Below are 114,404 nucleotides of genomic sequence, written 5' to 3' on the forward strand. Positions count from 1 at the left end.
CGCGATGGGCGGCTCCGCCTCCGAGGAGTTCCTGGCTCCGGCCGAGACCGGCGCGGACGCCTTCGTCGCCTGCCGCTCGTGCGGGTACGCCGCCAACGCCGAGGCCGTCACCACCCCGGCCCCGCCCGCGAGCCCGGCCGAGCACCCCCCGCTGCGGGTGCTCGACACCCCGGACACCCCGACCATCCAGACCCTGGTCGACTTCGTCAACGAGCACCACGGGCTGGGCGTCACCGCGGCCGACACGCTGAAGAACGTCGTGGTCAAGATCCGCACCCCCGGCTCGGACAAGGCCGAGGTGCTGGTGATCGGGGTCCCCGGTGACCGCGAGATCGACTTCAAGCGGCTGGAGGCCGCGGTGGCCCCCGGCGAGCCGGAGATCTTCGAGGCCGCCGACTTCGAGCGCCACCCTGGCCTGGTCCGCGGCTACATCGGCCCGCAGGTGCTGAAGGACCTCGGCATCACCTATCTGGTCGACCCGCGGGTGGTCGATGGCACCTCGTGGGTCACCGGGGCCAACGAGCCGGGCAGGCACGCGGCCAACGTGGTGGCCGGGCGCGACTTCACCCCCGACGGCACCATCGAGGCCGCCGAGATCCGGGCCGGTGACGCCTGCCCGCAGTGCGGCTCGCCGCTGTCCATCGACCGGGGCATCGAGATCGGGCACATCTTCCAGCTCGGCCGGAAGTACTCCGACGTCGCCGAGCTGGACGCGCTCGGCCCGGACGGCAAGCCCATCCGGATCACCATGGGCTCCTACGGCATCGGCGTCTCCCGCGCGGTCGCGGTGATCGCCGAGCAGCGCCACGACGAGCTGGGCCTGGTCTGGCCGCGCGAGATCGCGCCCGCCGACGTCCACATCGTGGGCACCGGCAAGGACGACCAGATCGGGGTCGCGGTCTCGCTCGCGGAGGAGCTGACGGCGCGCGGGGTGCGCGTCCTGGTGGACGACCGGCCGGGGGTCTCGCCCGGCGTGAAGTTCAAGGACGCCGAGCTGCTGGGCATGCCCACGATCCTGGTGATCGGGCGCGGTCTCACCCAGGGCGTGGCCGAGCTGCGCGACCGGGCGTCCGGCGAGCGGGAGGAGATCCCGATCGCCGAGGCCGTGGACCGCGTCGCCGCGCTCGTCTCCTGACCCGTGGGCCGGCGCTCACCCCGTGGCGGGCGTGGGCGCCGGTGACCCGGACTTCGCGGTGGGCTCGGGCGTCGCGGCCGGGCGCAGGCCGGGCAGCGCCGGGATCTCGGCGCGGAAGCCGTAGGCCCGGATGACCGACTCCTGCATGGCCAGCGCGGCGCGCTCGCGCACCGCGACCTCGGCGGTCGCGGCCAGTTGCAGGTAGGCCGCGGTCACGCCCTCCTCCACGTGTACGGCCAGCCGGGTCGCCTCGGCCGCCGAGCCGGGGGTGACCGGCACCGCGTAGGACGCCGCGGCCTCGCGCGGCGCGGCGCCGCGCTCGCGGATCATCACCCGGAGCTGGTCGCGCCTGGCCCGGTGCGCGTTGTAGGCGGTGGTCGCCGCCGAGCGCAGCGAGCCGGTCGTGCGCGCCGCGATGAGGCCGTAGGCGTAGACCGCGGCGTGCTCGGCGGCCAGCGTCTGCTGCAGGTCGTCGAGGGTGCTCACGGCGACCTCGACAGGGCCGCGGCGTGCGCCGCCTCGCAGGCCCCGATGCTGGCCAGGAGCTGGGCGAGCGCCGGGGCGGCCGACCGCACCTGATCGGCCCTGGCCGCCGCGGACGCGCGCTCCAGGTCGCGCAGCGCGGCCGGGGTGACCTTGCCGGGGGAGGGGCGCGCCGGGGCGGGCGTACGGCTCGGCGTGGCGCCGGGCGTCGGCGTGGGCGGCGGCGGGAGCCTGCGCCGCAGCTCGGCCAGGTGCTCCTCGTGCCGGCGCAGGAACGGCGCCAGGTCGGCGTCGGCCTCGGCGGCGCGGCCGTACAGGGCGACGGTGCGCTCCTTGTCGGCCACCAGCTCGCGCAGCAGCACGACCTGAGGGTCGGGTGGCTCGGGGGCCGTCTTCCGCTCCGCGGCGCACCCGGACACGGCCGCGGCGGCCAGCCCGGCGGCCGAGCCCCGCAGCAGGACGCGCCTGGTCAGGCGTGGCGGACGCACGGACGGGCCTCCTGGAGAAAAGCGGCGGAAGGGGGGCACCCGGCGAACCCGGGACGGATACGGCCGTGATGCCCCTAGCATGGTACGGCTCGCGGCGTGCGCATTCCGCGTTTACGCATTGGCGCGGCGCGGCACTTCGGCGGGCTCGCCGCAGCGAGTGGCGCTTTTCCACGCCTGGGTGTGGATAGGCTGGTTAACCGCATGGGCGAGGTCCGCCCGATTGAGATCGTGACAATAGGAGGTCGGCATGGGAACAGACGCCTCCCGTGACCGCCTGGTGAAGTTCCTTGATCCGGTGGTGTCCGGCGAGGGGCTCGATCTGGAGGACGTCACGGTCACCCCGGCGGGCAAGCGACGGGTGTTGCGGGTCATCGTCGACCGGGACGGCGGAGTGAGCCTCGACGACGTGGCCGATGTGAGCCGGGCGATCTCCCAGGCGCTGGACGCCGGAGACACCATGGGCGCCGCACCATACGTCCTGGAGGTCACCTCACCGGGTGTGGACCGCCCGCTGACCGAGCCGCGGCACTGGCGGCGCGCGGCCGGGCGGCTGGTCGCCGTGGAGCTGCGCGAGGGCGGCACCGTCGAGGGGCGCGTCCGCGCCGCCGACGACAGCGGCGTGGACCTCGACGTCCCCGGGGGGCCGCGCCGCCTGGACTACCAGGACCTCACCCGCGGGCGGGTGCAGGTCGAGTTCCGCCGTCCCGGCGACGCCGACGACACTGACGACGGCGACGACACCGACGACATTGATGACATCGACGGCGACGACGGCCAAGGGGGAGCCTCGTGGACATCGACATGAGCGTTCTGCGCAGCCTGGAGCGAGAGAAGGACATCTCCTTCGACCTGGTCGTCAAGGCCATCGAGGACGCGCTGCTGATCGCCTACTTCCGCACCGACGGCGCGGCGGCCAAGGCCAGGGCCGAGCTGGACCGGCAGTCCGGTCACGTCACCATCTGGGCGGCCGAGGTCGACGAGGCCGGTGAGGTGCTGCGGGAGTACGACGACACCCCGGGCAACTTCAGCCGGATCGCGGCGACCACCGCCAAGCAGGTGATCCTGCAACAGCTCCGGGACGCCGAGGACGAGATCAACTTCGGCGAGTTCGCCAGCCGCGAGGGCGAGCTGGTGGCCGGCATCATCCAGCAGGGCAAGGACCCGCGGATCGTGCTGGTCGACCTCGGCAAGATCGAGGCGGTGCTGCCGCACAACGAGCAGGTCCCCGGTGAGGACTACGTGCACGGCGAGCGCATCCGGTGCTACGTCGTGCAGGTCAAGAAGGGGCACAAGGGCCCGTCGGTGACGCTCTCGCGCACCCACCCCGGCCTGGTCAAGAAGCTCTTCGCGCTGGAGGTCCCGGAGATCGCCGACGGCACGGTGGAGATCGCCGCCGTGGCCCGTGAGGCGGGGCACCGGACCAAGATCGCGGTGCGGTCGCGGCGTCCGGGGGTCAACGCCAAGGGCGCCTGCATCGGGCCCATGGGGTCACGAGTCCGTAACGTCATGACGGAGCTGCACGGCGAGAAGATCGACATCATCGACTGGTCGGAGGAGCCCGCGGAGTTCGTGGGGAATGCGCTCTCGCCGGCCCGCGTTTCCCATGTCGAGGTGGTAAACGCCGACGCCAGGGTGGCCAGGGTCACCGTGCCCGACTATCAGCTCTCCCTCGCCATCGGCAAAGAGGGACAGAACGCCCGCCTCGCGGCGAGGCTCACCGGGTGGCGGATCGACATTCGTCCGGACACCGCGCTCGGTGATGCCGCCGGTCCCGTAGATGCGTCCACGAGGTAAGCTGGAATATGGTGGCCAGGCGGCCCCGCTGAGAACCTGCGTGGGCTGCCGGGTTCGTACGGTCAAGTCCGAGCTGCTCCGCCTGGTGGAGGTCGAGGGCGTCATCGTCCCCGATCCGGCAGGACGGCTGGCGGGCCGTGGTGCCTCGCTGCACCCGGCCCTCGGTTGCCTGGAGCTCGCCGTGCGTCGCCGGGCGTTCCCGCGGGCGTTTCGCGCCGCAGGAGCTCTCGACACAACGCGATTGCGGGCCTACCTGGAGGAGCGAGAGGATGCTGGAGGAACCTCGTGAAGGTTGCCAACTGTCATGTAGGACGCCGAGTTGATGGGCGGGTCAGATAGCGATGAGCGCCTGATGAGCATGCGGCGATGAACACGTCTAGGTAGCGACGGTCCGGCGGCTACAGCCTCCCGGGCCGAGTAAGGGAGTGCAGTGGCGAAGGTCCGGGTCTACGAGCTCGCCAAGGAGTTCGGCGTAGAGAGCAAGGTCGTGATGGCCAAGCTCCAAGAGATGGGCGAGTTCGTGCGGTCGGCGTCCTCCACCATCGAGGCGCCGGTGGTCCGCAAGCTCACCGAAGCTTTCTCGGGTGGGCCGAAAGGCTCGTCCGACAGATCCAGGTCGTCCCAGAAGGCGACCCCCCGGCCGGGTGGCCCCCGTGCCGGAAACGGCGCTCAGGCGCCGATGGGCAATGTCCCCAAGCCGGGTCCCAGGCCAGGCCCGCGTCCCGGCCCCGCCGGGCGTCCGCCTGTGCCCGCCCCTCCGGGACCGCAGGTCCCGCCGGCGCCACAGCAGCCGGTCCAGCAACAGCCGCCGCCGCAGCCGCAGCCCGCCCCGCAGGCGGTCCCGCCGCAGCAGGGGCAGCAGGGGCAGGGGCAGCAGCAACAGCGGCCGGAGGGCGCGCGCCCGTCCGGCCCCGCGCAGCGTCCGGGCCCGCAGTCCGGTCCCAAGCCGGGCCCCAGGCCCGCGCCGCGGCCGGGTGCGCAGCAGGGCGGTCCTTCCGCCCCCGCCGCTCCTGGCGGCGGTCGTCCGGGCGGTGAGCGCGGGCCCAAGCCCGGCCCGCGTCCGGGGCCGCGTGGTCCTCGTCCCGGCAACAACCCGTTCTCTTCCAATGCCAGTGGCATGGGCCAGCCCCGTCCGCCGCGTCAGGGCCGTGACGGTGGCCCGCGCGACGGTGGGCCCGGCACCCGTGAGCCGCGCCGCGAGGGCGGCGGTCAGGGTCCGCGCGACGGCGCGATGCCGCGTCCGCCGTCCGGCCGTGGCGGCGCTCCCGGGGCGGGCGGTCCCCGTCCGGGTCCCGGTGGCCCGCGTCCGGGCCCGGGTGCGGGTGGTCCGCGTCCCGGCGGTCCCCGGCCCAACCCGATGATGATGCCGCAGCGTCCGGTCTCCGGTGGCGGCCCAGGCCGCCCTGGTCCGGGTGGCGGTGGCGGCGGTGGCGGTCGTCCCGGTGGGGGCGGCGGTGGCCGCCCCGGCGGTGGCGGCGGTGGCGGCGGTCGTCCCGGTGGCGGTGGCGGCGGGTTCGCCGGCCGTACCGGCACGGGCGCGCGTCCCGGCGGCGGTGGCGGCGGCGGTGGCGCTCCCGGTGGTGGCGGCGGCTTCGGCGGCCGTCCCGGCGGGCGTGGCCGCGGCGGCGGCACGGCGGGCGCCTTCGGGCGTCCGGGCGGACGCCCGGCGCGCGGGCGCAAGTCCAAGCGGCAGCGCCGTCAAGAGTTCGACAACATGCAGGCCCCGGCGATCGGCGGCGTGCAGGTCCAGCGCGGCGGCGGCCAGACGATCCGGCTTCCGCGCGGCGCGTCCCTGGCCGACTTCGCCGACAAGATCGGTGCCAACCCCGCCTCGCTGGTGCAGATCATGCTGCACCTCGGCGAGATGGTGACGGCCACCCAGTCGGTCAACGAGGAGACGCTGCAACTGCTCGGGGCCGAGCTGGACTACGTCATCCAGGTGGTCAGCCCGGAGGAGGAGGACCGCGAGCTTCTCGAGTCCTTCGACATCGAGTTCGGCGAGGACGAGGGCGACGAGGCCGACCTCGCGGCCCGTCCGCCGGTCGTGACCGTCATGGGTCACGTCGACCACGGTAAGACCAAGCTGCTGGACGCGATCCGCAAGACCAACGTGGCCGCGCGTGAGGCCGGCGGCATCACCCAGCACATCGGCGCCTACCAGGTCGAGACCACGCACGACGGTGAAGGCCGCAAGATCACCTTCATCGACACCCCGGGTCACGAGGCGTTCACCGCCATGCGTGCCCGTGGTGCGCAGTCGACCGACATCGCCGTGCTGGTGGTCGCCGCCGACGACGGTGTGAAGCCGCAGACCATCGAGGCGCTCAACCACGCCCAGGCGGCCGGAGTGCCGGTCGTCGTCGCGGTCAACAAGATCGACCGTGAGGGCGCCGACCCGAGCAAGGTCCGTGCCCAGCTCACCGAGTACGGCCTGGTGGCGGAGGAGTACGGCGGCTCGACCCTGTTCGCCGACATCTCCGCCCTGAACGGCACCGGCATCGACGGCCTGCTGGAGTCCATCCTGCTGACCGCCGACGCCGAGCTGGACCTGCGGGCCAACCCGACGATGGACGCCCAGGGCATCGCCATCGAGGCGCACCTGGACCGGGGCCGCGGCCCCGTGGCCACCGTCCTGGTCCAGCGCGGCACGCTGCGGGTGGGCGACTCGATCGTCTGTGGCGACGCGTTCGGCCGGGTCCGGGCCATGCTGGACGACAACGGCGAGCCGGTCGCCGAGGCCGACCCGTCCCGTCCGGTCCTGGTGATGGGCCTCACGGCCGTGCCGAGCGCCGGTGACAACTTCATCGTGGTCAACGACGACCGGATGGCCCGCCAGATCGCCCAGCAGCGGGCGGCCCGCCAGCGCAGCGCCGATATGGCCAGGTCCGGCCGCAGGCGCAGCCTGGAAGAGCTCTTCAAGGACATGGAGAAGGGCCAGGTCAACGAGCTGAAGCTGATCATCAAGGGTGACGTCTCCGGTTCGGTGGAGGCCCTTGAGGACGCGCTGCTCAAGATCGACGTCGGCGAGGAGGTCACCCTCCGGGTGCTGCACCGCGCGGTCGGTGCGATCACCGAGTACGACGTCAACCTGGCGATCGCCGACGACAACGCGGTGATCATCGGCTTCAACGTCCGGCCGGAGGTCAGGGCTCGCGACCTCGCCGAGCGCGAGGGTGTGGACATCCGCTACTACTCGGTCATCTACCAGGCGATCGAGGAGGTCGAGGCGGCCCTCAAGGGCATGCTGAAGCCGGAGTTCGAGGAAGTCCAGATGGGCACCGCCGAGGTGCGCGAGGTCTTCCGGGTGCCGAAGATCGGCAACGTGGCGGGCTGCCTGGTCCGCTCGGGCACGATCGTCAGGAACAGCAAGGCCCGGATCATCCGCGATGGCGTCGTGGTCACCGACAACCTCACGGTGTCGTCGCTGCGCCGCTTCAAGGACGACGTGACCGAGGTCCGCGACGGCTTCGAGTGCGGTATCGGTGTCGGGTACAACGACATCAAGCTCGACGACGTCATCGAGACCTTCGAGATGCGGGAGAAGCCGCGCGTCTGACGCCTATCAGTCCTCGGGGGCACGGCGGGCACACCGGCCCGCCGTGCCCCCGGGACCATGGCGCACGACGCGTGCGGACTGCCATGTACGTTGGTGCTCTGACACTTGACATCCTGCTCGGCGACGTCCGATCGCTGAAGCAGAAACGCTCGGCGGTGCGTCCCGTCATCGCCGAGGTCCAGCGGCGGTTCCCGGGCGTCGCCGTCGCCGAGAGCGGTCACCAGGATCTCCACCGCCGCGCCCTGATCGGGGTGGCGGTGGTCTCCGCCGAAGCGGCCAACTGCCGCGAGGTGCTGGAGGCCATCGAGCGCCTGGTCGCCTACCGCCCGGAGATCGAGTTGCTGTCCGCGCGGCAGCGGCTCTACAACCACGAAGAAGAAGACTGAAACCTGGACGACCGGCCGGAGCCGCCCTCCGTGCCGGTCGTCGTCGGTTCGCGGTACCGTGCCCAACGGGCCCGCACGATGAGGGGGAGCCATTATGGACGCCGCCCGCGCGCGCAAGCTGGCCGATCGGATCCAGCAGGTCGTGGCGGAGATGCTGGAGCGCCGGATCAAGGACCCGCGCCTCGGCTTCGTGACGGTCACCGACACCAGGATCACCGCTGACCTGCGCGATGCCACGGTCTTCTACACCGTCTTCGGCTCCGACGCCGAGCGGGCCGACAGCGCAGCGGCGCTGGAGAGCGCCAAGGGCGTGATCCGCTCGGAGGTGGGCAGGCAGACCGGGTTGCGGCACACCCCGACGCTGACCTTCAAGCACGACCCGCTGCCCGACTCGGCCAAGCACATCGACGGCCTGCTGGCCGAGGCGCGGGCGCGGGACGAGGAGATCGCCAAGCGCGCGCAGGGCGCGCGGCACGCCGGGGACGCCGACCCGTACCGCAGGCCCGAGGAGGCCGACGAGGCGGACGAGGCCGGGGACGAGCCGGCCCGCCACGGCGAAGAGCCCTCCGACCGGGCGGGACACTCCGCGAAGTGACCCCGGATCACACCGGCGCCCCGGCGGTGCCCGAGGAGACCTGGCGGCGGGCCGTCGAGCTCGTCACCGCCGCCGAGGAGGTCGCGCTGGCCTGCCACGTGTCCCCGGACGGCGACGCGCTCGGGTCCATGCTCGCCACCGGCCAGGCGCTCGCCGCGCTCGGCAAGCGGGTGGTCGCCTCCTTCGGCGACCAGCGCTTCGGCGTGCCCCGGCTGCTACGGTTCCTGCCCGGCCAGGGCCTCCTGGTCGAACCGGCCGGCTACCCCGCGGCGCCCGCGCTGATGATGACCTTCGACGCCTCCACCGTCGAGCGGCTCGGCCTGCTCGGCGACAGCGCGGCCAAGGCCCGCGAGCTGATCGTGGTGGACCACCACCCCGGAAACGCCGGGTTCGGCACGATGAGCCTGATCGATCCGGGGGTCGCGGCCACCGCGGTGCTGGCCGAGGAGCTGATCCGCCGTCTCGGCGTGCCGCTGGACAAGGACATCGCGACCTGCCTTTACACCGGGCTGGTCACCGACACCGGCTCGTTCAAGTACGACTCGACCACGCCCGCGGTCCACGAGATGGCGGCCCGGCTGATCGCCACCGGGCTGTCGCCCGAGCTGATCGCCCGCGACCTGTACGACCGCTCGCCGTTCGGCTATCTGCGCGTGCTGGGGGCCGCCCTGTCGCGGGCGGAGCTGGACAGCGCGGCGGCGGGCGGCCTCGGGATGGTGTGGACCTACGTCACCCGGGCCGACCGCGCCCTGTCCGGCCTGCCGTACAACGAGGTGGAGGGCATGATCGACATCGTCCGCCGGGCCGACGAGGCCGAGGTGGCGGTGGTGCTCAAGGAGGACGACGACGGGGCCTGGCAGGTGTCCACCAGGTCCAAGGGCGCGATCGACGTCGGCCGCGCCTGTCACCTGCTGGGCGGCGGTGGCCACGCCAGAGCGGCCGGCTTCACCTCCTACCAGCCCGTGACGCAGACCGTGGCCGCGCTGCGCGGCGTGCTGCTTCCCCCCGCCTGAAAGGACGCTCATGAGCCGTACGGCCGGCCCCCGCCGCCCCCCGCCGCCCAGCGGGCTGATCATCGTGGACAAACCGCCGGGCTGGACCTCCCACGACGTGGTGGCCAAGCTGCGCGGCGTGGCCGGCACCCGCAAGGTCGGCCACGCGGGCACCCTGGACCCGATGGCCACCGGAGTGCTGGTGACCGGGGTGGAGCGGGCCACCCGGCTGCTCGGCCACCTGGCGCTCACCGAGAAGTCCTACGACGGCACGATCCGCCTCGGCAGTTCCACCAACACCGACGACGCCGAGGGCGAGACGGTGGCCACGACCGACGCCGGGCGGGTGACCGAGGGCGAGATCCTGGCCGGCGTGGCGCGGCTGACCGGCCGGATCATGCAGGTGCCGCCGCAGGTCAGCGCGATCAAGGTGAACGGCGAGCGGGCCTACCGGCGGTCCAGGGCGGGGGAGAACGTCGAGCTGTCGGCCCGCCCGGTGACGGTGTCGGTCTTCCAGGTCGTCGCGATCCGCCGCGAGGGCGCTTTCATGGACGTCGATGTGTCGGTCGACTGTTCGAGCGGCACCTACATCCGCTCACTGGCCCGCGACCTGGGCGACGGGCTGGGCGTGGGCGGTCACCTGACCGCGCTGCGCCGCACCCGGGTCGGGCCCTACCCGCTGGCGCTCGCGCACACCATGGACGAGCTGGCCAAGGAGTGCGTGATCCTGCCGATCGCCGAGGCGGTGACCGCGGCGTTCCCGCGTCGTGAGCTGACCGAGGAGCAGGCCAGGCTGGTCGCGCACGGCGGGCGCCCGCCCGCGGCGGGCGTCGGTCCCGGCCCGGTGGGGGCCTTCGCCCCCGACGGCACGCTGGTCGCGCTGCTCACCGAGGAGGGCGGGGTCGCCAAGCCGCTCGTGGTGTTCGCCCCATAGCAGGTCAGGGCACCCGGGCGACCAGGATGTCGCGGGTGATCGCCTGGTCGACCCGGTGCTCGAAGCCGAGGTACGGTTCGGCGTCGAGCACGTCCAGGCCGCTTTCGGCGAGCACGCCGGCGAGTTCGTCGCGCGGGGCGACGTAGGTGTTGAACGAGATGCCCACCGCTCCGCCGGGGCGCACCAGCTCCCGCCACAGCGGCACCGCCCGCCGCAGCAGCGCCATCGGGCTGCGGGACAGGCCCTCGCCGCCGCCGCGGGTGCCGTGCTGCACGCCGTAGGGGGCGTCGGTGACCAGCAGGTCGAAGGAGCGGGCGCGCAGCAACTCGCGGCTGCGCAGGGTGTCGGCGTTGATCATGGTGATCCGGTCCACCTCGCCGGCCTTGTAGCGCTCCTTGGTGCGTCCGATGTCCACCTGGAAGCGCCGGCCGACCAGGGCGCGCTCGCGCCTGATGGGGGTGGTCTCGGCGGAGTGCTTGAGGCGGTGGTTCTTCAGCCAGGTGCGCAGGAACGCGGAGTAGGCGTCGAAGTCCTTGCCGTCCACGTCGATGCCGGTGGCGTCGTAGCCGTACATCAGGGCCTGGTTGAGCGTGGTGCCCCGGCCGCACAGCGGGTCCAGCACCGACAGCTTGCGCTCCAGCATGTCGGCGGGGCGGGCGGCCGACACGGCGGTGACGTTGAGCAGCAGCCGGGTGAAGTGCTCGTTGGTCTTGCCCACGTACTTCAGGATGGTGACCAGGTCACTGGCGAAGGAGTCCAGTGGCCGGACGGCGATCGGGCGCAGCAGGTCGCCCTCGCGCCGGAACAACGCGTACATCGACGACAGGTTGGACAGGAACCGCACGTCGAGGTCGGTCAGCTCGTCGGCCTCGAAGGTGACGTACGGCACGCCCGCGATGCGGGTCTCGGCGATGTCGCCGACCCGGCCGCCGAGCGCGGTGCGGTTGAACACGGCCAGCTCACCGAGGGTCAGCCTGATCGCGCTCTCGCCGTAGACGCGGTTGAAGGCGGGAAGGATCAAAAGCGCGAAAGTTGCCATGGACCTTGTACTCGCTGGGAAGAGGTGACCGATGGGCGCGCCCGGCACGAGGATCGGTGCGGGATGCGCCGGAGGTTCATCCGGGTGATTATATGGCCGTCGCCGTACCGGATCGGCGTGCCCAGCGGGCGGCCCGGTGCCGCGCGAAAGTCCGGCGCATGGCAGTCTTGTCCGGGAAGATGTTGGTCGCAGGGATCACCGACAGGATCGAGGTCAACGTGCGAAGCTGGCACGGGCTGGGAAACGTGCCCGAAGATCTGGGCGGTTCCGTGGTTACGATCGGTGTCTTCGACGGGATTCACCGCGGGCACCAGCGGGTGCTCGGGAGGGTCGCCGAGATCGCGGCCGAGCGGGGGCTGCCCTCGGTGGTCGTCACCTTCGACGTCCATCCGGAGGAGATCCTGCTCCCGGGCACGCATCCGCCCATGCTCACCACGCAGCGGCACCGCATGGAGATCTTCGAGGACCTCGGCATGGACGAGGTCTGCGTGCTGCCCTTCACCGTGGAGTTGTCCCGGCTCTCGCCGGAGGAGTTCGTGCGGACGGTGCTGGCCGACCGGCTGCGCCCGGTGGTCGTGGTGACCGGTGAGGCGTTCCGCTTCGGCCACCGCACCTCGGGTGACGTCGAGACGCTGCGCACCCTGGGCGCCGAGTACGGCTTCACGGTCGAGACCGTCCCGCGCGCCGAGGTCGGCGGGCAGGCACAGGGGCTGGTGTCGGCGGGCATGGTGCGCGGGCGGGTGGTGGCCGGTGACGTGGAGGCCGCCGCCGCGGCGCTCGGGCGTCCGCACCGGGTGGAGGGCGTGGTGGTCCGCGGCCACCAGCGGGGACGCAAGCTGGGCGTGCCGACCGCCAACGTCGAGTCGCCGCCGCACACCGCGATCCCGGCCGACGCCGTGTACGCGGGATGGCTGCGCTGCGTGCCGAGGGACGACGTCCCGGCCGCCTACGGCGGCGAGCGCTGGCCCGCGGCGATCTCGATCGGCACCAACCCGACCTTCGACGGCGTGGTCCGCACGGTGGAGGCCCACGTGGTGGGCCGCGACGACCTCGACCTGTACGGCACGCACGTGGCCGTGGAGTTCGGCTACCGGCTGCGCGACCACTCCAAGTTCGAGAGCATCGACGCGCTGATCGAGCAGATGCGCGCGGACATCGCGGAGACCCTCAGGCTCACCGGCTGACCGGCAGCGTGTTCGGTGCCCCGGGGCCGCCCGAGACCGGCCCCGGGCCGTCGATGTGCCGTGGCTGCGATGCGTGATGGTAGCCTTACATGTCAGCTCGGTTGGGGTGGCGCTGCATGCTGCCCGCCGGCTCTGCCACGGCGACTGTAGGCACGCACGGTCGTTTCGGGTTTTTTCGCATTTAGCGCGTGCCCTTGGATGAGATAGAGGAGAGCCGTGTCCCTCGACACCGCCGCGAAGAAGTCGATCATCGCTGAGTATTCCACCGGAGACGGGGACACCGGGTCCCCCGAGGTGCAGATCGCGCTGCTCAGCAAGCGGATCAGCGACCTGACCGAGCACATGAAGGTCCACAAGCACGACTTCCACAGCCAGCGCGGTCTGCTGCTGCTGGTCGGCCGGCGCCGCCGGCTGCTGAAGTACCTGCAGAGCAATGACATCGGGCGGTACCGCTCGCTCATCGAGCGACTCGGACTCCGCCGATAAACTGGGAAGGGAGCGGCACGCGCCGCTCCCTTCGCGTATCGCCCGCGTGCTGATGAGGCGGCGGAAGAGGAGCGGGACACGACGCTCGGATCGCCCTTCCCGGCCGGATGGGCGATCGGCACAACTGAAGAACAACTGAACAAACCGAGAAAGGCCCCGCGTCCGCGCAGCAAGCGTGCCCCGTGACGCCTGCGGGCCGGTCCTCGGTAGTGGCTTCCGGTGGATGACAAGCGCGGCGACTGGCCGTACGAACCGGGCGCTTCGATCGAAGACCGGCGCTGCACCTGACGGGGGAGATTCAGGACGCGGGAGAGACCGACCGAAGAGGAGGTCCCCCGTGGAGGGTGTCCACACTACCGAAGCCGTCATCGACAACGGTTCATTCGGGTCGAGAACGATCCGCTTCGAGACCGGGCGCCTCGCCCGCCAGGCGGCGGGTTCGTCCGTCGTCTACCTCGATGACGAGACCATGGTCCTGTCCGCGACCACGGCTTCCAAGCAACCTAAGGAAAGCCTCGACTTCTTCCCGCTGACGGTGGACGTCGAGGAGCGGATGTACGCCGCGGGCCGCATCCCCGGCTCGTTCTTCCGGCGCGAGGGCCGCCCGTCCGAGGACGCGATCCTCACCTGCCGCCTGATCGACCGGCCGCTGCGCCCGTCCTTCGTCAAGGGCCTGCGCAACGAGATCCAGGTCGTGGCGACCATCATGGCGCTGCACCCCGACCACCTGTACGACGTGGTGGCCATCAACGCCGCCTCGCTGTCCACCCAGCTCGCCGGGCTGCCCTTCTCCGGGCCCATCGGCGGCGTGCGGGTCGCGCTGATCGACGGCCGCTGGGTCTGCTTCCCGACCCATCCGGAGCTGGAGCAGGCCACCTTCGACATGGTCGTGGCGGGCCGGGTGCTCGAAGACGGCGATGTCGCGATCATGATGGTGGAGGCCGAGTCCACCCGCGACACGCTCAAGCTCGTCGCCGGCGGCGCGGTCGCCCCGACCGAGGAGACGGTGGCCGAGGGCCTTGAGGCGGCCAAGCCGTTCATCAAGGTGCTGTGCGAGGCGCAGGCCAAGCTGGCCCAGGTGGCCGCCAAGCCGACCGCCGAATATCCGATCTTCCTGGACTACCAGGAGGACGTCTACGAGGCGGTCGCGGGCGCGGTCAAGAGCGAGCTGGCCGCGGCGCTGACCATCGCCGCCAAGCAGGACCGCGAGACCGAGCTGGACCGCGTCAAGGCGCTCGCCGCCGAGAAGCTGCTGCCCGACTTCGAGGGCAGGGAGAAGGAGCTCGGCGCGGCGTTCCGGTCGCTGACCAAGCAGCTCATGCGCGAGCGGGTGATCCGCGAGGGCGTGCGCATCGACGGGCGCGGCGTGAAGGACATCCGGCAGCTCAGCGCCGAGGTCCACATCGTGCCCCGGGTGCACGGCTCGGCGCTGTTCGAGCGCGGCGAGACCCAGATCCTGGGCGTCACCACACTGAACATGCTCCGCATGGAGCAGACCATCGACACGCTCAACCCGGAGCGCACCAAGCGCTACATGCACAACTACAACTTCCCGCCCTACTCCACCGGTGAGACCGGCCGGGTGGGCTCGCCCAAGCGGCGGGAGATCGGGCACGGCGCGCTCGCCGAGCGGGCGCTGATCCCGGTGCTGCCCACGCGCGAGGAGTTCCCGTACGCGATCCGGCAGGTCTCCGAGGCGGTCGGCTCCAACGGCTCGACCTCCATGGGCTCGGTCTGCGCCTCCACGATGTCGCTGCTGGACGCGGGCGTGCCGCTGGCCAAGATGGTGGCCGGCATCGCGATGGGCCTGATCCACGAGGGCGGCGACTACGTCACCCTGACCGACATCCTCGGCGCCGAAGACGCCATGGGCGACATGGACTTCAAGGTCGCCGGCACCGACGAGGTGATCACCGCCCTGCAGCTCGACACCAAGCTCGACGGCATTCCCGCCAACGTGCTCGGCGCCGCGCTCAAGCAGGCCAAGGCCGCCAGGCTGGCCATCCTGGACGTCATGCAGGAGGCCATCAACTCCCCGGCGGAGATGAACCCGACCGCGCCGCGGATCATCACGATCAAGGTCCCGGTCGACAAGATCGGCGAGGTCATCGGCCCCAAGGGCAAGATGATCAACCAGATCCAGGACGACACGGGCGCCGAGATCACCATCGAGGACGACGGCACGATCTACATCGGCGCCACCGACGGCCCGTCGGCCGAGGCGGCCCGCAGCTCGATCAACGCGATCGCCAACCCGCACATGCCGGAAGTGGGGGAGCGCTACCTGGGCACGGTCGTCAAGATCGCCGCCTTCGGCGCGTTCGTCTCGCTGCTGCCCGGCAAGGACGGCCTGCTGCACGTCTCGCAGATCCGCAAGCTGCACGGCGGCAAGCGGATCGAGAACGTCGAGGACGTGATGAGCGTCGGCGAGAAGGTCCAGGTGGAGATCGCCGAGATCGACGCCAGGGGCAAGCTGTCGCTGGTCCCGGTCGAGGTGATCGAGGCCGAGACACAGAACCCCGCCGCGGCCCCCGCTCCGGCCGAGGATGACGACGACGACCACGCCGAAGGGCGTCCGGAGGGCCGCTCCGGCGGGCGCGGCGACCAGCCGCAGGACGAGGGACGCGGTGAGCGTCCGCGTCGTCAGCGGGTGCGCACCCGCGGCGGACGGGACGACCGCAACACCTGACCGGGCCCCGCGAGCCGCGCCGGCCGCGCGGCTCGCCGGCCCGACGACCCCCCCGAGCGAACAAACAGGGCGGGCCGGACGGCTGCCGGGTGACCGGCCGCGCCGCCCGGTCCGCGAGGAGCCGAGCATTGAACACCCTCACTCTGCATCCCGGCAAGGACGGCGCCGGGACAGTGCGGCGCACCGTACTCCCCGGCGGGCTCCGGGTGGTGACCGAGACCATGCCGACCGTGCGATCCGTCGCCGTCGGCATGTGGGTCGGCATCGGTTCGCGCGACGAGGCCCCCGAACACACGGGGGCCACGCACTTTCTTGAGCACCTGCTGTTCAAGGGCACTCCGCGGCGCAACGCGCTGGAGATCTCCGCGGCCGTGGAAGGCATCGGCGGGGAGATCAACGCGTTCACCGCCAAGGAGTACACCTGCTACTACGCGCGGGTCCTGGACGAGGACCTGCCCCTGGCCATCGATGTGCTGGCCGACATGGTGACCTCCTCGCTGATCACCGAAGAGGACGTCAAGTCCGAGCGCGGGGTGATCCTTGAAGAGATCGCCATGCACGACGACGACCCGTCCGACGTCGTGCACGAGCAGTTCTCCGCCGAGCTGTACGGCGACACGCCGATCGGCAGGCCCATCCTGGGCACGGTCGAGACGATCAGCGACCTGACCCGCGACCGCATCGTGGAGTACTACCAGCGCTACTACCGCCCGACGCACACCGTGGTGTCGGTGGCCGGCAACGTCTCGCACGAGGCCGTGGTCGAGCTGGTCGCCCAGGCGTACGAGCGGGCGGGCGCGCTCGGCGGCCCCGACGGTCCGGTGCCGCCGCGGCTGTCCGGCCCCGGCGTGCCGGAGCGCTCCGGCGTGCGCGTGCTCGACCGCCCCACCGAGCAGGCCAACCTGATCATCGGCACCACCGGCATCAAGCGCACCGACGACCGCAGGTTCGCGCTCGGCGTGCTCAACGCGGCGCTGGGCGGCGGCATGTCCTCGCGGCTGTTCCAGGAGATCAGGGAGAAGCGCGGGCTGGCCTACTCGGCCTACAGCTACACCTCCCAGTACGCCGACACCGGCCAGTTCGGCGTCTACGTCGGCTGCCTGCCCGGCAAGATCGACGAAGTGCTCGCCATCTGCCGCGAGGAGCTGGCCAGGGTCGCCGCCCACGGCATCACCGAGGAGGAGATCGCCAGGGGCAAGGGCCAGATGCGCGGCGGGCTGGTGCTCGGCCTGGAGGACACCGGGTCGCGGATGTCGCGGATCGGCAAGAGCGAGCTGGTCTATGACCGGCTGCTCTCGGTGGACGACGTGCTGGCCCAGATCGACGCGGTCACCGCCGAGGAGATCGTCGAGGTCGGCCGGGACGTCCTTGAGCGGCCGATGACCCTCGCCGTGATCGGGCCTTACGCCGACAAGGACTTCTCACCGGTGATCGGCTGAGCTGGATTTCGATAGGGTTGGGGCTGTGATCAGGGTAGGTGTGCTGGGCGCCCGCGGGCGCGTGGGCGTGGAGGTCTGCAAGGCCGTCCACGCCGCCGACGACATGGAACTTGCGGCCGCGATCGACCAAGGCGACGCGATCGAGGATCTGGCGGCGGCCGAGGTCGTCGTCGACTTCACCCACCCCGACGCGGTGATGGGCAATCTGCGCTGGTGCATCGAGCACGGTGTCCACCCGGTGGTCGGCACCACCGGGTTCGACGACGAGCGGCTCGGGCAGGTCCGGGGCTGGCTCGCCGAAAACCCCGGGACCAACGTCCTGATCTGCCCCAACTTCGCGATCGGGGCGGTGCTGATGATGCACTTCGCCCAGCAGGCCGCCCGGTTCTTCGACTCCGTCGAGATCATCGAGCTGCACCACCCGAACAAGGCCGACGCGCCCTCGGGCACCGCCCGCCGTACGGCGGAGCTGGTCGCGCAGGCCAGGGCCAAGGCCGGGCTCGGGCCCTCGCCGGATGCCACGAGCACCGCCCTCGACGGGGCGCGTGGCGCCGACGTCGAGGCGGTGCGGGTCCACTCGGTGCGCCTGGCCGGGCTGATCGCCCACCAGGAGGTGCTGCTCGGCACCGGCGGGGAGACGCTGACCCTGCGGCACGACACCACCAGCCGCGCTTCCTTCACGCCGGGCGTGCTGCTGGGCGTCCGGCGGATCCGCGAGCTGCCCGGCCTGACCGTCGGCCTGGAGCACCTGCTCGACCTCTGATCAGGCGCCGGCGAGGTAGGCGTCCAGCTCGGCGAGGTAGCCGTCCTTGACCTGCCGGGGCAGCCAGGCGATCTCGAAGGCGTTGCGCTGGAGCCGTACCAGCTCCTCCCTGGTCAGCTCCAGCTCCTCGGCGACCACCGCGAGGTTCTCCGCGACGTAGCCCATGAAGTAGGCAGGGTCGTCGGAGTTGATCGTCACCCGCAGCCCGAGGTCCAGCATCCGCCGGATCTGCGCGGTCTTCGTCGAGCCGGTCACGTAGCCGTTGGAGATCGGGCACACGGTCAGCCCCAGCCCGCGGTCCTTGATCGCCGCGACCAGCGCCGGGTCCTCAAGGGCGTTGACGCCGTGGTCGATGCGGTCCACGCCGATGTCGTGGACGGCCTGACGGATGTGCTCGGTGGCGTCGTCCTGGTCGACGTCGCAGTGCATGGTCAGCAGGTGGCCCTCGCGCCTGGCCCGCTCGAAGACGGCGGCGAACTTCGCCGGAGGGTTGCCCTTCTCGTCGGAGTCGAGCCCGACCCCGGCGATCCGGTCCCGGTAGGGCAGGCCGGCCACCAGCGTGGCCATCGCCTCGTCGGCCGGGCGGTCGCGCAGGAAGCACATGATCAGCCGGGCCCGCACCCCGAGCAGCCGCTCACCGTCGAGCAGCGCCCGGTGCAGGCCGTCGATCACCGTGGCGAAGGACACCCCGCGGGAGGTGTGCGCCTGCGGATCGAAGAAGATCTCCGCGTAGCGGACGTTCTGTTCGGCGGCCTTGCGCAGGTAGGCCGTGGCGAGGTCGTAGAAGTCGGGCTCGGTGCGCAGCACCGTCATGCTCTCGTAGTAGATCCGCAGGAACGAGGGCAGGCTGTCGAACTCGTATGCGGCGCGGACCGCGTCGGCCCCGTCGTAGGGCAGCGCGATGCCGTTCCGCTCGGCCAGCTCCAGCATCAGCGACGGCTCAAGGGTGCCCTCGATGTGCAGGTGCAGCTCGCACTTGGGCAGCCCGGCGATGAAATCCTTCACATCCGCCAGCCTAGAAGGCCAGGCCCACCGCCAGGAGGAGGCCGAAGACGAGTTGCAGCCGGCCGGTCTGGCGCAGGCAGTCGATCAGGGCCGGGCCGGTCGCGCCGTGCCGTACGGTGCGGACCGGGCGCGCGGCCACGGCCAGCGCGAGCAGGCAGAGCAGCGCGAGCGGGTGGACCACCACGAACGCGGCGGCCACCGCGAACGGCACGAGCATCGTCACGGTGTAGAGCGTGCGGGTGCGCGCGTCGCCGACCAGCACCGCCAGGGTGCGTTTGCCGGCCGCCCGGTCGCCGTCGAGGTCGCGCAGGTTGTTGACGATCAGCAGCGCGCAGGCCAGCAGCCCCACGGGCACGGCGGCCGCCAGGGCCAGCCAGGGCAGCCGCTCGACCTGTACGTAGGTGGTGCCGGCCACGGCGACCACGCCGAAGAAGACGAAGACCGACACCTCGCCGAGCGCGCGGTAGCCGTACGGGCGCGAGCCGCCGGTGTAGAACCAGGCCGCGGCGATGGACAGCGCGCCGACCGCCACCAGCCACCACGCCCCGGTGACCACCACCAGCACGAGCCCGGCGACCGCGGCGGCGGCGAAGCAGGCGATGGCGGCGGTCAGGACCGCGCGCGGGCGTGCCGCGCCCGAGGCGACCAGGCGCATCGGGCCGACCCTGGCGTCGTCGGTGCCGCGCACGCCGTCGCTGTAGTCATTGGCGTAGTTGACGCCTATCTGGAGCAGCAGCGCCACCGCGAGGGCCAGCAGGGCCCGCCACCAGACCACGCCGCCCTCGGAGGCGGCGACGCCGGTGCCCACCACGACGGGGACCACGGCGGCGGGGAACGTGCGGGGGCGGGCCCCCGCGACCCACTGGCCGGGCGTGGCCGAAGTCGTCTCGCTCACGGGCGGATGTCCGTGGTCATGCGGATCATCCGCACCGGCCGGCCCATGTCGAGCACCCGCTCCGCGCCGTCTTCGCCCCACCCGGAGGACTCCAGGAAGGCCAGCATGGCGTGGTTGTCGGCGAACACCCAGGCGATCAGCGAGGAGAACTCGTCCTGGCGCAGGTAGTCGACCGTGGCGTGCAGCAGCCTGCTGCCGTGGCCGCGCCTGATGTGGTCGGGATCGACCAGCAGCGAGAGCAGCTCCGCGGTGACCGTGGGGTCGGTGTCGGGGTCTTCGGCGGGGGCGTGCGAGGCCAGGCCGACGACCTTCTCCGGGGCGGCCGAGGCCGCGGCGGCTGCGACGCCACCGGGCCCGAGCGCCGGGAAGGCGTCGGTGTCGAGGACCCGCTCGATCGCCACCAGCAGCCGGTGGCGAGGGGTCGGTGGTGAATCGACGGCCTCCTCCCACTGGCGCTGCCACAACTCCTCCGCGGCCGGGCCGGTCATCTGCTCCAGCGGCCCCTCGGGCAGGAACTCGCGGTATCCCAACCGCCAGGCCCTGATCTGGGCACGGGTCACCGCCACCACGTCTTCGTGGCGCGCCACCCGCACGCCTACGTCTGCCATCTCGGCCCGCTCCTTCGCAATGCCGTCGTGCCGCCTGGACCTGGCCGCGAGAGACCCGTCCGGTGGCGTGGCGCGATCGTCGAACCGGAGAAGTCCGCGGTGCAGGCACTCCAACCGTATCGGGGAATCGCGGTCAAGAAGGACGCGTACGGTGCTGTCTTGCTCGGTAAGCGCGGGTTTTTGTGCGATTGCCGCAGACTCGCATCGAACACCAGGCCCTTGAGCGGTTCTTCGAGGCGTCGATGAACGCCCACCGGCAGGTGCCCTCGGCGCACACCTTGAGCCGCGGCCAGGTGCCGTCGGCCTGGGCGCGGGCCACCGCGGCGGCGATGGCGGCGAGGCCGCCCCTGACGCCCGCCGCCAGCGGGGCGAGGCCCGGCCCGGCAGGGGTGAGGCGGACGCGCAGCGGCAACGCCCGCAGCGCCTCCTCCAGGGCCTCCTGCGCATCCCCCTGGAGCAGGCCGGCCGTGAGGGCCCCGCGCAGGCCCTCACGCAGGCACACGGCCAGTGTGAGGTCGTCGTCGGTCGCCCGGTCGCCCGGGGCGGTCAGCGCGCGCTCGTGCAGCCACACCGACAGCTCGGCGGGGGAGGCGAAGTCGTCGGTGTCGTCTTCGACGTCGTAGGTGTTGACGAAGTCGCGTACGAGCTCGGCTGCGCTCGTCATGTCCTGGTCACCTCCGGGGGACACTGTATGCCAGCTCGGGGACGTTTCTACGGCGCCGACGGCCCGCCGGCCCGCGCGGTCGAAAGGCGCAGGGCCACGGCCAGCCGGCGCACGCCCTCGTCCAGCTCAGTGGTGTTGGCGGCGGCGATGTGGGTGACCCGGATGTACGGCCCTGGCGGCTCGGCCGGGTAGAAGATACGGCCCGGGCTGATCAGTACCCCTTCGCGGCGCGCGGCGTCCACCAGCGCGGTGTCGTCGAGGTCGGGCGGCAGCCGCAGCCACAGGTGCAGGCCGCCCTGGGGGATGTGGTGGATCTCCAGCTCGGGGGCGCGGGCGGCGAGCGCGGCGACCAGGGCGTCGCGCCGGGCCGCGATCTGGGCGGCGATGGCCGCGATGTGCCTGCCCCAGGCCGGGGAGCCGGTCAGCTCGACCACCGTCTCCTGCAGCGGGCGCGCGACGAAGAACGACTCCACGACCTGGGCGGCGCGCAGCCGGTGGGCGGCCGGGCCGCGCGCGGTGACCCCCGCCACCCGCAGGCTGGGCGCGACGGCCTTGCTGAGCGAGTTGACGTGGACCACCGTGCCGTGCGTGTCCAGGGTCACCATGGACGGCGGCAGCGGCGCGGCGGAGAGGTAGCGGGCGTAGTCGTCCTCGATCACGAACGCCCCGGCGGCCCTGGCCACCGCGAGCACCTGCTCGCGCCGGTCGCGGGGCAGCACCGCGCCGGTGGGGTTGTGCGGGCCGGGCTGGCAGTAGAAGACCCTGGCTCCGGTGATCGCGAACGCCTCGGCGAGCAGGTCGGGGCGCACGCCGCACCGGTCGATGGGGACGGGGTGCGCGCGCAGGCCCAGGGTGCGCGCCGCGGCGAGCGCCCCCGGATAGGTCGGGGTCTCGACGAGCACCGGCGCGCCGGGCGCGGCGAGGGCGCGCAGCGCGTGGGTGAGCGCCGCCTGACCGCCTCCGGCGATCACCACGTCCGCGGGCGTCACGTCGCCGCCCGCCTCGGCCGCGAACCAGCGGCGCAACTCGGAAATGCCGGACAGCGGAGGCATGCCCCAGGAGGCCGCCCGTCGTACGGCACGCGTGGCCGCGGCGGTGAGCGCCTTGGCCGGGCGCAGCGCCGGATTGAGGTAGCCGCTGGTCAGCGGGATCGCGTTGTCGTCGGCGAACGGCGTGAGCGGCGGCATCAGCAGGGGCACCACGCCGGAGTCGTCCACCACCCGGTCGCCGAGCGCGACCGTCTGCCAGGACAGGTCGGCGCTCTCGCCCCGGGGCGCGGCGCGGCGGGCCACGTACGTGCCGCTGCCCGGCCTGGTCACCACCCGGCCCTCGGCGGCGAGCATGGCCAGCGCCCGGGAGACGGTCACCGGGCTCACGCCGTGCGCCCGCACCAGCTCGCGGCTGGACGGCAGGCGGTCGCCGGGGCGCAGGTCCTCGGTCAGGCCGCGCAGCACCGCCGCCAGCGAGGCGATACTGCTATCGTCTTTCATGAGGAACAAGAGTAGCGCTACCGCCGGCGTGACGATAGCGATCAGCGAGCCGCCGGACCGCGCGTGGTGGCGGGGCACCGCGCTGGCCGCGCTGGGCGTGCTGGCCTTCTCCGGCACGCTGCCCGCCACGGGGTTCGCGCTGCGCGGCTTCGACCCCTACCTGGTGGGCATCGGCCGCGCGGTCGGCGCGGGCCTGATCGCCCTGGCCTGTCTGCTGGTCCGGCGGGAGCCGCTGCTGCCGCCCAGGCGCGACCTGCCCCGTTACGCGGTCATCGCGGCGGGAATCGTGTTCGGGTTCCCGATCTTCAGCACGCTCGCGCTGGGGCTGGGCGCGAGCAGTTCGCACGGGGCCGTGGTGGTCGGGCTGCTGCCCGCGACGACCGCCGCCGTGGCGTTCCTGCGGGCCGGTGAGCGCCCGAGGCTCCGCTTCTGGATCGCGGCCGGGGCCGGGGCCGTGGTGGTGACGGCCTTCGCGCTGTACGGCGGCGGCGGGCACATCACCCTGGCCGACCTGCTGCTGCTCGCCGCGCTGCTGGCGGCGGCGGCCGGATACACCGAGGGCGGGCGGATGTCGCGGCGCACGCCGGGGTGGCGGGTCATCTCCTACGCGCTGGTCATCTCGCTGCCGCTCACGATCCCGCTGACGGTCGTACTGGCGGCGGTGACCGAGGTACGTCCCGGCGGGGCCGCGCTGGCGGGGTTCGCCTACGTGACCGTGGTGTCGATGTTCCTGGGCTTCATCCCGTGGTACGCGGGGCTGGCGGTGGGCGGGATCGCCCGGGCCGGGCAGGTCCAGCTCATCCAGCCGAGCCTGACGCTGGTCTGGTCGTGGTGGCTGCTCGCGGAGCCCGTCGGGGTGGTCACGGTGGCGGGCGCGCTGGCCGTACTGGCGTGTGTCGCGATCACGCAGCACAGTCGCGCTTGAAAGCCATGACATGGAGTCGGAGGATGAGAGGCAGGGTGTAATAGCCGTTGACGAGGGGTGCAGCATGGCGGACCTCAGAGTTCCCGAGGGCGGGTTCTGGCCGGCACCGGAGATCCCCCAGCCGAACATCTATCCGATGGAATGGCGGGTCGACACCGAAAAGCTCGCGGCGATCTACGAGAAGTCCAAGCGGGTGGTGTGGAACCCCGCCGACCTGCCATGGGACTCCCTCGACCCCGCCGACTTCACCCGTGAGCAGCGGCTCGGCATCATGTACTGGTTCTCGGTGCTCGCCAACTTCGACGCCAGCGGGCCCGCCGTGTTCGCCAGGGCGACCATCCACGCGTTCGAGAAGCACGAGGAAGACCCCGTGCGCAAGTGCTTCTTCTCGATCACCCGCGACGAGATGAACCACGAGGAGTGCTGCCAGCGGGCCATCGCCAGGCTGTGGCCGGGCGGGCCGCTGGACTGGACCCCGGCCGACGACCTGGAGCGCGCGGCCCACAACAACATCGGCTGGCTCTACCACAACGGCGGGCGCTACTGGAACGGCTACAACGCGGCGGTGGGCAGGTACACCCTGCCGGTGCTGTTCACCAGCTTCATGATGGGGGAGATGGCCGCCTCGACGTTGTTCCGCGGCATGTCCTCGGGGACCGAGCACCCGGTGTTCCGCGAGGTCTTCGAGCGGATCGGCCGGGACGAGTCACGACATCTCCAGATCTGCATGACGATCCTGGAGAAGGAGTGGCCCGGCCTCACCGACGACATCCGCTCGACGATCACCCGGCAGTTGCGGGCGGGGTTCGTCTTCCTCTCGATGATCCTCTGGGAGCCGCCCGAGGGCTTCTGGGACCTTCCGCCGTACTTCATGCACAACCACCGCGTGCTGATGGACCACGCCCGCGACGCGGGCCTCGGCGTGCTGTCCTACGCGGAACAGGCGGAGAACTGGCGGACGGCGATGGCCCGGGTGCGGGCCATCGTGGAGCGCTGGGGCATCGAGTTCCCGGCCATCCCCGAACTGGACATCGACGGCGTGGAGGTGGACGTCATCGACCCTGAGGACATCATCCCGGTCTTCTGACCCGCGGGCTCAGGGGCGCACCGGCAGGTTGTAGACCACCCGGAACCGGTCGCCGGACATCACGATGTCGCTGGTCTCCACCGGCCGGTCGCCGGCCAGGTGGGTGCGCTCGACGTGCAGCACGTTGACCCCGGCCGGCAGGTCGAGCGCGTCGCGCTCGGCCGGCTCGGGGATGCGGGTCCGGACGCTCTCGACGATCTCCGAGACGGTCAGCCCGGCGGCGGCCATCCTGGCGATGACGCCCTGGCGGCCGTTGCTGCCCTCGGCGGGCATCGCCTGGTCGGGCGGCGGGGGCGCGAGGTCGGCCGGCTCGTAGGAGAAGGCGAGCTGTACCGGCTTGCCGTTGCTGCGGAACAGGTAGCGGGCGCGGACCACGGGGGCCGCCTCGCGCAGCCGCAGCCGCTCGGCGATGCCCCGGCTGGCCACGCCCCGCTCCAGCCGCCACACCCAGGTGACATTGACGCCATAGGGGGCGAGGTCGGCGGCGAGCGGCGCGTGGTGGTCGCTCCACCGGGCGCGGTGCAGCGGCACGAGCACCGGCCGCGGCCGGACGTAGTGGCCCGACCCGATCCGGCCGACGATCAGCCCCTCGGCGGCGAGCACGCGCAGCGCGTGCCGGGCGGCGGTCTCGCCGACGCCGTACCTCCGGGTGAGCTGCGCCCGTGAAGGGATCAGGGCGCCGGGTGGAAGCGTGCCGTCGACGATCTGACGCCGAAGATCTTCGACAATGCGCAGGTAGACCGGATCGGAACTGGCCATGTCCATCCCTGTGTGTGCCCGTTGCTCAATCTTGTCGTATCGAGGGGGCGACGCAGGGTAACCGGTTCCGGCTGGAGTTCCAACTTATGGGACGGCAATACGGGGGAAAATATTTCAACTTGTGTGTAACGCCACGGTAAGGGACAGCGATTCTTGGGGTAGAGGTCGTCGATGTGTGTACCCCCGAGCACATATCGGCGGCCTCTTTTTCGCCGGCTCCGGCCGCGGCCGTCCGGGGCGTTCCCGGGGGCGGCCGAGGTCACCGCCGGGCAGGCCCCGCAGGCGGCGAACGGCGCGGGCCGGGGTGGCGGGGTCCACTGTCCCCGCCGTTCCGGGGTACCGTTCGGTCTATGGCATCGCCCACTCGAACTCCGGACGCCCCTTTCGGCCGCATGCTGACCGCCATGGTGACGCCGTTCACTCCGGACGGCGCCCTCGACTACGACGGCGCCCAGCGCCTCGCCGCCTATCTGGTCGACGAGCAGCGCAATGACGGCCTCATCGTGAGCGGCACGACGGGCGAGTCGCCCGTCACCAGCGACGAGGAGAAAGAGCGGCTGCTGCGCGCGGTGGTGGAGGCGGTCGGTGATCGCGCCACCGTCGTCGCCGGGGCGGGCACCTACGACACCCACCACAGCATCGAGCTGGCCAGGCGATCCGAGCGCGCGGGCGCGCACGGGCTGCTGCTCGTCACGCCCTACTACAGCAAGCCGCCCCAGGAGGGCGTCTACCGGCACTTCACGGCCATCGCCGACGCGACCGGCCTGCCCGTGATGCTCTACGACATCCCCGGGCGCACCGGCACGCCGATCGCCACCGAGACGCTCATCAGGCTCGCCCAGCACGAGCGCATCATCGCGGTGAAGGACGCCAAGGGCGACCTGTTCGCCGGGTCCCAGGTCATGGTCGCGACCGACCTCGTCTACTACTCCGGCGACGACACGCTCAACCTGCCCTGGCTCTCCGTGGGCGCGGCCGGGTTCGTCAGCGTCATCGGGCACGTGGCCGGGGCCGTCCTGGCCCAGATGATCGAGCGCCGGCTCGCCGGCGACCCGGCCGGCGCGCTCGCGCTCCACCGGCAGTTGCTGCCGGTCGTGGACGGGATCATGATGCGCGCCGGCGGTGCGATCATGAGCAAGGCCGCCTTGAACCTGGTGGGGCGGGCCGCGGGCCCGGTGCGCCCGCCGCTGGTGGAGGCGACGCAAGAGCAGATCGCCGAGCTGCGGGCCTGCCTCGTGGCGGGCGGGGTGAAGCTGTCGGACATCTGATCATGGGGAGGAATCACCGGTTTGAACAACAGTAGCCACAGCGGGTGGTCCGGTGAACACGCCACCGGCACGGCACGGGGGGAGCGCGCATGAGCCATCCGCATCCCGACCTCGGCCCGCCGCCGCCACTGCCCGCGGGCGCGCTGCGCATCGTGGCGCTCGGCGGCCTCGGGGAGATCGGCCGCAACATGGCGGTCTTCGAGTTCGGCGGCCGTCTTCTGGTCGTCGACTGCGGCGTGCTCTTCCCCGAACCCGACCAGCCGGGGGTCGACCTGATCCTCCCGGACTTCGACTACATCCGTGACCGCCTGGACGACATCGAGGCGGTGATCCTCACCCACGCGCACGAGGACCACATCGGCGCGGTGCCGTACCTGCTGCGCGAGCGGCCGGACATCACGCTGGTGGGGTCGCGGCTCACCCTCGCGCTGATCGAGAGCAAGCTCACCGAGCACCGCATCCAGCCGGTCAAGCACGAGGTCGTCGAGGGCGAGCGGCACGCGTTCGGCCCCTTCGAGTGCGAGTTCTTCGCGGTCAACCACTCGATCCCGGACGCGCTGGCCGTCTCCCTGCGCACGGAGGCGGGCATCGTCCTGCACACCGGCGACTTCAAGATGGACCAGTTGCCGATGGACGGCAGGCTGACCGACCTCGGCGGGTTCGCCAGGCTCGGCGCCGAGGGCGTCGACCTGCTGATGTCCGACTCCACCAACTCCGAGGTGCCCGGCTTCGTCACCAGCGAGCGCGAGATCGCCCCGGTGATAGACGACGTGTTCCGCGGCGCCGAGCAGCGGATCATCGTCGCCTGCTTCGCCTCGCACGTGCACCGGGTGCAGCAGGTGCTGGACGCGGCCGACAAGCACGGCCGCAAGGTCGCCTTCATGGGCCGGTCGATGGTGCGCAACATGGGCGTGGCCCGCGACCTCGGCTACCTGAAGGTCCCGCCCGGCCTGATGCTGGACGCCAAGGAGATCGAGCAGTGGCCGCCCAAGGACGTGGTGCTGATCTGCACCGGGTCGCAGGGCGAGCCGATGGCGGCGCTGTCGCGGATGGCCAATCGTGACCACCCGATCCGGGTCGCCGAGGGCGACACCGTCCTGCTGGCCTCCTCGCTCGTACCGGGCAACGAGACCGCGGTGGGCAAGGTCATCAACGGCCTGACCCGCTGGGGCGCCAGGGTGATCCACAAGGGCAACGCCCGGGTGCACGTCTCCGGCCACGCCGCCGCGGGCGAGCTGCTCTACGTGCTCAACCTCACCAGGCCGTCCAACTTCATGCCGGTACACGGCGAGTGGCGGCACCTGCGGGCGCACGCCCGGCTGGCGGCGCTGACCGGGGTGCCGGAAGACCACATCGTCATCGCCGAGGACGGCGTGGTGGTGGACCTGCTCGACGGCCGGGCCAAGATCGTGGGCGCGGTCAAGGCCGGGTACGTCTACGTGGACGGCAGCTCCGTGGGCGGTGTGACCGACGTGGCCCTGAAGGACCGGCGCATCCTCGGCGACGAGGGGTTCATCTCCATCGTCATCGTGGTCGACTCGACCACGGGCAAGCTCACCGGCGGCCCCGAGGTGCACGCCAGGGGCTCGGGGATCGACCTCGACGCCTTCGAGGCGGTCATCCCGCAACTGGAGCACGCCCTTGAGGAGGCGGCCCTCGACGGGGTCGCCGACGTGCAGCAGATGCGCCGGGTGGTCCGCCGTACGGTGGGCCGCTGGGTGAGCGACACCTACCGCAGACGGCCGATGATCATCCCCGTGGTGGTCGAGGTCTGACCGGCGGGCACCGGCACACCGGAGGGACGGCGGGCGTGAATTCGCGCCCGCCGTCCCTCTGTCAGCGGACCTTCCGCAGCGCGCGGTCACGCGGAACGGCCGGCAGTGTGCGCCCCCGATGCCCACCTGCCGCCCACCGCCCCGCCGCGGGCGCCTCTCACGAGGGCGTGCCCCCGGATGCCGAGACGCCCGCGTCGCGGGAAGGGTCCGGCGGCTACCTGACCTTGACGGTCGCCTCGCGGCTGACGCCGCTGACCGACACCGACAGAGTCGCGGTGCCGGGCCTGCGGGCGGTCAGCCTGCCGGTCGCCGGGTCGAAGACCGCCACATGGTGACCGCGTGCCGTGCGCGGGTCGCCGATGTGCAGGGTGCGCCCGCCCGACCAGGCCACGCCGACCGGGTAGGCCGCCGGCACCTGCCGCCCGCCCTGGGTGACGACGGCGGACACCGCCGCCGACGCGCCCCTGGACAGCTCGGCGGGCGCGGTGAGGGTCAGCGCGTCCACGTGCGGCCTGGTCTGCGCGGCGAGCCAGCGCGGCCCGCCCGCGAACGGCAGCACCTTGGCGGCCAGCCGGTCCAGCCGCGACACCGGGTCCACGGCGAACATGGTCCAGCCGGTGAAGCCGCCCTGACCCGGCTCGGTGGCCGGGGCCTTGGCGGAGTTGCCGTTCACCAGGTACGGCACGCCGTCCACCCGGGAGGCGTGGAAGGTGCCGACGTGCCCGCCGACGAACGCCGCGCCCTTGCCGGTCCGGTGCTGGAAGTCGGCCAGCCACCGCTCCACCAGCGCGGCCTCCTTGCGGTCGCCGAGCTGGCTGCCCTTGCCGGGGGTGGGGTCGCGCGGCGGGTGGTGCTCGATCAGCACGAACGAGCCGATCGAGTCGTCGCGGGCCGCCTCGTCCAGCGCCCGGCGCAGCCGTTCGATCTGGTCGAAGCCGCCGCCCCTGATCGTGCCGAGCGAGGTGTCCAGGGTGACGAACCTGGTGCCCTTGTGGTCGAAGGTGCGGTGGGTGTCGCCGAAGCGGGCCTTGAAGTTGGCGATGCTCGCGCCCATCACCTCATGGTTGCCGGGCACGTAGTAGTACGGCAGCGCGCCGCCCAGTTCCTCGTCCAGGATCCGCTTGGCGAGCTGGAAGTCGGCCTCCGACGCCTCGTCCACCAGGTCGCCCGCGATCACCAGGAACTCCGGCCCGGCCGCCTTGATCTCGCGCAGCGTGCGCCGCGCGCCCGCCACCAGCGGGGAGTCCGGGTCGCGCGCGACGAACTGCGCGTCGGACATGACCGCGAAGCGCCAGTCGCGGCGGTCCAGCTCGCCGGAGACCAGCCGGTCCTTGACGGCGTCCGGCTCGGGGGCCTCGATGGACGGGGCGACCTGCGCGTACACCTCGTCGATCAGCACGTCGCCGGTGTACTGCCGGTCGGCCTTCAGCTCGATCGTGTAGAAGCGGCTGACCGAGACCGGCTGCGGCAGCCCGGCGGGCACCGGGATCTCGATCTCCTTCCAGCCCTGCCAGGTGATGTACGGGCCGTAGACCGAGGTCGCCTTGCCCGCCGCGTCGATGACGGTGAACGCCGTCCACTCGCCGCGCCCGTGGCCGTAGACCGACAGGCCGAAGGCGCGGGTCTGACCGGGCAGGCCGAGGCTCTGCGGGGCGATGGCGTACGCGGTGCGGGTCGCGGTGGACTTGGTGAAGTCGTACGACAGCTTCAGCCCAGGGCCGGTACGGCCTTCCGCGACCGGTTCGACGGCGGCGGTGCCGCGCGCCGAGCCCGCCTTCCACTGGGCGCCGTCGCTCATGTCGGCCAGCACCCGCTTCTCCACGCCCACGGTCACCGCGACGGTGGCGGTGTGCCCGCCGGCCCTGACGGTGATCAGCGCGGCCCCGGAGGGGCGCTTGGCGGAGATCGTGTACCCGCCGGACTCGCCCGGCTCGACGGCGAGCAGCGCGGTGTCGTACTCCAGCCGGACGTCGGCGGGCTCGACCGGGGCCGAGTTGCCGTGCTGGTCGTAGCCGACGACGCCGAAAGCGGTCTTGCCGGAGGCGTCCGCGATGTTGACCGACGGGTGGGTGGTGTCCAGCCGGGCCAGCGGGCCCAGGACCTCCAGCTTGACGCTGCCGCGCACCCGGCCGGAGCGGGCGGTCACGGTGGCGGTGCCGGGCAGTACGGCGCGGAACACGCCGTCGTCGCCCGCCCGGCCGTGGGTGGCCGTCCAGCGGATGTCGCGGGGCGCGCCGGCCGGGCCGTACACCTCGTCGTGGCCGGTGGCGGCGATCGTGCGGGTCAGGCCGAGGAAGACCCGGTCGGGACGGCCGCCGGCGACCGGGCCGGTGCCCGGGGCCACCGTGGGGTCCACGGCGGGGCGCACCCAAAGGCCGTGCAGTCTGCCGCTGCCCTTGGCGCGGTGGATCGCCAGGCCGTTGGGCACCAGGCGCTCGGTGCCGTCGTTGGGCTCGTTCTCGATCCGCACGCGCTCGGCGCCGGGCTCGCGGACCGCCATGGTGGCCGAGCCGCCGCCGTCGATCTCCAGGCCGACGTGCGCGCCGAGCGCGACCAGCCGGTCGGCCATCTCCGAAAGGGACGCGCCGCGGCTGTTGACGGTGCGGTTGCCGTCCACGGTGACCAGGTACATCTTGGTGCCGTCGGCGTTGAAGCCGAGCGCCATCCTGGCGGCCAGGGTCGTGTCGTCGGCGGGCTGCGCCGCGCCGTCCTTGACCAGCAGGCTCCGGCCGCCGATGGCGGTCCGCGCCGGGCCGGTGTCCTGGCTCGGCCGGGGGCGGTAGGTGATCTCGACGGGGTCGCCGGGGGCGAGCGCGGCGAGCTTGGCGGCTCCGGCCTCGCGGCCGAGCAGGACGGTCGCCCCGGCCGGGACTTCGCCCTCACCCGCGCCTGGGGTCACCCGCTCGACCTTGCCGTCCCTGATCAGGGCCTCGGTCACCTGGGTCACGCCCTGTACCGCCCTGGTCCGCGAGAACGCGCCCCAGCGGGAGTCGTAGGCCCCGATGCCGCCCTGGGGCAGGTCGGTGGCGTTGAGCCGGTCCAGCTTGACCCGCTCGCCGCGGGGGAACGCGACCGTGCCCTCGAAGAGCATGTCGAGCACGCGCCCGACGCCCTTGGCGTCGATGGTGGCGGCCCTGTTCCAGTCGGCGGACGGGGACTTGATCAGCTTGCCGTCCTGGACGGCCACGCCGAGCGGCGCGCCGGAGTTGTTGATGTCGAAGAAGTCGCCGTTCACGGCGGCCACCGCGCCGGCCTTGTCGGCCATTTCGGTGATCTTGCCGGTTGCGGCGACCTTGCCGGTGTCGAGGTAGCCGACCGTGTTGCCCTTTTTGAGGTCGATGGTCAGCGCGTCGGACCGTTGCCAGCCGCGCGGGTCGAGGGTGTCGATCGAGTCGATCTCCACGCCGGGCGCGACGGGCCTTTCGGTGTGGAAGGTCTCGACCCGGGAGCCCGCGGCGGCGGCCGGGCCGGCCAGCGTGGTGGCCGCGGGCGGGTGTGACGACGCGCCCATGGCCTGGGACGCGGTGTCGGCGACGGGATCGGACGGCGGCGCGGCCGTGGCGGTGGCGGGTAGCGTCACCAGGCCGAGTACGGCCGCGGCCAGCAGGGCCGCGGTACGGCCCCGGGGAGAGCGATGCCTGGACAGGGGGACCTCCGATGAGGACTGAATCGAGCATCGGAAGTCAACTAGAACACGGTTGACGAAAAATACCCAGAGATCATGAACTAGAGGCGAAAAGTTTCATAGGGTGATACGCCAGGTGTTCACCGCCCGGCTGATGAAATCGCGCGCAGTGGGGCCGCCCATGGCGGTCTGTGCCCTGCGTGATAGGAGTTGACCAGCGGTATCAGTGGGGGAGCCATGCGCAAAGAACGGTTCGGCACGCTTTCCTCCGGTCGGCCGGTCGAGCGGTTCACGCTCGACGGCGGCGACCGGCTGCGCGTCGCGGTGCTGACGTACGGCGGGATCATCCAGGCGATCGAGACGCCCGACGCGGCCGGGCGCATGGCGGGCGTGGCGCTCGGCTTCGACACCCTGGACGGCTACCTGGAACGCAGCCCCTACTTCGGGGCGCTGGTCGGCCGGTACGCCAACCGCATCGGCGGCGCCGCGTTCACCCTCGACGGCACCGTCCGCGACCTCGCCCCCAACGTGCCGCCCGACACGCTGCACGGCGGGTGGCAGGGCTTCGACAAGCGGATCTGGGACGCCGAGCCGGGCGGTGACGGCTCGCTCGCGCTGTCCTACGTGAGCCCCGACGGCGAGGAGGGCTATCCGGGCACGCTGAGCGTCCGGGTGGTCTACACCGTCAACCCGCAGGGAGAGCTGCGCATCGAGTACCGGGCCACCACCGACGCGCCCACGGTGCTCAACCTGACCAACCACTCCTACTTCAACCTCGCCGGAGCGGGCAACGGCGACGTGTTGGACCATGTGGTCACCATCGACGCCGACCACTACCTGCCGGAGGACGACAGGCAGATCCCGACGGGCGAGGTGGCCCCGGTGGCGGGCACGCCGTTCGACTTCACCCGGGCCCGCCGGATCGGCGAGCGCATCGGCGCGGACCACCCGCAGCTTCGCATCGGCAAGGGCTATGACCACTGCTGGGTGTTCAACGACGGCGACGGCGTGCGCGCGCGGGTGGAGGAGCCGGTCTCGGGGCGGTCGCTGGAGGTCCTGACGACCGAGCCGGGAGTGCAGTTCTACACGGGCAACATGCTCGGGTCGGACGGCACGCCCTACGCGCCGCACGCGGCGCTGTGCCTGGAGACCCAGCACTTCCCCGACTCGCCCAACCGGCCGGAGTTCCCCTCCACGGTGCTGCGGCCAGGGGAGGAGTTCGTCTCGGTCACGACCTACAGGTTCGGGACGGTCGCGTAGCGGGGTCAACGGGCGAGCAGCCGCTCGACGTCCTCGGGCGTGGCGACCCTGCCGGTGCCGCCCTGCCCGGCCAGGCTGACCGCCGCGGCGGCGGTACCTGCCGCGACGGCCGCGGGCAGGCTCTCGCCTCTGGCCAGCCAGGCGGCGAGCGCCCCCGCGAAATTGTCGCCCGCGCCGGTCTGGTCCACGATGGTGGGCGCGGTGCGGGCGGGCACGAGCACCGGCGGGGCGTCGCGCCCGGCGAGCAGCACCCCGCGCTCGCCCATGGTCACCGCCACGGCGGGCGCGCCGAGGTCCAGGCACGCGCGGGCGGTCTTCTCGGGGTCGCCGACGCCGAGCAGCGCGGTGCTGTCGCCGGGGCTGGAGATCTTGACCAGCGCGGTGTGCGGGGCGATGTCGCGCAGCACCTGGGCGGCCTGGGCGGGGGTGGTCAGCCGGGCGCGGAAGTTGGGGTCGTAGACGACCCGGCCCGAGGCGAGGCGGGCGGCGTGCCGCACGGCCTGGGCGCACGACTCGGAGATGGCCGCGGCGATGCCGCTGAGCAGCACCACCTTGGCCGAGGCGACGGGAGAGCGGTCCACGTCCGCGGGGCTCAGCCGGGTGGCCGCGCTGCCCTGGCGCAGGTAGCTGAAGGCCCGCTCGCCGGAAGGGTCCGCGCCGACCGCGTACGCGCCGGTGGGCCCGCCGCCGCGGATCATCCAGCCGGTGTCCACCCCGCGCTCGGCGGCGAACCTGATCAGGCGCTCGCCGAACTCGTCGTCGCCCACACGGGTGACCAGCGCGACCCGCGCGCCCTGGGCCGCCGCCGCGACGGACGCGTTGAGCGCGTCGCCGGAGAAGGACAGGCGGAAGTGCTCCGCGTCGATCAGCGGCCGGTCGGAGGAGAACTCCACCAGCGGCTCGCCCAGCACCACCACGTCCACGGTCCGGCTCCTTCGCCCGCTTCAAGTAGCGACATCATGTAGTGAAATATGGTCGTTTGTCACACAACGGGGCATCACGAGATTATGCCGTACGCCCCTTCGCACCCGATCTCTGCGATGCCCCGGACGCTCCCCGGTACGGCGCGCCTAGCCGCATCCGGCGTGCCTCCCGCGTAACTTGTTCATCATGGCCACCCGTACGTCCAAGGGCGCCCAGCGGGGACCCCAGAACCAGAAGGGCACCGCGAAGCGCTCGACCTCGTCGAGAACAGGGCAGAGATCCGGGGCCCGCACGACGCCCGCCAAGCGCGGCGCCGCCACCGGGCGGACCAGGGCCGCCCAGGGCCAGGGCGCCCTGCACCAGGACCCGGTCAGCTGGGTCTTCGGGATGATCGGCAGGCTGTTCGCCGGCGTGTGGCTGCTGTTCGCGCACGGCGTCGGCAGCGCGGCCCGCGCGCTCGGCCACACCGCGCGCGACCTCGACCCCGCGCACCGCCGCGACGGCCTCGGCCTGGCGGTGCTCGCCGGGGCCATCACGCTGGCCGCGATGACCTGGCGGGAGACGCAGGGGGCCGCCTCCGAGCTGGTGAACGCCGTCCTGCGGGGCGTGTTCGGCTCGCTGGCCTGGGCGGTGCCCATCATGCTCGCCCTGCTGGCCTGGCGGTTCCTGCGCCACCCCGACCAGAACGCCGACACCGGCCGGATGGTGATCGGGTGGGCCGCCCTGGTCATCGGCGTGCTCGGCGTGGTCCACGTGGTCAACGACACGCCCTATCCGGCCGGCGGCGACAACGACACCATGGAGAAGGTCTCCGCCGCGGGGGGGATGATCGGCTTCATCGTCTCCGCGCCGCCGGACAGCATCCTGCCGTCGTTCATCACGATCCCGCTGCTGCTGCTCCTGTCCGGGTTCGGGGTGCTGGTGATCACCGCCACGCCGGTGCACCGGGTGCCCGAGCGGCTCGCGGAGATCCGCCACATGCTGTTCCACAAGGAGGGCGACGGCAAGGCCGGCGGCGAGCGCAAGCGCGCGCCCAAGGCGGCGGGCAGGGCCAAGGGCCGGGCGAAGGGCGCCGGCGAGGAGCAGGGCGAGCACGACAAGCCCTACGACACGCCGATCATGCGGGACGGCGACGAGCGGCGCGAGGGCCACTCGCCGGAGATCGTGCCGGGGCTCGTGGACGAGCCGGAGCCTGCCGTGCCGCGGCCGGCCGAGCCCGCCCGGGCCGAGCCGTCTGACCAGCCCGAACCACTGGAGCCGCCCGCCCCCACCCCCGCGCCGCGCAAGGTCGAACAGCTCGTGCTGTCGCCGCAGGCCGGTCCCTACGCCCTGCCCGACGTCGCCGCGCTGCGATCGGGCACCGCGCCCAAGCCGCAGACCAAGGCCAACACGGTCGTGGTCAACGCGCTGACCAGCGTCCTTGAGCAGTTCTCGATCGACGCGCAGGTGATCGGGTTCACCCGGGGGCCGACGGTGACCCGGTACGAGATCGAGCTGGGTCCCGCGGTGAAGGTGGAGAAGGTCACCGCGCTCACGAAGAACATCGCCTACGCCGTCAAGTCCGCCGATGTCCGGATCTTGTCGCCCATTCCCGGCAAGTCGGCGATCGGGGTGGAGATCCCCAACACCGACAAGGACCTGGTCTCGCTCGGCGACGTGCTGCGCTCCTCGGTCGCGCAGGCCGACCACCACCCGATGATCGTCGGCCTGGGCAAAGACGTCGAGGGCCGCACGATCGTGGCCAACCTCGCCAAGATGCCGCACCTGCTGATCGCGGGCGCGACCGGCGCCGGTAAGTCCGTCTGCGTCAACGGCCTGATCTCCTCGATCCTGATGCGCGCCACCCCGGACGAGGTCCGCATGGTGCTGGTCGACCCCAAACGGGTCGAGCTGAGCGTGTACGAGGGCATCCCGCACCTGATCACGCCGATCATCACCAACCCCAAGAAGGCCGCCGAGGCGCTGGAGTGGGTCGTCGGCGAGATGGACCGCCGCTACGACGACCTGGCCGCCAGCGGCTTCCGGCACGTGGATGAGTTCAACAAGGCGGTCCGGGCGGGCAAGCTGGTCCCGCCGCCGGGCAGCGAGCGGGTCTACCAGCCCTACCCCTACCTGCTGGTGATCATCGACGAGCTGTCCGACCTGATGATGGTCGCCCCTCGCGACGTGGAAGACTCCATCGTCCGCATCACCCAGCTCGCCCGCGCGGCGGGCATCCACCTGGTGATCGCCACCCAGCGCCCGAGCGTGGACGTCGTCACCGGCCTGATCAAGGCCAACGTGCCGTCCCGGCTGGCCTTCGCCACCTCCTCGCTGTCGGACTCGCGGGTCATCCTGGACCAGCCGGGCGCCGAGAAGCTGGTGGGGCAGGGCGACGCGCTGTTCCTGCCGATGGGCGCGAGCAAGCCGATGCGGCTGCAGAACGCGTACATCTCGGAGAAGGAGATCACCGAGGTCGTCGGGCACTGCAAGGGCCAGATGCAGGCCGAGTACCGCGACGACGTGGCCGTCGCGGCCAGTGCCAAGCGGGAGATCGACGAGGACATCGGCGACGACCTCGACCTGCTGATCCAGGCCGCCGAGCTGGTGGTGACCACGCAGTTCGGCTCGACCTCGATGCTCCAGCGCAAGCTGCGGGTCGGCTTCGCCAAGGCGGGGCGGCTGATGGACCTGCTGGAAAGCCGCGAGGTGGTCGGGCCCAGCGAGGGCTCCAAGGCCCGCGAAGTGCTGGTCAAACCGGACGACCTGCCCGGCCTGCTGGCGATCCTGCGCGGAGAGTGACCCCCGATGTACGGTACGCGAGCCGTTGCTGGTTGAATGTGACTTACTACGCAACGTCAGGGGGAGGCGTTCGTATGGATGGGCGTAGCGAGAGCATCGGATCGGTACTGGCGCGTGCGCGGCGGTCCGCGGGGTTGACGGTCGGGCAGGTGAGTGCGCGGACACGCATCCGCGAGTCGCTCATCCACGCGCTGGAACGCGATGACTTCTCCCCGTGCGGGGGCGACTTCTACGGGCGCGGGCACGTGCGCAACATCGCCAAGGCGGTGGGCCTGGATCCGGAGGCCGTGGTGCGCGCGTACGACGAGGCGGCGGGCGGCGGGCCTGCGCCGGTGCGCGCCTCGGCCGTGTTCCAGGCCGACCGGCGGATCAGGCTGCGCGAGCGGCGCTCGCTCAACTGGAGCATGGCCCTGGCCATCGCGCTCGGCATCGCGATCGTGTTCGGCGTGGTGCGGCTGATGGGCGGCGCGGGCGACGTCAACGTGGCCGAGGTCCGGCCGGCCCCGCCCAAGCCGAGCGCCTCGCCGCCCGCCGTGCCGCCGCGCAATGCAGCCGCCGCGGCGCCCGTCCGGCCGGGCGACATGGTCGTGGTGGAGGTCAGGGCGAGCAAGACCACCCGGGTGACCGCCCGTGACGCCAAGGACCGCACGCTGTTCTCCGGGCGGCTGAAGCGCGGCGCGACCGCCACCTGGCGGGCCAGGTCGGAGGTCGTCCTGGAGATCGGCAACGCCGGGGCGGTGTCCGTGCGGGTCAACGGCAAGGACCTCGGGGTCCCCGGCCCGCTCGGGGAAACGGTCACCCGTACCTACAAACCCCGCTGAGCGGCGGTTGCCGGGCGGACACTTGCCGTTATCTTCCGGTCTATCCGCTATATCGGGCACAACGTCGCCGGGGCGGGGCTCAGGTAGGGGGCAACTGCCGATACCGTAGTGTCACCATGTCATCCCGCCGAACCGCATCGCTGATCACACTGGGCTGCGCGCGCAACGAGGTCGACTCCGAGGAGCTCGCCGCGCGACTTGAGGCTGCCGGCTGGCGCCTCGGCGACGACGATCCCGACGTGATCGTCGTCAACACCTGCGGCTTCATCGAGTCGGCGAAGAAGGACTCGATCGACACGATCCTCGCCGCCGCCGACGCGGGCGCCAAAGTGGTGGCCGCGGGCTGTATGGCCGAGCGGTACGGCGAGCAGCTCGCCGACGCCCTGCCCGAAGCGTCCGCGGTGCTGTCCTTCGACGACTACACCGAGATCGGCGCCCGCCTCGACGACGTCGTCGCGGGCCGCCCGCTGGTGGCGCACAGCCCGCGCGACCGCCGCACCCTGCTGCCCATCTCCCCGGTCCAGCGCGCCGCCGCCGCGCCCGCGCACGCCATTCCCGGCCACGGTGAGCTGCCTCCGGGCATCGCCCCGGCCAGCGGCCCCAGGCCGCTGCGCAAACGCATGGACGACGGCCCGGTGGCCGCGCTCAAGCTGGCCTCCGGCTGCGACCGGCGCTGCACCTTCTGCGCCATCCCCTCCTTCCGCGGCGCCTACGTCTCGCGCCGCCCCGACGAGCTGCTCGCCGAGGCCGCCTGGCTGGCCCGGGAGGGGGTCAAGGAGCTCGTCCTGGTCAGCGAGAACTCCACCTCCTACGGCAAGGACCTCGGCGACCTGCGCGCGCTGGAGAAGCTGCTGCCCGCGCTGGCCGCGGTCGAGGGCGTGGAGCGGGTGCGGGTGAGCTACCTGCAGCCCGCCGAGCTGCGGCCGGGGCTGCTCAGCGTGATCGCCGCGACCGAGGGCGTGGCGACCTACTTCGACCTGTCCTTCCAGCACGCCAGCGGCACCGTGCTGCGCCGGATGCGGCGCTTCGGCGACCCGCGGCGCTTCCTGGAGCTGCTGGAGCGCATCCGCGCCGAGGCCCCGGAGGCCGGTGTGCGCTCCAACTTCATCGTCGGCTTCCCCGGCGAGACCGAGGAGGAGTTCGCCGAGCTGACCGGCTTCCTCCAGGAGGCCAGGCTCGACGTGGCCGGCGTGTTCGGCTACTCCGACGAGGAGGGCACCGAGGCCGCCGGGATGACCGGCAAGCTGGACCAGGAGGTCGTGGACGCCCGGGTGGCCGCCCTGACCGAGCTGGCCGAGGAGCTGACCGCCCAGCGGGCCGAGGAGCGCATCGGCACCGAGGTCGACGTGCTGATCGAGGCCGACCTCGGCGACGGCGGCTACGAGGGCCGGGCCGCCCACCAGGGCCCGGAGGTGGACGGGTCGGTGACGGTCCAGGGCATCGGCCTGCGGCCCGGCGAGATCGTCCGCGCCGTGGTGGTGGACGCCGAGGGAGTCGATCTCATCGCCCGGATCAAGGCCGGTCCATGACCGAGACGCCGGACGCGACGACGCCGGCCAAAGGCCGCCGCGTGAGCCCGTGGAACGTCGCCAACGTTCTCACGGTCGTCCGTCTGGTGCTCGTCCCCTTCTTCGTCGCCTGCCTGTTCCTGCCGGGCACCGGCTGGCGGGTCGCGGCGCTCGTGCTGTTCGTGATCGCCTCGCTGACCGACCGGCTGGACGGCGAGCTGGCCAGGCGCTACGGCCTGGTCACCGACTTCGGCAAGATCGCCGACCCGATCGCCGACAAGGCGCTGATCGGCGCGGCGCTGATCAGCCTGTCCCTGCTGGACGAGCTGCCCTGGTGGGTGACCGCGGCCATCGTGGTCAGGGAGCTGGGGGTCACGCTGCTGCGGTTCGCGGTGATCAGGCACGGCGTGATCCCGGCGAGCTACGGCGGCAAGGTCAAGACCGTGCTCCAGGTCGTCGCGATCGGCCTGTACATCTGGCCCGGTGTCTATGACCCGCTGCGCTGGATCCTGATGGCGGGCGCGCTGGCGGTGACGCTCGTCACGGGAATCGACTACGTCGTGCGCGCGGTGCGCCTTCAGCAGGTGGCCCGTAAGGCCCGTGGCGGGTGAAGATGGATCACTTGAACGAGATTCGGGTACAGACAGCGGAGAAAGCGGTTGATCTGCTGATAGATGAGCGTGAGGCGAACATGAGGGAACATTCCCGGTGATTACCGTGTTACGTCACCAGCGAACATGCTCCTTACGGTCTGCCGCCACGTCGGTGGATGCGGGTACGGTGGAGCTGTGAGTGAGGTCCGTAAGCCATCGGCGAAAAGCGACTACAGCGGGAGCCCGGCCGGCGGGCCCACGGGAACGGTGATGACGGCGAGGAGCATGTACGAGGGTCACAGAGATGGGCGGCACGAACCGATCGCGCGAAGTGGTGTGAAGGCACCCGCACCGGGGAGGGAACGACAGATGGTCCTGCTGCGACAACTGCTCGGTGACGTGCTACGGCGACTTCGCGTGCGGCAGGGCCGCACGTTGCGAGAGGTCTCCACGCTGGCGCGCGTCTCGCTCGGCTACCTCTCGGAGGTCGAGCGCGGTCAGAAGGAGGCGTCCTCCGAGCTGCTCGCGTCCATCTGTGGCGCACTCGGGGTTCCCCTGTCACAGGTGCTGCGCGAGGTCTCCGACCAGTTCGCGCTCGCCGAGCTGCAGGCCGCCCCCGTCATGGCCGACGTGCCCGAGCACGAGCGCCTGTCCATCGGCGAAGGTGTCGGGAGCGGCATCTCCGGCACCGTCTTCCCCGAGGTCAAGGACATGGTCGCGGCCTGAGGGCCGCGTGACCGGCTACCGCGGCTGGCAGGCGGGACACCAGTAGACCAGCCGCTCTGGCGAGCGTGCCGCGGGCGCGCCGCCGAGGTGGGTCACGCCCACCCGTGTGCCGCAGCGCCGGCACGGCCGCCCGCCGCGTCCGTAGACCCAGGTGCCCCTGCCCGGTCGCGGATCACCCGTCGTGACCGTCGCGGCGCGTTCCCGGCCGGCCATGAGCAGCCGGTGGGCCAGGTCCGCCAGGCGTTCCAGGTCGTCCACCCGCGCGACCGGCCGCCACGGTGAGATCCCGGCCAGAAAGAGCGTCTCGGCCCGGTAGATCGTCCCGATCCCGGCGAGGTTGCGCTGGTCGAGCAGGGCCTCGCCGATCGTGTTCTCCGCACCCGGGCCGGCCCAGGCGGCCAGCCGTGCCGCGGCCAGCGCCGCGTCCCAGCCGGGGCCCAGCAGATCCGGCCCCAGATGGCCGACCACATCGTCCTCACGCGCGGTGGGCAGCAGGTCCACCATGCCCAGCCGCACGCCCACGGCGACCTGGGCGGCGTTGCCGAGCACCAGGCGCACCACGTCGCCCGGCGGGAGGCGGCGGCCCGCGGGGAACACCCGCCAGGAGCCGTCCATCCGCAGGTGGGTGTGCACGGTCAGCCCGCCGTCCACGCGGGTCAGCAGATGTTTGCCCCGGGAGACCGTCTCGATGACCGTACGGCCGGTCAGATCGGCCGTGGCGTGCTTCGGGACCCGGAAGTCACTGCGGGTCAGCACGCGGCCGTCCAGCGCCGCGCGCAGGCGTACGGCGGTGCGGTAGACGGCGTCGCCCTCCGGCACGGCTCACGCCCTTCCCTCGGGCGGGGTCAGTCCCAGGCCGCGGGGTCTGCGGCCAGCTTGCGCACCCGGTCGGGCAGCGTGCCCGAGCAGACGTTGGCCAGCGTCACCTCTTCCAGGATCGCCCGCTCGCTGGCGCGCAGCGCGATCCACACCTCCTGGAGCGACTCGGCCGCGCCCCGGTAGCCCACGTGCTCGGGGCGCTCGCCCCGGACGTTGGCCAGCGGGCCGTCCACGGCACGGATGACGTCGGCGAGGGAGATCTCGGCGGCCGGGCGGGCCAGCACGTAGCCCCCCTCTGGTCCGCGCTGGCCACGAACGAGCCCGGCACGGCGCATCTGGAGCAGGATGTTCTCCAAGTACTTGGGTGGCATGTCCTGCTCTTTGGCCAGCTCGCCCACCGTGGTCGGGCCGGCACCTGCGGCGGCGAGCTCGGCGGCGGCGCGTAGGGCGTAGTCGACACGAGCGGAAAGGCGCATGTTGTCGATTATCCCGCCTGGAGAACAGTGGTCGGGCGCAGGGCCCGCCGGAAGGGCATCTGACCTTGGCGCTGACCGTGGCGGATGGCCCATCCCGGACGCCGGGGCATCCGCCGCGCGCAGTTGATCGACACTCCGGCGAGGTGTGTTCTAGCGTGGACGAGGGTCCGTTACGCTGGGCGTGCAACTAACAGGAAGCCTTACTAAATGACTCCGCCAGCTAATCTGTGCTCGATGAAGGCGGCGGGAACACGGCGATCAGAGAGCATGGGTATGGAGCGACGTCCTGGGGTGCCCAGGTTGCTGCGGGAGATCAACGATCGGGCCGCCCTGGAGCTGCTGCTGTCCTCTGGTCCCCTCACGCGGGGCCAGATCGGCGAGATGACCGGCCTTTCCAAGGTGACCGCGTCACAGACGCTGGCCCGGCTGGAGGATCGCGGTCTGGTCGAGGTGGTCGGCGAGCTCGCCGGAGGCCGAGGTCCCAACGCCGCCCTGTACGCGGTGGTCGCCTCCTCCGCGTACGTCGCGGGGCTCGACGTCGGCCCGGAGAGCGTCACCACCGCCGTCGCCGACATCCACGGTGACATCGTGGCCGAGGTGACCGTGACCCCCGACGGTCACGAAGATCCGGTGGCCGTGGTGCACAGCGGTGTGGTCAAAGCGTGCCGTTCGGCGAAGGTTTCGCTGGCCAAACTGCGCGGGGTCGTGATCGGCACGCCGGGCGTGGTCGATCCGCGCAGCGGCGACGTGCGCTTCTCCTTCGACCTGCCCGGCTGGCACGAGGGCATCCACGAGGCGCTGGCGCGCGACCTGCGCCGCGAGGTCGTCATCGAGAACGACGTCAACCTCGCCGCGGTCGCCGAGTACGCGGGCGGCGCGGCGCGCGAGGCCGACGACTTCGTGCTCGTCTGGGTGGGCCGGGGGCTCGGCCTGGCCGTCATGCTGGGCGGCCGGCTGCACCGGGGCCGTTCGGGCAGCGCCGGCGAGATCGGCTACCTGCCGGTGCCCGGGGTGCCGCTGGCTGAGGACGTGCGGGCCATCCCCGGCCGGTTGCCCTCGCTGGCCGGCGGCCTGCAGTCGCTGGTCAGCGTGGAGGCGGTGACCGAGCTGGCCGAGACCTACGGGTTCACCGGGTCCCGGCAGGCCGAGTGCGTGGCGGCGGCGGTCAAGGCGGGGCCGGAGGGCGAGCCGCTGCTCGACGAGATCGCCGCGAGGCTCGCGCTGGGGGTCGCCTCGGTGTGCGTGGTGCTCGACCCCGGACTGGTGGTCCTGGGCGGCGATGTGAGCCGTGCGGGCGGCACGGCGCTGTCCTCCCGCGTGGAGGAGGCGGTCGCGCGGATCTGCCCCATCCGTCCCCAGGTGGTGCCGAGCGAGCAGACCGGCAACCCGGTGCTGCGCGGTGCCGTCCTGGCGGCGTTGGAGCGTGCCCGCGAGGAGGTCTTCTCTTCCTAAGGGGCCTTACGACGGCTGTCCGGCGCTCCTGCCGGACAGCACCTCGGCGGCGGCGGTGCCGCATGCCCGGGAGGACCCGAAGGTCGCGATGTGGTGCGCGCCCGGGGTGGCCGGGCCGGGGCGGCCCATCTCCACGATCACGGCGTCCGGCCGGTGGGACAGCACGGTCTCGATCGCCGCGGCCACCCAGCCGTGCCTGCTCGCGTCGCGGCAGGCGATCACCAGCGGCCGGCCCAGCGCGAACGCGATCTCAAAGCCCAGCAGCCCGGCCTGCCCCGGGTCCAGGCGCACCGCCGTGGTGCCCGGCATGAGCCCCGCGAGCGGCCCGGCCACGCCCCATCCGGTGCTGCGGTCCACCGCCAGGCTGGTGACCGAGTTCAGCTCGATGACGTGCGGAGGTACGGCCAGCGGCAACGGCCCCGCGTGCTCCTTGGAGGTCAGCCGCACGGCCCTGCGCGCCGCCGCGACCCCGACCCCCGGTTCGGCCGCTCCGCAGCCCTGCCGCGGCACGGCGGCCCAGGCGGCCAGCGCCCGCACCCGGGCGGCGGCCTCGGCCAGCCGTTCCTCGGGCAGCGCGCCCTCGCGGACCGCGCCCACGATCGCGTTGCGCAGCATGTCCACCAGCCCGGGGGAGGTGTTCTCGCCGCCCACGCAGATCACGTCGGCGCCGGCGGCCAGCGCACGTACCGCGGTCATGCCGAGGCCGTAGCGCAGCGACAGCGAGGGCATCTCGATGCCGTCGGTGACGATCAGGCCCTCGAAGCCGAGTTCGCCGCGCAGCAGGTCGGTGAGGATGCGCGCGCTCATCGTGGCCGGCCAGTGCGGGTCGAGCGCGGGGACGAGCAGGTGCCCGGTCATGATCGAGCGCACGCCCGCCCGGATCGCGGTGCGGAACGGCGAGAGCGCGACCCTGGCCAGTTCGCCGGCCGAGGCGGTGACCGCGGGCAGGTCGTCGTGGGAGTCGACGGTCGTGCCGCCGTGCCCGGGGAAGTGCTTGGCGCAGGCGGCCACCCCCGCCTCCTGTAAGCCGGTGACCCAGGCGCGGGTGTGCCGGGCGACCAGCCACGGATCGCCGCCGAAGGCCCGGGTGCCGACGACCGGGTTGTCGGCGTAGTTGACGTCGGCCACGGGCGCGTAGTTGAGCGTGATGCCCGCCCGGGCGAGCGCGCCGCCCACGTCGCGCGCCACGGCCTCGGTGAGGCCGGGGTCGTCCACCGCGCCGAGCGCCAGGTTGCCGGGCCGCGAGCTGCCGGCCGCCACCTCCAGCCGGGTCACGTCACCGGCCTCCTCGTCGGTCGCGATGACGATCTCGGGGTTTTCCGCTCGCAGGGCCGCGGTGAGTCTGGCAAGCTGGTCGGGACCGGTGATGTTCCGGGCGAAAAGCGTGACGCCGCCGAGCCCGAGGCCCAGGCGGCGCCGGATCCAGTCGGGCGGGGTGGTGCCGATGAACCCTGGTTGCAGTACACAGTCGGCGAGTCGTGCCAGGTCGGCGCTCGCGACGTCTCGGGCGGTCTCGATGGTCATCGTGTCTCCGTCTCCGTGACGCGAGGGGCGGCGGCCATGTTTCGGCCGCATCACCTGTTTAGCATCGACTCCCCTATTAAACAAGAAACTTTACTAACAAATATCTGCCAAGGCCCTTGTCAAGGCACCTGTCAGGATGTCGTGGCGGCCTTGACGAGGTCGGGGAAGAGGAGTTCGGCGGCGGCCCGGGCATTGGGGCGCGCGGCGCCGTACGTCGCGATGTAGACCGCGCTGTCCGGACGCCAGACCGGCAGTCCCATCTCCACGACCACGGCGTCCGGGCGGGCCGCCACCAGCGCCGCCATCAGGGCCCGGCTCGACTCATGCCGGTGGGCGTCCTTGGTCACGATCACCAGTGAGCGGTCCTTGGCGCGTTCCAGGAGGGATTCCGGTTCCTCCTGGCCGGGGGTGACCCGGACGACCTCGGCGGCCTGTAGCCACGGCGCGAACCCCCACGGCACCTCGCCCACCGCGATGGTCGGCGGCGTCTCCAGCTCCACGACCAGCGGATCGACCGGCGCCGGCGGCGTCCCGGTGAGGCTGAGCGCGCGCCGGGCCGCGGCCAGGCCGACGACCTGCCCGCCGGGCGCGGCGGACCGGGGCTCGGCGAGCCAGGCGTGCAGCGCCGCCACGCGCGCGGCCGACTCCGCCAGCCGCTCGACCGGCAGGCGGCCGTCCTGGGCGGCCTGCGCGATGCCCGCGATGACCGCACGGACGTCGTCATAGGTCGGCAGCGGGCCGAGGCAGAGCAGGTCGGCCCCGGCGGCCAGGGACATCACCGCGCCACCGGCCAGGCCGTAGGCATCGGTGATCGCCCGCATGTCCAGCGCGTCGGAGACGATCACGCCGCCGAAGCCCAGCTCCTCGCGGAGCAGGCCGGTCAGCGCGGCGGAGGAGAGCGTGGCGGGCGCCTCGCCGGTCAGGACGGGCACCCGGACGTGGGCGGTCATCACCGACTTGGCCCCCGCCTCGATCGCCGCCCGGAACGGCACCAGCTCGCGTGCGCGCAGCACGTCGAGTCCGGCGTCCACCAGCGGGATCTCCAGGTGGGAGTCCTGCAAGGTGGCGCCGTGCCCCGGGAAGTGCTTGACGCAGGCGGCGACTCCGGCCGCCTGCAGGCCCTCGACGGCGGCCACGGTGTGCCTGGCCACCAGCGTGGGGTCGTTGCCGAAGGCGCGGGTGCCGATCACCGGGTTGTCGTCGGCGGTGTTCACGTCGGCGTCCGGCGCCATGTTCAGGTTGATCCCGCACAGGGCGAGTTCGCCGGCGATGGCGTGGTAGACCTCGCGGGTGAGTCCCACGTCGTCCACCGCGCCCAGGGCGGCGTTGCCCGGGTAGGGGCTTCCCGTGTGGTAGGCGAGCCGGGTGACGTCGCCGCCTTCCTCGTCCAGCGAGATGACCAGGTCGCCGGCCCCGCGCAGGCGTCCGGTCAGCGCGGACAACTGGGCGGGATCGGCCACGTTGAAGCCGAACAGGGTGACGCCGCCGAGGCCGCGTTCGGTCTCGGCGAGCACCCACTCGGGAACGGTGGTGCCCTGGAAGGCGACGAGCAGGGTGCCGGCGGCCAGGCGGTACAGCTCCCGGTCGATCGGCCCGGTCGGGCGGCTCGCGGAGTTTTCGGGCATGGCTCGGCTCCTACGGATGGTTCGGAGTGACGGACGGTACGGCAGGCCGGCATGGCGGCTCGGGCCTTGTGGGCCGCGAGCCGTCAGAGACCGGTGGGAAGGGAGCGGGGATCAGCCCTTGACGGCGCCCGCGACGAGGCCGGAGACCATGCGCCGCTGCACCAGGAGGAAGAACACGAGGACCGGGATGGTCATCAGCGTGGACGCCGCCATGATCCCGCCCCAGTCGGTGGAGCGCTGGCCGATGAAGAACGACAGCGCCCTCGGCATCGTGTAGTTGCTGGTCTCGTTGATCAGGGTCAGCGCGAACACGAACTCGTTCCACGCGGTGATGAACGAGAAGATGCTGGTCGCGACCAGGCCGGGGGCGACGAGCGGGAACAGCACCTTCCAGAAGGTGGTGAATCGGGACGCCCCGTCGATCCATGCCGCCTCCTCCAGATCCTTGGGGACCGCGGCGACGAAGGTACGCAGCATCCACACCGAGAACGGCAGGGTCAGCCCGATGTTGACCACGATGAGACCGATCAACTGGTCGTACATGCCCAGCCGCCGGACCATCAGGAACAGCGGGATGAGCAGCGCCTCGGCGGGCACCATCTGCACGATGAGCAGCAGCACCAGGAACGACGTGCGGAACCTGAACCTGAACCGCGCCACCGCCGTCGCGGCGAGCAGCGCGAAGACCGCGCCCACCAGCACGGTGGTGACCGCGACGATGGCGCTGTTGAGCAGGTACTCCCAGATCGAGTGCCCGGCGACGCCCTTGGTGAACACCCGCTCGACGTGGTCCAGGGTGGGGGAGAGCGGGACCGGCATGAACTCGGTCGTGTAGATCTCGTCGTCCGGCTTGAACGCGGTCGCGACCATCCAGTAGACGGGGAAGACCGCGAACAGGAACACCGCGATCGCGCCGGCGTTGAGACCGTACTTGGCAAGGCGCTTGCGCGCGAGTGGCGTCATCGGACGTCCTCCGCTTTGACGATCTGCCGGACGTAGACGAACGTGATCAGCAGCAGCACCACGGTGAGCACCACCGCGATGGCCGAGCCGAGTCCCATGTCCGGAGGCGGGCTGAACGCCTCGATGTAGCTCCACAGCGACAGGTTGAACGCCTCACGCGGCATGTTGGTGCCGCCGGCGATCAGGAAGAGCTGGGTGAAGACCTTGAAGTCCCAGATGATCTGCAGGACGATCAGGACGGAGAAGACCGGCTTCAGCAGCGGGAAGGTGATCTTCCGGAACGTCCCGATGCCGGTCGAGCCGTCCACCTTGGCCGCCTCGTACAGCTCCGACGGGATGCTCTTCAGCCCGGCGAGCACCGAGACCGCCACGAACGGGAACGACGCCCACAGCACCGCCATCACCAGCACCATGTAGATGGTGAGCGGTTCGTTCAGCCACGGCTGGCCGGACCAGTTCGCCCGGCCGAAGACCAGCGATGACAGCCAGTCGGGCAGCAGGTTGAGCGACCAGTTGATGATCCCGGAGTCGGCGTCGAACAGCCACTTCCAGATGATCGCCTGTGAGGTGGGCGGCACCGCCCAGGCGGCCATGATGCCCACCACCACGACCGTGGACATCGCCCGGCCGAGCCGGTTGAGCAGCAGGCCCACCAGCGTGCCGACCACCAGGGTGAGCGCCCCGGTGACCAGTGCGAACACGACGGTGTTGCGCAGGGAGGTCCAGAACAGGTCCGACTGGAGGACCGTGGTGTAGTTCTCGAAGTCGTTCCACTCCGCGGGGAGCGGGTTCTTCGGCCTGATCTGCTTCAGTCCCACCTTCTGGAAGGACATGACGACCATCTGGAACAGCGGGTAGAGCAGCAGTGCGCCGATGACGATGAGGCCGGGTATCAGGAGCGCGTAGGGGACCAGCTTCGGCGACATGCCGCTGGTCCTGCGCGGCGGCCTCCTTCTGGGGCCCCGCGACGGGGCGGGGGGATCTCCCCCGCCCCGGGCGATGGTTCGTGTGTGTGCCATGGTTACTGCTGGTTCAGGATCTCTTCGAGTTCCTTGTTGGCCGCCGCGAGGGCCGCGTCGACGTCCTTCTCACCCTTGATCACCGCGCGCGCCGCGTTCTGCAGCACGGCCTTGGTGTCATTGGCCTCCGCCCACTGCGGGTCGGCGGGGAAGCCCTTGGCGACCTTGAAGGTCTCCGCGAACGCCTTCTGGGCCGGGTCGTTGGCGTACTCGGCGAGGGCGTCGGGGTAGAGGGGGAGCAGGCCGTTCTCCTTGGCGTACCGGCCGCCGAACTCCTGGCCCGCGGCGAGCTTGACGTACTCCGCGGCCAGTTCGGGGTTCTCGGTGTCCTTCCAGACGGCGATGTCGTTGCCGCCCTGGAACGCCGGCGCCGGGCCCGTCCCTTCCTTGTTCGGGATGGAGAAGAAGGCCATCTGGTCGGCCTTGATCTTGCCCTTGCTCTGCTCCTCGATGGAGGCGATGTCCCAGCCACCGGTGACGAACATGCCGACCTTGCCGGCCGCGAAGCGCTGCGCGATCTCGATCGAGTTCAGGTTCAGGCGGGACTTACCTGACACGCCCTCCTTGGCCACCAGGTCGGTGTAGAACTGGAAGCCCTCCTTGAAGGCGGGCTCGGTCAGCTTGCCGACCCACTTGCCGCCCTCGAAGGCGGCGAAGTCGCCGCCCGCCGACCACACGAACGGCGAGAGCGACATGTTGGCGTCCGAACCGCCGTTGAAGGCGAGGCCGTCGACGTCGGAGCCCTTCTCCTTCTGGATCTTCTTGGCGGCCGCGATGAGGTCTTCCCAGGTCTTGGGCTCCTCGATCTTCAGCTCGCTGAACCAGTCCTTGCGATAGAGGACGGCGCGGGTGCCGCCGCCCCACGGCACGGCGTAGATCTTGCCGTCGATGGTCTCGTAGCCCCACAGGTTCTGCGGGATCTGCTGGAAGTCCGGGGTGCCCTTGGCGACCTCGGTGATGTCGGCGAGGGCCTCCTGGGCCACCCAGGCCGACACCTGGTCGTTGCCGAACTCGGTGACGTCCGGGCCCTCGCCGCTGGCGAGCGCGGCCGTCCACTTCTTCTGGGAGTCCGGCCACGGCACCCAGGTCAGTTCGACCTTGGCGCCGGTCTGCTGCTCGAACTTGCCGTTGAGGTCGTTCATGTACTTCTCGAAGACCTCGTTGGGCGCCCCGAGGCGCCACACCTTCAGCGTCTTGCCCGCGTACTGGGGCCCGGACGCGGAGGAGGAGGCGGCCTCGGACGGCTTGTCCGCCTCGGTCCCGCCACTGCTGCCGCCACCACAGGCGGCGACACTCAGAGCAAGCACGGCGGACGTCGCGGTCGCAACCGTGATCTTTGAGATTCTCACTTGGGTTTCTCCCTTCCCGGCTTCGCGTCGGGGGTCGCGCGTTCGGGGGTGCGGGCCCTGGCAGACCACCCCGCACCAGGTCGATGGCGACCTCGGACGGTCGGCGCTGTGACATCCCGAGGCGGGATCACTTGCCTGCGGGGTGACTCTCGCTAAACTAACAAGAAAGTTTCTTAAAAAAAACGCTCGTTAGCGTATCGTGACGAGAGGGGGGCCGATCCTTGTCCCGACGCCCGGGAACACCTCGGTTGCTGCGCCAGTTGAACGACCGCGCCGCACTGGAGCTCCTGCTCTCCGACGGCCCGCTCACCCGCGCCGAACTGGGTGAGCGAACCGGACTTTCCAAGGTTACGGCCGGACAGCTTCTGGCGCGCCTGGAGGGGCGCGGATTGGTGGCGCCCGTCGGCGAACAGGCGGGCGGGCGCGGCCCCAACGCGGCCCTGTACGGCGTGGTCCCCTCCAGCGCGTACGTGGCCGGCCTGGTGGTCCTGCCCGACCGCGTCACCGCAGGTGTCGCGGACATCACCGGCGAGTTGATCGCCCAGATCGCCGTCGATCCCAACGGCCACGGCGACCCGGTGAGGATCGTGCACAACGCCCTGCAGCGGGTCTGCCAGACCGCGCGGGTGTCGATGGCCCAACTGCGCGCCTGTGTGATAGGGACCAGGGGAGTGGTCGATCCGCGCACCGGCGACGTGCGGTTCTCCTTCGACCTGCCGTCCTGGCACGAGGGCGTGCTGGCCGCGCTGAGCGCCAGCCTGCGCCGGCCCGTGGTGATCGAGAACGACGTCAACCTCGCGGTGATTGCGGAGCGTGAGCACGGGGCCGCCCGCGGCCTGTCGGACTTCGTGCTGGTGTGGGCCGGCATCGGCCAGGGGCTCGGCGTGATGTTCGGCGGGCGGCTGCACCGCGGCAGCAGCGGCGGCGCGGGCGAGATCGGCTGGCTGCCGGTCCCCGGCGAGCCGCTGCCCGTCGATGTCGGCGAACCTCAGTCCGGGTCCTTCCAGCGCCTGGTGGGCGGGGAGGCCATCGCGGGCCTCGCCGCCGCCAACGGCCTGACCGGCGGCACCATCAGCGAGCAGGTCGCCGCCGCCGTGGCCGATCCGAGCGGCGCCAACGGCGACTTCATCGAGGAGGTCGCCGGACGGCTGGCGATCGGCGTCGCCGCGGTGACCGTGGTGCTCGATCCCGGTCTGGTCGTGCTGACCGGAGACGTGGGCAGGTCGGGCGGCAAGGCCCTCGCGGTCAAGGTCGAGGAGGCCGTGGCCCGCATCTGCCCGAGCCGCCCGCAGGTCAGGGTGACCGAGGTCGAGGGCGACCCGGTACTGCGCGGCGCCATCCTCGCGGCGCTGGAGCGCGCCCGCGAGGAGGTCTTCACCAGCACGGTGGACACCTGAAGCCAGGCGCGGCGGACGCCGCAGGCGGCGTCAGACCGTCCGCCACCGCAGCGGCACGGCCGGCCCCGCCGTGACCAGGCGTCCCGCGTGCGCGGTGAACGTGGTGCTCACCACGCAGGAATCGCTGCGGGAGAGCGTGCGCCACTCGTCCTCGTCGCCGCCCGGCGGCAGGCGGGTGTGGATCGCACCGCCCGCGTCCATCGCGTACAGGCGGCCGGTCATGCCGCTGAGCGCGACCGCGTCCGCCGAGGGGCCGATGTCCGCCCAGGCCCCGCTCGGCGCGTCGGCGAACGCCAGGCAGTACAGCCGTCCCGCCGTGGTCGCCGTGTAGAAGCGGCCGTCGGCGATGGCCAGGGCGACGGTGCCGGCCGGGGCGCGGCACACGTCGGTCCAGCCGCCGGGCCCCGCGGGCAGCGGCCGGTGGCGCAGCACGCCGCTCGGCGTCACGCCGTACAGGCCGATGCCCAGGCCGGCCGCGGCCTCCCGGGGCACGTCCAGGCAGCGCACCCCGCCCGCGTCGGCGATCGGCCGCCACGGCAGGTTCTGCCCGCACAGTTCGCGGACGTGCAAGATGCCCCCCGCGCCCACCCCGAACAGCGACCTGCCGTACCCGGCCAGGGCCACCATGTCGGCCGCCGGGCCGATGACCTCCCACTCGGCGGTGCCGGCCGGAGCCGACAGCCGGTCGATCACGTTGCGGGTGATCCGGTCCACCACAGGGTCGTCCAGCGCGTTGCCCCAGTTGATCGTGGCGGCGTTGAAGACCGTGCCGCGCCCGCTGGTGAACACGCCCATGGTGGCCGCGCCGCCCTGGCCGTAGGCGCTCCAGTGCCGCAGGTCGGCCGTGGCCAGCACCACGAACGAGGACGGCGTGCCGTCCCTGGCGGTCACCCGGGGCACGCCCATGACCTCGGTGTACTCCGCGGCGTCGGTCTCATATCCGAGCGTGCCCTGCCCGAACGGGTCGCCGTCGGCCAGCCCGGTCCCCTCGAACACCCAGTGCTCGGCGAACCTGACCGTGTAGGACTCCTTGAGGATCAGCGGCATGTACGGCCCCCAGGCCCCCGCGCCCTGCCGGAAGCTGACGCCGGTCAGCGTGTTCTCCGGCCGGTTGACCGGGGCGGCCGACCACTCGGTGGTGACCAGCCGGGGATCGGGGGAGGGGTCGGTCATCGGGTCGCGGTGGCACACCATGGTGCGCCGGTCGTCCTCCAGCCGGATCTGCCACCAGCAGGTGTTCCCGGCGAAGAACGCGATGTTGCCGCCCCGCCGGACGAACTCCTCGGCCGCGTCCCGCATGCCCGCCGACCAGTACTCGTCGTGCCCGCTGACGATCAGCAGCCGGTAGCCGCTCAGCAGGTCCAGCCCGTCGTGCAGGTCCAGGTTGGAGCAGAGGTCCACGGTGTAGCCGGACGGGCGCAGCCAGCGCAGCATGCCCTCCTCCCAGCGTTCGGGCGGCGGCCCGCCGCCCGGCCGGTCGAAGGTGACCCGGGAGGCCCGGGTGGGCTCCTCGGTCCAGTAGATGCTCTGGCCCGGCTCGCCCGCCCGGTTGTAGGCCTGCCAGGTGGTGAACGGCACCGACAGCAGCACCGGTGAGCGCGGCACGGCCGGCCGCAGTACGAAGTAGACCTCGTTGGGCGGCGAGACCGCCGTGCCGGGCAGTTCCTGCTCCCTGGGCCACGGCAGGTCGGCGTCGGCCTGGCCGGGGGCCAGGAAGCGGGCCCGGTACAGCGAGCTGTGCCAGTCCGCGGGGATCGTGAGGGTCCACTCGGGGCCGTCCACCCGCGCCGACAGCACCCGCCGGTCATCGGTCGCGTCGGCCACGCTGACCCGCACCGGCAGGTCGGACGGCTCGGCCTGGACGTGGAAGAGCAGCGATTCGCCGTGCGCACAGGACGTGGCCGCGGCGTACGCGGTCACCGTCATCCGGCGTGGACCTTCCGCGCCGCGGCCCGTGCGGCCGTCTCCACCAGCAGGTCCTCCAGCCCGCGCAGCCAGGACTCCATCCCGGCTTTGGGCAGGTAGCGGGTGTCGGCGGTCACCGAGATGCCGAGCCCCGCGCCCTCGCCGGTGATGTGCACACAGAACCGGCAGTTCAGCCGATCCTGGCTGATCGGCCAGGTGAGCGTGGAGGAGCCGAGCGCGGCGTGGATCTCGCCGGGCTCCCAGTCGCGCGGCGGTGGCTCGGCGAAGCGCATGTCGTTGTAGCAGCAGTACGGCTGGACCTCGGCGCCCCTGGCGGCGCTCGCCCGCGCGGTCGCCGCCGCCCGGCCCGCCGGGTCGTGGTAGGCGTGCCGGTAGGCGCGCAGCGCGGCGGGCCTGGCCGCCCGCAGCAGGTCATCGAACCGCTCGGCGGTGACGTCGCAGACGAACAGGCCCTCCTGGGACAGCGTGGTCACCGCGTTCCTGGTGTCGGCGCGGAACCGGTTGCCCACGATCGGCAGCATCGCGCACAGCTCCTGGCCGGTGACCCTGCCGACCATGGCGGCGCTCGCCGCGAGCAGTACCGCTCCGGTCGTCGCGCCGTGGAGCACGGCGAGCCGCTGCGCGGCCATTGCGGCGGCCCGCGAGGTCAGCAGCGCCCGCCAGATCGGCGGCCCGGGAAGTTCGGCGACCGGGGCCGGGAACATCGAGACGGGGATGCGGGAGAACTCCCGCTCCCAGTACTCGTCGGCGGCCCGCGCCAGGCGCAGGCCCTCCGCGGAGTTCTGCCAGCGGGCCAGTTCGGCCGGCTGTGCGGGCGGCGGGCCGCCCACCGTGCCGCGCAGCAGCAGCAGCCGAAGGTCGCGCACCGCGATCTCGGCCCCGAGGCCGTCGGCCGCCATGTGGCAGAAGACCAGCACGACATGGCTGACCGTGCCCTCGCAGATCACCACGCCGACCCGCAGCGGACGCTCGTCGCCGTAGTCGAAGGCCGACGACCCCATCCGGGCCTGCAACTCGGCGGCGACGGCCGCCTCCTCGCCGCGCGCCGCGTGGACGATCCCCACCACCGGCTCCGCGCTCTCGCCGACGATCTGCACCGGGCCGGGGCCGATGGTGGTGCGCAGCGCCTGGTGCCGGTCGGTCAGCAGGCCGACGGCCCGGCGGACGTCCGCGACGCCCAGCGGGCGGATCGAGCGGGGCACCGCGAGCACCCGGCCGAAGTTGAAGTAGCGGTCGTCGGGCGCGGTGCGTTCGATCGCCGCCCAGATCGCCCGCTGCCCCCAGGTGAGCGGCTCGCCGCTCACCGCGCCCGCCCGGTGATGTGGGCGGCGAGCAGGTCCAGGTCCTCGAGCGCGGCCAGCGACTCGTCGGAGAAATCCACGTCCACGCCGAACTCGCGCTCGATGGCGTCGATCAGCCGCATCTGCGCCAGCGAGGTGACGCCGAGGGCCGACAGCGGCAGCTCGGCCGCCAGCGCCTCCGCCGCGGAGACCTCGCCGTCGCTGGCCGTGGCCACCAGTTCGGCCAGTCGCTCCTTCGTCTCGCGCACGGCGCCCGCCGGGGCACGTCTCCCCACTGTGCTCACGTCATGGCTCCCTGCGTGGTCGCATGTCGGTCCAGGTCCGCTCGATGTGGTCCAGGCACGCCTGCCGGTCGCCGGTGACGCCGGTGGGGTCCCATCCGGCGGGGGGCTCCCGATCGGCGGGCCAGATCGAGTACTGCTTCTCGTGGTTGACCACCACCAGATGGGTCATCGCTCAGTCCCGCTCCTTCGCAAGGCGCGCGGCCTCCTCGTCGGTCAGTCGGTCGATCTCGGCCGTCAGCAGGTCCGTGACGGCCTGGGCGAGGTCCGCGACGGCGCCGGCGGCGAAGATCGTGCGGATCGGCACCTCGACCTCGGTCAGCGCCCGGATGCCCGCGATCACCCGGGTGGCCAGCAGCGAGTGGCCGCCGAGCGCGAAGAAGTCGTCGTGCGCGCCGACCTTCTCCAGGCCGAGGACCTCGGCGTACACGTCGGCGACCAGCTCTTCGGCGTCGGTGCGCGGCGGCACGTAGGCGGTGCTCTCGGGCACCGGGCGGGCGTCGCCGGGCAGCGCGGCGCGGTCCACCTTGCCGTTCGGGGTCAGCGGCAGCGCCTCGGCCCGCACGAACGCGCCCGGCACCATGTACGACGGCAGCGTGGCCGCCGCGTGCGTCCGCAACTCCGCCACCGGGGCGTCGCCGACGACGAACGCCACCAGCGTCTCCTCCCGGACCACCACGACCGACTGCCGCACGCCGGGGTGGGCGTCCAGCACGGCCTCGATCTCGCCGGGCTCGATCCGGTGGCCCCGCAGTTTGACCTGGTGGTCGGTACGGCCGAGGCACTCCAGGGTGCCGTCGGCGCGGCGGCGGGCCAGGTCGCCGGTGCGGTACAGGCGGGCGCCCGGCGGGCCGTACGGGTCGGGGACGAACCGGTCGGCGGTCAGCCCGGGGCGGCGCAGGTAGCCGTCCGCCACGCCCGCCCCGCCGATCAGCAGCTCACCGGGGACGCCGATGGGGGCCGGCCGGCCGTGCCGGTCCACCACGTGGCAGGTGGTGTTGGCGATCGGCCGGCCGATGGCGACGTCGCCGGGCGCGTCCGGCACCTGCCAGGCGGTGGACCAGATCGTGGTCTCGGTCGGGCCGTACACGTTGAACAGCCGCCGCGCGTTCGGCCGCAGTTCGGCGGCCAGCGCGGGCGGCAGCGGCTCGCCGCCGGCCAGGGCCGTGTCCACGCGCAGGCCCGGCAGCATCCGCCAGCCGGACGGCGTGGCCTGCACGTGCGTGACGCCGTGCCGGGCCGCGAGCGCGGCCACGGCGTCGCCGTCGCGGGCGTCGATTCCGCCCGCCATGACCACCCGGCCGCCGGTGACCAGCGGGAGGAACAGTTCCAGCGCGGAGATGTCGAAGGACAGCGAGGTCAGCGCGAGCCAGGTGTCGCCGGGGCCGCCGTCCAGCAACGTCCGCATGGCGAGCAGGAAGTTGGTCAGCGCCCGGTGCGGCACGACGACGCCCTTGGGCCGCCCGGTGGACCCGGAGGTGTAGATCACGTAGGCGGGGTCCTCCGGGCGCGCGCCGAGGGTCTCGCACATGGCGCCCGGCACGGCGAGCCGCCGTACGTCCTCGTCGGTGAGCACCCGGGCGACCTGCGCGTCCTCCAGCACGTACGCCACGCGGGCCGCCGGATAGTCCGGATCGACCGGCAGGTACGCCGCCCCGCTCATCGCCACGCCGAGCAGCGCCACCGGCGTCTCCGGCCCGCGTCCCGTGGTGATCGCCACCAGGTCGCCGCGGCCGATGCCGTCCTCGGCCAGCCTGGCGGCGAGGCCCGCGGCCCGCGCGGCGAGTTCGGCGTAGGTCAGCTCGCCTTCGTCGTGGACGACGGCCACGGCGTCCGGCGTGGCGGCGGCGTGGTTCAGCATCAGCCCGACGACGGTGACCGGCGGCAGGTCGGCCGCGGTGTCGTTGCACGCGCCGAGCAGCAGCTCGCGTTCGGCGCGGGGGAGCAGCGGGAGCGCGGAGACCGGCCGCCGCGGGTCCTCCGCGACGGCTTCCAGCAGCACCAGGTAGCGGGCGGTCATCCGCTCGACGGTGCCCTGGTCGAACAGGTCCGTGCTGAAGATGGCGTGGCCGGTCAGCGCCCCGTCGTCGCGGGGATAGAGGTCCATCGACAGGTCGAACCTGGCCGGGTGCCAGCCGTGCGGGACCGGCGCCGCGGTCAGGCCGGGCAGCGGGTCCCCGGTGTCGCCGTGGGTGTGGACCGCGAACATGGTCTGGAACACCGGCGTCCTGCTCAGGTCGCGGTCCAGGCCGAGCGCGCCGACCAGTCGTTCAAAGGGCACCTCACGGTGCGCGAGCGCGGCCAGGACGCCTCTCCGTGTCCTGGCCAGCAGCTCGGCGAACACCGGATCGCCCGACAGGTCGGCGCGCAGCGCGAGGGTGGTGGAGAACATCCCGATCAGGTTCTCCACCTCGGGGCGGTCCCGTCCGGCCGCCGGGGTGCCGACGCAGAAGTCGTCCTGCCCGCTGTGGCGGGCCAGCAGCACCTGGTAGGCGGCCAGCAGCACCATGTACGGCGTGCAGCGCTCCCGCCTGGCCAGCCGGTTGACCGCGGCGGACAGGCCGGGCGGGATCTCGAAGATCACCTCTCCGCCCGCAGGGGTCCGGACGGCGGGCCGGGGGCGGTCGGCGGGCAGGTCCAGCGGGGGCGTGCCGGCCAGCCGTTCGGCCCACCAGGAGACGTCGGCGTCCTGCTCCCGCTCGGCCCGCACGTGGTCGGCGTAGCGCAGCGGCAGTTCCTCCAGCGTGCCGCCGGCGTACAGCTCGGCCACCTCGCGGCGCAGCACGTTGATGGACCAGCCGTCGGCGTTGATGTGGTGCAGCACCACGCAGAGGACGTGGTCGTCGGCGGCCAGGCGGATCAGCGTGACCCGCAGCGGTGGCCGCGCGGCCAGGTCGAAGGCGGTGTTGGTGCGGTCGGCGACGATGGCCAGCGCGGCGCGTACGCCGTCCGCGTCCACCCGCTCGATCTCCACGGGGGCGGGCGGCTCGATGACCGCCGTGGGCCCGCCGTCCTCCGCCTCGGGGTAGCGGGTGCGCAGTGGCTCATGCCGGGCGGCGACCTCGGTGAACGCGGCCTGGAGCCGGGTGGTGTCGAGCCCGCCACGCAGCCGGTAGGCGTAGTGCGTCGTGTAGGAGGGGTCCTGCGGGTCGAGGCGGTGCAGGAACCACAGTCTCTCCTGGCCGAACGACAGCGGGCCGCTAGTCACGTACCGTCTCCCACGCTGTTTCGGAAGGATTCTTTCCGGAAAGATTCTTAACTGTTTCCGGCTGGGCCCAGTGTTCCACGGGCCTCGCGGCTGCCGCAAGCCCTGTCCTCACAAGGGGTTGCGGCTCTCCAGAGCCCATGTAAAACTGTCGATCTCGCCGAAAAGGAAAGGTTTCTTTCCAGAAAGAAACCTTACTATTCCGCTTCGCGCAAGAGTCAAGACGGTGTTGACAGATGGCTACGTGACGCCCGGGGGCTCACCCATGAGTGCGATCTCCAACCTCACCATTCCCGACCTTCTCCATGCCCGCGCTCAGGCCGACCCCGACCGGGAGGCGCTGATCGTCCACGGAGGCGGCAGCGGCGCGTTCGGCGCCCGCCCGGGCTCGCTCACCTTCGCCGAATGGGACCGCGGCGCGGCCGAGGTGGCCCGCGGCCTGGCCGGCCGCGGCGTCGGCCGCGGCGACCGCGTCGGACTGGTCTTCGGAAACGGCGACTGGATCGACTACGCGGTGACCTTCTGCGGGGTGACCGCCGCCGGGGCGGTGGCCGTACCGCTGTCGGACCGGCTGGCCGAAGCCGAGATCGACGCGGCGCTCGCGCACTGCGGCGCGGCGACCGTGCTACGGCCCGGCGACCTGCCGCTCGGCGGCGGCGCCGAGCCAGCGCCCGCGCGTCCCGGCGACATCGCGCAGATCCTGCTGACCTCCGGCACCACCGGCCGGCCCAAGGGCGTGGCCGCCACGCATGCCAACCTCACCTTCGGCCACGGTGGTCGCAGGCGGCCGTTCGCCCACTCCGCCCACCTCGCGCACGCCTTCCCGATCGGCACCAACGCCGGGCAGACCATGCTGGTCACCGCCCTGTCCGCGCACCCGGCCACGGTCACCCTGCCCCGCTTCACGCCGGGGAGGTTCGCGGCACTGATCGAGGAGTACCACGCGGGCACGGTGTTCCTCGTGCCCGCCATGGCGGTCGAACTGCTCGCCGCCGGTGTGCAGGACCGCCACGACCTGTCGTGCGTGCGCCTGCTCGGCTCGGCCGCCGCGCCGCTGCCCGCCCCGGTCGCCGAACGGCTGTGCACCGCCTTCCCGCGCGCCGCCATCGTCAACTACTACACCTCGACCGAGTCCTACCCGGCCCAGACGATCATGATGTACGACCCCGACCGGCCCGGCAGCGTCGGCCAGGCCGTCGGCGGCGGCACCGTCAAGATCGCCACCGCGGCCGGGGAGCCGGTGCCCGCCGGCGTGACCGGCGAGGTGTGGCTGCGCTCACCGGCCGCCCCGCGCGCCTACTGGGCCGACGAGCGGGGCAGCCGCGAGGTGTTCCGCGACGGCTGGGTGCGGATGGGCGACCTCGGGCGGCTCGACGAGGACGGCTACCTCTACCTGGTGGACCGCGAGAGCGATGTGATCAAGTCGGGCGCGTTCAAGGTCTCCACGCTGCACGTGGAGGAGACCGCGCACGAGTGCCCCGGGGTCCGCGAGGCCGCCGCGTTCGGCGTGCCGCACCCCACGCTCGGCATGTCCGTCGCGCTCGCCCTCGTCGGCTCGGTGACCCCGCAGGAGCTGCGGCTCTTCCTCGCCGACCGGCTCGCCCCGCACGAACGCCCCGCCCGGGTCGTCCTGATGGATGCCCTCCCCAGAAACCACGCGGGCAAGGTGGACAAGCGCCTCCTGCGAGAAGGAGCACGATGATCGGTACGACGACCGTGGACGCGGTCCAGCACGGCATGTGGATCAACGAACGGCTGGGCGCGGGCTCGGCCTACCACGTGCCCGTGGTGATCAGGCTGCGCGGCCCGCTCGACCGGGGCGCGCTGATCAGGGCGTGCGCGGCCGTGGTGGAACGGCACCCGGTGCTGTCCGGGCGCGTCGAGGAGGACGACGGCGTGCCGTACCTGCGGAGCGGCGACGCCCCCGTGGAGGTCGCCCACATCGCCGCCGAGGGCGAGGCGCTGAGCGAGATCCTGCGCCGGGAGGTGGTGCGGCCGTTCGACCTCGCGGCGGGGCCGCTGGTCCGCTTCACCATGGTCGGCGAGTCACCGCTGCGGCACCTGCTGCTCGTCGTGGCCCACCACCTCGTCTTCGACGGCAGGTCCAAGGATCTGCTGGTCGCCGAGCTGGCCGCGGCCTACGGCGGCGCCCGGCCGCCGGTATTCCCGGTGCCCGAGGTGTCCGGCCCGGACACCGAGCCCGCCCCCGGCTTCTGGGACACCCGCTGGCGCGAGCCGGGCCTGGTCGCGCTGCCCGGAGCGCCGGGCCGCTCCCGGGGCACCGCCCCGGGCCGTACCGTCGCCTTCGAGACCGACACCGACTTCGCGATCCCCGGGCTGACCAGGTTCGAGGTCCTCACCGCCGCCCTGCACGCGCTGCTGCGCTCCTACGGCAACCAGGACGTCGTCACCGCGATCGACCTGAGCACCCGCCGCCCCGGCGACGCCGCGGCGATCGGGTCGTTCGTCAACGAGCTGCCGCTGTTCAGCCGCCCCGAGGCGGGCATGCCGTTCGCGGACTTCGCCGCCGGGCTGCGCGCCGAACTCCGTGCGCTCTACGCCCACCGGCACCTCCCGCTCGCCCGCGCCGTGCCCGGCCTGCGCCCGCACGCGGCGCTCGCGCCGGTCTCGATCAGCTACCGCAGGCGCGAGGAGCCCGAACCGGACTTCGCCGGACTCGACGCGTCGGTCGAATGGCTGGCCGCCAACCACGCGGTCAGGGGATCGCTCCAACTGCAGTTCCTGGACACCGCGGGCGGCCTGACCGGCTCGCTGCGGTACGACCCCGAGGAGGTCCCCGAGGCGGGGGCGGTCGCCGGGGAACTGGTGGCGCTGCTGGACCGGTTGGCCGCCGCCCCGGACGCGCCGCTGTCCAAGCTGCTGGACATCCGCGCCGCGCACGTGGCCGAAGCCGTTGCCGCCGCTCCGGTGACCGAGGCGCCCGGCGAGGTGGACGACCCGCTCGCGGGCGAGGTCGCCGGGATCTGGGAGGAGGTCCTTGGCATCTCGCCGATCGGGCCGCACGACGACATCTTCGACCTGGGCGCGCACTCGCTGACCATCACCCAGATCATCGCCAGGATGCGCAAGCGGCTGAAGCTGGAGGTGCCGCTGGACGCCTTCTTCGAGACGCCGACCATCGCCGGGGTGCTTCAGGCGGTCCGCAATGACTGACCTGCTCGACCGGCCGCCGGGCGGCCTGCCGTACCCCGGCGGGGGCGGCGACGACCTCGAACTGATGCTGATGATCCGGGCGTTCGAGTACAAGCTGCTCGACCTGTTCGCCGCCGGGATGCTCAACGGCACCACGCACACCTGCCTCGGGCAGGAGCACGTGCCGGTCGCGCTGTCCCCGCTGATGGACCCGCGCGACCACGTCTTCAGCAACCACCGGGGCCACGGCCACTACCTGGCCAGGTACCGCGACCCGCACGGCCTGCTCGCCGAGATCATGGGCCGCGAGGGCGCGGTCTGCGGGGGCGTGGGCGGCAGCCAGCACGTCCACCGTGACCGGTACATGTCCACCGGCGTGCAGGGCGAGAGCCTGCCGGTCGCGGCGGGCGTCGCGCTGCACCTCTCGCGCGCCGAGCCGGGCGCCGCGGCCTGGGCCTACATCGGTGACGGCACGTTCGGCGAGGGCGCGGTCTACGAGGCGCTGAACATCGCGGCGCTGTGGCGGCTGCCGGTCGTGGTCGTGGTGGAGAACAACGGCATCGCCCAGTCCACGCCGACGAGCGCGCACCTGGCCGGGACGATCGCCGGGCGGGCCGCCGCCTTCGGCGTTCCGCACCTCGCGATCGGCTCCACCGACCCCGCGGAGATCCGCGACATCGTCGCCGGGCCGCTGGGGCACGTACGGGCCGGGCGCGGGCCGCTGGTGCTGGAGTTCCGCGCCCATCGGCTCGGCCCGCACAGCAAGGGCGACGACACGCGCGATGAACAGGCGCTGCGCGAGGCCAGCGCGGGCGACTGGTACCACCGCTACGCCGAGGCCGACCCCGCCGGGCTGGCCAGGGTGGAGTCCGAGCAGCGCGCGTACGTGGCGGCGGTGGCCGACGAGGTCGCCGCCCGCCCGCCGTCCACCGGGCGGGCCGCGTGCGGGTAGCCGACAACCTCAACGCGGCGCTGCACGACCTGCTCGACCGCGACCCCCGGGCCTACCTGCTCGGAGAGGACATCACCGACCCGTACGGCGGCGCGTTCAAGATCTCCCGTGGCCTGTCCGAGCGCTTCCCCGGCCGGGTGCTGTCCACCCCGATCAGCGAGGGCGCGCTCACCGGCATGGCCGCCGGGCTCGCCCTGGCCGGGGACACCGCCATCGCCGAGATCATGTTCGGCGACTTCGTCACCCTCGCCTTCGACCAGCTCGTCAACTTCGCCGCCAAGTCGGTGACCATGTACGGCAAGCGGCTGCCGCTGCGCATGGTCGTGCGCTGCCCCAGCGGCGGCGGGCGCGGATACGGCCCCACGCACAGCCAGAGCCCGCAAAAACACCTGCTCGGCGTGCCCGGCCTGGCGATCTACGAGGTCTCGCCGTTCCATGACAACCACGCGGTGTTCGCCGCGATGCTGGACCGCGGCGAACCCTGCGTGCTGTTCGAGGACAAGGTCCTCTACACCCGCCCGATGTACCCGGCGGCCGAGCCGTTCCGGCTGACCCCGCCGGAGACCCCGGACGGCTTCGCGCGCGTCGCCCTTCCCGGCGGCGACCCCGACTGCGTGATCATCGCCACCGGCGGCACCGCCCACAAGGCGCTCGCCGCGATGCGCGCGCTGCTGCTGGAGGACGAGATCACCGCCGCCCTCCTGATCCCCTCGCGCCTGTACCCCTTCGACTTCCCCGCGGCGATCGGCGCGGCGAACTCGGTGTTCGTGGTCGAGGAGAGCACGGCGGGCGGCACGTGGGGCGCGGAGGTCGCGCACGTGCTGCACGGCCGCATGTGGGACCGCCTGGCCCGGCCCGTGCAACTGGTCCACTCCGCGGACTCCATCATCCCCACCGCCGCCCACCTCGAAGAACGCGTGCTGGTCAGCGAGTCGTCGATCCACCGAGCCATCAGAAGGGCCCTCCGTGGCTGACATCCGCGTCCCCAAGCTGAACAACAACGACGCCGAGTACCTCCTGGTCGAATGGCTCGTCGAGGACGGCGCGCCGATCCGCTCCGGTGACCCCATGGTGATCGTGGAGACCTCCAAGGCGGCCGAGGAACTGACCGCCGAGGAGACCGGCCACCTGCATCACGGCGTGCCTGCGGGGACGTGGTGCCGGCCCGCCCAGTCCATCGCGCACATCACCGCCTCGGCCGCCGCTCCGGCGCGGCGGGAGCCAGCCGCGGTACCCGGGCACGCCGTACCCGAGGCGGACGGCCCGCTCATCACCGAACCGGCGCGGGCCCTGATGAACGAAATGGGCATCACCGAGGACGCGGTCCGCGCGCTCGGCGTCGCGGTCGTGCGGCGGACCGACGTCGAACGGCTCGCCGCGCCCGCCGCCCGGCCCGCCGACACCCCCGGCCCGGCGGGCGGGAGGCGCCGCCCGCTGTCGCGCGTGCAGCGGGCGGTCGGCCGCGCCGTGGAGACCTCGCACCAGACCATCCCCGCCGCCTACACCGCCGTGCGGATGGACCTCGGGCCGCTGCTGGCCCGCGCCACCCGCCTGACCAGGGAGACCCGCCGGCCGGTGGGCCTCGCCGAGCTGTTCGTGATGGCGGTCGCCGAGACCTACGCCGACCACCCGATGTTCTTCGCCACCCTCACCCCGGACGGCACCGCCGCCGACATCCCCGACGCGCCGCACATCGGCGTCACCGTGGACGCGGGGGAGGGCCTGTTCGTCCCGGTGGTACACGACGCCGCCAGGATGGGCGTCAAGGAACTGGCCACGCTGCTGATGAAGTACCGGGTGGCCGCCGCAGGCGGCGAGTTCACCGAGCGGGAGCTGAGCGGCGCCGGCATGGTGATCACCCTGCACACCGAGCCCGACGTCGTGCTCGCCATCCCCTACGTGCTGCCCGGCACGGCCTGCGCGCTCGCCGTCACCCCGCCCTCGGACGGCACCCACGCGACCATCGGCATCGCCTACGACCACCGGCTGGTCAACGGCCGGGACGCCGCGCTCTACATGGGCCGCCTCAAGCAGATCATCGAGACTCCGGAGACCGCGTGACCACCCTCTCGCCGGACAAGAAGGCCCTGCTCGCGCAGCGGCTGCGGCGGCGTACCCGGGCGCGGGTCATCACCCCCCGCGACCCTGCCGCGCAGCCGCCGCTGACGCCCGCCCAGGAGCGGCTGTGGTTCCTGGAGCAGTACCGGCCGGGCACCACCGCCTACACGATCCCGCTGGTCGTGCGCGTACAGGGCGAACTGACCGGCCCCCGCCTCGCGACCGCCCTGGCCGGGGTCGCCACCCGGCACGAGGCGCTGCGCATGCGCTTTCCCACCGACGGCGACGGGCGGCCCCACGTCGTGATCGACGCCGAGCCCCGGGTCGAGCTGACCGTCCTGGAGATCCCCGGCGAGGACGCGGCCCGCGCGGCGGGCGCGGCGCTGCTCGCCCGCACCTTCGACCTGGCGGCCGGGCCGCTGTGGCGGGCGGCGCTGGTGACGATCGCGCCCGGCGACCACCTGCTGGTGCTGGCCGTTCATCACCTGGTGGCGGACGGCTGGTCGGCGGACGTGATCCTGCGCGAGGTGCTGACGCTGTGCGGCGGGGACGCCGCGCCGGACCCGCCGGGGGCGCAGTACGGCGACTATGCGCTATGGGAACGCGGCAGGGACCACGACGGCGAACTGACCTACTGGCGCGAACGGCTGGCCGGGCTGCTCGCCCTGGACCTGCCCACCGACCTGCCGCGGCCCGCCGAGCAGAGCAGCGCCGGGGCCGGGCACGAGTTCCACATCGACGCCGCGCTGACCGGGCGGATCGCCGCCCTCGCCGCCGAGTGCGGGGCCACGCCGTACATGGTGCTGCTGGCCGCGTTGCAGGTGCTGCTGGCCAGGCACAGCGGGCAGGCCGACTTCGCGGTCGGCTCGCCGGTCGCCGGGCGTGACGTGCCCGAACTCGACGGCGCGGTCGGCATGTTCGTCAACACCCTGGTGCTGCGCGCCGACCTGGCCGGCGACCCGTCGTTCCGCGACCTGCTGGCGCGTACCAGGGAGACCGCGCTGGACGCCTACGCCCACCAGGCCCTGCCGTTCGACCGGCTGGTCGGCGACCTGAACGTGGCCCGCGACGTGAGCCGCACGCCGCTGTTCCAGGTGATGTTCGCGCTGCAGAACTACGGGGCCGCCGCCGCGGCGCCGGTCGGCGGGTACTCCGTGACCGGGGTGACGCTGCCGCCCGCCGCGTCCCGGTTCGACCTGTCGTTCTACCTGCACGAGACGCCGGACGGCCTGAGCGGTTACGTCATCTACAACAGCGACCTGTTCCTGCCCGGCACGATCGAGCGGATGGCCGCGCGCTACGCCAGGCTGCTGCGGTCCATCGCCGACGCGCCGCAGACCCCGGTCTCCCGGCTGGACCTGCTCACCGCCGAGGAACGGGCGGCGCTCGACCGCTTCAGCCTGCCGGCGGAACCGCTCCCCGAGCCCGCCGGGTCACTGCCGGAACTGATCGCCGCGCAGGCCGCCGCCACCCCGGACGCCACCGCGATCGTCTGCGGCGGAGAGAGCCTGACCTACGCCGAACTCGACCTGCGGACCGGGCGGCTCGCCGCCCACCTGCGCGCCGCGGGCGTCGGTCCCGACGTGCGGGTGGGCGTCTGCCTGGACCAGTCCGCCGACCTCGCCGTCGCCGTGCTGGGCGTACTGCGGGCGGGCGGCGCGTACATCCCGATCGACCCCGCCTACCCGCGCGACCGGATCGGCTACATGCTCCAGGACGCCGACGCCCGGGCCGTGATCACCGTCCCCGAGCACACGGAACTCCTCACCGGCCAGGTGATCCTGATCGGCGACGTCCCCGCCGGCCTCGATCCGCTCCCCGTGCGGAGCGCGTCGCCGGACGACCTGGCGTACGTGATCTACACCTCCGGGACCACCGGGCGGCCCAAGGGCGTCGGCATCCAGCACCGCCAGGTGGTCAACTACCTGGCGGGCGTACGGCAGCGGCTCGGCGTGCCCGAGGGCGCGGACTTCACGCTGGCGCAGTCGCTGTCGTTCGACTTCGGCGTGACGATCTTCTACCTGGCGCTGCTCACCGGCGGCCGGCTGCACCTGGTCTCGCCCCGCACCCCCGCCGTCGAACTGGCCGAACGCTTCAGCCGCACCGACTACCTGAAGATCACCCCGTCCCACCTGGCGTCCCTTCAGGCCGAGGCCCCCGAGGCGAACCTGCTGCCGCGGCGCACGCTGATCCTCGGCGGCGAGGCGTCGCGCGCCGACTGGGCCGCCGGCCTCACCGCCTCATGTGATGTCGTCAACCACTACGGGCCCACCGAGGCCACCGTCGGCATCACGACGTACGCCGTCCCGGGTACGCCGGGCGCGGGCGGCATGCTGCCCATCGGCCGCCCGCTGCCCGGGGCCCGGGTCTACGTACTGGACGAGAACTTCGCGCCCACGCCCATCGGCGTGCCCGGCGAGGTCTACCTGGGCGGCGACCGGCTGGCCCGCGGCTACCTGGGCCGCCCCGCGCTCACCGCGGAGCGGTTCCTGCCCGACCCGTTCGGCGAGCCCGGCGCGCGGATGTACCGCACCGGTGACATCGGCCGCTGGTCGCCCGAGGGCGACCTGCACTTCCTCGGCCGTCGCGACCTCCAGGTCAAGGTGCGCGGGTACCGCGTCGAACTCGCCGAGATCGAGGCCGTGCTCGAAGACCTCCCCGGCATCGACCAGGCGGTCGTGGAGGCCCGCGCCGACCGGCTGGTCGCCTACCTGGTCGGGGCCGCCATGAACGTCGGCGACCTGCGCTCCGACCTCGCCGGCAGACTGCCCGACTACATGGTCCCCGCCCGCTACGTGTGGCTGGACGAACTCCCGCTGAAGTCGCACGGCAAGGTGGACCGCGCCGCGCTGCCCGACCCCGGCGAGGAGCGCCCCGACCAGGAGACCGGCTTCGTGGAGCCGGAGACGCCGCTGGAGGAGGCGGTCGCCGGGATCTGGGCGGGCGTGCTGGGGCTGGCGCGGGTCGGCGTCCTGGACGACTTCTTCGACCTCGGCGGGCACTCGCTGCTCGCGGCCCAGCTCGTGGCCCGGCTGCGGCACGCCGTACCGCCGGACGGACGCCGGCCCACCATCCTGGACGTCTTCAAGCACCCCACCGTGCGGCGGCTGGCCAAGGTCATGGAGGCGGGCGCGGCGGGCGCGTCCGATCGGCTGCTGCACCGGCTCACCCCCGCCGGACGGCGGGTCGCGGCGACGGCGGTGTGCGTGCCGTACGGTGGCGGCAGCGCGGTCATCTACCAGCCGCTCGCCGACGCACTGCCGGACGACTGGGACCTGTACTCCGTCGCGGTCCCCGGGAACGAACTGGGCGAAACCGCCCGGCCCTCGGCCGAGGTCGCCGAACAGTGCGCCACGGAGATCCTGAAGTCGGTGCGGGGACCGATCGTGCTGTACGGGCACTGCGGCCTCGGTGTCACCCTCACCGTGGAGGTCACCCGCAGGCTGGAGGCGGCCGGACGCGAGGTCGAGGCGGTCTACCTGGGCGGGATCTTCCCGTTCTCCCGCCCGGCCGGTCCGCTGGCACGGCTCGCGGCCCGGATGGACCGGCTGCGCAGCGACCGCTTCTGGGCCAACGCCCTGCGCGCCTCCGGCCTTGACGTGGACGAACTCGCCCCCGACCAGCTCAAGCTGATCATCGAGAACCGCCGCCAGAGCACGCGCGAGGCCGAGGAGTACTTCGCCCGACTCTTCCGCGAGGGAATGTCACCGCTGCGCGCCCCGGTCATCTCGGTGGCGGGCGAGCGGGACCCGGCGATGGAGTTCTACCAGGAGCGCTACCCGGAGTGGCACCTGATCGCCTCCACCGTGGGCCTGGTCGTCCTGGACGAGGCCAACCACTTCTTCCTCAAGTACCGCGCGACCGAACTGGCCGCCATCCTCACCACCGTCCACCCCTCCCTTCCCACCGGCACCCTGATCACCACTCCCACCTGGTGGCTCCACGCCATCTCCACCACCACCCCTGAGCCCGCTGCCCTCACCCCGGCCGGCGACTTCAACACCGACCCCACCGCAACCGCGACCACCGACCCGGCCACCACCGCCGCCCCCGCCGCGGTCACCGGCCTCAGTCCCGGCCCCATCACCGACCCCACCGATGCGGGGGCCGACGGTGGTACAGGCACGTCCCCCCTCGTCCCGGCTCCTCGCACCGAGCCGGACGTCGGGCGGGCCGTACCAGCGGGCCCCGCGTCGGCGCGGACCGTGGCCGGGCCGCCGACCGGGGCCGGGGCGTCGCCCAGTATGGGCCGGTTCATGCTGGTGGCGGTCGGTCAGCTCGCGTCCATCCTCGGTGCGGCGCTGACCGAGTTCGCCGTGCCGATCTGGATCTACCTCACCACGGGCTCCCTGGTCAGCTACGCCCTGTTCTCGGTGATCGCACTGGTCCCCGGCCTGCTCGCGGCCCCCCTCGCGGGCGCGGTCGCCGACCGCTTCGACCGCCGCCGGGTCATGCTGGCCGCGAACGTCGCCGCCGGCGGCGTCCAGCTCTGCCTCGGTAGCCTCCTGTGGACCGGCAACCTGCGGATCTGGCACGTCTATCCGCTGCTCGCCATCCTTTCCGTGGCCCTCGCCTTCCAGCGGCTCGCCTACCAGTCCGCCATCCCGCAACTGGTCCCCAAGCGCTACCTCGGGCACGCCAACGGCATCGTGCAGACCGCCACCGGAACGGCCCAGCTCATCGTGCCGCTGGTCGCGGTCGCCCTGATGGCCGTGATCGGCCTGGAGGGCATCCTCATCCTCGACGTGACCGGCTACACCCTCGCCATCGCCGTCCTGCTGGCCACGAAGTTCCCCGCCACCATGGCCGCGCGCCGCAGGGAAACGGTCATGGCCGAGATGATCGGCGGCTTCCGCTACTCCTGGGGCCATCGCGGGTTCCGCGGCATGCTGGCCTTCTTCGCGGTGTTCAACGTGCTCGTCTCGCCGCTGTTCCTGCTGATCTCGCCGCTCGTGCTCGCGTTCGCCACCCTCCAGGACGTCGGCAAGGTGTCGTTCGCGGGCGGCCTCGGCGCGCTGCTCGGCGGCCTGACCGTGGCCGTGTGGGGCGGGCCGCGCCGGCTGCGGATGCGCGGCATGCTGCTGTCCGGGCTCGCCCTGGCCGCGTTCTGCCTGGCCACCGGCGTCGTGGACAGCCTGGTCGTGATCGGCGTCGGCGCGTTCGGCATGTCGTACTGGCTCGCCGTCCTCAACGGCGTCTACGCCACCCTCATCCAGGTCAAGGTGCCGCAGCGCTTCCACGGCCGGGTGTTCGCGATCAACCAGATGATCGCCTGGTCCACCCTGCCGGTCGGATTCGGCCTGGTCGCCCCGTACGGCACGGCGCTGTTCGAGCCGCTGCTCGCGCCCGGCGGACCGCTGGCCGGGACCGTGGGCGCGGTGATCGGCACCGGTGAGGGACGCGGCATCGGACTCATGTACCTGCTCTTTGGCCTGGCCATCGCCCTCCTGGTACTGATCGCCCTGCGGGTACGCGCCCTGTCGCGCTTCGACACGCACGTCCCCGACGCCCTCCCCGACGACCTCGTCGGCCTGGCCGTACTAGAAGGCCGCACCCACCCGACCACCCCGAACCCCCACCCCGACAAGACCCCTCGCCCCTGAAGATCACCCATCAGGCAACCCACGGTGTGGCGCGGCCCCGGGCCCGTAGAGGGGGCGGGCCCGTGGCCGCTCACACACCCAGAACCCCCGGATGTGGACCAACTGCGGGACGTTTCTCCAGGCTGAAGGTTTCAGACCGCGGGGTGGCCCGCTCCTGCATGTTCTGGGGCATCAGGCCGCCTCATGGGTTCGGGCGGTCGCCGGAGCCGGGCCGACAAGAGGTCCGAGGCACCGGGGGACCCATGGGCAGGGGCGGCCCCGGGGCCACATACCGGCCCTGGGGCGTCGACCCTGTCCGGGGTCAGGCGCGCAGGCGCAGGCCGCGTGGGGTGGGGTGGAAGCCGGCCGCCTCCAGGGCGGCGGCCAGTGGGGAGTCGTTGATCGAGGCGCCGTCCGCGCGCTCGACCGTGAGCTTGCCGAGCGCCCCGTCGCGTACGGCGAGGGCCAGTGCGTCCACCGCCGGCTGCACCCGGTCGTCGCCCGCGAACGACAGCAGCGTCTTGCCGCCACGCTCGACGTACAGCACCAGGTGCCCCTCGACCATCACCACCAGCGCCCCGGCCTTGCGCCCCGGCTTGTGGGTGACCTCCCCGGGATGGGCCGGCCAGGGCAGCGCCGCGCCGTACGGGTTGGCCGGGTCGGCGGCGGCCAGCACCACCGCCCGGCGCGCGCCCGTCTCGCCCGCCGAGCGGCCGGAGCCGCCCGCGGGCGGGGCCATCGCGCGCATCCGGTCGACCGCGCCGGGCAGCGCGAACTGGGCTCCGCCGAGCCCCTCCACGAAGTAGCCCCGCCGGCACCGGCCACCTTCCTCGAACGCCCGGAGCACCCGGTAGACGGCCGAATAGCCGCCGGGCGACCGCTCGCCCGCGACCGCGCCCCTGGTGACCACGCCGTGCCGTTCGAGCAGCACCTCGGCCTGTGCGTGGGCGCGCTGCGTGCCGTCTTGTGAGGGGGCGGGCAGCGCCCACCACCGGCCGCCGACCGTCGGCGGCCCGCTGCGGGTCGGCAGCACCGCTCGCCGCCTGCGCCCGCCGGCCGGGCGATGGGCGGGCCGCCCGGTGCCGAGCGTCGCCCGCAGCGGGGCCAGCGTGTCGCCGGTCACCTGACCGGACCACACGAGGTCCCACAGCGCTCTGGACAGGGCCGCGTCATCGGGCACCGCCTCGGCGCCGTCGGGCAGCGCCCTGCTGAACACCTGATTGGCCAGCTCACGGAAGAACACCGCCCCGCCGCCGCCCAGCACCGCGAGGATCTGCTCGTGCACCGGCGTGCGGGTGATCTCGGCCGGCTCGGGCAGCAGCAGCGGGGCCGTGTCGGCGAAGTAGAGCGACACCCAGCCGTCGCCGCCCGGCAGCGTGCCCTGCCCGGCCCAGATCACCTCGCCGGACGCGGTCAGCTCGTCCAGCAGCGCGGGGGAGTAGCCGGGCACGCGGGACGGCAGCACCAGCGTCTCCAGCGCCGACGCGGGCACGGCGGCCCCCTGCAACTGCTCGATCGCGTTGACCAGCGCGTCCATCGCCCGGCCCGGCCCCTGCCCGCCGCCGGGCCGCCGGGTGTACGCCGCACCGTCGGATCGCTCGGACCGGTCGGCGACCGCCGAACCGGCGATCCCATGCCACACCGGAGCGAAAGCCGCGAAGGTCTCCGGCGCGACCGGCTCGACCTCCCTGCGCAGCCGCGCGAGCGACCTGCGGCGCAGCAGCCGCAGCACGCCCGCGTCGCACCACTCCTCGCCCCGCCCGCCGGGCCGGAACTCGCCGCCCACCACCCGGCCGCTCGCCGACAGCCGGGTCAGCGCGTCGCTCACCACGGCGACGCCCAGCCCGAACCGGGCCGCCGCCGTGCTCGCGGGGAACGGCCCCCGGGTGCGGGCGTGCCGCGCCACCAGGTCGCCCAGCGGGTCGGCCACCGGCTCAAGGAAGGCGACCGGGAGCCCCACCGGCAGCGGCGCGCCCAGCGCGTCGCGCAACCGGCCGGCGTCTTCGATGGCCGCCCACTGCTCCACCCCCGCCACCCGCACGCGGATCGCCCGGCGCTCGCGCTCCAGGCCCGTCAGCCAGCCCGGATCGCCTTCCCGCACCAGCACGTCGTCGGCCAGCAGCGGCCCGTGCGAGCGGAGCAGGTCGGCGAGGTCTTCGGCGTCGCGCAGCGGCCGGTCGAGGCGGGCCAGCTCGCGCTCGGTGTCGGCGATCACGTCGGGGTCGAGCAGCTCCCGCAGGTCGGCCTGGCCGAGCAACTCGGCGAGCAGCCGGGTGTCCAGCGCGAGGGCCTGCGCGCGGCGCTCGGCCAGGGGGGCATCGCCCTCGTACATGAACGCGCCGACGAAGTCGAACATCAGCGACGCCGCGAACGGCGACGCCTGGGAGGTCTCCACCTCCACCACGCGCACCCTCCTGGCGGCGACGTCGCGCATCAGCCGCACCAGGCCGGGTACGTCGAAGACGTCTTGCAGGCACTCGCGCATCGTCTCCAGCACCACGGGGAACGAGCCGTAGGAACCGGCCACGCCGAGCAGGTGCGCGGCCCGCTGCCGCTGCTGCCACAGCGGTGTACGCCTGCCCGGACTGCGCCGGGGCAGCAGCAGCGACCGCCCCGCGCACTCCCGGAATCGGGAGGCGAACATCGCCGACCCGCCCAGCTCCTCGACCACGATCTGCTCGATCTCCTCCGGGTCGAAGGCCGCCACGTCGGAGGGCGCGCCGTCGAAGGTGTCGGGCACGCGCAGCACGATGCCGTCGTCGGAGTGGACGGCCTGCACGTCGGTGCCGTAGCGCTCGCGCAGCCGCCGCCCGATCGCCAGGGCCCAGGGGGCGTGCACCCGCGCGCCGTACGGCGAGTGGACCACCACCCGCCAGTCGCCCAGCTCGTCGTGGAACCGCTCGACCAGCAGCGTGCGGTCATCGGGCACGTAGCCGGTGGCTTCCCGCTGCTCGTCGAGGTAGGCCAGCAGGTTGGCGGTCGCGTGGTCGTCGAGCCCGGCCGCCCTGACCCGCTCCTCGCCGCCGCCCTCGGCCATGCCGCGCAGGAACTCGCCGATCGCCCGGCCCAGCTCGGCGGGCCGGCCCGCCGTATCGCCGTGCCAGAACGGCAGCTTGCCCGGCTGCCCGGGGGCGGGGGAGACCAGCACCCGGTCGGTCGTGATGTCCTCGATCCGCCAGGAGGTGGCGCCCAGCACGAACACGTCGCCGACCCGCGACTCGTAGACCATCTCCTCGTCCAGCTCGCCCACCCTGGACGACTTCTCCCCGACCAGGAACACCCCGAACAGGCCGCGGTCGGGGATCGTGCCGCCGCTGGTGACCGCCAGCCGCTGGGCCCCGGGCCGGCCGCGCAGCGTGCCGGTCACGCGGTCCCACACGATGCGCGGGCGCAGTTCGGCGAACTCCTCGCTGGGATAGCGCCCGGCCAGCATGTCGAGGGTCGCCTCCAGCGCGCTGCGCGGCAGCGTGGCGTAGGGGGCGGCCCGCCGCAGCACCGCATCCAGGTCATCGACCGTCCAGTCGTCCATCGCGGTCATCGCCACGATCTGCTGGGCCAGGACGTCGAGCGGGTTGCGCGGATAGCGCAGCTCCTCGATGGCGCCCGCCTTCATCCGCTCGGCGACCACCGCGGTCTGCACCAGGTCACCGCGGTACTTGGGGAAGATCACCCCACGGGACACCGCGCCCACCTGGTGCCCGGCCCTGCCGATGCGCTGCAGGCCGCTCGCCACGCTCGGCGGGGCCGCGACGCACGCCACCATGTCGACCGAGCCCATGTCGATGCCCAGCTCCAGACTGGAGGTGGCCACCACGGCGGGCAGCCGCCCGGACTTCAGCGCCTCCTCGATCTGCGCCCGCTCCTGTTTGGACACCGACCCGTGGTGCGCCCGCACGACCTCCGGGATCGCCCCTTTGCTCGCCCCCGCCTGGGCCATCATCTCGGCGGGGACCGGCTGCCCGGCGGCCTGCACGCCGCCGGCCCGCGCGTGGGCCAGCTCGTTGAGCCGGGTGCACAGCCGCTCGGCCAGCCGCCGGGAGTTGGCGAAGACGATCGTCGAGCGGTTGGCCTCGATCACGTCGAGCAGCCGCTCCTCGACGTGCGGCCAGATGGAGCGCTTGGCCGAGTCGGGCTCCGGCGCCCACGACTCGGGCTCCTCACCGGTCGTCGCCCCGCCGCGCGCCGGGGCGTCGAGCTGCGTCATGTCCTCGATGGGGACGACCACATCGACGTCGATCACCTTGTCGGACGGCGGCTGAACCACCGTGGCCGGGCGCGCCCCGCCCAGGAACGCCGCCACCTCCCCGACCGGCCGGACCGTCGCGGAAAGGCCGATCCGCTGCGCGGGGCGGGGCAGCAGCGCGTCGAGCCGCTCCAGGCTCAGCGCCAGATGGGCCCCGCGCTTGGTCGCGGCGACCGCGTGGACCTCGTCGACGATGACCGTCTCCACGTCGGCGAGCGCGCTCCTGGCCTGGCTAGTGAGCAGCAGGAACAGCGACTCGGGGGTGGTGATCAGGATGTCGGACGGCTTGGCGGCGAACCTGCGGCGGTCGTCGGCGGGCGTGTCGCCGGACCGGACCGCGACCGAGATCTGCGGGGCGGGCACGCCCAGGCGCACGGCGGTCTGCCGCAGGCCGGTCAGCGGCGCGCGCAGGTTGCGCTCGACATCGACCGCCAGTGCCTTCAGCGGCGAGACGTAGACCACCCGGCACCCGCGCCCGCCGTCTTGCGGCGGGTCGCCCGCCCGCTCGGCGGCGAGCCGGTCGATGGACCACAGGAACGCCGCCAGCGTCTTGCCCGAACCGGTGGGGGCCACCACCAAGGTGTTGTCACCCCGGGCGATCGACGCCCACGCCCCTTCCTGCGCGGCGGTGGGCGCGGCGAACGCGGCGGCGAACCACTGCCTGGTCAGGTCGGTGAAATGGACGAGCGACGAACCGGTCATGGCCCCATGATGCAACGTGCCACCGACAATTCCGCCGGGCGGCCTGCCGCCGGTCCACCGGCTCTGATCAGCAGAATGTCGCCTTCGTGGGGGATTGAGGGGGGATGGCGGCGGAGATAGAGGACGGATATGAGCATCGACCACGCGGCGATCGAAGCGGCCAGGGCCCGGATCAGATCCTCGCACGTGCGCGACCACCGCCCGCCGAGCAGCGCGCGCGGCCTTCACCATGTCGCGCTCCTGTCCTCCGACGTGGAGCGCACCATCGCCTTCTATCAGGACCTGCTGGAGTTCCCGCTCACCGAGATCGTGGAGAACCGCGACTACAAGGGGTCCAGTCACTTCTTCTTCGACATCGGCAACGGCAACCTGCTCGCCTTCTTCGACTTCCCCGGGCTCGACCTCGGCCCCTACCGCGAGGTGCTGGGCGGGCTGCACCACATCGCCATCTCCGTGAACCCCGCCACCTGGGAACGGCTGCGCGGCAGGCTCGAAGCGGCCGGCGTGCCGCACGACATCGAGAGCGGCGCGTCGATCTACTTCCGCGACCCCGACAACGCGCGCCTCGAACTCCTCGCCGACCCTCTCGGCGAGATGTACGGCTCCCGCGTGCTCTGACCGCTTCTACACATGCGGCCCGGCCGCCGTGCCCCTCATCCGCCGCATCGGCGGCGGGTTGCCCTTGGGCCGGCGCGGGCGGGCGCGGGTGAACGGCTCGGCGGTGGCGCCGCGCCGCTCGGAGCGCGCCGCCTTCTCCTGCTGGACGGCGGCGCGGACCTGTGAGAGCAGCGCACGGCGGCGGGCGCGGCGGGCGGTCTTCTGAGCGGGGGTGAGCGCCAGGACGGTCGCGGCGAGCACGCCGGCGACGACGCCGATAAGGGGGAGCTTCGCCATGGCGGGGTTCTACCCAAGCGCCGCCGTACCTCAAGCGCGGGCCGAGGGCCCAAAGGGACGTGCCGCCCGTTGCTTGCCCCATACTGGGGTGATGCGTCTATCCGACTTCTGGGACCGCATGCGCCGGCACTTCGGCGAGGCGTACGCCGAGTCGTGGGCACGTGACTACGTCATCGCCGAGCTGGGCGGGCGGACGGTCACCCAGGCGCTGGCCGAGGGCGTGGCCGCGAAGACCGTGTGGCGGGCGGTCTGCAAGGTGACCGACGTCGACGCCAAGCTCCGCTGACCTTCGCCGGCCGTTCAGCGGTCCTCCGCCAGCAGCTCCTTGACCATGTCGGCGGCCTGCTCGGGGAGGTCGGCCCCTTCCTGGCCGCCGGGGGACCACAGGAACAGCCAGCCGTTCTTGGACGGCGTGGCGAACACGATGGTCTGCTTGCCCGTGGTGGGATGCCAGATCCACAACATGGGGTCGGAGCCCCCGAGCATTCTGCCGATCAGCCCGCGTTCGGGCAGGCGGGCGGAAAGCTCGTCAAGGTAGGCGCGGCGTTGCTCGGCGAACGTGCTTGTCACGGGGCACCTCGCAGTCGTCTCCCTCCAGGATCACTCCAGGTCAGCACAGTGACAACAGGTCGACCGGAATGCCCGGGAATGTCGCTTGGAGGATGGGTGTGGGGCGCGTGTTCGCGGGCGATCGAACAGCCGTTCGGCTATATTGGAGCGACCGACTACGGCCGAGTGCCGGAAAATGTCGGTGGCAGCGCGTAGCTTTCACGCGACGATAACGACACACCACGACACCCTTCCAGGGGGCATCCATGGCACCCAATGACCGCGAGAAGGCCCTTGAGACGGCGCTCGCCCAGATCGAGCGCCAGTTCGGCAAGGGCTCGGTCATGCGCCTCGGCGACGACACGCGTCCCCCGGTCGAGGTGATTCCGACCGGTTCCATCGCGCTCGACGTCGCCTTGGGCATCGGCGGATTCCCGCGCGGCCGGATCGTAGAGGTCTATGGTCCCGAGTCCAGCGGTAAGACGACCGTCGCCCTGCACGCGGTGGCCAACGCGCAGCGGGCGGGGGGCATCGCGGCGTTCATCGACGCCGAGCACGCCCTCGACCCCGAATACGCACGCAAGCTCGGGGTCGACACCGACGCGCTGCTGGTCTCCCAGCCCGACACGGGCGAGCAGGCGCTGGAGATCGCCGACATGCTGATCCGCTCCGGCGCCGTCGACCTCATCGTCATCGACTCGGTCGCGGCCCTGGTGCCGAAGGCCGAGATCGAGGGCGAGATGGGCGACAGCCACGTCGGCCTCCAGGCCCGCCTGATGTCCCAGGCGCTCAGGAAGGTCGCCGGCGCGCTGAACAACACGGGCACGACCGCGATCTTCATCAACCAGCTCCGCGAGAAGATCGGCGTCATGTTCGGCTCGCCCGAGACCACGACCGGTGGCAAGGCGCTGAAGTTCTACGCCTCGGTCCGGCTCGACGTCCGGCGCATCGAGACGCTCAAGGACGGCACCGAGCCGGTCGGCAACCGCACCCGCGTCAAGGTCGTCAAGAACAAGATGGCCCCGCCCTTCCGCCAGGCCGACTTCGACATCCTCTACGGCGTGGGCATCTCCCGCGAGGGCGGCCTCATCGACATGGGCGTGGAGCACGGCTTCGTCCGCAAGTCCGGCGCCTGGTACACCTACGAGGGCGACCAGCTCGGCCAGGGCAAGGAGAACGCGCGAAACTTCCTCAAGGGGCACCCCGACATCGCCAACGAGATCGAAAAGAAGATCAAGGAGAAGCTGGGCGTGGGCCCGCGCCTCGACGCCCCGGCAGAGCCTGCCCCCGCCGCTCCTCCCACACCCCCGGCCACCACCCCGCCCCGCGCCGCCGCCCCCCGTAGCAGCAAGACCACGACCCCCAAGCCCGGAGACGTCTGATCGACCCACCCAATGCCCCGAACGACCCCGGTGCCCCACCCCCAGACCACCGACCCAAAACGCCCACCCCGCCCCCTCCACGCCACCGGCCGCTGAGGGGTCGGACAGACGCACCCGGCGTTTTCGTCAGGGCGCCGGGCTGTCGACGGGCCCTTGGGCTGGAACGCTCGCCCCGGCCTTTCCCGGTCGGCCGATGGCTCTGGTGCGCAGGACCGAAGCCTCGACGACGCGTGGCCGGTGGACGGCGAGGGTGTGCGTACCGGGTTGGGGGCTGTTGGCGGGCTTTTGAGGTGGAATGTCCGCTTCGGCCTTTCCCGGTCGGCTGATGATTCTGGCTCTGGCCCGCTGGGCCGAAGCCTCGCGTGGTCGGCGGGCGGGCGTTGGTGGTGGTTCGTGTACCGGGTGGCGGCAGGTGTCCGGGGCGGCTGGTGATTCGGAGGGGCTGGTGCCCTGGGTTTCGTTGGGGCGGTGGGCTGTTGGTGGGTCTTTGGGCTGGAACGCTCGTCGCGGCCTTTCCCGGTCGGCCGATGGTTCTGGCTCGCAGGGCCGAAGCTTCGGTGATGCGTGGCCGGTAGGTGGCGGGGGCGTGGTGCGTAGGGGGTGGTTGTAGGTGTCCTCTGAGGGGGCGGGGGCTGATTCGGAGGGGCTGGTGTCTGGACGGCGGGCGGCTGCTGATGGGCCTTTGGACTGGAACGCCCGTCCAGATCTTTCACCGTCTGCTGACGACGTCGGCTCTACCCCGCAGCGTCGTGGTCGCCGCGAACTCGGCGATGCCTCCTCATTCGAGGAGTCGCCGGTGGGCGAGGAGGGCTTGGGGCGCGGTGGTTCGCGGGCGGGGCGGCGGTCCGATGGCGGTTCGGCGAGACGGCGGCGCGGCGGGCGGGGGGCGATGTCCCGATCCTCGGCCGGTGGTGGGCCGGGGGCCGATCAGGAAGGGCCGGTGCCGGGGTCGCCGGCCAGTGAGGGCCCGGATGCCGACCCGGAGGCGGTGGCGCGGTCGATCTGCCTGCGGCTGCTGACCATGGCGCCACGTACTCGGGCACAGCTCGCCGACGCGCTGCGCCGGCGCGAGGTCCCGCAGGCGGCGGCCGACGCAGTCCTCGCCCGCTTCTCCGAAGTGGGTTTGATCGACGACAAGGCGTTCGCCGACGCCTGGGTCACCTCCCGCCACGCAGGTCGCGGGCTGGCCCGGCGGGCCTTGGCGGCCGAGCTGCGGCGGCGCGGCGTCGATGACGACACCGTTCGCGACGCGGTCGATCGCCTCGACCCCGAAGAGGAGGCCGAGACCGCCCGCCGCCTCGTGGCCCGCAAGCTCCCGTCCACCCGTGGTCTCCCGGGCCCGGTCCGCACCCGCCGCCTCGCCGGCATGCTGGCCCGCAAGGGATACTCCTCCGGCCTGGCCTTCCGCATCATCCGCGAGGCCCTCGAAGCCGACGGCCTCGACTCCACAGACCTCCCCGAAGAACTCGACTGACCCCACCGCGGACCCGCCGCACCCCACCGGCTCCGGACAAGGTGGCCGGCGCCACGGACCCTTGCCTGGACACCGTCGAGGGCGCCCCTTGAGGTGGCTTGCTCGTCCTCCTGGCGGTCCCCAGGGTGAGGCCCGTCCGAGGAGGGCGTCTGGACGCGGCCCGCGCGGGTCTTGGCGGTTGAGATTTCCGCACGTCGCGGCAGGCGCACCTGCCCAGAAGGAACTGGTCTTCCGGTTTGCGGTGGGTGCCTCCGTCCGGCCCGCGCGGACCTTGGGACGCTCGGGGTTCGTCGTGGCATCCGTTCGTCCGCCGGGAGAGGTCACGGGGGTGTGAGGTCCAGGGTGAGGACGTCCATGGTGGGGGCGGAGAGGGCGTCGGGGCGGAGGGTGGCGCGGCGGGTCCAGCCCCACTTGGCGTAGGCGGAGCAGGCCGCGATGTTGCCCGGGCGGACGAGGAGGGTCGCCCGGGTTTCCGGGCGGCTCAGCAGGAGTTCGTCGTGGAGGGCGCGGGCGATGCCGCGGCGGGTCCAGGCGCGGCGCACCATGAGCGCCGAGAGCGCGAAGGTCCGGTGCCCGTCCTCGCGGGCGAACCCCGGCTCCGGCGGGCACACCAGGCCCTTCCACCAGGTGGCCCCCGAGCGTTCGTCCAGCGGCCAGCCCCACGCCTGTCCCACCGGCTCGCCGTCCTCGTACGCCACGACGAGCTCGAACCCCTGGTTGGCGACGTACCGATCGAAGTGCCCGATGAACTCCGCGTCCCCCGCGGACGGGTCGCCCCCCGCGATCTCTCTGACGCACGCGCCGCGGTGGATGAGTGAGACGACGGCACGGACGGCGCGGGCGTCGTTTCGGCTGTGCCGTCTGACCACCAGGCCGGCCATGATCGATCACTCCTCTGCTCCATGCCCAATACGTGCAGTCCCCTCCGCACATCCACTATTCCGTGCGGTGTCAGGGTTGAATGTGGTGATTTGGGGGATGTTGTGGGACGGCGTCGTATGAGCGGGAACTAGCTTGACAGGTGGCCTTTGCTTGCCCGTTACCTCTTCGACGCTTAATCTCGACGACAGTGAGGAGTCACTCCGCGCTGTGCGGATTGCCATAACGGTGTACGACGGACGAACGGGCTCGATGGTGAGGCAGGTACGGTGTCGATCGGTGACGGTCGGTGCCTTACCTGACGCGGGTTGATATCTGTCCTGGCGGCGCCAGCGGTTGGTGCTTCCGTGCCGTGGGTGTGACCTTCGCGGGCTAGAAGATCGCTACGCGAGGAGGCTGGGGGCGCGCATGGAGACTGCTGTGGTGGTCGCCCTGACGGTGGCGGTGCTCGTCTTCGCCGTGGTGGCGATCGCCGCGCTGGTCGTACTCGCGCGCCGTACCGGAGCCATCGGCCCCCGCGCGACCGGGCCCGGGCCGGAGGAAGTGGCCGAGGTCCAGGCGGAGCTGGAGCGGGCCAGACACGAGGCCGGCGAGATCCGTACCCGTGCGGAGGCCGAGGCGAGTGAGATCGTCAGCCGCTCCGAGGCCGCCGAGAAGAGCGCGATCAAGCTGCGCCAGGAGGTCGAGGAGGAGACCCGGGTCCTCAAGTCGGAGCTGAAGGAGTTCCGGGCCGACCTGGAGCGGCGGGAGAACCGGCTGGCCGAACGCGAGCAGCGGCTGGACGAGGAGGCGCGTCGGCAGGCGGAGCGGGGCAGGAAACTCGCCGAGACCGAGACCGAGCTGGCCGACCGGCGCGAGGATCTCCTGCAGATCGAGGAGGAACGGCGGGCGATCTTGGAGCGGGTCTCCGGCCTCACCGCCGAGCAGGCCAAGAACGAGCTGGTCAAGGAGATCGAGAACCAGGCCAAGCGCGAGGCCGTGCTGTTGATCAGAGAGATCGAGAGCGACGCCCGCAAGGAGGCGGAAAAGCGCGCCTGCAAGATCGTGACGCTGGCCGTGCAGCGGGTCGCGACCGAGCAGACCGCCGAGTCGGTGGTCTCCGTCCTGCACCTGCCGGGCGATGAGATGAAGGGCCGCATCATCGGCCGCGAAGGGCGCAACATCCGGGCGTTCGAGTCGACGACGGGGGTCAACCTGATCATCGACGACACCCCGGAGGCGGTACTGCTCTCCTGCTTCGACCCGGTTCGCCGGGAGACCGCGCGGCTGACGCTGGAAAAGCTGGTGCTCGACGGGCGGATCCACCCCCAGCGCATCGAGGAGGCGCACGAGCGCAGCCGATCCGAGGTCCAGGACCTCTGCGTCCGCGCCGGTGAGGACGCCCTGGTGGAGCTGGGCATCACCGACATGCACCCCGAACTGATCACGCTGCTCGGCCAGCTCCGCTACCGCACCTCCTATGGCCAGAACGTGCTCAAGCACCTCGTCGAGTCCGCGCACATCGCCGGGATCATGGCCGTGGAGCTGGGCATGGACCCCAAGCTGCTCAAGCGCTGCACGGTGCTGCACGACATCGGCAAGGCCCTCACCCACGAGGTCGAGGGCAGCCACGCGCTGATCGGCGCCGAGATCGCCCGCAGGTACGGCGAGCACGAGGACGTCGTCCACGCGATCGAGGCCCATCACAACGAGGTCGAGGTGCGCACCGTGGAGGCCGTGCTCACCCAGGCCGCCGACGCGATCAGCGGCAGCCGCCCGGGCGCGCGGCGCGAGTCGCTGGAGGCGTACGTCAAACGGCTGGAGCGCCTGGAGCAGATCGCCCAGTCCTTCGACGGGGTGGAGAAGGTGTTCGCCATGCAGGCCGGCCGCGAGATCCGCGTCATGGTCAAGCCCGACACCGTGGACGACATCCAGACCCAGGTGATCGCCCGTGACGTCGCCAAGCAGATCGAGGAAGAGCTGACCTACCCGGGGCAGATCCGCATCACCGTCGTGCGAGAGTCGCGCTCGACGGAGTTCGCGCGCTGATCAGTTCACCGGCCCGCCCAGAAGATCTGCTGGTAGAAGGCCAGTTCGGCGGCCAGCGCGGCGCTGCGCGTCTCGGCCCGGCGAAAGCCGTGCGACTCGCCCTCGAAGGTGAGGTACGTGCACGGCACGCCGTGCTCGGCCAGCGCCGCCGCGAACGCCTCGGACTGCGCGGGCGGCACCACCGGGTCGTCGAGCCCCTGGAGCAGCAGCATCGGGCAGCGCACGTCGCCCGCGCGGGCGAGCGGCTCGCGGGAGGCGTACAGCACCGGGTCTTCGGCGCCGACCAGCCATTCGACGTAACGTGACTCGAAGTCGTGCGTGGTCGCGTTGAGCGGCGCGAGGGCGCTCACGCCGTAGTAGGACACACCGCCGGCGAAGGCCCGGGAGGCGCAGCAGGCCGCGAGTGCGGTCCAGCCGCCGGCGCTGCCGCCGCGCACGGCGATCCGCGTCTCGTCCGCCAGGCCCTCGGCGACCAGCCACTCGGCGGCGGCGATGGTGTCCTCAACGTCGATGACGCCCCACTGGCCGCGCAGCCGCTCCCGGTAGGCGCGGCCATAGCCGCTGGACCCGCCGTAGTTGACGTCGATGATCCCGATCCCGCGGCTGGTGAAGAACGCGCGTTCGAGGTCGAGCGCGCGGACCGCGTGCGCGGTGGGGCCGCCGTGCACCACCACGACGTACGGCGGCAGGCCCTCGCCCTGGGCGACCGGATTGGCCGGCGGGTAGACGATCGCGTGCACGCGCCGCCCGAAGCGGCTCTCGAACTCCACGGCCCGCGCCTCCGGCAGGTAGGCGATGTCGGGAAGCTCCTCCACGTCGCGGCGCAGCCCTTCGACCCGGCCGGTCACCGCGTCGATCCGCACCACCGAACCGGGCACCGCCGCGCCGTACGCGATGCCGGTGAGCGTCATGCCGTCGGCCGCGAGCGAGGGCGCCCAGCCGTCGTAGGGCACGTCAAGGTCGGTGAGCGTGCCCGTGTCCGGGTCGAGGATGGCCGGCCGGAGGTCGCCGCGGCCGTGCAGCACCGCGAGCCGCCCGTCGCCGAGCACGGCGTACGGCGCGTAGCCCAGCCGCCACAACGCCCCGGCGAACTCCTCCTCGGCCGGATGAAGCGCCTGCGACGAAGTGCCGTAAATGCCGATCTGGTAGAGATTCCACCAGCCCGACCAGTCGGAGACCAGGTAGAGGTGCCGGTCATCGCGCCACTGCGGGGCGAGCACCGACTCGCTCTGACCGCCTTTGACCGTCCAGGAGTGGCCGTCGGCGAGGCGCGTGACCCGCAACTCGGTGCCCTGCCACGGCATCCGCGGGTGGTTCCAGCAGATGTAGGCGAGATGTGCGCCATCAGGGGAGATAGTGGGGAAGGCGTAGAAGTCGCTGCCGGTGACGTGCTCGGTGGGGTCTGCCCCGGCATGACCGATGCCGGGGTCGTCAAGGGGGATCGACACGATCGCCCGGTCCACCTTGCCGTCGTCGTGGTGGCGCTCACGCACCGCCCACACCCGCCCGTCGCGAATGTGCAGGTCGGCGTACCGCAGCCCGGCGTGCCGCTCCGGATCAGGGGTGAGGGCCACCGGCGCCGCGTCTCCGGTCATCAGGTAGAGCCGCTGGTCGGCGTGGTTGGCGAAGACCAGCGGACCATCGGGCGCGACCGCGTACGACCGCCCGCCGTACTCGTGCACCCGGGACCTGGCGCTCCACGGCGCGGACAGCAGCTCGCGGCGGGTGCCGTCGGCGGCGCGGTGCATGATCGTGGTGCGCCCGCCCTCCGCCGGACGGTCTTCGCTCCACCACACCTCATCGCCCAGCACACTGGGGAATCCGAGGCTGAGACCGGCTCGGGCGACGTCGGAGGTGGAGATCGGTGAGGGCCAGGCGGTGTAGGGCACGGTGGTGGTCCGGGTCGGCGGTCGCTCGGGGGACATAGCCGCATCCTGCCGGAAAAGGCGGCCGTCCGTCTCCCTTTGGCCCTCCCTTTACGTGAGTACGCCACTTGCTCAGGCGTTCAGGTAAATGGCGAGGCGGTCGCCGCGAAACTCCGGCGACCGCCTCAAGGGACCCTCAGAGCTGTCCCATGCCGGCCCCGGCCGGGCCGGGCACCGCGGACAGCCCGATCGGCCGTGCCGCACTCTTACGGCTGCGCCTGCTGCGCCGCTCCAGCCAGGTGGCCAGCGCGCTGAGCAGCATGTTCAGGCCGATGTAGATGATCCCGATGACGATCGCCGCGGGGATCAGCGACCCGGGGAAGTTCGGCGGAATGATCTTGAAGCCGAAGTTCAGCAGGTCCACATAGGCGATGATGTAGCCGAGCGCGGTGTCCTTCAGCAGCACCACCAACTGGCTGACGATGGCCGGCATCATCGCGGTGACGGCCTGCGGCAGCAGGATGCGCCACAGCACGCCGGTCTTGCGCAGCCCGATCGCGTACGCCGCCTCCGACTGCCCGCGCGGAACCGCGAGCACGCCGGCCCTGATGATCTCCGCCAGCACCGACCCGTTGTAGAGGGTCAGCCCCGCGACCACCGCGATCAGCGTGTAGTCACCGCCGCCGAGCACCGAGGGCAGCAGGTAGAAGACGAAGAAGATCAGCAACAGCAGCGGAATCGCCCGGAAGACCTCCACGACCACCCCGGCCGGGATCCGGACCCAGCGGTGGTCGGACAACCGGGCAAGACCGAAGATCGCGCCGAAGAACAGCGCGAACACCGCCCCCAGCGCAGCCGCCTTGAGCGTGCCGATCAGGCCGGGAACGATGAAGTTGGTCCAGGTCGTGGGCCGGAGGAAGGGCTCCCAGATCTCCGCCCGCCACTGCCCCTTCTCGTCGAACTTGCTGTAGACGAACCACGCGATCGCCAGCAGCGCCACCAGCGCCACCGCGGTCAGCAGGTGGTTGCGCAGCCGCGCCCGCGGCCCGGGGGCGTCGAAGAGGAGGGACGCGCCGCCGTTCATCGGGCCACCGCCAGTCGCTTGGCCAGCCAGCCGGTCAGGAATCCGATCGGCAGCACCACCACCATGAAGGCCACCACGATGCCGAGGAAGATGGGGATCGACACGCCGGTGGTGTCGAAGGTGTCCTTCATCACGAACGCCACGTCGGCCAGGTAGCCCGCGGCGATGGCGACCGTGGTGTTCTTGATCATCGCGATCATCACGTTGCCGAGCGGCGCGATGACGGCCCGGAACGCCTGCGGCAGGATGATCAGGGTGAGCGACTGCAGGAACGTCAGCCCGATCGCCCGGGCCGCCTCCGCCTGCCCGAACGGCACGGTGTTGATGCCCGCGCGCAGCGCCTCACAGACGAAGGTGGAGGTGTAGGCGGTGAGGCCCAGCACCACCAGCCAGAACCCGTTCGTGCTCGGCTCATCGGAGAAGATGAGCCCGATCTGATCGCTGAGCCCGAGCGAGGAGAAGGCCAGGACCAGGGTCAGCGGTGTGTTACGCGCGATGTTGACATAAGTCGTGCCCGCCGCCCGGAGTACCGGAGTGGGGGAGACCCGTATGCCGACCAGGATCGTGCCGAAGATCAGCGACAGCACACCGCACACCGCCGACAGCTTCAGGTTCTCCGCGAAACCGGCCAGCAGGTCCGGCGCGTATTCGATCAGTTCATCCATCGTGCTCCAGCCACGGGTGCGGCGGCGGCAGGTGCCGGCTCGCGCCGGTCACCGGCCGCCGCGTACGTGAGAGAAGTGCGAAGAGTCGCGGCGAACCCTACGCGCAGGTCTCGAACTGCGGCGCGGCCGTGGGCGCGGTGAGCCCCTTCGCCTTGCCGAACCACTTGTCGAAGATCTGCTTGGCGGTCCCGTCGCTGTACATCTTGGTGATCGCCTTGTTGACCGCCTCGCAGGTCTTGGTGTCGCCCTTCTTCAGGCCGACGCCGTACTTCTCGTCCGTGAACGGGTCGCCGAGGATCTTGTAGTTTCCGCCCTGCGCGGCGAACCCGGCCAGGATCAGGTCGTCGGTGGTCACCGCGTCCAGGTTGTTGCCGCTCAGCTTGGAGACGCACTCGGAGTAGTTGCTCGCGCCGACCAGCTTGGCGTCCAGGTCGAGCTTGCCGTCCGGCGGCGGGTCGGTGATCCGCTTGTAGGAGTTGGAGCCCGCGGCCTGGCAGATCCGCTTGCCCGCGAGGTCGGTCGCCTTGGCGATCTCCGAGGCGTCGCCGCGGACCATGGTGTCCTGGTGGGCCACGATGTACGGCCCGCCGAACGTCACCTTGGCCTTGCGCTCCTCGGTGATCGAGTAGGTGGCGAAGATGATGTCGACGGTGCCGTTGGCGAGGAACGGCTCACGGTTGGAGGAGGCGGACTCCTTCCATTCGATCTGGACGTTCGGGTCGCCCGAGATCTCCTTCACGACGTACTTCGCCACGTCCACGTCGAAGCCCTGCGGCTCGCCGCCGCCGGTGTTCAAGCCCAGGCCCGGCTGGTCCCATTTGGTGCCGACCACGATCCGCTTGGTGTTCTTCACCTTGTCGACGACCGAGGTGGCCCGATCGGTCTTGCCGCCGGCGTCGCCGCCGCCTCCACTGCCGCCGCCGCACGCCGCCAGGCCCAGCGTCAGCGCGCCCGCTGCGGCGAGCGCCGCGCCGAAACGTCCTACCCGCATTTACGTACCTCTTCTTCCTAAAGGATGGGGCCTAAAGGTTGGAGCCTAAAGGTGGGGAGCCTAGGGGGGTGAGAGTCGCGTTCGCGCGAGGTCGGTGGTTCAGTGGGTGAGGATCTTCGACAGGAAGTCCCTGGCCCGGTCGGTCCTGGCGTTGGTGAAGAACTCGTCGGGGGTGTTCTGTTCGACGATCTGGCCGTCGGCCATGAACACGACCCGGTTGGCGGCCCTGCGGGCGAATCCCATCTCGTGGGTGACCACGACCATGGTCATGCCGTCCCTGGCCAGGCCGATCATGACGTCGAGCACCTCCTGGACCATCTCCGGGTCCAGCGCCGAGGTGGGCTCGTCGAACAGGATCAGCTTCGGGTCCATGGCCAGCGCACGGGCGATGGCCACCCGCTGCTGCTGCCCGCCGGAGAGCTGCGCCGGGTACTTGTCCGCCTGGTTGGCGATGCCCACCCGGTCGAGCAGCTCCATCGCGCGCGTGGACGCCTCCTTGCGCGCCTTCTTGCGGACCTTCATCGGCCCCAGTGTGACGTTCTCCAGGATCGTCTTGTGGGCGAAGAGGTTGAACGATTGGAACACCATGCCGACCTCGGACCGCAGCCGGGCCAGCGCCCTGCCCTCCTCGGGCAACGGTGTCCCGTCGAAGATGATCTGGCCCTCGTCGATCGTCTCCAGGCGGTTGATCGTTCTGCACAGCGTCGATTTGCCCCCGCCGGAGGGCCCGATGACGACCAGCACCTCGCCGCGGTCCACGGTCAGGTCGATGTTCTTCAACACATGCAGCGCGCCGAAGTGTTTGTTGACCCCGACCAGGCTGACGAGTGGAGTCGCGTCCCCGTTCTCCGTCATGGTGGTCAACGTTATGCAGGTGAAGGGCACCCGTCACTAACCGCCGGGTACCGATCCGATCACGGCGGGTTGACGAACACTCCGTTGGTGCCCCAGGTCACAGGGGCAGGGGCCCGTCCCGTACGTGAGTGATGCCCGCTCCCGTCCGGATGACGCTTACTCTTGTCATCGAGATGAATGTCACCGAGGAGAGCGCCCGCGCCGGCGATGGCCGCACCTACGAGGTCCGGACCTACGGGTGCCAGATGAACGTACACGACTCCGAGCGGCTCGCCGGGCTGCTGGAGGACGCGGGCTACGTGCGGGCGGACGACGGCCAGGCCGCCGACGTGGTCGTGTTCAACACCTGCGCGGTGCGCGAGAACGCCGACAACCGCCTCTACGGCAACCTCGGGCACCTGCGCCCGGCCAAGACCCGCAACCCGCGCATGCAGATCGCGGTCGGCGGCTGCCTGGCGCAGAAGGACCAAGGGGAGATCGTCCGCAAGGCGCCGTGGGTGGACGTGGTGTTCGGCACCCACAACATCGGGTCGCTGCCGGTCCTGCTCGAACGCGCCAGGATCGCGCGCGAGGCGCAGGTCGAGATCAAGGAGTCGCTGGAGGTCTTCCCCAGCACGCTGCCGACCAAGCGCGAGTCCGCCTACGCCGCGTGGGTGGCGATCTCGGTCGGCTGCAACAACACCTGCACCTTCTGCATCGTGCCGTCGCTGCGCGGCAAGGAGAAGGACCGCCGCCCCGGCGACGTCCTCGGCGAGGTCCGCACGCTCGTCGAGCAGGGCGTGCTGGAGGTGACGCTGCTCGGCCAGAACGTCAACACCTACGGCGTCGAGTTCGGCGACCGGCTGGCGTTCGGCAAGCTGCTGCGCGCCTGCGGCGAGATCGACGGCCTGGAACGCGTGCGGTTCACCTCGCCGCACCCGGCAGCGTTCACCGACGACGTGATCGCCGCCATGGCCGAGACGCCCAACGTGATGCACCAGTTGCACATGCCGCTGCAGTCCGGGTCCGACACCGTGCTGCGGGCGATGCGCCGCTCCTACCGCGCCGAGCGCTACCTCGGCATCATCGAGAAGGTCCGCGCGGCCATGCCGGACGCGGCCATCTCCACCGACATCATCGTCGGCTTCCCCGGTGAGACCGAGGCCGACTTCCAGCAGACCCTCGAGGTGGTCCGCGCCTCGCGCTTCGCGCACGCCTACACCTTCCAGTACTCCATCCGCGCCGGCACGCCCGCGGCCACCATGGACGGCCAGGTGCCGAAGGAGGTCGTCCAGGAGCGCTACGAGCGGCTGGTGGCGCTTCAGGAGGAGATCTCCTGGGAGGAGAACCGCGGGCAGGTCGGCAAGGTGGTCGAGGTTCTGGTGGCCGAGGGCGAGGGGCGCAAGGACGACGCGACCCGCCGCCTGTCCGGCCGCGCCCCGGACAACCGGCTCGTCCACTTCGCGCCGGGGCAGGAGCAGCCGCGGCCGGGCGACATGGTCCGTGTCGAGATCACCTACGCGGCCCCGCACCACCTGGTCGCCGACGGCCCGCCGCTGTCGCTGCGCCGCACCCGCGCGGGCGACGCGTGGGCCGGCCGCCAGGCCGGTCCGGCGTCCAGTCCCGGCGTCATGCTGGGCATGCCTGCCATCGGCCGCCCCGCCGCCACCGCCGTCCAGCCCACCGGCTGTTCCTGAGCCGCCGGGCCCGGCCGCTCAGCGCCTGCGGAGCCGGTCGAGGAACTGGTCGCAGTACGGCCGGCGGAAGTCGTCGAAGGTCGCGCACGGGTTGGGGCCGCGCCAGGTGACCGAGGGGCGCGGCGCGGGCTGTGGCCGGGGTTGTGGCTGGGGCTGTGGTTGGGGCTGTGGTTGGGGGGCCGGGGCCGGTTGACGGCGGGGAGCCTCCCGCTCGGGCCGGCGTACCGGGGCGTGGCGCGCTCCGCCGTTCCGGCGCGTCTTGGCGGCGGGCGGGCGGGGCGCCTGACGTCCGGCGGTCGGAGGGGGCCCGCCCGGGGCCGTTCTGTCCGCTGAATCCGCTGAATCCGCTGGATCTCCTTGGTTTCCGCCCGGTCCCGGGACCGCCGCCTTGTCCCGGGGCGTATCGGCGGTGGCGGGCGTCGGCGTGCCGCTGCCCGGCACCCATCCGGAGAACTCGCCGGACGGCTGCGGCCCCGGCCGCCCCGCCGTGCCCACCGGCTGTCCCGGGCGCGGACGTGGGGTGCCGTCACTCGTTGTCGATCGCTCCGGTGACCCGGAATTCGCGTTCTGGCCAGCCGAAAAGGCCAGGAAGACTCCGGCGCCCGCGGTGCCGAGGACGGCGACCGCGCCCGCGACCGCTACCCAGGAGCGCCGCTGACCCGCGAAAAGTCGTGAGATGAGGGACAAGGTGTGATTCCTTTGTGATCCTTGTGCGCCGTTTTCGTTACTGGGGTTAGTGTGGTCCAGCACCCTCGGAAACCGTGCTGGTTTCCACCGATACGACCGCAGGGAGTTGTCAACTCATGCAACGGCACGTCCGATCATCGACGGGCCACACCGATCCGCCCGAGTACGACGAGACCGAGAACGCAGAGTCCAGGAACACGAAGTCCAGGAGGAGGGGAGGGAGCAGGCGCGGCCAGGCCATAGCCGCGGGTGCTCTCGTCGCCGTCCTCGCCGCGGGAGGCGTCGCCTTCGCGGTGTTCAACGACACCGGCGGCGCCGCGCCCGGCGGGGGTGCCACGACCGGCCGGCCCGCGGACCGCGCGGGCGGCGTCGCCGAGCCCGGCGGGCGCGGCGAAGCGAAGGAGGGCACCACAGAAGACGCGCCCTCCGTGGAGGCCCACTCCGGCCCCGACGCCGACCCCGGCGGCGGCCCGGACGACACCGCCGATCCCGCCGATCCCGGCGGCGGCGGCAACGCCGGCCGCGAACCGGAAAAGGACCCAGGAAAGGATGAGGACTCCCCGCAGACCCCGCCGAAGAACAACGGCGGACAGACGGAGGAGGTCGACGACTGGCCGAGCGACGGCCCTCCCGGCCTGATCTCCGGCCGAGGCCCCCAGTAGAGGTCTGCGCGATGGCCTTTCTGGTCTGATCTCAGGTCGGGGTCCGCGGTGCGGTCCGTGCGACGGCCTTTCTGGTCTGATCTCCGGTCGGGGTCCGCGGTGCGGTCCGTGCGACGGCCTTTCCAGGCTGATCCCTGGCCGAGGTCCGCAGTGGGGGTCCGTGCGGTGGTCGTTCCGGGCTGGTTCCCGGCCGGGGCCCGCCGTAAAGGGCTCAGCGCGCACTTCCGGGCGTCGTGGCGGCCCGCCGTACCGCTTTCCCGAGCCGGTACGGTGGGCCGTACGCTGTCCTGGCTCCACCGCGCTCCCGGTGGGGCGCGGGCGCGCCGATGTGCCCCCCGCTGATGCCCGGAAGGCCCGCGCCGAATAGGGTCCGGCACATGAGCACTCACTACGACGTGGTAGTCCTGGGCGCGGGGCCCGGCGGATACACCGCCGCGGTGCGAGCCGCGCAGCTCGGCCTTCAGGTGGCGGTCGTCGAGGAGCGGTACTGGGGCGGCATCTGCCTCAACGTGGGATGTATCCCCTCCAAGGCCCTGTTGCGCAACGCGGAGCTCGCGCACATCTTCACCCATGAGGCGAAGACGTTCGGCATGCGCGTCGACGGCACCGTCTCCTTCGACTACGGCGAGGCGTTCAAGCGCAGCCGCAAGGTCGCCGACGGCCGCGTCAAGGGCGTCCACTACCTGATGAAGAAGAACGGCATCACCGAGTACGACGGGCGGGGCACGTTCACCGACGCGCACACGCTCCAGGTCGCCCGCACCGACGGCGGCAGCCAGACGGTGACCTTCGACAACTGCATCATCGCCGCGGGCACCACGACCAAGCTGCTGCCCGGTACGACGCTGAGCGAGCGGGTGGTGACCTTCGAGGAGCAGATCCTCGCCGACCGGCTGCCCGGCAGCGTCATCATCGCCGGGGCGGGCGCGATCGGCGTGGAGTTCGCGTACGTGCTCAACTCCTACGGCGTCAAGGTGACGATCGTGGAGTTCCTGGACCGCATCGTCCCGCTGGAGGACGCGGAGGTGTCCGCCGAACTCGCCAAGCGCTACCGGCGGCTCGGCATCGAGGTGCTGACCTCCACCAAGGTCGAGTCGATCGACGACTCCGGCGATCAGGTCCAGGTCACCGTCTCACGCAACGGCGAAGAGCAGAAGCTCGCGGCCGACAAGGTCCTGCAGGCGATCGGGTTCCAGCCCAGGGTCGAGGGCTACGGGCTGGAGAACACGGGGGTCGCGCTGACCGAGCGCGGCGCGATCGCGGTGGACGGGCGCGGCCGTACGAACGTGCCGCACATCTTCGCGATCGGCGACGTCACCGCCAAGCTGATGCTGGCGCACGCGGCCGAGGCGATGGGCATCGTGGCGGCCGAGACGATCGGCGGCGCGGAGACAATGGAGATCGACTTCGTGATGGTGCCGCGCGCGACGTACTGCCAGCCGCAGGTGGCCAGCTTCGGCTGGACCGAGGCGCAGGCGCGGGAGCAGGGCTTCGACGTCAAGGTGGTGAAGTTCCCCTTCACCGCCAACGGCAAGGCGCACGGCCTCGGCGACCCCAACGGTTTCGTCAAGGTCATCAGTGACGCCAAGTACGGCGAGATCCTGGGCGCCCACCTCATCGGCCCCGAGGTCACCGAACTCCTCCCCGAACTGACCCTGGCCCAGCAGTGGGACCTGACGGTCCACGAGGTCGGCCGGAACATCCACGCCCACCCCACCCTGGGCGAGGCCGTCAAGGAGGCCGTCCACGGGCTGGCCGGCCACATGATCAACATGTGACCCCGACCGGCCCCGCACGACCGTGAGCGGGGGTGACCACCGGCGGCCACCGGCCTTGGTGCGGAGCCCCCTTCTTGCGGATGAACGGCAGGGTTGAGCCCGTTCAGGGGCCGGACGGCTCAAGGAGCCAGGACGAAGTGCCCCCCGCTGCTGTCTCTGACGGCGGTGAAGTGTCTGCGGTCAAGGGTGGCTATCTGGCGGGTGCCGAGCCTTTCCGCGATCGCGACCACGGAGGCGTCCACCGCCCCCAGCGGGAAATCGGCATACTTCACTACCAGGGCCTGCATTCGCGCGATGTCGCCGAGTTGCAGCCCCTCCATTGTGAGCTCGCCGTCGGCGACGGCTTCGAGGAAGGCGGCCTCGGCTTCCGGGCCGACGCGCTTTTCCAGCAGCCAGCACACTTCGGTCAGCACGGGGACGGGCACCACCAGGGGGCCGGGGTGTGACTGGAACAGCCTCATGCAACGCGCGTGATCTTCATCTTTCCGGTTCAGCACTGCGTAGAGCGGCCCGGTGTCGCAGATCAGCATGGATCGGAACGGAAACCGTCACGAATGATCTCCTCGGAACGCCGGGCCGTGTCGGGCTCGTCGGAGATGATCCCGGCGAACGAGAAGCGGCGATGCGGAGCGCCCGCGCGAGGCGCGGCGGTTTCCGGCTCGTTCTGCACGAGCTTGAGCACGACCGCGTGGACCTGCCGCGCCTGGTCCGGGGTCAGCCGGTCGACCAGGCGATGGAGGTCGTCGTACTCCTCATGGGCCACGCTCATGCCTCAAGTCTAGTTCGCGAGTCATGATCACTTATGGTGAACACGGTAAGTGATGATTTGGTCGCTTTTGGTTCATGTTCGCTTCGGGACGGGGATTCTGGTGAGGTCGTGGGCCAGGATGATGTCGCCGGAGAAGGTCTTGGCGGCCTCGTCGAGGAAGCGGGGCTCGTCGGCGGGGTCGTAGCGTTCGGAGAAGTGGGTGAGCACCAGGCGGCGGGCGTTGGACTCGGCGGCGATCCGGCCGGCCTGGGCGGCGGTCAGGTGGCCGTACTCCTCGGCGAGGCGGGCCTCGGCGGACAGGTACGTCGACTCGATCACCAGCAGGTCGGCGCCCTCGGCGAGCCGGAAGGCCGCGTCGCACAGCCGGGTGTCCATCACGAAGGCGGCGCTCTGGCCCGGGCGGGGCTCGCTGCACTCCGCGAGGGTGACGGTGGAGCCGTCGGGGGCGGTGACGGAGCCCTCGCGCTGGAGGTGGCCGATGAGGGGGCCCGTCAGGCCGCGGGCGCGCAGGCGGCCGGGGAGCATGCGCCGGCCGTCGGGCTCGTCGAGGCGGTAGCCGTACACGGGAACGGTGTGGGACAGCGGAAGCGCGGTCAAAGTGACCGGGCCCGCGGGCAGGGTGACGGAAGGGCCGGCGAGGGGGCGTTCGGCGATGACGGTGGTGTCGGCGAACAGGGTCGCGTGCCGCAGCCGCCGCCAGTACGCCTCGCCGCTCGCCGGGTAGGCGGCCGTCACCTGGTGGGCGACGCCGTCGCGGGCGATCCGCTGGACGACGCCCGGCACGCCCAGGCAGTGGTCGCCGTGCAGGTGGGTGACGCAGATCCAGGTGATGTCGTGGGCGCTCAGCCCGGCGTGCGACATCTGCCGCTGGGTGCCCTCGCCCGGGTCGAACAGGAAGCCCTCGCCGTCCCAGCGCAGCAGGTAGCCGTTCTGGTTGCGCAGCCGGGTGGGCACCGCGCTGGACGTGCCGAGGACGATCAGTTCGCGAATGGACACGGACCCCATGCTAGGGAGCGGCCCGCCCGTGCCCGCCCGTGCCCGCCCGTGCCCGCCCGTGCCCGCCTACGTTGCGGGCACATAGAATTCGGTGGTGGAAAGCGTGGCATTCGGCGCGGTTCCGACCCCGCTCGGGCAGCTCGCCGTCGCCGTCACCGAGGTCGGGCTGGCCGCCCTGATCTGGGGCGACACACCGGAGCGGCGGGCGGGCGCGGCGCGGCGGCTGGGGCTGCCGATGGCGGACGGCGACCCAGACGGGCGTACGGCGGGCGTGCTCACCGAGCTGACCCGCTACTTCGCGGGCGAGCTGCGGTCCTTCAGCGTCCCGGTGGACTGGCGGCTGCTCTCGCCGGTCCAGCAGCGGGTGCTCGGCACCTTGCACGGGCGCGTGCCGTACGGCAGGGCGGTGACCTACGGCGAACTGGCCGAGATGAGCGGCGGCGGCGTGCCCGCGCGGGCGATCGGCTCGATCATGGGCGCCAACCCGATCCCGATCGTGGTGCCGTGCCACCGTGTGGTGGCCGGCGACGGGCTCGGCGGCTTCAGCGGCGGGACGGGCGTGGAGTCCAAGCGCTGGCTGCTCACCCTGGAGGGCTACCTGCAGCCGATGCTCGACTGGGAGATGTGAGCCCACAAGACGAGGGCGGGGCCGTGCCCTCCCGGCACGGCCCCGTCGTCTGCCCATGTCACCCGCACGGGTAGGCGGGCCGGCGGGTCAGCCTTCCCGGCCGTCGCCGCCCTGGGTGCGCTTGCGGGCCTCTTCGGCGGCGTGGTCGATCTGGTCGTCGTAGCGGCCGCCGGTCTTGTCCTTGGCCCACTGCGAGCCCTTGTCCACGATGTCGTCCGCCGGGCCTTCGGCCTGACGCGGGACGTCGTGGGTCTTGCCGCTCTGGCCGCCGAACATCTCCTTGAGCTTCTCCATGATCGACATGATGGATTCCCCCGAATCGATCTATATTTCCCCTCACCCCATGCATACCCAGGCAGTTGACACACTTATCGGCGTGACAGAGCGACCCGTGGTAGCCGTCGTCGGCCCGACAGCGGCAGGAAAGTCCGATTTGGCCGTGGATCTGGCCCTCCGGGTGGGGGGTGAGGTCATCAACGCCGACTCCATGCAGCTTTACCGAGGAATGGACGTCGGAACGGCCAAGCTTTCCCCCGAGGAGATGCGCGGTGTGCCGCACCACCTGCTCGGCGTCTGGGACGTCCGCAAGACGGCCAGCGTGGCGGAGTACCAGGGCCTGGCGCGTACGCTCCTCGACGGCATGCTCGCGCGCGGGGTGACGCCGATCCTGACCGGAGGGTCCGGCCTGTACGTCCGGGCCGCGCTGGACGACCTGGAGTTCCCCGGCACCGACCCGGAGGTCCGGGCCAGGCTGGAGGCGGAGCTGGCCGAAGCCGGGCCGCAGGTCCTGTACGACCGGCTGAGCCGCCTCGATCCCGCCGCCGCCGCGGCGATCCTGCCCAGCAACGGCAGGCGCGTCGTACGGGCCCTGGAGGTCATCGAGCTTTCCGGCCGGCCGTTCTCGGCGACCCTGCCGTCCTATGACGCGCTCTATCCCAGCGTCCAGATCGGGATCGAGGTCCCCCGCCCGGTGCTGGACGAGCGGATCGCGCTGCGGGTCGAACGGATGTGGCAGGCCGGGCTGGTGGACGAGGTGCGCGAACTCGCCCGCCACGGTCTCGCCCAGGGCCGTACGGCGAGCAGGGCCCTCGGGTACGCGCAGGTGCTCCGGTACCTGACGGGGGAGTGGACCGAGGAACAGGCCAAGGACGAGACGATCAGGGCCACCCGCAGGTTCGCGCGCCGCCAGGAGTCGTGGTTCCGGCGCGACCCGCGCGTCGTGTGGCTCCGCCACGACTCGCCCGCCCTGCTGGAACGCGCCCTGGACACGCTGGCGGGGGCCGCTCGATAGGCTTGGAGCATGCGGTTTCTCAAGGGGCACGGCACCGAGAACGACTTCGTGATCCTCCCCGACCCGGACGGCGAGCTCGACGTGTCGGCGGCGCTCGTGGCCGCGCTGTGCGCGCGGCGCACCGGGATCGGCGCGGACGGCGTGCTGCGCGTGGTGCGCACCAAGCTGTGCCCCGAGGTCGCCGACCAGGCCGCCCGGGCGGAGTGGTTCATGGACTACCGCAACGCCGACGGCAGCATGGCCGAGATGTGCGGCAACGGCGTACGTGTCTTCGCCCGCTACCTGGTCGACGCCGGCCTCGCCGAGCCGGGCGAGCTGCCCGTGGCGACCAGGGGCGGGGTCAAGAAGGTGCGCGTCGGCGTCGAGGGTGATGTGTCGGTCGACATGGGCCCGGCCACCCTGCACGGGGAGAGCACCACCACGGTCGGCGGGCAGGAATACCCCGGGCTGCACATCGACATGGGCAACCCGCACCTGGCCTGCGTGATCGGCGACCCGGTCGTTCAGCTCGACCTGACCCACCAGCCCGGCTTCGACTCCGTGCACTTCCCGGCGGGCGTCAACATCGAGCTGATCAACGCCGTCGGGCCGCGCCGCGTGGTGATGCGCGTCCACGAGCGCGGCTCGGGCGAGACCCGCTCCTGCGGCACGGGCGCGGTGGCCGCCGCGGTGGCCGCCGCCAGGCTCGCCGGGGAGGAGACCGGCACCTGGACGGTCGAGGTGCCCGGCGGCGCGCTCAGCGTCGTCCTGGAGGCCGTGACGACCCACCTCTGCGGCCCCGCGGTGATCGTGGCCGCGGGCGAATATCTCACCTGAGCCCCTCGGGCGCGCCGGTGCCGCAGGCGTTTGGGGCATGCCTGCCGACCTGGCAGACTGACTCCCCATGGACGTGGACATCTGGGCCTGGGTCGGCGACACCCAGCGGCAACTTCAAGAAGCCGGCAACGCCGGCCTCGCCATCGCGCTTGGAGATCTCCCCGCGCAGGCGTATGAAGGGCGATATGCCCAGCTTGACGTGGTGGCCCCGGCCGTCGCGGGGCAGGCCGAGGAGCTGGAGCTGCCCTGGCTGGAGTTCTACGCCCGCTACTGGCACCTGGTGGGCCGGATCGGCGACCGGGCCCAGGGTGCGGTCGCGCTCGGCGACGCGGAGGAGCTGCTGGCGTTCGCCCAGCGCGAAGACGTCCGCGACTGCCCGTCGGCGCCGGCCGCCATCGAGGCCCTGGCCGTGGCCCAGGCCAACGCCGACGGCCCCGGCCATGCCGCCGACCGCCTGCGGCTGCTCAGCGAGGCGCTTTCCGGTGTGGAGCCGGGCGCTCTGCCGTTCTGCGGCCTGACCACCCAGTACGTCTTGGCCCTGCTCGACTCCGGCCGTCCGGGCGAGGCCGTCGCCTACGCCGAGTCGGCGATCGAGCGGCTGCGCGCCGCCGACCACGACGCGAGCTGGGAGCTGGCCGCCGCCGCGGCCCGCGCGCTGCTCGCCGCCGACCGCGCGGAAGACGCCCTGGCCGCCCTCGAAGCCGCGTCCGGCCTCAAGCCCGACGACCCGATCAACCGCCCGCACCGCGAGGGCGTGCTGCGCGCGCTGGTGCTCGGCACCCTCGGCCGTACCTCGGAGGCCGTCGAGGCGCTGCCCGACCTCGACGTGGTAGGCGATCACCCGCACTCGTTCGTGGAGTGGTCGCGGGCCGTCCACGTGCTCGCCGGATCGTCGCAGATCGCCAACACCTGGCAGCTCGGGCGGGTGCTGCGGCAGTGGATCGACTACTTCGCGATGATGGGCGGCTACCGGGCCAGGGTCGAGCTGGCCCTGATCGCGGGCGACCTGGCGATCGCCAGGCAGGGCGTCTGGCAGGCCCGCTACCTCGCCGACATCGCCGAAAGCGGCCTGGCCGAGCTGAAGGAGGAGCAGGTGGGCGAGCTGCCCGCCCGCATCGCCAAGCTCCGCCGCGACGCCGACTCGACCGCGCCGCCGGAGGCCCCCGGCCCGCTCGGCGAGCGCGTGGGCATCTTCGACGCCGCCGACGGTTCCAAGGCCGACCCCGAGCGCTGGGTGGAATGGCTGACCCCGCTGGCGGGCGAGGACCTGGAGGGCACCCGCAGGCTCACCACCACGCTCGGCTTCCTCGGTTACCCTTCGCGCGGCGCCGACATCTACTGGACCATGATGGTCGACGGCGAGCCCGCGCCGGGCACGCCCGACGACGAGGACATCGCGATCCTGGCCAACCTGCTGATCGAGGCCAGGCAGGACGAACGCCTCGAACAGTTCGCGGCCAGGCTTCCCGACGCGCAGCGCCACCTCACCCTCGCCCGGCTGCACCGCGCCCGTGAGCGCTGGGAGGAGACGCTGTCGGAGGCCGAGCAGGCCCTCGCCGCCGGAGCGGGCCTCGACGCCCGCCGCCTGCTGTCCGGCTCGGCCCAGCGGCTCGACCAGAACGCCAAGGGCGCCCAGGCGATCCGCGAGGTCCTCGACTCGCCCGAGCTGGAGGACGAAGACGTCTGGCGGATGATCGTCATGGCGAGCAGCACTGAAGACTGGGAGACCGTCCGCCTGGGCGCGGCCAGGCTGCGCATGCCGGTGGAGGGCGACTCTGGGCCGGTGGAGCAGGAGATGGGCCTGATCCGGGTCATCCTGCCCGCCCCCGACGGCAGCCAGCGCCAGGTCATCAGCGTCCGTACCGGGCCCGCCACCGCCCGGCTGGCCATGCCGCAGCCGCCCGGGATGGAGTTCAACGCGGGCGACGTCGTGGTCTTCGACCCGCAGCTCCTTGAGCCGGTCCCGGACGGGGCGCAGGAGCGCGAGGAGTTCATCCCGCCGTTCGCCGCCGTGCGGATGCTCCGGCCGGGCGGATACACGAGCTGGTTCTTCGACGGGGCGGCGCCGTCCGAGCACGACTGGGCGGAGTTCAACGAGGTCCTCGCGGAGCGGGGCTGGCCGATGTGGGTCTACAGCGACGAGAACTACACGGTCAGCCACCCGACGAGCGGGGAGCGGCTGCCGGGCGTGTTCGGGTGGGTCGCGGTGCCGCCGGAGGTCAGCCCGACCGAGGTCGACGCGCTGCTGGACGACGCGACGGAGCGCTGGGTGCATCCGCTGGCCTGGCTCGACCTGGCCCGCGAGGTCGGCGTCGAGGTCGAGCGCCACGAGCGCATCGTCAAGGAGTACGGGCTCTGACGTAGGGGGCCGGTCCGGCTCTGGTCCGGCCCGCTCCGGTTTTCGGTACGGCACGCGCCACTCTCGCCGCGGCGCCGTGCCGCGCCGGGCCCCGTGCCCGGCGTTTCGCGGGCGCGCCGCTCACCCGCCGCACCTTGCACCGGCCGAAAGGCCCCCGGCTGCCCGCTGACACCGTGTGATCAGGGCCGCCTGATTAGACAGGCGTCACCCCGCTCTGCTTGGCTCGTGTCCCATGCGAAACGCCTGGCGTGTTCCGGTCGTGCCGAAAGCGGCCCTGGTGACGAGCCTGTTCGTGGCCGGTGGGGCGCTCGGCGGGTGTTCCGCCCCGGCCGCCGAGTCGCCGCCACGGGCCAAGGCGGCGACCCACGCCCCAGGCACGCCGCGAGCCCAGACCGCGACGCCCGCCGTGCCGGAGGTGGAGACGGCGGCGGTGCGGCGCGAACTGCGGGCGCTGGAAGCCTCCTTCGACGGCCGGATCGGCGCGTACGCCATTGACACCGCGACCGGAAGAACGGTCGGCCATCGCGCGGACGAGCGATTCCCGCTCGCGTCCACTTTCAAGGCGGTGGTGGCCGCCGCCGTGCTGCACAAGGCGCGGACTTCCGATCCCGGCCTGTTGAAGCGGGTCGTCCGCTGGACCGCCGCCGAGGTCGAGCCCTATTCGCCGATAACCCAGAAGCACGTGAAGAGCGGGCTGACGGTCGGCCGGCTGTGCGAGGCGGCGATCACTCACAGCGACAACACCGCGGGCAACATCCTGCTCAGGGAGATCGGCGGCCCGGCGGGGCTCACCCGGTATTTCCGCTCGCTCGGCGACGAGGTTTCCCGTTCCGACCGCTGGGAGCCCGAAATGAACCGCTGGAAGCCCGGCGAGAAACGCGACACCACCTCGCCCGCCGCAATGGCGCACGGCTTCCGGCGACTGACCGCCGGTGACGCGCTGAACGCCAAGGACCAGGCGCGCTTCAACGCCTGGCTGCTCGCGAACAAGACCGGCGGCAATCGCATCCGCGCCGGCCTGCCGTCCACCTGGAAGGTGGGCGACAAGACCGGCACCGGCGGAACGTACGGCACCGCGAACGACGTCGCGGTGATCTGGCCGTCCAAAGCCGCCGCGCCTATCGTGATGGCCGTGTACACCAGCAGAAAGGCGGCCGAGGCCGACGCCGAGGAAAAGGTCCTCGCCAAGACGGCCGCCATCCTCGTCCGCGCCCTGGGTGAAGGCTGACGGACAGGGAGCCGCCGATGGACGAAAGAGCCGGTGAAGGCGAACCGATCGCCGACGCACTCGACCGCATGAGCGCCCTGCTGAAGGGGACGAGTGAGCCTGGGCTCGCCCGCGAACTGACCGGCCTGGCCGCGGCCGTCCGTGTATTCCGGGCCGACTCGGACGAGCGTCAGGCGCTCATCAGAAAGATTCTCCGAATGTACGGGGGAATGGGGAGCCTTCAGGACGTCGTGCTCCAGAACACGGCGGGCGTGTTGCCGCAGAACATGGAATTCGACCGGCTGAGGCGAGCATTGTTCGCCCTCGCGCGAAGCGGGCTGTGCTAACGTCGCGGCGCGAACTCACGACCAGATGGAGATATGTCCTGGCTGCCGGTTATCCAGGTCTCCGCTGACACTTGGGCCGGATTCCTGAACGGCGACCTGCTTTACATCGGCACATTCGACGCACCGTCACGCCCCATCGACCCCGAATCACCGATCGCCCTGTTGCCCCTCTTGACGCGCCCGCGCATGGAAGTGCTCGCCGAATTACGTCCCGAAGAGAAGAAGCACGGCCTTCCCGCAGGCCGGTTCACCGAGCGCATTCCCCTGGGCGCGCTCCCCGGTGTGGCCCTCGCCGGTGGGATGCCCTACCGGCTGCGGGCGGCGCTCGACCGGGTCGGCGCCCCGCCGTACTCCGCCGAGGTCGCCGGCCGGCTCGCCGACGTACGGGACGCGCGTGGGATGCCGCAGGACATCCGGCACCGGGCGGCAAGACTCATGAACTACCGGGCCAATCCCCTGGAACCCCAATAACATTTGACTCTCATGGAGGAGACCCCCTAACACCACCGCTTCTGGGTAGTTGCTATACGTAGCCATTACTGAACCTTGACCTGGGAGCAACGGTGAGGAACCGCAAGAACCGGATGGCCACGGTGATGGCGCTCGCGGCGGTGGCGTTGGCGGGCTGCGGCGGTGTGGAGGCGCGCGGGGAGTTGCCCGACGAGAAGCCGGGCGGCGGGAGCAAGATCGACGTCCAGCAGTCGCAGGACGAGCTGGCCGGGCTCACCGTCAAGGGGCGTGCGCCGATGACCGGGTTCGACCGCGATGAGTTCGGCCCTGCCTGGGCCGATGTCGATCGCAACGGGTGCGACACGAGGAACGACATCCTCAAACGCGACCTGGAGAACGAGACCTTCAAGAAGGGGACGCACGACTGCATCGTGCTGACCGGGACGCTCAAGGACCCCTACGGCGGGAAGACCATAGAGTTCGAACGCGGGCAGAAGACCAGCATGGAGGTGCAGATCGACCACGTGGTGGCGCTCGCCGACGCCTGGCAGAAGGGCGCGGCCCGGTTGGCCGAGGCCGAGCGCCGCGAGCTCGCCAACGACCCGCTGAACCTCCTCGCCGTGGACGGCCCGCTGAACAGCCAGAAGGGCGCGGGCGACGCGGCGACGTGGCTGCCGCCGCGCCGCGCCTACCGGTGTGACTACGTGGCGCGCCAGATCGACGTGAAGGTCAAGTACGACCTGTGGGTCACCCAGGCGGAGAAGGACGCCATGGCGCGCGTCCTGTCCGGCTGCTGACCGATCGAGGCACGCGCAGGGGCGCAGGCCGTCAGTCGTCGTCGTACTCGCGCTCGAACTTGACGATCTTCCCGCTGTCCAGCGCGACGTGGACCTCGTACTCCCAGCGTCCCTTCTCCAGTTCCACCTGGCACACCTGCCGGCCGTGCTCCCGCTCCCGTTCGACGTCGGTGACGCGGGCGCCCGGCGCCTTCTTCTTGGCGATCTCGACCGCCCGCTCGCAGGTGCTCTTCCCGTGCGCCGCGGCGGGGGAGGGGGCGGCCTGGGCCGCGCCGCCGGTCAGCACGACCAGCGCTCCCGCGCCCAGGGCGATGACGAGTCTGCTCCGTGTGTTCATGGCCCCACACTCCCGCCGCCCGCCTTAGAACCGCGCTAGCCGGTCGTTAAGCCGTCCCTAAAGCCGTTATGCCGCCCCGAAAGAGGAATCGCCCTGCGGCAGGGTGACGGTGACCACCGCGCCGCCGTACGGCCCGCGCCCCAGGGCCATGGACCCGCCGGCCGATTCGGCCGACCGCCTGACGATGTCCAGCCCCAGCCCGGTGGACCCGGCTCCGCTGCTGCCCCGGGCCGGCCGCCGGGCAGGGAACCCCGGGCCCTCGTCGGCGACCTCGATCACCACGCCGGGGGCCAGCCGTACGGCCAGGGCGGTGCCCTCCGGGGTGTGCGCGAAGACGTTGCCGAGCAGCGCGTCCACGGCCGCCGCCAGTTCCTCGGCGGCCAGCGGGACCGGCAGCGGCCCGGGGTGCAGGTCCACGGTGACCCGGCGGTCCTGGTCCTCGGCCAGCGCCGACCAGAAGGTGACCCGCTCGGCCACCACCGCCGCCGCGTCGCAGTGCCGCCGCTCGCCCGAACGCCGCCGGGCCTCGTTGATCACGGCGGTGACGGCGCGCTCCAGATCGTCCACACGGGCTCCGATGCGCGTGGCCTCCTCCGGGTTCCGAAGCGCCTCCGCGTCCAGCCTGAGGCCCGTCAGGGGCGTGCGGAGGCGGTGTGAGAGGTCGGCCACCGCCTCCCGCTCCTCGGCGAGCAGATCGCCGATCCGCCCGGCCAGCCGGTTGAGCGCGAGCGCCGCCGCCCGTGCCTCTGGCGGGCCCTCGGGTACGGCCCGCGCCGACAGGTCGCCCGCCGCGAGCCGGTGGGAGGCCCGCGCGGTGGCGGCCATCGGCCGGATGATCGCCCCGGCCAGCCGGTCGGCGACCGCGATGCCGATCCCGATCAGCGCCAGGCCGAGCGCCAGCATGCCGAGCCACACCTCGCGAACACCCCGGGTGAGGTCCGCGTCGCTCAGGTACGTACGGACCACACTGGTGCCGCCGCCGCCCTGGACGGCGACCAGGATCTCCCTGCCGCCGGGGGCATCGGCGGCCAGGCTCCTGCCGCGCGCCGCCAGCTCGACGGCCGGGGTCCGCCGGGCGGGCGCGCCCACGATGGAGCCGCCTGGCAGGAACACGGTGATCGGATGGCCGGTGGCCTGCGTGGCGCGTTCGACGGTGATGGCCAGCGTGCCGGGGTCCACCGATCCGACCGCCACGGCAACCGACTCGGCCTCGCCGGTCGCCTGTCCCACCGCGCGGTTCTCCGCGGCGGTCCGCACCAGCAGGGCGAGCGGCACGAGCAGGGCGATCAGGACGAGCGAGGTGGTGGCCGCGACCAGCACCGCGAGCCACCTTCTCACCCCGGATCTCTCATGCCGGATCGACCAGCTTGACGCCGACCCCGCGCACGGTGTGCAGGTAGCGCGGGTGCTGGGCGGTCTCCTTCAGCTTGCGCCGCAGCCAGGACAGGTGCACGTCCACGGTCTTGTCCGCGCCGCCGTAGGGGATCTGCCAGACCTGTGTGAGCAGTTCCCGCTTGCCGATCACCTGGCCCTCGCGCGCGGCCAGGTAGTGCAGCAGGTCGAACTCCCGCGGGGTGAGATCGAGCGGGTCGCCGCCGAGTGCGGCCTCGCGCGTGCGCGGGTCCAGGCGGAGTTCGCCGACCTGCACGGAGGAGTCGGCCGGGCTCTCGCCCGCCCGGCGCAGCACCGCACGGACGCGGGCGTCGAGCTGGGCGGCGCTGAACGGCTTGACCACGTAGTCGTCGGCTCCCGCGTCGAGCGCGCCCACCATCGCCGCGTCCCCGTCACGGGCGGTCGCCACGATCACCGGGACCCGGCTCACCGCCCTGAGCATGCGCAGCATCTCCACGCCGTCGAGGTCGGGCAGCCCCAGATCCAGCACCACCAGGTCGGGGCGATCCTCCAGCGCGCCGCGCAGGCCGTTCATGGCGGTGGGGGCCGAGGACACGGCGTGCCCGCGCTCCCGCAGGCCCCGGGTGAGCGCGGTGCGGATCGTCGCGTCGTCCTCGACGAGCAGGACACTGGCCATCGGCCCACGGTATCCGCACCGCGGCCCGCCGTTGAAGCCGGTGAACGCGGGTTAGGGTCGTCTTAACCTCCGCTTATCACCGCGCGGGGGAGGGTGGCGATGTGGACAGGCGACGACTCGCGCTGGCGGCGGCGGGATGGCTCGGTACCGCCGCGGCGGCCACCGCGGCGGGCGTCGCCCTGATCGGGCTGCTCGGCGGCACGCTGACCGGCCCTGCGGGCGGCCCGCTGTCGGAGCAGCAGGTACGGCAACTGCTCGCCCGGCCCGTCGCCACTCCGCCGGGCGTTCCCTCGGCGCCGGTCACGCCCGGCCCCACCTCCGGTCCCGGCGCCGACGACCTGATCAGGACCGAAGGCGGCACGCTGGTCGCCCGGTGCGCCGGCGGGAAGGTCGCCCTGCGGTCCCTCACCCCGGCCCAGGGCTACGCGGTGGACGACGTGGACGCCGGCCCCGCCACGCGGGCGCGCGCGGAGTTCGAGACCGGCGACACCGAGATCCGGGTCGAGGTCCGCTGCGACGCGAACGGAAGGCCCGTCCACACCATTGGAAACGACACGGAGTGACCGGGTTCATACCGGATTGCGACTGCGGCTCCAGTACGGTGATCCGCCATGAGCACGAGCAAGAAGCAGGGCGTCACCACGGGTTCGGGCGGGAAAGGGGGGAACCGGAAGCTGCTGAAGTGGTTCATCGGCGCGGTCGTCGCGGTCGTCGCGCTCGGTTTCGCACTCGCCGGATGCTCCCGGGTCAGCACCCGGCCTGACGAGGTGATCCTGCACTACGCGGGAGGCACGTTCGAGGCCATCGCCTTCGAAAGGTGCATCAACCCCTCCAGCGGGGCGACCCTGCTCGGACCGGGGGACACCGCCTACTCCTACCCCTTCGGCCAGCGGACCTTCGACTTCTCCGGGTCCGAGGACTCGGAGTCGCGGCCCATCTCGATCGTCTCCAGGGACAACGTGGAGATGCAGGTCGCCGGTTCGGCCACGTTCACGCTGAACACCGACTGCCGCACGCTGCGGCATTTCCACGAGCGGATCGGCCTGAAGTTCGGCGCGTACTCCAAGGAGAGCGGGTCATCCTCCAGCGGCTGGGACAAGATGCTGAACTTCTACTTCAAGCAGCCCCTGGACCGCGCCATGGACGCTGCCTCGCAGGAGTTCGAGTGGCGCAAGCTGTTCAACGATCCGGCCGTCAAGCAGCAGTGGGAGCAGCGCGTCGGGCAGCTCGCCCGGCAGTTCATCAAGGAGACCGCGGGCGCGGACTACTTCTGCAGCCCCAACTTCGGCGGCGCCGGAGACTGCGGCGACGTCGTCCTCACCATCCAGAAGCCCGAGCCGCCGGAGTCGCTGGTCAACGCCCTGGCGGCCGAGCAGGCCGCCAAGGCCGAGAACATCGCCCAGGCCCAGCGCAACGCCAAGGTCCGCACCGAACTGGAGTCCATCAAGGACCTGGTCGGCGTCCTCGGACCGCAGGGCGCGGTGCTGTGGAAGGCGATCCAGGACGGCAAGGTCGAGGTGATCCCCGTCCCGCAGGACGGCAACATCACCATCAGTCCCCGCCGCCGCTAGGAGGCCCTGGCCTGGCCCCGCACCTCGATGGATCCGAGCAGATCGGCGGTGGCGGCCGTCACGGCGGCCACCGCCCGGTCGAAGGCTTCGGCGTTGTGCGCGGCCGGGGTCCGGAAGCCGGAGATCTTCCTGACGTACTGCAGGGCGGCGGCGCGCATCTCCTCTTCGGTCACGGTCTCGGTGAACGGCGGGCGGAGTGTCTTGATACTGCGGCACATGTTCCCATCATGCAGGGTCATTGGACCGGTTCATGCAGGGTCATGGGGACCGGTCGGGATTCGCGCGCGGCGCCAGCTCCGTCCCGAACTCGTCGGCGATCTTCCGCATGCCCCCGGCCAGCTCGGCGCGGTCCAGCGCGTCGATCCGGTCGGCCGGGCCCGACACCGACATCGCCGCCACCACCCGGTCGCCGTCGTGCACGGGCACGGCCAGGCAGTGCACGCCCAGTTCCTCCTCGCCCAGGTCGAGCGCGTAGCCCTCGGTCCGGACGCGGTCCAGGGCGGCGAGCATGGCGGCCCGGCCGGTGATCGTGTTGGTGGTGCGCCGCGGGGTGCCGGTCCGGTCGATGAGCGCCACGACCTCCTCGTCCGGCCGGGCGGCGAGAAGTACCTTGCCCACCGCCGTACTGTGCGGCAGCACCCTTCGTCCCACCTCCGCGAACATCCGCAGCCGCCGGGGCGAGGGCACCTGGGCCACGTAGACGATGAAGTCGCCTTCGAGCACGGCCAGGTTGGCGGTCTCGCCGGACAGCTCCACCAGGCGGGTCAGGTACGGCTGAGCCCACTCGCCGACCATTCCCTGAGCCACTCCGCCCAGCCGTACCAGGGCCCCGCCGAGCGCGTACCGGCGGTCGGACTCCTGGCGCACGTAACCACGGGCGAGCAACGTGCGCAGCAGCCGGTGGATCGTCCCGTACGGCAGCGTCGTACGGGCCGCCAGCTCCGAGATGCCCGCCTCGCCGCCCAGTTCGGCCAGCGACTCCAGCAGGTCGAGCGCCCGGCCGACGCTCTGCACCTCGCTCACGCCGGCACCCCGAGCCGCAGGCCGCGCAGCGAGGCGTCCAGGACCTGCACGGTGTGCGCGACCGGGATCTCCGCCTCGCCCATACGCCGCAGCGCCGCCGTGATCTGCATGGTGCAGCCGGGGTTGGCCGAGACCAGGAAGTCCGCGCCGGTCGCGAGCACCCGCGCGGCCTTGCGCTCGCCCAGCTCCCGCGCGGCCTGCGGCTGGAACAGGTTGTAGGTGCCCGCCGACCCGCAGCAGATCGACGATTCGGCGATCTCCTTGACCGTGAGCCCGGGGATGCCGTTCAGCAGTGCGCGCGGCTCGGCACGGACGCCCTGCGCGTGCGCCAGGTGGCAGGCGTCGTGGTAGGCCACCGAGATCGGCAGCGGGTGGCGCTCGGCCACCGGTCCGAGCCCGGCCAGGAACTCGCTCACGTCCACCGTGCGGATCGCCCGCGCCCGCCCGGCCCAGGCGGGCTCGGCGGCGAGCACATCGGCGTAGTCCTTCATGGTGGAACCGCAGCCCGCCGCGTTCACCACGATCGTGTCCACCCCGGCCCGCTCGAATGTCTTTATCGTCCGTTTGGCGAGCCTGATCGCCTGCGCCTCCTGGCCGGAGTGCAGAGACAACGCCCCGCAGCAGCCCTGGCCCGGCGGGATGACCACCTCGCATCCCTCCATCGCCAGCACCCGCGCCGTGGCCGAGTTGACCTGCGGGAAGAACTCGCCCTGCACGCACCCGGTGAGCATCCCGACCACCGCCCGCCGTTCGCCGCGGGCGGCCACCCGGTGGGGCAGGCGGACCCGCGCGGTGACGGACGGGGCCAGCTCCGCCATCGCGGCGAGCGACGGGTTGACCTCCGCCAGCCGCGGCGCGATCCTGGCCCGCAGCCGCCCGCTGAGCCGCAGCGGCAGGCGCATCGCGCGAAGGCGCCGCGGGTAGGGGAACAACGAGAACACCATGGCCCGCAGCGCGCGGTCCTCCGGCTGCCTGACGTGCTCGCGTTCGACCTCGGCGCGGGTCTGCTCGATCAGCCGGTCGTAGCGCACGCCCGACGGGCACGCGGTCACGCATGACATGCACCCCAGGCAGGCATCGAAGTGCCCGGCCATCTCCGGGGTGATCGGGGTGCCCTCGACGTGCTGTTTCATCAGGTGGATCCGCCCGCGTGGGGAGTCCATCTCCTCGCCCCACAGCACGTACGTCGGGCATGTCGGCAGGCAGAACCCGCAGTGCACGCAGTCCTTGATCAGCTCGGGGTCCATCGTCGTCCCTCCTCCGCCTCGGATGTCTCCGGCGACACCTCAGATGCCTCCGACGAACCGGCCGGGCGACATCCGGCGCCCGGGGTCGAACCGCTCCTTGACCCGGCGCATCAGCGTCAGCGCCCCGGTATCGCCCCATGGATCGAGCCGGCGCATCAGGGGCTCGGGCGCGGCGACGACGACGAGCCGGCCATCGATGGCCGCGCGCACGGCGCTCACGAAGCCGCTGAGGCCCTCATGGGCCGGCAGGGCGATGCGGAGCACCCCCGAGGCCGCCGCGCCGCTCACGCGCGGGCTCAGGCCCGCCCGCTCGGCCGCGTCGCGCACGGTGAGCAGCGCCGTGGCCAGGCTCGCGGGCGGCACCCGCAGTTCGAGCAGCGCCCCATCGGCGTCCTCCTCGTACTCCGGCGGGAGCGCCGCCGCCTCGCCCAGGGGGAGCAGGGCGGCGGCACGCCGGTCGGCGGCCGTGCCCTCGATCAGGGCGGACACGGTCAGCGGCGCGCCGGGGTCGGGCCAGTCCAGCTCGACGGCGCTCGGCTCGGCCTGGGCGGCGGCGAGCGCGGCGACGAGCGCACGGGCGGCGTGCGGGTCCGGCGCGGTGAAGGCGATCCAGCGGCGCTGGGCGGGCAGCGGGTGGAGGCGGAACGTGGCCTCGGCGATGACGCCGAGCGTGCCGTAGGAGCCGGTGAACAGCTTGCCCAGGTCGTAACCCGCGACGTTCTTGACGACCCGGCCGCCGGACCGGGCCACCGTGCCGTCGGCCAGCACGACCGTGATGCCGATCAGCAGGTCGCGCGCCGTGCCGTACCTGAACCGGCGCGGGCCGGCCGTCGCGGTGGCCAGGGTGCCGCCCACGGTGGCGCCCGCCATCGGGACGTCCAGCGCCAGCTCCTGGCCGCTTCGCGCGAGCAGGCCGGCCAGCGCCTCCATGGTCACCCCGGCCTGGGCGCGGACCACCAGGTCGCCGGCCGCGTGATCGGGCGCGGCGGCCAGGCAGCAGGTGTCGAGCAGCAGGTCGCAGCGTTCGGGCGGCGGACCCCAGTGCAGCTTGGTACCGCCGCCGACGGGGAGCACGGCGAGGTCGTGCCCGGCCGCGGCGCGCAGTACCGCGGCGGTCTCGTCGGTGGACTCGGGCAGCGCGACCCAGTTCGGGCGCAGCCCGGCGACCTCGTCGCCGGGACCGCCGTCGCGTATCGTCACCCCGGTCTTCTCCAGGGACGCCGCGGCCTCGCGCCGGGACTCCCGCGCGCCGGACATCAGAACTGCTCCGCCTTCCCGGACGCGACCAGCGGATGGACGCCCTTGCGCACGCCGGGGACCTCCCCGCACAGGCGGGGCGTCGGGAAGACCTTTCCCGGGTTGGACAGCCCGCGCGGGTCGAACGCGCAGCGGACGAGTTGCATGGTGTCCAGGTCGTCTTCTGAGAACATTCTCGGCATATACCGGGCCTTATCAACTCCGACGCCGTGCTCGCCCGTGATGGACCCGCCGTTCTCCACGCACAGGTCGAGGATGCGGGCCGACACCAGTTCCGCCCGCTCGCCCGCCCCCGGCTCGGCGTCGTCGAACAGCACCAGCGGGTGCAGGTTGCCGTCGCCCGCGTGGAACACGTTCGCCACCCGGATGCCGTGCTCGGCCGACAGCCGGTCGATGCCCGCCAGCACCCGCGGCAGCGCCGTGCGCGGCACCACACCGTCCTGGACGATGTAGGCCGGGCTGATCCGCCCGACCGCCGCGAACGCCGACTTGCGGCCCTTCCAGATCGCCGCGCGCTCCTCCGGGCCGTCGGCGGTGCGCAGCTCGAAGGACCCGCTCTCCTCACAGATCCGGGTCACCGCGGCGAACTGCCCGGCGACCTCGGCGGCGGGACCGTCCAGCTCCACGATCAGTACCGCAGCCGCGCCCTGCGGATAGCCGCACCGGACCGCGGCCTCGGCCGCCTCGATGGCCAGCGCGTCCATCATCTCGATCGCGGCGGGCACGATGCCCTCGGCGATGATCCGCGAGACGGCCACCCCGCCCGCCTCGACGTCGCGGAACGCGGCGAGGAGCGTGATCACCGACTCGGGCGTGCGGCTCAGCCGTACCGTGATCTTGGTCGTCACCCCGAGCGTGCCCTCCGACCCGACGAATGCCCCGGCCAGGTCGTATCCGGGGTCGCGGGTGTCGAGGGTGACGATGTCGCCGTCGGGCGTGACGATCTCCAGCGCCTCGACGTGGTTGACCGTGAAGCCGTACTTCAGGCAGTGCGCGCCACCGGAGTTCTCCGCGACGTTGCCGCCGATCGAGCAGACCTGCTGGCTGGAGGGGTCGGGGGCGTAGTAGTAGCCCTGGTCGCGCACCGCTTCGGTGATCGCCAGGTTGGTGACGCCGGGCTCCACGACCGCCCGGCGGTTGGGCAGGTCGATCTCCACGATCCGCCGCATCCGGGAGGTCACCAGGAGCACTCCGTCGGTCCTGGGCAGCGCGCCCCCGGACAGGCCCGTCCCCGCGCCGCGCGCCACGAACGGCGCGCCGTACTCGTTGCACAGCCGCACCACGGCGGCCACCTGCTCGGTCGTCTCCGGCAGCACCACGACCCCCGGCGTGGCGCGGTGGTAGGTGAGGCCGTCACATTCGTAGGTGCGCAGCCGCACCGGATCGGTGATCACCGCGTCCGCCCCGAGGACGCCGGCCAGTCTCCCGGGCAGCACGTCGGCCATTTCGGTCACGATGGCTCCTCCTCCCTTTCCATCCTCCTGCAACGCCAGGGTGGACGCACCCGGCGAGGGACCCTCGTCTGTGCGGCGAAGATCCCTCGTCCGGGACGGGCGGGTCAGGGCATGCGAGCGTAGGCGGGAAGGGTCAGGAAGTCGGCGAAGTCGTCGTCCAGGGCGACCTCCCTGAACAGGGCGGCGGCCTCGGCGAAGCGGGCCTCGTCGTAGCCGGGCTCGGTACGGATCTTGGTCAGCTCCTCCTCGATGACCCGCTCCACCAGGGCACGGGTGACCGTGATCCCGGTGTCGGACAGTTCGATGTCGTTGTGGATCCACTGCCAGATCTGGGACCGGCAGATCTCGGCGGTCGCGGCGTCCTCCATCAGGTTGAAGATCGCGACGGCGCCGCTGCCCGCCATCCAGGCGGCGAGGTAGCGCAGTGCGACGTTCACGTTGGCGCGCAGCCCGGCCTCGGTGATCTCGCCGGGCGTCTGCGAGACCGCTAGAAGGGCCTCGGCGGTGACCTGAACGTCGTCGCGCAGCCTGTCCACCTGGTTGGGCCGGTCGCCGAGCACGCCGTCGAAGACCTCACGGCAGATCGGGACCAGGTCGGGGTGGGCCACCCACGAGCCGTCGAAGCCGTCTCCGGACTCCCTGGTCTTGTCGGCGCGGACCTTCTCCAGCGCGACCTTGTTGACCTCGGGGTCACGCCGGGAGGGGATGAACGCGGCCATGCCGCCGATGGCGTGGGCACCGCGCCGGTGGCAGGTGCTGACCAGCAGTTCGGTGTAGGCGCGCATGAACGGCGCGGTCATCGTGACGGCGTTGCGCTCGGGCAGCAGAAACTCCCGCCCCCTGGTGCGGAACTTCTTGATGACGCTGAACAGGTAGTCCCAGCGGCCGGCGTTCAGCCCCGCGGAGTGCTCGCGCAGCTCGTAGAGGATCTCCTCCATCTCGAACGCGGCCGGGTAGGTCTCGATGAGCACGGTCGCCCTGATCGTGCCGCGCGGGATGTCCAGGGCCTCCTGGGCCCGGACGAACACGTCGTTCCAGAGGCGGGCCTCCTGGTGCGACTCGATCTTGGGCAGGTAGAAGTACGGGCCGCGGCCCTTGGCTATCTGGCGGCGGGCGCAGTGGAAGAAGTACAGGGCGAAGTCGAACAGCGACGCCGAGACGGGCGAACCGTCCACGAGCAGGTGCTTCTCGTCCAGGTGCCAGCCGCGCGGCCGCACCACGACGGTGGCGAGCTCGTCGTCCGGGCGCAGCGCGTAGGTCTTCTCTCCTGCGGAGAAGTCGATCGTGCGGTCGAGCGCGTCACGCAGGTTGAGCTGGCCGTTCACGCAGTTCTCCCACAGCGGGGAGTTGGCGTCCTCGAAGTCGGCCAGCCAGACCTTGGCGCCGGAGTTGAGCGCGTTGATGGTCATCTTCTTGTCGACCGGCCCGGTGATCTCCACCCTGCGGTCCACCAGGCCGGGCGCGGGGTCGGCGACCCGCCAGGCGTCGTCCTCACGGATCTGCTTGGTCTCCGGGAGGAAGTCGAGGGTCGCGCCGGCCGACAGTTCGGCCTGCCTCGCCTGGCGCGTCTGGAGGAGTTCGGCGCGGCGTGGCCCGAACTCGCGCTGCAGCGCCGCCGTGAAGGCCAGCGCCTCGGGCGTCAGGATCTCGTCGAACCGGTCCAGCATGGGGCCGGTGATCTCCACACTGTCCATGGCCTCCCCTTCGGGTTTTTCCATACAGTGGAAACTGTCTTCTGGATTATGGAAGTGACGCTACTTCATGCCGCTGAGACGTCAACGAGGGACCCCTGACTTTCCGGGCTTCCCCGGACATTTCATTCAGGGGTGATCCCGGGGGACGGGTGGGGGACTCCCCGATGGGCACGAAGCGGTGATCCGCGCCAAGCTGATCGCGGAGACACAGTCGGCGACTCCGAAGAGACGAGGGTTTGGAAGATGAACAGGTACGCCGTAGCGGGGGCGGTCCTCGGAACCGGGCTCATCCTGGCCGGTTGCGGAGTGGGCGGATTCGGCGGGCCCGAGAAGGAGGACGTGGCCAACTACGACATCACCGAGAAGATCGCCCAGATGCAGGTGGAAACGGGGGCGGGCGACATCATCATCACGGAGTCGGACCGCAAGGGGATCAAGGTCACCGAGACGATCCACTGGCGCGGGGAGAAGCCCAAGGCCGAGCACCCGATCAACGGCGACAAGGTCACCCTTCGCTACGACTGCCCCAACGGGATCGGGGTGAGCACCTGCTCGGTGGACTACCGGGTGGAGATCCCCAAAGGGGTCGCGCTGACCCTGAACGCCGGCTCGGGGAACATCACCCTGCGCGCCGCGTCCGGCGGGGTGACCGCCAACACCGGCTCCGGCGACATCGAGGCGGCGGGCCTGACGGGCAAGTCGGCGCTGGTGGAGACGGGGTCGGGCAACGTGCAGTTCAAGTACACGGCCATCCCCGACGAGGTGGAGGTCGAGACCGGGTCGGGCGATGCCACGGTGTACGTCCCGGACGGCAAGTACGACGTGAAACTCGACGTGGGCTCGGGCTCGGAGAAGGTCGAGGTGGTCCAGGACAGGTCCGTCCCCAACAAGCTGACGCTGACCACGGGCTCCGGGAACGCGTCGGTCCTGAAATCCTGACCGCCCGCGAAGATATCCGGATGAACGCCGGACTGAGACGTGTCACCATCGGGGAAGACATCACGGTGTCCGAGCGTTCTCCTCACAGAGATGACCTATATGCCGAACGATTCCCGTACCCGGTTCACCCGTGACAGCGCCCGTGAGTGGGACGACCTGGAGCTGATCTCCCAAATCACCCCCGAGACGGGCGAGCTCGACCTGGAAGACCGCCAGGCGCTCCGCCGCGTGGCGGGGCTCTCCACAGAGCTGGAAGACATCACCGAGGTCGAGTACCGCCGGCTCAGGCTGGAGCGCGTCGTCCTGGTGGGCGTGTGGACACAGGGCACGGCCGCTGACGCGGACAACTCTCTGATGGAGCTGAAGCTGCTGGCCGAGACGGCGGGCTCAGAGGTCCTGGAGGGCCTGATCCAGCGCCGCCAAAAGCCCGACCCGGCGACCTACATCGGCTCGGGCAAGGCCGTGGAGCTGCGCGACGTCGTCGCCGCGAGCGGCGCCGACACCGTGATCTGCGACGGCGAGCTGACCCCTGGCCAGCTCCGCCAGCTCGAAGACGTGGTCAAGGTCAAGGTGATCGACCGGACCGCGCTGATCCTGGACATCTTCGCCCAGCACGCCAAGAGCCGCGAGGGCAAGGCCCAGGTCGAGCTGGCCCAGCTCGAATACCTCATGCCACGGCTGCGCGGCTGGGGCGGCAACCTGTCGCGCCAGGTGGGCGGCCGGGCCGCGGGCGGCGTCGGCATCGGCGGCCGTGGCCCCGGTGAGACGAAGATCGAGCTGGACCGGCGGCGGATCCGCACCCGGATGGGCAAGCTGCGCCGCCAGATCGGCGAGATGTCCACCGCGCGCGAGACCATGCGCACCCGCAGGCGCGAGCGTGAGGTCCCCGCGGTAGCCATCGCCGGCTACACCAACGCGGGCAAGTCCTCCCTGCTCAACCGCCTCACCGGAGCCGGCGTGCTGGTGGAGGACGCGCTGTTCGCCACGCTCGATCCGACCGTACGGCGCTCACGCACGGCC

Annotated in this window: 97 protein-coding genes (2 of these 97 cut by a window edge); 52 read left to right on the forward strand and 45 right to left on the reverse strand. The window is 72.1% G+C overall.

Going from position 1 to position 114,404, the window contains the following annotated elements; translation table 11 throughout:
* Positions 1 to 1,135 carry the 3' portion of a proline--tRNA ligase gene (locus tag ACH34R_RS36390; protein ID WP_397566135.1) on the forward strand. The gene continues 605 nt to the left of window position 1, outside the view, so 1,135 of the gene's 1,740 nt are visible here — the last part of the coding sequence; its start codon lies beyond the left edge, outside the window; it ends in the stop codon at positions 1,133 to 1,135.
* 15 nt (positions 1,136 to 1,150) lie between these two features.
* Here ACH34R_RS36390 and ACH34R_RS36395 read toward each other — a convergent pair whose 3' ends face one another.
* Together ACH34R_RS36395 and ACH34R_RS36400 are read right to left on the reverse strand one after the other, a co-directional pair.
* Positions 1,151 to 1,621, reverse strand: coding sequence for a ferritin-like domain-containing protein (locus tag ACH34R_RS36395; RefSeq protein WP_397566136.1), 471 nt, complete (start codon positions 1,619 to 1,621; stop codon positions 1,151 to 1,153).
* Positions 1,618 to 2,106, reverse strand: a complete 489-nt coding sequence (locus tag ACH34R_RS36400) for a hypothetical protein (protein WP_397566137.1) — start codon at positions 2,104 to 2,106, stop codon at positions 1,618 to 1,620. Before ACH34R_RS36400 ends, ACH34R_RS36395 begins: the two co-directional genes overlap by 4 nt.
* 247 nt (positions 2,107 to 2,353) lie before the next feature.
* Here ACH34R_RS36400 and rimP point away from each other — a divergent pair, with 247 nt between their 5' ends.
* The 8 genes from rimP (at position 2,354) to truB (ending at position 10,363) form a co-directional block, all read left to right on the forward strand.
* On the forward strand, positions 2,354 to 2,911 hold the full coding sequence (rimP, locus tag ACH34R_RS36405; protein WP_397566138.1) for a ribosome maturation factor RimP: 558 nt from the start codon (positions 2,354 to 2,356) through the stop codon (positions 2,909 to 2,911).
* Positions 2,908 to 3,900, forward strand: a complete 993-nt coding sequence (gene nusA / locus ACH34R_RS36410; RefSeq protein ID WP_111171883.1) for a transcription termination factor NusA — start codon at positions 2,908 to 2,910, stop codon at positions 3,898 to 3,900. The genes rimP and nusA overlap by 4 nt, the downstream gene beginning before the upstream one ends.
* Positions 3,884 to 4,189, forward strand: coding sequence for a YlxR family protein (locus ACH34R_RS36415; RefSeq protein WP_111171881.1), 306 nt, complete (start codon positions 3,884 to 3,886; stop codon positions 4,187 to 4,189). Before nusA ends, ACH34R_RS36415 begins: the two co-directional genes overlap by 17 nt.
* 141 nt (positions 4,190 to 4,330) lie before the next feature.
* Positions 4,331 to 7,456: a translation initiation factor IF-2 gene (gene infB / locus ACH34R_RS36420; protein ID WP_397566139.1), complete on the forward strand. Its 3,126-nt coding sequence runs from the start codon at positions 4,331 to 4,333 to the stop codon at positions 7,454 to 7,456.
* A gap of 83 nt (positions 7,457 to 7,539) precedes the next feature.
* Positions 7,540 to 7,842: a DUF503 domain-containing protein gene (locus ACH34R_RS36425; protein WP_397566140.1), complete on the forward strand. Its 303-nt coding sequence runs from the start codon at positions 7,540 to 7,542 to the stop codon at positions 7,840 to 7,842.
* Between the two features lie 91 nt (positions 7,843 to 7,933).
* Entirely contained in the window at positions 7,934 to 8,437 is a 504-nt protein-coding gene (rbfA, locus tag ACH34R_RS36430; protein ID WP_397566221.1) for a 30S ribosome-binding factor RbfA, read from the forward strand.
* Positions 8,434 to 9,450: a bifunctional oligoribonuclease/PAP phosphatase NrnA gene (locus tag ACH34R_RS36435; RefSeq protein WP_397566141.1), complete on the forward strand. Its 1,017-nt coding sequence runs from the start codon at positions 8,434 to 8,436 to the stop codon at positions 9,448 to 9,450. Before rbfA ends, ACH34R_RS36435 begins: the two co-directional genes overlap by 4 nt.
* 10 nt (positions 9,451 to 9,460) lie before the next feature.
* A complete protein-coding gene (gene truB, locus ACH34R_RS36440; protein WP_397566142.1) occupies positions 9,461 to 10,363 on the forward strand; it encodes a tRNA pseudouridine(55) synthase TruB in 903 nt (300 codons plus the stop codon).
* Positions 10,364 to 10,367: 4 nt separating this feature from the next.
* Here the strand turns inward: truB and ACH34R_RS36445 are convergent, their stop codons facing one another.
* Positions 10,368 to 11,402 carry a TRM11 family SAM-dependent methyltransferase gene (locus ACH34R_RS36445; RefSeq protein ID WP_397566143.1) on the reverse strand — a complete coding sequence of 345 codons (1,035 nt, stop codon included), beginning with the start codon at positions 11,400 to 11,402 and terminating at the stop codon, positions 10,368 to 10,370.
* A gap of 218 nt (positions 11,403 to 11,620) precedes the next feature.
* Between ACH34R_RS36445 and ACH34R_RS36450 the strand changes: the two genes are divergently transcribed.
* The 5 genes from ACH34R_RS36450 to dapB all read left to right on the forward strand — a co-directional run bounded on the left by ACH34R_RS36450 (position 11,621) and on the right by dapB (position 17,963).
* Entirely contained in the window at positions 11,621 to 12,586 is a 966-nt protein-coding gene (locus ACH34R_RS36450) for a bifunctional riboflavin kinase/FAD synthetase (RefSeq protein ID WP_397566222.1), read from the forward strand.
* Between the two features lie 216 nt (positions 12,587 to 12,802).
* Entirely contained in the window at positions 12,803 to 13,072 is a 270-nt protein-coding gene (rpsO, locus tag ACH34R_RS36455) for a 30S ribosomal protein S15 (protein WP_111165074.1), read from the forward strand.
* Between the two features lie 337 nt (positions 13,073 to 13,409).
* Positions 13,410 to 15,761: a polyribonucleotide nucleotidyltransferase gene (locus tag ACH34R_RS36460; RefSeq protein ID WP_397566144.1), complete on the forward strand. Its 2,352-nt coding sequence runs from the start codon at positions 13,410 to 13,412 to the stop codon at positions 15,759 to 15,761.
* 128 nt (positions 15,762 to 15,889) lie between these two features.
* A complete protein-coding gene (locus ACH34R_RS36465; protein ID WP_397566145.1) occupies positions 15,890 to 17,200 on the forward strand; it encodes a M16 family metallopeptidase in 1,311 nt (436 codons plus the stop codon).
* Between the two features lie 25 nt (positions 17,201 to 17,225).
* Positions 17,226 to 17,963 (forward strand): 4-hydroxy-tetrahydrodipicolinate reductase, encoded by a 738-nt coding sequence (dapB, locus tag ACH34R_RS36470; RefSeq protein WP_111165077.1) that lies wholly within the window; start codon positions 17,226 to 17,228, stop codon positions 17,961 to 17,963.
* Here dapB and ACH34R_RS36475 read toward each other — a convergent pair whose 3' ends face one another.
* The 5 genes from ACH34R_RS36475 to ACH34R_RS36495 all read right to left on the reverse strand — a co-directional run bounded on the left by ACH34R_RS36475 (position 17,964) and on the right by ACH34R_RS36495 (position 22,625).
* Positions 17,964 to 18,968 carry an adenosine deaminase gene (locus ACH34R_RS36475; RefSeq protein WP_397566146.1) on the reverse strand — a complete coding sequence of 335 codons (1,005 nt, stop codon included), beginning with the start codon at positions 18,966 to 18,968 and terminating at the stop codon, positions 17,964 to 17,966. It abuts the gene before it with no gap.
* A gap of 10 nt (positions 18,969 to 18,978) precedes the next feature.
* Positions 18,979 to 19,863: a 1,4-dihydroxy-2-naphthoate polyprenyltransferase gene (locus ACH34R_RS36480; protein WP_397566147.1), complete on the reverse strand. Its 885-nt coding sequence runs from the start codon at positions 19,861 to 19,863 to the stop codon at positions 18,979 to 18,981.
* Complete coding sequence (locus tag ACH34R_RS36485; RefSeq protein ID WP_397566148.1) at positions 19,860 to 20,471, reverse strand: GNAT family N-acetyltransferase; 612 nt, start codon at positions 20,469 to 20,471, stop codon at positions 19,860 to 19,862. The genes ACH34R_RS36480 and ACH34R_RS36485 overlap by 4 nt, the downstream gene beginning before the upstream one ends.
* Positions 20,472 to 20,604: 133 nt before the next feature.
* Positions 20,605 to 21,135 (reverse strand): CGNR zinc finger domain-containing protein, encoded by a 531-nt coding sequence (locus ACH34R_RS36490; RefSeq protein WP_397566149.1) that lies wholly within the window; start codon positions 21,133 to 21,135, stop codon positions 20,605 to 20,607.
* 47 nt (positions 21,136 to 21,182) lie between these two features.
* Positions 21,183 to 22,625 (reverse strand): PLP-dependent aminotransferase family protein, encoded by a 1,443-nt coding sequence (locus ACH34R_RS36495; protein ID WP_397566150.1) that lies wholly within the window; start codon positions 22,623 to 22,625, stop codon positions 21,183 to 21,185.
* Positions 22,626 to 22,653: 28 nt separating this feature from the next.
* Between ACH34R_RS36495 and ACH34R_RS36500 the strand changes: the two genes are divergently transcribed.
* Both ACH34R_RS36500 and ACH34R_RS36505 read left to right on the forward strand, forming a co-directional pair.
* Positions 22,654 to 23,550, forward strand: a complete 897-nt coding sequence (locus tag ACH34R_RS36500) for a DMT family transporter (RefSeq protein ID WP_397566151.1) — start codon at positions 22,654 to 22,656, stop codon at positions 23,548 to 23,550.
* A 64-nt stretch (positions 23,551 to 23,614) separates the two neighbouring features.
* Positions 23,615 to 24,637: a hypothetical protein gene (locus ACH34R_RS36505; protein WP_397566152.1), complete on the forward strand. Its 1,023-nt coding sequence runs from the start codon at positions 23,615 to 23,617 to the stop codon at positions 24,635 to 24,637.
* Positions 24,638 to 24,646: 9 nt separating this feature from the next.
* Here ACH34R_RS36505 and ACH34R_RS36510 read toward each other — a convergent pair whose 3' ends face one another.
* The gene (locus tag ACH34R_RS36510; protein WP_397566153.1) at positions 24,647 to 25,396 is read right to left on the reverse strand and encodes a GntR family transcriptional regulator; all 750 of its coding nucleotides are present in this window, start codon (positions 25,394 to 25,396) and stop codon (positions 24,647 to 24,649) included.
* Between the two features lie 350 nt (positions 25,397 to 25,746).
* On the opposite strand from ACH34R_RS36510, the gene dapA reads away from it, so the two are divergent.
* Entirely contained in the window at positions 25,747 to 26,664 is a 918-nt protein-coding gene (dapA, locus tag ACH34R_RS36515; RefSeq protein WP_397566154.1) for a 4-hydroxy-tetrahydrodipicolinate synthase, read from the forward strand.
* Between the two features lie 89 nt (positions 26,665 to 26,753).
* Positions 26,754 to 28,439 (forward strand): ribonuclease J, encoded by a 1,686-nt coding sequence (locus tag ACH34R_RS36520; RefSeq protein WP_397566155.1) that lies wholly within the window; start codon positions 26,754 to 26,756, stop codon positions 28,437 to 28,439.
* A 214-nt stretch (positions 28,440 to 28,653) separates the two neighbouring features.
* On the opposite strand, the gene ACH34R_RS36525 is transcribed toward ACH34R_RS36520, so the two are convergent.
* Entirely contained in the window at positions 28,654 to 32,019 is a 3,366-nt protein-coding gene (locus ACH34R_RS36525; RefSeq protein WP_397566156.1) for a phosphodiester glycosidase family protein, read from the reverse strand.
* 282 nt (positions 32,020 to 32,301) lie between these two features.
* Here ACH34R_RS36525 and ACH34R_RS36530 point away from each other — a divergent pair, with 282 nt between their 5' ends.
* Positions 32,302 to 33,324: an aldose epimerase family protein gene (locus ACH34R_RS36530; protein WP_397566157.1), complete on the forward strand. Its 1,023-nt coding sequence runs from the start codon at positions 32,302 to 32,304 to the stop codon at positions 33,322 to 33,324.
* Between the two features lie 5 nt (positions 33,325 to 33,329).
* Here the strand turns inward: ACH34R_RS36530 and ACH34R_RS36535 are convergent, their stop codons facing one another.
* Positions 33,330 to 34,247 carry a sugar kinase gene (locus ACH34R_RS36535; protein WP_397566158.1) on the reverse strand — a complete coding sequence of 306 codons (918 nt, stop codon included), beginning with the start codon at positions 34,245 to 34,247 and terminating at the stop codon, positions 33,330 to 33,332.
* Between the two features lie 187 nt (positions 34,248 to 34,434).
* Between ACH34R_RS36535 and ACH34R_RS36540 the strand changes: the two genes are divergently transcribed.
* From ACH34R_RS36540 to ACH34R_RS36560, 5 genes are all read left to right on the forward strand, one after another.
* Entirely contained in the window at positions 34,435 to 37,029 is a 2,595-nt protein-coding gene (locus ACH34R_RS36540) for a DNA translocase FtsK 4TM domain-containing protein (protein WP_397566159.1), read from the forward strand.
* A 74-nt stretch (positions 37,030 to 37,103) separates the two neighbouring features.
* Positions 37,104 to 37,850: a helix-turn-helix domain-containing protein gene (locus tag ACH34R_RS36545; RefSeq protein ID WP_397566160.1), complete on the forward strand. Its 747-nt coding sequence runs from the start codon at positions 37,104 to 37,106 to the stop codon at positions 37,848 to 37,850.
* Positions 37,851 to 37,966: 116 nt separating this feature from the next.
* Positions 37,967 to 39,379, forward strand: coding sequence for a 30S ribosomal protein S12 methylthiotransferase RimO (gene rimO / locus ACH34R_RS36550; protein WP_397566161.1), 1,413 nt, complete (start codon positions 37,967 to 37,969; stop codon positions 39,377 to 39,379).
* Positions 39,376 to 39,969 (forward strand): CDP-diacylglycerol--glycerol-3-phosphate 3-phosphatidyltransferase, encoded by a 594-nt coding sequence (gene pgsA, locus ACH34R_RS36555; RefSeq protein ID WP_111165090.1) that lies wholly within the window; start codon positions 39,376 to 39,378, stop codon positions 39,967 to 39,969. Before rimO ends, pgsA begins: the two co-directional genes overlap by 4 nt.
* A 351-nt stretch (positions 39,970 to 40,320) precedes the next feature.
* Positions 40,321 to 40,677: a helix-turn-helix domain-containing protein gene (locus ACH34R_RS36560; protein WP_113985832.1), complete on the forward strand. Its 357-nt coding sequence runs from the start codon at positions 40,321 to 40,323 to the stop codon at positions 40,675 to 40,677.
* Positions 40,678 to 40,692: 15 nt separating this feature from the next.
* Here the strand turns inward: ACH34R_RS36560 and ACH34R_RS36565 are convergent, their stop codons facing one another.
* Positions 40,693 to 41,496 carry a DNA-formamidopyrimidine glycosylase family protein gene (locus ACH34R_RS36565; RefSeq protein WP_397566162.1) on the reverse strand — a complete coding sequence of 268 codons (804 nt, stop codon included), beginning with the start codon at positions 41,494 to 41,496 and terminating at the stop codon, positions 40,693 to 40,695.
* A gap of 26 nt (positions 41,497 to 41,522) precedes the next feature.
* Entirely contained in the window at positions 41,523 to 41,972 is a 450-nt protein-coding gene (locus tag ACH34R_RS36570; protein ID WP_113985834.1) for an Rrf2 family transcriptional regulator, read from the reverse strand.
* Between the two features lie 273 nt (positions 41,973 to 42,245).
* Between ACH34R_RS36570 and ACH34R_RS36575 the strand changes: the two genes are divergently transcribed.
* Positions 42,246 to 43,424: an ROK family protein gene (locus ACH34R_RS36575; RefSeq protein ID WP_397566163.1), complete on the forward strand. Its 1,179-nt coding sequence runs from the start codon at positions 42,246 to 42,248 to the stop codon at positions 43,422 to 43,424.
* A gap of 6 nt (positions 43,425 to 43,430) precedes the next feature.
* Here ACH34R_RS36575 and ACH34R_RS36580 read toward each other — a convergent pair whose 3' ends face one another.
* From ACH34R_RS36580 to ACH34R_RS36600, 5 genes are all read right to left on the reverse strand, one after another.
* Entirely contained in the window at positions 43,431 to 44,948 is a 1,518-nt protein-coding gene (locus ACH34R_RS36580) for a glycoside hydrolase family 3 protein (RefSeq protein WP_397566164.1), read from the reverse strand.
* Between the two features lie 131 nt (positions 44,949 to 45,079).
* Positions 45,080 to 46,573, reverse strand: coding sequence for a glycoside hydrolase family 3 protein (locus tag ACH34R_RS36585; protein WP_397566165.1), 1,494 nt, complete (start codon positions 46,571 to 46,573; stop codon positions 45,080 to 45,082).
* Between the two features lie 111 nt (positions 46,574 to 46,684).
* Positions 46,685 to 47,536, reverse strand: coding sequence for a carbohydrate ABC transporter permease (locus ACH34R_RS36590; RefSeq protein ID WP_397566166.1), 852 nt, complete (start codon positions 47,534 to 47,536; stop codon positions 46,685 to 46,687).
* Entirely contained in the window at positions 47,533 to 48,462 is a 930-nt protein-coding gene (locus ACH34R_RS36595; RefSeq protein ID WP_397566167.1) for a carbohydrate ABC transporter permease, read from the reverse strand. Before ACH34R_RS36595 ends, ACH34R_RS36590 begins: the two co-directional genes overlap by 4 nt.
* Before the next feature lie 95 nt (positions 48,463 to 48,557).
* Positions 48,558 to 49,904: an extracellular solute-binding protein gene (locus ACH34R_RS36600; protein ID WP_397566168.1), complete on the reverse strand. Its 1,347-nt coding sequence runs from the start codon at positions 49,902 to 49,904 to the stop codon at positions 48,558 to 48,560.
* A gap of 221 nt (positions 49,905 to 50,125) precedes the next feature.
* On the opposite strand from ACH34R_RS36600, the gene ACH34R_RS36605 reads away from it, so the two are divergent.
* The gene (locus tag ACH34R_RS36605) at positions 50,126 to 51,301 is read left to right on the forward strand and encodes an ROK family protein (RefSeq protein ID WP_397566169.1); all 1,176 of its coding nucleotides are present in this window, start codon (positions 50,126 to 50,128) and stop codon (positions 51,299 to 51,301) included.
* A 30-nt stretch (positions 51,302 to 51,331) separates the two neighbouring features.
* Here ACH34R_RS36605 and ACH34R_RS36610 read toward each other — a convergent pair whose 3' ends face one another.
* From ACH34R_RS36610 to ACH34R_RS36630, 5 genes are read right to left on the reverse strand one after another with little or no spacing between them, the layout of a single operon-like run.
* The gene (locus ACH34R_RS36610) at positions 51,332 to 53,227 is read right to left on the reverse strand and encodes a N,N-dimethylformamidase beta subunit family domain-containing protein (protein ID WP_397566170.1); all 1,896 of its coding nucleotides are present in this window, start codon (positions 53,225 to 53,227) and stop codon (positions 51,332 to 51,334) included.
* A complete protein-coding gene (locus tag ACH34R_RS36615; protein WP_397566171.1) occupies positions 53,224 to 54,531 on the reverse strand; it encodes a condensation domain-containing protein in 1,308 nt (435 codons plus the stop codon). The genes ACH34R_RS36610 and ACH34R_RS36615 overlap by 4 nt, the downstream gene beginning before the upstream one ends.
* A complete protein-coding gene (locus tag ACH34R_RS36620; protein WP_397566172.1) occupies positions 54,528 to 54,812 on the reverse strand; it encodes an acyl carrier protein in 285 nt (94 codons plus the stop codon). Before ACH34R_RS36620 ends, ACH34R_RS36615 begins: the two co-directional genes overlap by 4 nt.
* A 1-nt stretch (position 54,813) precedes the next feature.
* Positions 54,814 to 54,981 (reverse strand): MbtH family protein, encoded by a 168-nt coding sequence (locus ACH34R_RS36625; protein ID WP_397566173.1) that lies wholly within the window; start codon positions 54,979 to 54,981, stop codon positions 54,814 to 54,816.
* A gap of 3 nt (positions 54,982 to 54,984) precedes the next feature.
* On the reverse strand, positions 54,985 to 58,017 hold the full coding sequence (locus tag ACH34R_RS36630; protein WP_397566174.1) for an amino acid adenylation domain-containing protein: 3,033 nt from the start codon (positions 58,015 to 58,017) through the stop codon (positions 54,985 to 54,987).
* Between the two features lie 262 nt (positions 58,018 to 58,279).
* On the opposite strand from ACH34R_RS36630, the gene ACH34R_RS36635 reads away from it, so the two are divergent.
* Genes ACH34R_RS36635 through ACH34R_RS36660 form a run of 6 tightly spaced genes read left to right on the forward strand, consistent with a single transcriptional unit; the run spans position 58,280 to position 69,780 of the window.
* On the forward strand, positions 58,280 to 59,716 hold the full coding sequence (locus tag ACH34R_RS36635) for a class I adenylate-forming enzyme family protein (RefSeq protein ID WP_397566175.1): 1,437 nt from the start codon (positions 58,280 to 58,282) through the stop codon (positions 59,714 to 59,716).
* Positions 59,713 to 61,188 (forward strand): condensation domain-containing protein, encoded by a 1,476-nt coding sequence (locus ACH34R_RS36640; protein ID WP_397566176.1) that lies wholly within the window; start codon positions 59,713 to 59,715, stop codon positions 61,186 to 61,188. Before ACH34R_RS36635 ends, ACH34R_RS36640 begins: the two co-directional genes overlap by 4 nt.
* Positions 61,181 to 62,119 (forward strand): thiamine pyrophosphate-dependent dehydrogenase E1 component subunit alpha, encoded by a 939-nt coding sequence (locus ACH34R_RS36645; protein WP_397566177.1) that lies wholly within the window; start codon positions 61,181 to 61,183, stop codon positions 62,117 to 62,119. Before ACH34R_RS36640 ends, ACH34R_RS36645 begins: the two co-directional genes overlap by 8 nt.
* Positions 62,110 to 63,093 (forward strand): alpha-ketoacid dehydrogenase subunit beta, encoded by a 984-nt coding sequence (locus ACH34R_RS36650; RefSeq protein ID WP_397566178.1) that lies wholly within the window; start codon positions 62,110 to 62,112, stop codon positions 63,091 to 63,093. Before ACH34R_RS36645 ends, ACH34R_RS36650 begins: the two co-directional genes overlap by 10 nt.
* Entirely contained in the window at positions 63,086 to 64,180 is a 1,095-nt protein-coding gene (locus tag ACH34R_RS36655; protein ID WP_397566179.1) for a 2-oxo acid dehydrogenase subunit E2, read from the forward strand. Before ACH34R_RS36650 ends, ACH34R_RS36655 begins: the two co-directional genes overlap by 8 nt.
* Complete coding sequence (locus ACH34R_RS36660; RefSeq protein ID WP_397566180.1) at positions 64,177 to 69,780, forward strand: amino acid adenylation domain-containing protein; 5,604 nt, start codon at positions 64,177 to 64,179, stop codon at positions 69,778 to 69,780. The genes ACH34R_RS36655 and ACH34R_RS36660 overlap by 4 nt, the downstream gene beginning before the upstream one ends.
* Positions 69,781 to 70,081: 301 nt before the next feature.
* Here ACH34R_RS36660 and ACH34R_RS36665 read toward each other — a convergent pair whose 3' ends face one another.
* Positions 70,082 to 74,704: an ATP-dependent helicase gene (locus ACH34R_RS36665; RefSeq protein WP_397566181.1), complete on the reverse strand. Its 4,623-nt coding sequence runs from the start codon at positions 74,702 to 74,704 to the stop codon at positions 70,082 to 70,084.
* A gap of 129 nt (positions 74,705 to 74,833) precedes the next feature.
* Between ACH34R_RS36665 and ACH34R_RS36670 the strand changes: the two genes are divergently transcribed.
* Entirely contained in the window at positions 74,834 to 75,322 is a 489-nt protein-coding gene (locus tag ACH34R_RS36670) for a VOC family protein (protein WP_397566182.1), read from the forward strand.
* A gap of 6 nt (positions 75,323 to 75,328) precedes the next feature.
* Here ACH34R_RS36670 and ACH34R_RS36675 read toward each other — a convergent pair whose 3' ends face one another.
* On the reverse strand, positions 75,329 to 75,598 hold the full coding sequence (locus tag ACH34R_RS36675) for a hypothetical protein (RefSeq protein ID WP_397566183.1): 270 nt from the start codon (positions 75,596 to 75,598) through the stop codon (positions 75,329 to 75,331).
* A gap of 91 nt (positions 75,599 to 75,689) precedes the next feature.
* On the opposite strand from ACH34R_RS36675, the gene ACH34R_RS36680 reads away from it, so the two are divergent.
* The gene (locus ACH34R_RS36680) at positions 75,690 to 75,884 is read left to right on the forward strand and encodes a DUF3046 domain-containing protein (RefSeq protein ID WP_111171073.1); all 195 of its coding nucleotides are present in this window, start codon (positions 75,690 to 75,692) and stop codon (positions 75,882 to 75,884) included.
* Positions 75,885 to 75,898: 14 nt separating this feature from the next.
* Here ACH34R_RS36680 and ACH34R_RS36685 read toward each other — a convergent pair whose 3' ends face one another.
* Positions 75,899 to 76,168 (reverse strand): hypothetical protein, encoded by a 270-nt coding sequence (locus tag ACH34R_RS36685; RefSeq protein WP_111171074.1) that lies wholly within the window; start codon positions 76,166 to 76,168, stop codon positions 75,899 to 75,901.
* 245 nt (positions 76,169 to 76,413) lie between these two features.
* Between ACH34R_RS36685 and recA the strand changes: the two genes are divergently transcribed.
* Complete coding sequence (recA, locus tag ACH34R_RS36690) at positions 76,414 to 77,529, forward strand: recombinase RecA (protein WP_397566184.1); 1,116 nt, start codon at positions 76,414 to 76,416, stop codon at positions 77,527 to 77,529.
* Positions 77,530 to 78,340: 811 nt separating this feature from the next.
* Complete coding sequence (gene recX / locus ACH34R_RS36695; protein ID WP_397566223.1) at positions 78,341 to 79,003, forward strand: recombination regulator RecX; 663 nt, start codon at positions 78,341 to 78,343, stop codon at positions 79,001 to 79,003.
* Between the two features lie 320 nt (positions 79,004 to 79,323).
* Here recX and ACH34R_RS36700 read toward each other — a convergent pair whose 3' ends face one another.
* Positions 79,324 to 79,884 carry a GNAT family N-acetyltransferase gene (locus ACH34R_RS36700; protein WP_397566185.1) on the reverse strand — a complete coding sequence of 187 codons (561 nt, stop codon included), beginning with the start codon at positions 79,882 to 79,884 and terminating at the stop codon, positions 79,324 to 79,326.
* Between the two features lie 406 nt (positions 79,885 to 80,290).
* Here ACH34R_RS36700 and rny point away from each other — a divergent pair, with 406 nt between their 5' ends.
* A complete protein-coding gene (rny, locus tag ACH34R_RS36705; protein ID WP_397566186.1) occupies positions 80,291 to 81,910 on the forward strand; it encodes a ribonuclease Y in 1,620 nt (539 codons plus the stop codon).
* 5 nt (positions 81,911 to 81,915) lie between these two features.
* Here the strand turns inward: rny and ACH34R_RS36710 are convergent, their stop codons facing one another.
* From ACH34R_RS36710 to ACH34R_RS36730, 5 genes are all read right to left on the reverse strand, one after another.
* Positions 81,916 to 83,835 (reverse strand): prolyl oligopeptidase family serine peptidase, encoded by a 1,920-nt coding sequence (locus ACH34R_RS36710; protein WP_397566187.1) that lies wholly within the window; start codon positions 83,833 to 83,835, stop codon positions 81,916 to 81,918.
* A gap of 136 nt (positions 83,836 to 83,971) precedes the next feature.
* Entirely contained in the window at positions 83,972 to 84,859 is an 888-nt protein-coding gene (locus ACH34R_RS36715) for an amino acid ABC transporter permease (RefSeq protein ID WP_397566188.1), read from the reverse strand.
* Entirely contained in the window at positions 84,856 to 85,524 is a 669-nt protein-coding gene (locus ACH34R_RS36720; protein ID WP_397566189.1) for an amino acid ABC transporter permease, read from the reverse strand. The genes ACH34R_RS36715 and ACH34R_RS36720 overlap by 4 nt, the downstream gene beginning before the upstream one ends.
* 97 nt (positions 85,525 to 85,621) lie before the next feature.
* Complete coding sequence (locus tag ACH34R_RS36725; RefSeq protein WP_397566190.1) at positions 85,622 to 86,515, reverse strand: glutamate ABC transporter substrate-binding protein; 894 nt, start codon at positions 86,513 to 86,515, stop codon at positions 85,622 to 85,624.
* A 99-nt stretch (positions 86,516 to 86,614) separates the two neighbouring features.
* Positions 86,615 to 87,370 carry an amino acid ABC transporter ATP-binding protein gene (locus ACH34R_RS36730; protein ID WP_397566191.1) on the reverse strand — a complete coding sequence of 252 codons (756 nt, stop codon included), beginning with the start codon at positions 87,368 to 87,370 and terminating at the stop codon, positions 86,615 to 86,617.
* Between the two features lie 173 nt (positions 87,371 to 87,543).
* Between ACH34R_RS36730 and miaB the strand changes: the two genes are divergently transcribed.
* The 3 genes from miaB (at position 87,544) to lpdA (ending at position 92,173) form a co-directional block, all read left to right on the forward strand.
* Complete coding sequence (gene miaB / locus ACH34R_RS36735; protein ID WP_397566192.1) at positions 87,544 to 89,046, forward strand: tRNA (N6-isopentenyl adenosine(37)-C2)-methylthiotransferase MiaB; 1,503 nt, start codon at positions 87,544 to 87,546, stop codon at positions 89,044 to 89,046.
* Positions 89,047 to 89,849: 803 nt separating this feature from the next.
* Positions 89,850 to 90,395 (forward strand): hypothetical protein, encoded by a 546-nt coding sequence (locus ACH34R_RS36740; RefSeq protein WP_397566193.1) that lies wholly within the window; start codon positions 89,850 to 89,852, stop codon positions 90,393 to 90,395.
* 377 nt (positions 90,396 to 90,772) lie between these two features.
* A complete protein-coding gene (gene lpdA, locus ACH34R_RS36745; RefSeq protein WP_397566194.1) occupies positions 90,773 to 92,173 on the forward strand; it encodes a dihydrolipoyl dehydrogenase in 1,401 nt (466 codons plus the stop codon).
* A gap of 119 nt (positions 92,174 to 92,292) precedes the next feature.
* Here the strand turns inward: lpdA and ACH34R_RS36750 are convergent, their stop codons facing one another.
* From ACH34R_RS36750 to ACH34R_RS36760, 3 genes are all read right to left on the reverse strand, one after another.
* Complete coding sequence (locus ACH34R_RS36750; RefSeq protein WP_397566195.1) at positions 92,293 to 92,703, reverse strand: type II toxin-antitoxin system VapC family toxin; 411 nt, start codon at positions 92,701 to 92,703, stop codon at positions 92,293 to 92,295.
* Positions 92,697 to 92,942, reverse strand: coding sequence for a hypothetical protein (locus ACH34R_RS36755; RefSeq protein ID WP_111166622.1), 246 nt, complete (start codon positions 92,940 to 92,942; stop codon positions 92,697 to 92,699). Before ACH34R_RS36755 ends, ACH34R_RS36750 begins: the two co-directional genes overlap by 7 nt.
* Before the next feature lie 72 nt (positions 92,943 to 93,014).
* On the reverse strand, positions 93,015 to 93,938 hold the full coding sequence (locus tag ACH34R_RS36760) for a ribonuclease Z (protein ID WP_397566196.1): 924 nt from the start codon (positions 93,936 to 93,938) through the stop codon (positions 93,015 to 93,017).
* Between the two features lie 94 nt (positions 93,939 to 94,032).
* Between ACH34R_RS36760 and ACH34R_RS36765 the strand changes: the two genes are divergently transcribed.
* Positions 94,033 to 94,566 carry a methylated-DNA--[protein]-cysteine S-methyltransferase gene (locus ACH34R_RS36765; protein WP_397566197.1) on the forward strand — a complete coding sequence of 178 codons (534 nt, stop codon included), beginning with the start codon at positions 94,033 to 94,035 and terminating at the stop codon, positions 94,564 to 94,566.
* 87 nt (positions 94,567 to 94,653) lie between these two features.
* On the opposite strand, the gene ACH34R_RS36770 is transcribed toward ACH34R_RS36765, so the two are convergent.
* Positions 94,654 to 94,860 carry an antitoxin gene (locus ACH34R_RS36770; protein ID WP_397566198.1) on the reverse strand — a complete coding sequence of 69 codons (207 nt, stop codon included), beginning with the start codon at positions 94,858 to 94,860 and terminating at the stop codon, positions 94,654 to 94,656.
* A 49-nt stretch (positions 94,861 to 94,909) separates the two neighbouring features.
* Between ACH34R_RS36770 and miaA the strand changes: the two genes are divergently transcribed.
* The 7 genes from miaA (at position 94,910) to ACH34R_RS36805 (ending at position 101,833) form a co-directional block, all read left to right on the forward strand.
* Complete coding sequence (gene miaA / locus ACH34R_RS36775; protein WP_397566199.1) at positions 94,910 to 95,857, forward strand: tRNA (adenosine(37)-N6)-dimethylallyltransferase MiaA; 948 nt, start codon at positions 94,910 to 94,912, stop codon at positions 95,855 to 95,857.
* 9 nt (positions 95,858 to 95,866) lie between these two features.
* Positions 95,867 to 96,673, forward strand: a complete 807-nt coding sequence (dapF, locus tag ACH34R_RS36780) for a diaminopimelate epimerase (protein WP_397566200.1) — start codon at positions 95,867 to 95,869, stop codon at positions 96,671 to 96,673.
* Positions 96,674 to 96,740: 67 nt separating this feature from the next.
* Entirely contained in the window at positions 96,741 to 99,032 is a 2,292-nt protein-coding gene (locus ACH34R_RS36785) for a tetratricopeptide repeat protein (RefSeq protein WP_397566201.1), read from the forward strand.
* 406 nt (positions 99,033 to 99,438) lie between these two features.
* The gene (bla, locus tag ACH34R_RS36790; RefSeq protein ID WP_397566202.1) at positions 99,439 to 100,260 is read left to right on the forward strand and encodes a class A beta-lactamase; all 822 of its coding nucleotides are present in this window, start codon (positions 99,439 to 99,441) and stop codon (positions 100,258 to 100,260) included.
* A gap of 17 nt (positions 100,261 to 100,277) precedes the next feature.
* Positions 100,278 to 100,586, forward strand: a complete 309-nt coding sequence (locus tag ACH34R_RS36795) for a DUF6966 domain-containing protein (RefSeq protein WP_397566203.1) — start codon at positions 100,278 to 100,280, stop codon at positions 100,584 to 100,586.
* Positions 100,587 to 100,619: 33 nt separating this feature from the next.
* Positions 100,620 to 101,057, forward strand: coding sequence for a hypothetical protein (locus ACH34R_RS36800; RefSeq protein ID WP_397566204.1), 438 nt, complete (start codon positions 100,620 to 100,622; stop codon positions 101,055 to 101,057).
* 92 nt (positions 101,058 to 101,149) lie between these two features.
* Positions 101,150 to 101,833, forward strand: coding sequence for an HNH endonuclease family protein (locus tag ACH34R_RS36805; protein ID WP_397566205.1), 684 nt, complete (start codon positions 101,150 to 101,152; stop codon positions 101,831 to 101,833).
* Positions 101,834 to 101,864: 31 nt separating this feature from the next.
* On the opposite strand, the gene ACH34R_RS36810 is transcribed toward ACH34R_RS36805, so the two are convergent.
* From ACH34R_RS36810 to ACH34R_RS36820, 3 genes are all read right to left on the reverse strand, one after another.
* Positions 101,865 to 102,170 carry a PepSY domain-containing protein gene (locus ACH34R_RS36810; protein WP_397566206.1) on the reverse strand — a complete coding sequence of 102 codons (306 nt, stop codon included), beginning with the start codon at positions 102,168 to 102,170 and terminating at the stop codon, positions 101,865 to 101,867.
* A gap of 66 nt (positions 102,171 to 102,236) precedes the next feature.
* Positions 102,237 to 103,508, reverse strand: coding sequence for a sensor histidine kinase (locus ACH34R_RS36815; RefSeq protein WP_397566207.1), 1,272 nt, complete (start codon positions 103,506 to 103,508; stop codon positions 102,237 to 102,239).
* 10 nt (positions 103,509 to 103,518) lie between these two features.
* Entirely contained in the window at positions 103,519 to 104,199 is a 681-nt protein-coding gene (locus ACH34R_RS36820) for a response regulator transcription factor (protein ID WP_397566208.1), read from the reverse strand.
* A 101-nt stretch (positions 104,200 to 104,300) separates the two neighbouring features.
* Between ACH34R_RS36820 and ACH34R_RS36825 the strand changes: the two genes are divergently transcribed.
* Together ACH34R_RS36825 and ACH34R_RS36830 are read left to right on the forward strand one after the other, a co-directional pair.
* Complete coding sequence (locus ACH34R_RS36825; protein ID WP_397566209.1) at positions 104,301 to 104,762, forward strand: hypothetical protein; 462 nt, start codon at positions 104,301 to 104,303, stop codon at positions 104,760 to 104,762.
* Between the two features lie 48 nt (positions 104,763 to 104,810).
* Positions 104,811 to 105,770, forward strand: a complete 960-nt coding sequence (locus ACH34R_RS36830; RefSeq protein WP_397566210.1) for an SPFH domain-containing protein — start codon at positions 104,811 to 104,813, stop codon at positions 105,768 to 105,770.
* Here the strand turns inward: ACH34R_RS36830 and ACH34R_RS36835 are convergent.
* The 6 genes from ACH34R_RS36835 to aceB form a co-directional block, all read right to left on the reverse strand.
* A complete protein-coding gene (locus ACH34R_RS36835; protein ID WP_111166606.1) occupies positions 105,767 to 105,988 on the reverse strand; it encodes a DUF2277 domain-containing protein in 222 nt (73 codons plus the stop codon). The two genes, ACH34R_RS36830 and ACH34R_RS36835, sit on opposite strands and share 4 nt — an antisense overlap.
* 40 nt (positions 105,989 to 106,028) lie before the next feature.
* On the reverse strand, positions 106,029 to 106,784 hold the full coding sequence (locus tag ACH34R_RS36840) for an IclR family transcriptional regulator (RefSeq protein WP_397566224.1): 756 nt from the start codon (positions 106,782 to 106,784) through the stop codon (positions 106,029 to 106,031).
* Positions 106,785 to 106,789: 5 nt separating this feature from the next.
* Positions 106,790 to 108,040, reverse strand: coding sequence for a (Fe-S)-binding protein (locus ACH34R_RS36845; RefSeq protein WP_397566211.1), 1,251 nt, complete (start codon positions 108,038 to 108,040; stop codon positions 106,790 to 106,792).
* Positions 108,041 to 108,079: 39 nt separating this feature from the next.
* Positions 108,080 to 109,297 (reverse strand): FAD-binding oxidoreductase, encoded by a 1,218-nt coding sequence (locus ACH34R_RS36850; protein ID WP_397566212.1) that lies wholly within the window; start codon positions 109,295 to 109,297, stop codon positions 108,080 to 108,082.
* Positions 109,297 to 110,742, reverse strand: a complete 1,446-nt coding sequence (locus tag ACH34R_RS36855) for an FAD-linked oxidase C-terminal domain-containing protein (RefSeq protein ID WP_397566225.1) — start codon at positions 110,740 to 110,742, stop codon at positions 109,297 to 109,299. The genes ACH34R_RS36850 and ACH34R_RS36855 overlap by 1 nt, the downstream gene beginning before the upstream one ends.
* Positions 110,743 to 110,855: 113 nt before the next feature.
* On the reverse strand, positions 110,856 to 112,445 hold the full coding sequence (gene aceB / locus ACH34R_RS36860) for a malate synthase A (protein ID WP_397566213.1): 1,590 nt from the start codon (positions 112,443 to 112,445) through the stop codon (positions 110,856 to 110,858).
* A 243-nt stretch (positions 112,446 to 112,688) separates the two neighbouring features.
* Between aceB and ACH34R_RS36865 the strand changes: the two genes are divergently transcribed.
* Positions 112,689 to 113,384, forward strand: a complete 696-nt coding sequence (locus ACH34R_RS36865; protein WP_397566214.1) for a DUF4097 family beta strand repeat-containing protein — start codon at positions 112,689 to 112,691, stop codon at positions 113,382 to 113,384.
* A gap of 99 nt (positions 113,385 to 113,483) precedes the next feature.
* Positions 113,484 to 114,404, forward strand: partial view of a GTPase HflX gene (hflX, locus tag ACH34R_RS36870; protein ID WP_397566215.1) — the 5' portion only. The gene runs 543 nt beyond the window's last position; 921 of the gene's 1,464 nt are visible here — the first part of the coding sequence; it begins with the start codon at positions 113,484 to 113,486; the stop codon falls past the right edge of the window.

Origin of the sequence: Spongiactinospora sp. 9N601, assembly GCF_044326295.1 — a bacterium.
Taxonomy (GTDB): Bacteria; Actinomycetota; Actinomycetes; order Streptosporangiales; family Streptosporangiaceae; genus Spongiactinospora; species Spongiactinospora gelatinilytica.

Excerpts from the sequence above, each read along its gene's own strand:
- rimP (WP_397566138.1), top strand. The coding sequence starts at position 2,354 with ATGGGAACAGACGCCTCCCGTGACCGCCTGGTGAAGTTCCTTGATCCG.
- nusA (WP_111171883.1), top strand. The coding sequence starts at position 2,908 with ATGAGCGTTCTGCGCAGCCTGGAGCGAGAGAAGGACATCTCCTTCGAC.
- ACH34R_RS36415 (WP_111171881.1), top strand. The coding sequence starts at position 3,884 with ATGCGTCCACGAGGTAAGCTGGAATATGGTGGCCAGGCGGCCCCGCTG.
- ACH34R_RS36425 (WP_397566140.1), top strand. The coding sequence starts at position 7,540 with ATGTACGTTGGTGCTCTGACACTTGACATCCTGCTCGGCGACGTCCGA.
- truB (WP_397566142.1), top strand. The coding sequence starts at position 9,461 with ATGAGCCGTACGGCCGGCCCCCGCCGCCCCCCGCCGCCCAGCGGGCTG.
- ACH34R_RS36445 (WP_397566143.1), bottom strand. The coding sequence starts at position 11,402 with ATGGCAACTTTCGCGCTTTTGATCCTTCCCGCCTTCAACCGCGTCTAC.
- ACH34R_RS36485 (WP_397566148.1), bottom strand. The coding sequence starts at position 20,471 with ATGGCAGACGTAGGCGTGCGGGTGGCGCGCCACGAAGACGTGGTGGCG.
- ACH34R_RS36490 (WP_397566149.1), bottom strand. The coding sequence starts at position 21,135 with ATGACGAGCGCAGCCGAGCTCGTACGCGACTTCGTCAACACCTACGAC.
- ACH34R_RS36495 (WP_397566150.1), bottom strand. The coding sequence starts at position 22,625 with ATGAAAGACGATAGCAGTATCGCCTCGCTGGCGGCGGTGCTGCGCGGC.
- ACH34R_RS36505 (WP_397566152.1), top strand. The coding sequence starts at position 23,615 with ATGGCGGACCTCAGAGTTCCCGAGGGCGGGTTCTGGCCGGCACCGGAG.
- ACH34R_RS36510 (WP_397566153.1), bottom strand. The coding sequence starts at position 25,396 with ATGGCCAGTTCCGATCCGGTCTACCTGCGCATTGTCGAAGATCTTCGG.
- dapA (WP_397566154.1), top strand. The coding sequence starts at position 25,747 with ATGGCATCGCCCACTCGAACTCCGGACGCCCCTTTCGGCCGCATGCTG.
- ACH34R_RS36520 (WP_397566155.1), top strand. The coding sequence starts at position 26,754 with ATGAGCCATCCGCATCCCGACCTCGGCCCGCCGCCGCCACTGCCCGCG.
- ACH34R_RS36530 (WP_397566157.1), top strand. The coding sequence starts at position 32,302 with ATGCGCAAAGAACGGTTCGGCACGCTTTCCTCCGGTCGGCCGGTCGAG.
- ACH34R_RS36540 (WP_397566159.1), top strand. The coding sequence starts at position 34,435 with ATGGCCACCCGTACGTCCAAGGGCGCCCAGCGGGGACCCCAGAACCAG.
- ACH34R_RS36545 (WP_397566160.1), top strand. The coding sequence starts at position 37,104 with ATGGATGGGCGTAGCGAGAGCATCGGATCGGTACTGGCGCGTGCGCGG.
- rimO (WP_397566161.1), top strand. The coding sequence starts at position 37,967 with ATGTCATCCCGCCGAACCGCATCGCTGATCACACTGGGCTGCGCGCGC.
- pgsA (WP_111165090.1), top strand. The coding sequence starts at position 39,376 with ATGACCGAGACGCCGGACGCGACGACGCCGGCCAAAGGCCGCCGCGTG.
- ACH34R_RS36560 (WP_113985832.1), top strand. The coding sequence starts at position 40,321 with ATGGTCCTGCTGCGACAACTGCTCGGTGACGTGCTACGGCGACTTCGC.
- ACH34R_RS36570 (WP_113985834.1), bottom strand. The coding sequence starts at position 41,972 with ATGCGCCTTTCCGCTCGTGTCGACTACGCCCTACGCGCCGCCGCCGAG.
- ACH34R_RS36575 (WP_397566163.1), top strand. The coding sequence starts at position 42,246 with ATGGAGCGACGTCCTGGGGTGCCCAGGTTGCTGCGGGAGATCAACGAT.
- ACH34R_RS36580 (WP_397566164.1), bottom strand. The coding sequence starts at position 44,948 with ATGACCATCGAGACCGCCCGAGACGTCGCGAGCGCCGACCTGGCACGA.
- ACH34R_RS36585 (WP_397566165.1), bottom strand. The coding sequence starts at position 46,573 with ATGCCCGAAAACTCCGCGAGCCGCCCGACCGGGCCGATCGACCGGGAG.
- ACH34R_RS36590 (WP_397566166.1), bottom strand. The coding sequence starts at position 47,536 with ATGACGCCACTCGCGCGCAAGCGCCTTGCCAAGTACGGTCTCAACGCC.
- ACH34R_RS36595 (WP_397566167.1), bottom strand. The coding sequence starts at position 48,462 with ATGTCGCCGAAGCTGGTCCCCTACGCGCTCCTGATACCCGGCCTCATC.
- ACH34R_RS36610 (WP_397566170.1), bottom strand. The coding sequence starts at position 53,227 with ATGACGGTGACCGCGTACGCCGCGGCCACGTCCTGTGCGCACGGCGAA.
- ACH34R_RS36625 (WP_397566173.1), bottom strand. The coding sequence starts at position 54,981 with ATGACCCATCTGGTGGTGGTCAACCACGAGAAGCAGTACTCGATCTGG.
- ACH34R_RS36635 (WP_397566175.1), top strand. The coding sequence starts at position 58,280 with ATGAGTGCGATCTCCAACCTCACCATTCCCGACCTTCTCCATGCCCGC.
- ACH34R_RS36640 (WP_397566176.1), top strand. The coding sequence starts at position 59,713 with ATGATCGGTACGACGACCGTGGACGCGGTCCAGCACGGCATGTGGATC.
- ACH34R_RS36645 (WP_397566177.1), top strand. The coding sequence starts at position 61,181 with ATGACTGACCTGCTCGACCGGCCGCCGGGCGGCCTGCCGTACCCCGGC.
- ACH34R_RS36665 (WP_397566181.1), bottom strand. The coding sequence starts at position 74,704 with ATGACCGGTTCGTCGCTCGTCCATTTCACCGACCTGACCAGGCAGTGG.
- ACH34R_RS36670 (WP_397566182.1), top strand. The coding sequence starts at position 74,834 with ATGAGCATCGACCACGCGGCGATCGAAGCGGCCAGGGCCCGGATCAGA.
- ACH34R_RS36675 (WP_397566183.1), bottom strand. The coding sequence starts at position 75,598 with ATGGCGAAGCTCCCCCTTATCGGCGTCGTCGCCGGCGTGCTCGCCGCG.
- ACH34R_RS36680 (WP_111171073.1), top strand. The coding sequence starts at position 75,690 with ATGCGTCTATCCGACTTCTGGGACCGCATGCGCCGGCACTTCGGCGAG.
- recA (WP_397566184.1), top strand. The coding sequence starts at position 76,414 with ATGGCACCCAATGACCGCGAGAAGGCCCTTGAGACGGCGCTCGCCCAG.
- ACH34R_RS36700 (WP_397566185.1), bottom strand. The coding sequence starts at position 79,884 with ATGGCCGGCCTGGTGGTCAGACGGCACAGCCGAAACGACGCCCGCGCC.
- rny (WP_397566186.1), top strand. The coding sequence starts at position 80,291 with ATGGAGACTGCTGTGGTGGTCGCCCTGACGGTGGCGGTGCTCGTCTTC.
- ACH34R_RS36710 (WP_397566187.1), bottom strand. The coding sequence starts at position 83,835 with ATGTCCCCCGAGCGACCGCCGACCCGGACCACCACCGTGCCCTACACC.
- ACH34R_RS36715 (WP_397566188.1), bottom strand. The coding sequence starts at position 84,859 with ATGAACGGCGGCGCGTCCCTCCTCTTCGACGCCCCCGGGCCGCGGGCG.
- ACH34R_RS36720 (WP_397566189.1), bottom strand. The coding sequence starts at position 85,524 with ATGGATGAACTGATCGAATACGCGCCGGACCTGCTGGCCGGTTTCGCG.
- ACH34R_RS36725 (WP_397566190.1), bottom strand. The coding sequence starts at position 86,515 with ATGCGGGTAGGACGTTTCGGCGCGGCGCTCGCCGCAGCGGGCGCGCTG.
- ACH34R_RS36730 (WP_397566191.1), bottom strand. The coding sequence starts at position 87,370 with ATGACGGAGAACGGGGACGCGACTCCACTCGTCAGCCTGGTCGGGGTC.
- miaB (WP_397566192.1), top strand. The coding sequence starts at position 87,544 with ATGAATGTCACCGAGGAGAGCGCCCGCGCCGGCGATGGCCGCACCTAC.
- ACH34R_RS36740 (WP_397566193.1), top strand. The coding sequence starts at position 89,850 with ATGCAACGGCACGTCCGATCATCGACGGGCCACACCGATCCGCCCGAG.
- lpdA (WP_397566194.1), top strand. The coding sequence starts at position 90,773 with ATGAGCACTCACTACGACGTGGTAGTCCTGGGCGCGGGGCCCGGCGGA.
- ACH34R_RS36750 (WP_397566195.1), bottom strand. The coding sequence starts at position 92,703 with ATGCTGATCTGCGACACCGGGCCGCTCTACGCAGTGCTGAACCGGAAA.
- ACH34R_RS36755 (WP_111166622.1), bottom strand. The coding sequence starts at position 92,942 with ATGAGCGTGGCCCATGAGGAGTACGACGACCTCCATCGCCTGGTCGAC.
- ACH34R_RS36770 (WP_397566198.1), bottom strand. The coding sequence starts at position 94,860 with ATGGAGAAGCTCAAGGAGATGTTCGGCGGCCAGAGCGGCAAGACCCAC.
- miaA (WP_397566199.1), top strand. The coding sequence starts at position 94,910 with ATGCATACCCAGGCAGTTGACACACTTATCGGCGTGACAGAGCGACCC.
- dapF (WP_397566200.1), top strand. The coding sequence starts at position 95,867 with ATGCGGTTTCTCAAGGGGCACGGCACCGAGAACGACTTCGTGATCCTC.
- ACH34R_RS36785 (WP_397566201.1), top strand. The coding sequence starts at position 96,741 with ATGGACGTGGACATCTGGGCCTGGGTCGGCGACACCCAGCGGCAACTT.
- ACH34R_RS36795 (WP_397566203.1), top strand. The coding sequence starts at position 100,278 with ATGGACGAAAGAGCCGGTGAAGGCGAACCGATCGCCGACGCACTCGAC.
- ACH34R_RS36800 (WP_397566204.1), top strand. The coding sequence starts at position 100,620 with ATGTCCTGGCTGCCGGTTATCCAGGTCTCCGCTGACACTTGGGCCGGA.
- ACH34R_RS36810 (WP_397566206.1), bottom strand. The coding sequence starts at position 102,170 with ATGAACACACGGAGCAGACTCGTCATCGCCCTGGGCGCGGGAGCGCTG.
- ACH34R_RS36820 (WP_397566208.1), bottom strand. The coding sequence starts at position 104,199 with ATGGCCAGTGTCCTGCTCGTCGAGGACGACGCGACGATCCGCACCGCG.
- ACH34R_RS36830 (WP_397566210.1), top strand. The coding sequence starts at position 104,811 with ATGAGCACGAGCAAGAAGCAGGGCGTCACCACGGGTTCGGGCGGGAAA.
- ACH34R_RS36835 (WP_111166606.1), bottom strand. The coding sequence starts at position 105,988 with ATGTGCCGCAGTATCAAGACACTCCGCCCGCCGTTCACCGAGACCGTG.
- ACH34R_RS36845 (WP_397566211.1), bottom strand. The coding sequence starts at position 108,040 with ATGGACCCCGAGCTGATCAAGGACTGCGTGCACTGCGGGTTCTGCCTG.
- ACH34R_RS36850 (WP_397566212.1), bottom strand. The coding sequence starts at position 109,297 with ATGTCCGGCGCGCGGGAGTCCCGGCGCGAGGCCGCGGCGTCCCTGGAG.
- ACH34R_RS36855 (WP_397566225.1), bottom strand. The coding sequence starts at position 110,742 with ATGGCCGACGTGCTGCCCGGGAGACTGGCCGGCGTCCTCGGGGCGGAC.
- aceB (WP_397566213.1), bottom strand. The coding sequence starts at position 112,445 with ATGGACAGTGTGGAGATCACCGGCCCCATGCTGGACCGGTTCGACGAG.
- ACH34R_RS36865 (WP_397566214.1), top strand. The coding sequence starts at position 112,689 with ATGAACAGGTACGCCGTAGCGGGGGCGGTCCTCGGAACCGGGCTCATC.